This window comes from Koromonas soli (assembly GCF_059726265.1).
The window spans coordinates 3,979,356-4,094,698 of sequence record NZ_AP040872.1; the positions used below are offsets into that span (position 1 = coordinate 3,979,356).

General features: G+C 57.8%; 99 protein-coding genes and 2 riboswitches (2 of these 101 cut by a window edge). Of the genes, 35 read left to right on the plus strand and 64 right to left on the minus strand.

Features of this window, described 5'->3' with window-relative positions; translation table 11 throughout:
• The 6 genes from AC6IY8_RS17375 to AC6IY8_RS17400 all read right to left on the minus strand — a co-directional run.
• Positions 1 to 444, minus strand: partial view of a TetR/AcrR family transcriptional regulator gene (locus tag AC6IY8_RS17375; protein WP_497775944.1) — the 5' portion only. Its footprint begins 273 nt before the window's first position; only the first 444 of its 717 coding nucleotides appear in the window; its start codon is at positions 442 to 444; its stop codon lies off the left edge, out of view.
• A gap of 148 nt (positions 445 to 592) precedes the next feature.
• Positions 593 to 3,178, minus strand: a complete 2,586-nt coding sequence (locus AC6IY8_RS17380) for a PAS domain-containing hybrid sensor histidine kinase/response regulator (protein WP_497775945.1) — start codon at positions 3,176 to 3,178, stop codon at positions 593 to 595.
• A gap of 189 nt (positions 3,179 to 3,367) precedes the next feature.
• Complete coding sequence (locus AC6IY8_RS17385) at positions 3,368 to 4,246, minus strand: glycoside hydrolase family 16 protein (protein WP_497775947.1); 879 nt, start codon at positions 4,244 to 4,246, stop codon at positions 3,368 to 3,370.
• A gap of 119 nt (positions 4,247 to 4,365) precedes the next feature.
• Positions 4,366 to 5,115, minus strand: a complete 750-nt coding sequence (locus AC6IY8_RS17390; RefSeq protein WP_497775948.1) for an SgcJ/EcaC family oxidoreductase — start codon at positions 5,113 to 5,115, stop codon at positions 4,366 to 4,368.
• Positions 5,116 to 5,431: 316 nt separating this feature from the next.
• On the minus strand, positions 5,432 to 6,106 hold the full coding sequence (locus tag AC6IY8_RS17395) for a Dph6-related ATP pyrophosphatase (RefSeq protein ID WP_497775949.1): 675 nt from the start codon (positions 6,104 to 6,106) through the stop codon (positions 5,432 to 5,434).
• 45 nt (positions 6,107 to 6,151) lie between these two features.
• Positions 6,152 to 6,319, minus strand: coding sequence for a hypothetical protein (locus tag AC6IY8_RS17400; RefSeq protein ID WP_497775950.1), 168 nt, complete (start codon positions 6,317 to 6,319; stop codon positions 6,152 to 6,154).
• A 208-nt stretch (positions 6,320 to 6,527) separates the two neighbouring features.
• Between AC6IY8_RS17400 and AC6IY8_RS17405 the strand changes: the two genes are divergently transcribed.
• On the plus strand, positions 6,528 to 6,695 hold the full coding sequence (locus AC6IY8_RS17405; protein WP_497775951.1) for an FmdB family zinc ribbon protein: 168 nt from the start codon (positions 6,528 to 6,530) through the stop codon (positions 6,693 to 6,695).
• A 62-nt stretch (positions 6,696 to 6,757) separates the two neighbouring features.
• Here AC6IY8_RS17405 and AC6IY8_RS17410 read toward each other — a convergent pair whose 3' ends face one another.
• The 6 genes from AC6IY8_RS17410 to AC6IY8_RS17435 form a co-directional block, all read right to left on the minus strand.
• Positions 6,758 to 7,498 carry a 4'-phosphopantetheinyl transferase family protein gene (locus tag AC6IY8_RS17410; RefSeq protein WP_497775953.1) on the minus strand — a complete coding sequence of 247 codons (741 nt, stop codon included), beginning with the start codon at positions 7,496 to 7,498 and terminating at the stop codon, positions 6,758 to 6,760.
• 32 nt (positions 7,499 to 7,530) lie between these two features.
• Complete coding sequence (locus AC6IY8_RS17415) at positions 7,531 to 16,983, minus strand: SDR family NAD(P)-dependent oxidoreductase (protein WP_497775955.1); 9,453 nt, start codon at positions 16,981 to 16,983, stop codon at positions 7,531 to 7,533.
• A 101-nt stretch (positions 16,984 to 17,084) separates the two neighbouring features.
• Positions 17,085 to 18,755 carry an acyl-CoA dehydrogenase family protein gene (locus AC6IY8_RS17420; RefSeq protein ID WP_497775958.1) on the minus strand — a complete coding sequence of 557 codons (1,671 nt, stop codon included), beginning with the start codon at positions 18,753 to 18,755 and terminating at the stop codon, positions 17,085 to 17,087.
• A gap of 10 nt (positions 18,756 to 18,765) precedes the next feature.
• A complete protein-coding gene (locus AC6IY8_RS17425; protein ID WP_497775960.1) occupies positions 18,766 to 19,749 on the minus strand; it encodes an electron transfer flavoprotein subunit alpha/FixB family protein in 984 nt (327 codons plus the stop codon).
• On the minus strand, positions 19,749 to 20,528 hold the full coding sequence (locus AC6IY8_RS17430) for an electron transfer flavoprotein subunit beta/FixA family protein (protein ID WP_497775961.1): 780 nt from the start codon (positions 20,526 to 20,528) through the stop codon (positions 19,749 to 19,751). The genes AC6IY8_RS17425 and AC6IY8_RS17430 overlap by 1 nt, the downstream gene beginning before the upstream one ends.
• 174 nt (positions 20,529 to 20,702) lie before the next feature.
• Positions 20,703 to 22,805 carry a (Fe-S)-binding protein gene (locus AC6IY8_RS17435; RefSeq protein WP_497775962.1) on the minus strand — a complete coding sequence of 701 codons (2,103 nt, stop codon included), beginning with the start codon at positions 22,803 to 22,805 and terminating at the stop codon, positions 20,703 to 20,705.
• Positions 22,806 to 23,580: 775 nt separating this feature from the next.
• On the opposite strand from AC6IY8_RS17435, the gene AC6IY8_RS17440 reads away from it, so the two are divergent.
• Entirely contained in the window at positions 23,581 to 25,332 is a 1,752-nt protein-coding gene (locus tag AC6IY8_RS17440; protein WP_497775964.1) for a winged helix-turn-helix domain-containing tetratricopeptide repeat protein, read from the plus strand.
• Positions 25,333 to 25,708: 376 nt separating this feature from the next.
• On the opposite strand, the gene ribA is transcribed toward AC6IY8_RS17440, so the two are convergent.
• The 7 genes from ribA to AC6IY8_RS17475 form a co-directional block, all read right to left on the minus strand.
• On the minus strand, positions 25,709 to 26,329 hold the full coding sequence (ribA, locus tag AC6IY8_RS17445; RefSeq protein ID WP_497775965.1) for a GTP cyclohydrolase II: 621 nt from the start codon (positions 26,327 to 26,329) through the stop codon (positions 25,709 to 25,711).
• A 125-nt stretch (positions 26,330 to 26,454) separates the two neighbouring features.
• Positions 26,455 to 27,141 carry a 3,4-dihydroxy-2-butanone-4-phosphate synthase gene (ribB, locus tag AC6IY8_RS17450; RefSeq protein ID WP_497775966.1) on the minus strand — a complete coding sequence of 229 codons (687 nt, stop codon included), beginning with the start codon at positions 27,139 to 27,141 and terminating at the stop codon, positions 26,455 to 26,457.
• A gap of 106 nt (positions 27,142 to 27,247) precedes the next feature.
• A riboswitch (FMN riboswitch) is annotated at positions 27,248 to 27,376 on the minus strand.
• 189 nt (positions 27,377 to 27,565) lie between these two features.
• Positions 27,566 to 28,237, minus strand: a complete 672-nt coding sequence (locus AC6IY8_RS17455; protein WP_497775967.1) for a FadR/GntR family transcriptional regulator — start codon at positions 28,235 to 28,237, stop codon at positions 27,566 to 27,568.
• 315 nt (positions 28,238 to 28,552) lie between these two features.
• On the minus strand, positions 28,553 to 29,941 hold the full coding sequence (locus tag AC6IY8_RS17460; RefSeq protein ID WP_497775968.1) for an NAD(P)(+) transhydrogenase (Re/Si-specific) subunit beta: 1,389 nt from the start codon (positions 29,939 to 29,941) through the stop codon (positions 28,553 to 28,555).
• Positions 29,942 to 30,301 (minus strand): NAD(P) transhydrogenase subunit alpha part 2, encoded by a 360-nt coding sequence (locus AC6IY8_RS17465; protein ID WP_497775969.1) that lies wholly within the window; start codon positions 30,299 to 30,301, stop codon positions 29,942 to 29,944.
• Between the two features lie 8 nt (positions 30,302 to 30,309).
• Entirely contained in the window at positions 30,310 to 31,509 is a 1,200-nt protein-coding gene (locus AC6IY8_RS17470) for a Re/Si-specific NAD(P)(+) transhydrogenase subunit alpha (protein WP_497775971.1), read from the minus strand.
• A gap of 348 nt (positions 31,510 to 31,857) precedes the next feature.
• Positions 31,858 to 32,358 (minus strand): YkgJ family cysteine cluster protein, encoded by a 501-nt coding sequence (locus tag AC6IY8_RS17475; protein ID WP_497775973.1) that lies wholly within the window; start codon positions 32,356 to 32,358, stop codon positions 31,858 to 31,860.
• A 136-nt stretch (positions 32,359 to 32,494) separates the two neighbouring features.
• Between AC6IY8_RS17475 and AC6IY8_RS17480 the strand changes: the two genes are divergently transcribed.
• Positions 32,495 to 32,842 carry a hypothetical protein gene (locus tag AC6IY8_RS17480; protein WP_497775974.1) on the plus strand — a complete coding sequence of 116 codons (348 nt, stop codon included), beginning with the start codon at positions 32,495 to 32,497 and terminating at the stop codon, positions 32,840 to 32,842.
• A 260-nt stretch (positions 32,843 to 33,102) separates the two neighbouring features.
• Here AC6IY8_RS17480 and AC6IY8_RS17485 read toward each other — a convergent pair whose 3' ends face one another.
• Both AC6IY8_RS17485 and AC6IY8_RS17490 read right to left on the minus strand, forming a co-directional pair.
• Positions 33,103 to 33,738, minus strand: a complete 636-nt coding sequence (locus AC6IY8_RS17485) for a hypothetical protein (protein ID WP_497775976.1) — start codon at positions 33,736 to 33,738, stop codon at positions 33,103 to 33,105.
• 248 nt (positions 33,739 to 33,986) lie between these two features.
• The gene (locus AC6IY8_RS17490) at positions 33,987 to 34,430 is read right to left on the minus strand and encodes a bacteriohemerythrin (RefSeq protein WP_497775977.1); all 444 of its coding nucleotides are present in this window, start codon (positions 34,428 to 34,430) and stop codon (positions 33,987 to 33,989) included.
• A gap of 341 nt (positions 34,431 to 34,771) precedes the next feature.
• Between AC6IY8_RS17490 and AC6IY8_RS17495 the strand changes: the two genes are divergently transcribed.
• Positions 34,772 to 35,125 carry a helix-turn-helix domain-containing protein gene (locus AC6IY8_RS17495; protein ID WP_497775978.1) on the plus strand — a complete coding sequence of 118 codons (354 nt, stop codon included), beginning with the start codon at positions 34,772 to 34,774 and terminating at the stop codon, positions 35,123 to 35,125.
• Between the two features lie 50 nt (positions 35,126 to 35,175).
• On the opposite strand, the gene AC6IY8_RS17500 is transcribed toward AC6IY8_RS17495, so the two are convergent.
• A complete protein-coding gene (locus AC6IY8_RS17500) occupies positions 35,176 to 37,557 on the minus strand; it encodes a TonB family protein (protein ID WP_497775979.1) in 2,382 nt (793 codons plus the stop codon).
• Positions 37,558 to 37,791: 234 nt separating this feature from the next.
• On the opposite strand from AC6IY8_RS17500, the gene AC6IY8_RS17505 reads away from it, so the two are divergent.
• Positions 37,792 to 40,065, plus strand: coding sequence for a M48 family metalloprotease (locus AC6IY8_RS17505; RefSeq protein ID WP_497775980.1), 2,274 nt, complete (start codon positions 37,792 to 37,794; stop codon positions 40,063 to 40,065).
• Between the two features lie 37 nt (positions 40,066 to 40,102).
• On the plus strand, positions 40,103 to 40,615 hold the full coding sequence (locus tag AC6IY8_RS17510) for a hypothetical protein (RefSeq protein ID WP_497775981.1): 513 nt from the start codon (positions 40,103 to 40,105) through the stop codon (positions 40,613 to 40,615).
• A 64-nt stretch (positions 40,616 to 40,679) separates the two neighbouring features.
• Here the strand turns inward: AC6IY8_RS17510 and AC6IY8_RS17515 are convergent, their stop codons facing one another.
• A complete protein-coding gene (locus AC6IY8_RS17515) occupies positions 40,680 to 41,909 on the minus strand; it encodes an MBL fold metallo-hydrolase (protein WP_497775983.1) in 1,230 nt (409 codons plus the stop codon).
• A gap of 412 nt (positions 41,910 to 42,321) precedes the next feature.
• Here AC6IY8_RS17515 and AC6IY8_RS17520 point away from each other — a divergent pair, with 412 nt between their 5' ends.
• The gene (locus tag AC6IY8_RS17520; protein WP_497775984.1) at positions 42,322 to 42,909 is read left to right on the plus strand and encodes a class I SAM-dependent methyltransferase; all 588 of its coding nucleotides are present in this window, start codon (positions 42,322 to 42,324) and stop codon (positions 42,907 to 42,909) included.
• 136 nt (positions 42,910 to 43,045) lie between these two features.
• On the opposite strand, the gene AC6IY8_RS17525 is transcribed toward AC6IY8_RS17520, so the two are convergent.
• Positions 43,046 to 43,552: a hypothetical protein gene (locus AC6IY8_RS17525; protein WP_497775986.1), complete on the minus strand. Its 507-nt coding sequence runs from the start codon at positions 43,550 to 43,552 to the stop codon at positions 43,046 to 43,048.
• A gap of 25 nt (positions 43,553 to 43,577) precedes the next feature.
• Here AC6IY8_RS17525 and mltG point away from each other — a divergent pair, with 25 nt between their 5' ends.
• From mltG to AC6IY8_RS17540, 3 genes are all read left to right on the plus strand, one after another.
• Positions 43,578 to 44,555 (plus strand): endolytic transglycosylase MltG, encoded by a 978-nt coding sequence (gene mltG / locus AC6IY8_RS17530; RefSeq protein WP_497775988.1) that lies wholly within the window; start codon positions 43,578 to 43,580, stop codon positions 44,553 to 44,555.
• A 22-nt stretch (positions 44,556 to 44,577) separates the two neighbouring features.
• Complete coding sequence (locus AC6IY8_RS17535) at positions 44,578 to 45,552, plus strand: small ribosomal subunit Rsm22 family protein (protein WP_497775990.1); 975 nt, start codon at positions 44,578 to 44,580, stop codon at positions 45,550 to 45,552.
• Positions 45,553 to 45,657: 105 nt separating this feature from the next.
• Positions 45,658 to 46,041 (plus strand): hypothetical protein, encoded by a 384-nt coding sequence (locus tag AC6IY8_RS17540; protein ID WP_497775991.1) that lies wholly within the window; start codon positions 45,658 to 45,660, stop codon positions 46,039 to 46,041.
• 3 nt (positions 46,042 to 46,044) lie between these two features.
• Here AC6IY8_RS17540 and AC6IY8_RS17545 read toward each other — a convergent pair whose 3' ends face one another.
• The 6 genes from AC6IY8_RS17545 to AC6IY8_RS17570 all read right to left on the minus strand — a co-directional run bounded on the left by AC6IY8_RS17545 (position 46,045) and on the right by AC6IY8_RS17570 (position 52,836).
• Positions 46,045 to 46,821 carry a response regulator transcription factor gene (locus AC6IY8_RS17545; RefSeq protein ID WP_497775993.1) on the minus strand — a complete coding sequence of 259 codons (777 nt, stop codon included), beginning with the start codon at positions 46,819 to 46,821 and terminating at the stop codon, positions 46,045 to 46,047.
• 201 nt (positions 46,822 to 47,022) lie between these two features.
• Positions 47,023 to 48,447 carry a protoporphyrinogen oxidase gene (gene hemG / locus AC6IY8_RS17550; protein WP_497775994.1) on the minus strand — a complete coding sequence of 475 codons (1,425 nt, stop codon included), beginning with the start codon at positions 48,445 to 48,447 and terminating at the stop codon, positions 47,023 to 47,025.
• 63 nt (positions 48,448 to 48,510) lie between these two features.
• Positions 48,511 to 49,431, minus strand: a complete 921-nt coding sequence (gene hemH, locus AC6IY8_RS17555) for a ferrochelatase (protein WP_497775996.1) — start codon at positions 49,429 to 49,431, stop codon at positions 48,511 to 48,513.
• Between the two features lies 1 nt (position 49,432).
• The gene (gene hemE, locus AC6IY8_RS17560; RefSeq protein WP_497775997.1) at positions 49,433 to 50,494 is read right to left on the minus strand and encodes a uroporphyrinogen decarboxylase; all 1,062 of its coding nucleotides are present in this window, start codon (positions 50,492 to 50,494) and stop codon (positions 49,433 to 49,435) included.
• A gap of 128 nt (positions 50,495 to 50,622) precedes the next feature.
• A complete protein-coding gene (gene purH / locus AC6IY8_RS17565) occupies positions 50,623 to 52,194 on the minus strand; it encodes a bifunctional phosphoribosylaminoimidazolecarboxamide formyltransferase/IMP cyclohydrolase (protein WP_497775998.1) in 1,572 nt (523 codons plus the stop codon).
• A gap of 63 nt (positions 52,195 to 52,257) precedes the next feature.
• Positions 52,258 to 52,836: an MXAN_5187 C-terminal domain-containing protein gene (locus tag AC6IY8_RS17570; protein ID WP_497775999.1), complete on the minus strand. Its 579-nt coding sequence runs from the start codon at positions 52,834 to 52,836 to the stop codon at positions 52,258 to 52,260.
• A 200-nt stretch (positions 52,837 to 53,036) separates the two neighbouring features.
• Between AC6IY8_RS17570 and AC6IY8_RS17575 the strand changes: the two genes are divergently transcribed.
• From AC6IY8_RS17575 to AC6IY8_RS17585, 3 genes are all read left to right on the plus strand, one after another.
• A complete protein-coding gene (locus tag AC6IY8_RS17575; protein WP_497776000.1) occupies positions 53,037 to 53,699 on the plus strand; it encodes a response regulator in 663 nt (220 codons plus the stop codon).
• A gap of 141 nt (positions 53,700 to 53,840) precedes the next feature.
• Positions 53,841 to 54,039: riboswitch (cobalamin riboswitch) on the plus strand.
• A 102-nt stretch (positions 54,040 to 54,141) separates the two neighbouring features.
• Positions 54,142 to 56,256, plus strand: a complete 2,115-nt coding sequence (locus tag AC6IY8_RS17580; RefSeq protein WP_497776002.1) for a TonB-dependent receptor — start codon at positions 54,142 to 54,144, stop codon at positions 56,254 to 56,256.
• 138 nt (positions 56,257 to 56,394) lie between these two features.
• Complete coding sequence (locus tag AC6IY8_RS17585; protein ID WP_497776004.1) at positions 56,395 to 56,901, plus strand: nitroreductase family protein; 507 nt, start codon at positions 56,395 to 56,397, stop codon at positions 56,899 to 56,901.
• Positions 56,902 to 56,949: 48 nt separating this feature from the next.
• Here the strand turns inward: AC6IY8_RS17585 and AC6IY8_RS17590 are convergent, their stop codons facing one another.
• Positions 56,950 to 57,615 carry a class II aldolase/adducin family protein gene (locus tag AC6IY8_RS17590; protein ID WP_497776005.1) on the minus strand — a complete coding sequence of 222 codons (666 nt, stop codon included), beginning with the start codon at positions 57,613 to 57,615 and terminating at the stop codon, positions 56,950 to 56,952.
• Positions 57,616 to 57,733: 118 nt separating this feature from the next.
• Between AC6IY8_RS17590 and queA the strand changes: the two genes are divergently transcribed.
• A complete protein-coding gene (gene queA / locus AC6IY8_RS17595) occupies positions 57,734 to 58,873 on the plus strand; it encodes a tRNA preQ1(34) S-adenosylmethionine ribosyltransferase-isomerase QueA (protein ID WP_497776006.1) in 1,140 nt (379 codons plus the stop codon).
• A 55-nt stretch (positions 58,874 to 58,928) separates the two neighbouring features.
• On the plus strand, positions 58,929 to 61,736 hold the full coding sequence (gene polA, locus AC6IY8_RS17600; protein WP_497776008.1) for a DNA polymerase I: 2,808 nt from the start codon (positions 58,929 to 58,931) through the stop codon (positions 61,734 to 61,736).
• Positions 61,737 to 61,798: 62 nt separating this feature from the next.
• On the opposite strand, the gene glmM is transcribed toward polA, so the two are convergent.
• From glmM to AC6IY8_RS17625, 5 genes are all read right to left on the minus strand, one after another.
• Positions 61,799 to 63,181 carry a phosphoglucosamine mutase gene (gene glmM, locus AC6IY8_RS17605; protein ID WP_497776009.1) on the minus strand — a complete coding sequence of 461 codons (1,383 nt, stop codon included), beginning with the start codon at positions 63,179 to 63,181 and terminating at the stop codon, positions 61,799 to 61,801.
• A gap of 24 nt (positions 63,182 to 63,205) precedes the next feature.
• The gene (locus AC6IY8_RS17610; RefSeq protein WP_497776010.1) at positions 63,206 to 63,883 is read right to left on the minus strand and encodes a CdaR family protein; all 678 of its coding nucleotides are present in this window, start codon (positions 63,881 to 63,883) and stop codon (positions 63,206 to 63,208) included.
• On the minus strand, positions 63,880 to 64,782 hold the full coding sequence (gene cdaA / locus AC6IY8_RS17615; RefSeq protein ID WP_497776011.1) for a diadenylate cyclase CdaA: 903 nt from the start codon (positions 64,780 to 64,782) through the stop codon (positions 63,880 to 63,882). The genes AC6IY8_RS17610 and cdaA overlap by 4 nt, the downstream gene beginning before the upstream one ends.
• 125 nt (positions 64,783 to 64,907) lie before the next feature.
• The gene (xseA, locus tag AC6IY8_RS17620; RefSeq protein ID WP_497776012.1) at positions 64,908 to 66,323 is read right to left on the minus strand and encodes an exodeoxyribonuclease VII large subunit; all 1,416 of its coding nucleotides are present in this window, start codon (positions 66,321 to 66,323) and stop codon (positions 64,908 to 64,910) included.
• A 53-nt stretch (positions 66,324 to 66,376) separates the two neighbouring features.
• Positions 66,377 to 66,607: a DUF2905 domain-containing protein gene (locus AC6IY8_RS17625; RefSeq protein ID WP_497776013.1), complete on the minus strand. Its 231-nt coding sequence runs from the start codon at positions 66,605 to 66,607 to the stop codon at positions 66,377 to 66,379.
• 156 nt (positions 66,608 to 66,763) lie between these two features.
• Here AC6IY8_RS17625 and AC6IY8_RS17630 point away from each other — a divergent pair, with 156 nt between their 5' ends.
• Positions 66,764 to 67,498 carry a DUF5686 family protein gene (locus AC6IY8_RS17630; protein WP_497776014.1) on the plus strand — a complete coding sequence of 245 codons (735 nt, stop codon included), beginning with the start codon at positions 66,764 to 66,766 and terminating at the stop codon, positions 67,496 to 67,498.
• Positions 67,499 to 67,573: 75 nt separating this feature from the next.
• Here AC6IY8_RS17630 and AC6IY8_RS17635 read toward each other — a convergent pair whose 3' ends face one another.
• The 3 genes from AC6IY8_RS17635 to AC6IY8_RS17645 form a co-directional block, all read right to left on the minus strand.
• On the minus strand, positions 67,574 to 68,221 hold the full coding sequence (locus tag AC6IY8_RS17635) for an outer membrane beta-barrel protein (protein WP_497776015.1): 648 nt from the start codon (positions 68,219 to 68,221) through the stop codon (positions 67,574 to 67,576).
• 11 nt (positions 68,222 to 68,232) lie between these two features.
• Positions 68,233 to 70,512: a YncE family protein gene (locus tag AC6IY8_RS17640; RefSeq protein WP_497776017.1), complete on the minus strand. Its 2,280-nt coding sequence runs from the start codon at positions 70,510 to 70,512 to the stop codon at positions 68,233 to 68,235.
• A 77-nt stretch (positions 70,513 to 70,589) separates the two neighbouring features.
• Positions 70,590 to 71,804, minus strand: a complete 1,215-nt coding sequence (locus AC6IY8_RS17645) for a lactonase family protein (RefSeq protein WP_497776018.1) — start codon at positions 71,802 to 71,804, stop codon at positions 70,590 to 70,592.
• Between the two features lie 294 nt (positions 71,805 to 72,098).
• On the opposite strand from AC6IY8_RS17645, the gene AC6IY8_RS17650 reads away from it, so the two are divergent.
• The gene (locus AC6IY8_RS17650) at positions 72,099 to 72,749 is read left to right on the plus strand and encodes a YceH family protein (RefSeq protein WP_497776019.1); all 651 of its coding nucleotides are present in this window, start codon (positions 72,099 to 72,101) and stop codon (positions 72,747 to 72,749) included.
• 76 nt (positions 72,750 to 72,825) lie between these two features.
• On the plus strand, positions 72,826 to 73,971 hold the full coding sequence (locus AC6IY8_RS17655; RefSeq protein ID WP_497776020.1) for a pyridoxal-phosphate-dependent aminotransferase family protein: 1,146 nt from the start codon (positions 72,826 to 72,828) through the stop codon (positions 73,969 to 73,971).
• Positions 73,972 to 74,113: 142 nt separating this feature from the next.
• Here the strand turns inward: AC6IY8_RS17655 and AC6IY8_RS17660 are convergent, their stop codons facing one another.
• The 8 genes from AC6IY8_RS17660 to AC6IY8_RS17695 form a co-directional block, all read right to left on the minus strand.
• Entirely contained in the window at positions 74,114 to 74,530 is a 417-nt protein-coding gene (locus AC6IY8_RS17660; RefSeq protein WP_497776022.1) for a DUF2203 domain-containing protein, read from the minus strand.
• 126 nt (positions 74,531 to 74,656) lie between these two features.
• On the minus strand, positions 74,657 to 75,775 hold the full coding sequence (nadA, locus tag AC6IY8_RS17665; RefSeq protein WP_497776023.1) for a quinolinate synthase NadA: 1,119 nt from the start codon (positions 75,773 to 75,775) through the stop codon (positions 74,657 to 74,659).
• A 206-nt stretch (positions 75,776 to 75,981) separates the two neighbouring features.
• Complete coding sequence (gene moaA, locus AC6IY8_RS17670) at positions 75,982 to 76,971, minus strand: GTP 3',8-cyclase MoaA (RefSeq protein WP_497776025.1); 990 nt, start codon at positions 76,969 to 76,971, stop codon at positions 75,982 to 75,984.
• A 187-nt stretch (positions 76,972 to 77,158) separates the two neighbouring features.
• Complete coding sequence (locus AC6IY8_RS17675; protein WP_497776027.1) at positions 77,159 to 78,871, minus strand: electron transfer flavoprotein-ubiquinone oxidoreductase; 1,713 nt, start codon at positions 78,869 to 78,871, stop codon at positions 77,159 to 77,161.
• 14 nt (positions 78,872 to 78,885) lie between these two features.
• Positions 78,886 to 79,863: an electron transfer flavoprotein subunit alpha/FixB family protein gene (locus AC6IY8_RS17680; RefSeq protein WP_497776028.1), complete on the minus strand. Its 978-nt coding sequence runs from the start codon at positions 79,861 to 79,863 to the stop codon at positions 78,886 to 78,888.
• Between the two features lie 36 nt (positions 79,864 to 79,899).
• The gene (locus AC6IY8_RS17685; protein ID WP_497776031.1) at positions 79,900 to 80,130 is read right to left on the minus strand and encodes a hypothetical protein; all 231 of its coding nucleotides are present in this window, start codon (positions 80,128 to 80,130) and stop codon (positions 79,900 to 79,902) included.
• A 2-nt stretch (positions 80,131 to 80,132) separates the two neighbouring features.
• The gene (locus AC6IY8_RS17690) at positions 80,133 to 80,903 is read right to left on the minus strand and encodes an electron transfer flavoprotein subunit beta/FixA family protein (RefSeq protein WP_497776033.1); all 771 of its coding nucleotides are present in this window, start codon (positions 80,901 to 80,903) and stop codon (positions 80,133 to 80,135) included.
• A gap of 272 nt (positions 80,904 to 81,175) precedes the next feature.
• On the minus strand, positions 81,176 to 81,448 hold the full coding sequence (locus AC6IY8_RS17695; RefSeq protein ID WP_497776034.1) for a hypothetical protein: 273 nt from the start codon (positions 81,446 to 81,448) through the stop codon (positions 81,176 to 81,178).
• Between the two features lie 363 nt (positions 81,449 to 81,811).
• On the opposite strand from AC6IY8_RS17695, the gene AC6IY8_RS17700 reads away from it, so the two are divergent.
• The 10 genes from AC6IY8_RS17700 (at position 81,812) to AC6IY8_RS17745 (ending at position 94,007) form a co-directional block, all read left to right on the plus strand.
• Positions 81,812 to 85,045: a TonB-dependent receptor gene (locus AC6IY8_RS17700; RefSeq protein WP_497776036.1), complete on the plus strand. Its 3,234-nt coding sequence runs from the start codon at positions 81,812 to 81,814 to the stop codon at positions 85,043 to 85,045.
• A 262-nt stretch (positions 85,046 to 85,307) separates the two neighbouring features.
• Positions 85,308 to 85,616 (plus strand): RNA chaperone Hfq, encoded by a 309-nt coding sequence (hfq, locus tag AC6IY8_RS17705; protein WP_497776038.1) that lies wholly within the window; start codon positions 85,308 to 85,310, stop codon positions 85,614 to 85,616.
• An 18-nt stretch (positions 85,617 to 85,634) separates the two neighbouring features.
• Positions 85,635 to 87,119 (plus strand): GTPase HflX, encoded by a 1,485-nt coding sequence (gene hflX / locus AC6IY8_RS17710; protein WP_497776040.1) that lies wholly within the window; start codon positions 85,635 to 85,637, stop codon positions 87,117 to 87,119.
• A gap of 357 nt (positions 87,120 to 87,476) precedes the next feature.
• The gene (locus tag AC6IY8_RS17715; protein WP_497776041.1) at positions 87,477 to 87,950 is read left to right on the plus strand and encodes a F0F1 ATP synthase subunit B family protein; all 474 of its coding nucleotides are present in this window, start codon (positions 87,477 to 87,479) and stop codon (positions 87,948 to 87,950) included.
• Positions 87,950 to 88,690: a F0F1 ATP synthase subunit B gene (locus tag AC6IY8_RS17720; RefSeq protein ID WP_497776042.1), complete on the plus strand. Its 741-nt coding sequence runs from the start codon at positions 87,950 to 87,952 to the stop codon at positions 88,688 to 88,690. The genes AC6IY8_RS17715 and AC6IY8_RS17720 overlap by 1 nt, the downstream gene beginning before the upstream one ends.
• Positions 88,690 to 89,232 (plus strand): ATP synthase F1 subunit delta, encoded by a 543-nt coding sequence (gene atpH / locus AC6IY8_RS17725; protein WP_497776044.1) that lies wholly within the window; start codon positions 88,690 to 88,692, stop codon positions 89,230 to 89,232. Before AC6IY8_RS17720 ends, atpH begins: the two co-directional genes overlap by 1 nt.
• A 138-nt stretch (positions 89,233 to 89,370) precedes the next feature.
• Positions 89,371 to 90,927, plus strand: coding sequence for a F0F1 ATP synthase subunit alpha (gene atpA / locus AC6IY8_RS17730; protein WP_497776046.1), 1,557 nt, complete (start codon positions 89,371 to 89,373; stop codon positions 90,925 to 90,927).
• Positions 90,928 to 90,951: 24 nt separating this feature from the next.
• Positions 90,952 to 91,992, plus strand: coding sequence for an ATP synthase F1 subunit gamma (gene atpG / locus AC6IY8_RS17735; protein WP_497776047.1), 1,041 nt, complete (start codon positions 90,952 to 90,954; stop codon positions 91,990 to 91,992).
• 108 nt (positions 91,993 to 92,100) lie between these two features.
• Positions 92,101 to 93,543 carry a F0F1 ATP synthase subunit beta gene (atpD, locus tag AC6IY8_RS17740; protein WP_497776049.1) on the plus strand — a complete coding sequence of 481 codons (1,443 nt, stop codon included), beginning with the start codon at positions 92,101 to 92,103 and terminating at the stop codon, positions 93,541 to 93,543.
• 59 nt (positions 93,544 to 93,602) lie between these two features.
• Positions 93,603 to 94,007: a F0F1 ATP synthase subunit epsilon gene (locus AC6IY8_RS17745; RefSeq protein ID WP_497776051.1), complete on the plus strand. Its 405-nt coding sequence runs from the start codon at positions 93,603 to 93,605 to the stop codon at positions 94,005 to 94,007.
• Between the two features lie 54 nt (positions 94,008 to 94,061).
• Here the strand turns inward: AC6IY8_RS17745 and AC6IY8_RS17750 are convergent, their stop codons facing one another.
• The 4 genes from AC6IY8_RS17750 to AC6IY8_RS17765 all read right to left on the minus strand — a co-directional run bounded on the left by AC6IY8_RS17750 (position 94,062) and on the right by AC6IY8_RS17765 (position 97,876).
• Positions 94,062 to 94,304 (minus strand): DUF378 domain-containing protein, encoded by a 243-nt coding sequence (locus tag AC6IY8_RS17750; protein ID WP_497776053.1) that lies wholly within the window; start codon positions 94,302 to 94,304, stop codon positions 94,062 to 94,064.
• Between the two features lie 254 nt (positions 94,305 to 94,558).
• Positions 94,559 to 95,407: a PP2C family protein-serine/threonine phosphatase gene (locus AC6IY8_RS17755; RefSeq protein ID WP_497776055.1), complete on the minus strand. Its 849-nt coding sequence runs from the start codon at positions 95,405 to 95,407 to the stop codon at positions 94,559 to 94,561.
• A 23-nt stretch (positions 95,408 to 95,430) separates the two neighbouring features.
• Positions 95,431 to 96,186, minus strand: coding sequence for a response regulator transcription factor (locus AC6IY8_RS17760; RefSeq protein WP_497776056.1), 756 nt, complete (start codon positions 96,184 to 96,186; stop codon positions 95,431 to 95,433).
• Position 96,187: 1 nt separating this feature from the next.
• Positions 96,188 to 97,876, minus strand: a complete 1,689-nt coding sequence (locus AC6IY8_RS17765; protein ID WP_497776057.1) for a sensor histidine kinase — start codon at positions 97,874 to 97,876, stop codon at positions 96,188 to 96,190.
• Positions 97,877 to 98,080: 204 nt separating this feature from the next.
• Here AC6IY8_RS17765 and AC6IY8_RS17770 point away from each other — a divergent pair, with 204 nt between their 5' ends.
• Positions 98,081 to 98,932, plus strand: coding sequence for a 3-hydroxybutyryl-CoA dehydrogenase (locus tag AC6IY8_RS17770; protein WP_497776058.1), 852 nt, complete (start codon positions 98,081 to 98,083; stop codon positions 98,930 to 98,932).
• A gap of 69 nt (positions 98,933 to 99,001) precedes the next feature.
• Here AC6IY8_RS17770 and AC6IY8_RS17775 read toward each other — a convergent pair whose 3' ends face one another.
• Positions 99,002 to 99,487: a DinB family protein gene (locus tag AC6IY8_RS17775; RefSeq protein WP_497776059.1), complete on the minus strand. Its 486-nt coding sequence runs from the start codon at positions 99,485 to 99,487 to the stop codon at positions 99,002 to 99,004.
• A gap of 108 nt (positions 99,488 to 99,595) precedes the next feature.
• Between AC6IY8_RS17775 and AC6IY8_RS17780 the strand changes: the two genes are divergently transcribed.
• Positions 99,596 to 99,976, plus strand: a complete 381-nt coding sequence (locus tag AC6IY8_RS17780; RefSeq protein ID WP_497776060.1) for a hypothetical protein — start codon at positions 99,596 to 99,598, stop codon at positions 99,974 to 99,976.
• Positions 99,977 to 100,029: 53 nt separating this feature from the next.
• Here the strand turns inward: AC6IY8_RS17780 and AC6IY8_RS17785 are convergent, their stop codons facing one another.
• The 3 genes from AC6IY8_RS17785 to AC6IY8_RS17795 form a co-directional block, all read right to left on the minus strand.
• The gene (locus tag AC6IY8_RS17785) at positions 100,030 to 100,410 is read right to left on the minus strand and encodes a TraR/DksA family transcriptional regulator (protein WP_497776062.1); all 381 of its coding nucleotides are present in this window, start codon (positions 100,408 to 100,410) and stop codon (positions 100,030 to 100,032) included.
• Positions 100,411 to 100,899: 489 nt separating this feature from the next.
• Positions 100,900 to 102,348, minus strand: a complete 1,449-nt coding sequence (locus tag AC6IY8_RS17790) for a sigma-54-dependent transcriptional regulator (protein WP_497776064.1) — start codon at positions 102,346 to 102,348, stop codon at positions 100,900 to 100,902.
• Positions 102,349 to 102,676: 328 nt separating this feature from the next.
• Positions 102,677 to 103,414, minus strand: a complete 738-nt coding sequence (locus AC6IY8_RS17795) for a GvpL/GvpF family gas vesicle protein (RefSeq protein WP_497776066.1) — start codon at positions 103,412 to 103,414, stop codon at positions 102,677 to 102,679.
• Positions 103,415 to 103,804: 390 nt separating this feature from the next.
• Between AC6IY8_RS17795 and AC6IY8_RS17800 the strand changes: the two genes are divergently transcribed.
• Positions 103,805 to 104,938, plus strand: a complete 1,134-nt coding sequence (locus AC6IY8_RS17800; protein ID WP_497776068.1) for a GGDEF domain-containing protein — start codon at positions 103,805 to 103,807, stop codon at positions 104,936 to 104,938.
• Positions 104,939 to 105,022: 84 nt separating this feature from the next.
• Here the strand turns inward: AC6IY8_RS17800 and aroE are convergent, their stop codons facing one another.
• The gene (aroE, locus tag AC6IY8_RS17805) at positions 105,023 to 106,918 is read right to left on the minus strand and encodes a shikimate dehydrogenase (protein ID WP_497776070.1); all 1,896 of its coding nucleotides are present in this window, start codon (positions 106,916 to 106,918) and stop codon (positions 105,023 to 105,025) included.
• A gap of 217 nt (positions 106,919 to 107,135) precedes the next feature.
• Between aroE and AC6IY8_RS17810 the strand changes: the two genes are divergently transcribed.
• Positions 107,136 to 108,020: a hypothetical protein gene (locus AC6IY8_RS17810; protein WP_497776072.1), complete on the plus strand. Its 885-nt coding sequence runs from the start codon at positions 107,136 to 107,138 to the stop codon at positions 108,018 to 108,020.
• Positions 108,021 to 108,109: 89 nt separating this feature from the next.
• On the opposite strand, the gene amrA is transcribed toward AC6IY8_RS17810, so the two are convergent.
• The 5 genes from amrA to AC6IY8_RS17835 form a co-directional block, all read right to left on the minus strand.
• Positions 108,110 to 108,685 (minus strand): AmmeMemoRadiSam system protein A, encoded by a 576-nt coding sequence (gene amrA, locus AC6IY8_RS17815; protein WP_497776073.1) that lies wholly within the window; start codon positions 108,683 to 108,685, stop codon positions 108,110 to 108,112.
• A gap of 67 nt (positions 108,686 to 108,752) precedes the next feature.
• Positions 108,753 to 109,397, minus strand: a complete 645-nt coding sequence (gene pgsA, locus AC6IY8_RS17820; RefSeq protein WP_497776074.1) for a CDP-diacylglycerol--glycerol-3-phosphate 3-phosphatidyltransferase — start codon at positions 109,395 to 109,397, stop codon at positions 108,753 to 108,755.
• Between the two features lie 143 nt (positions 109,398 to 109,540).
• The gene (locus AC6IY8_RS17825; protein WP_497776075.1) at positions 109,541 to 109,888 is read right to left on the minus strand and encodes an HU family DNA-binding protein; all 348 of its coding nucleotides are present in this window, start codon (positions 109,886 to 109,888) and stop codon (positions 109,541 to 109,543) included.
• 152 nt (positions 109,889 to 110,040) lie between these two features.
• Positions 110,041 to 111,024, minus strand: coding sequence for a hypothetical protein (locus tag AC6IY8_RS17830; protein ID WP_497776077.1), 984 nt, complete (start codon positions 111,022 to 111,024; stop codon positions 110,041 to 110,043).
• 68 nt (positions 111,025 to 111,092) lie between these two features.
• The gene (locus tag AC6IY8_RS17835; RefSeq protein ID WP_497776078.1) at positions 111,093 to 111,479 is read right to left on the minus strand and encodes a PilZ domain-containing protein; all 387 of its coding nucleotides are present in this window, start codon (positions 111,477 to 111,479) and stop codon (positions 111,093 to 111,095) included.
• Between the two features lie 310 nt (positions 111,480 to 111,789).
• On the opposite strand from AC6IY8_RS17835, the gene AC6IY8_RS17840 reads away from it, so the two are divergent.
• The 3 genes from AC6IY8_RS17840 to AC6IY8_RS17850 all read left to right on the plus strand — a co-directional run bounded on the left by AC6IY8_RS17840 (position 111,790) and on the right by AC6IY8_RS17850 (position 114,064).
• Positions 111,790 to 112,608 (plus strand): MBL fold metallo-hydrolase, encoded by an 819-nt coding sequence (locus AC6IY8_RS17840; protein WP_497776079.1) that lies wholly within the window; start codon positions 111,790 to 111,792, stop codon positions 112,606 to 112,608.
• A 110-nt stretch (positions 112,609 to 112,718) separates the two neighbouring features.
• Complete coding sequence (gene rbfA, locus AC6IY8_RS17845) at positions 112,719 to 113,093, plus strand: 30S ribosome-binding factor RbfA (protein WP_497776081.1); 375 nt, start codon at positions 112,719 to 112,721, stop codon at positions 113,091 to 113,093.
• A complete protein-coding gene (locus tag AC6IY8_RS17850) occupies positions 113,090 to 114,064 on the plus strand; it encodes a DHH family phosphoesterase (protein WP_497776083.1) in 975 nt (324 codons plus the stop codon). The genes rbfA and AC6IY8_RS17850 overlap by 4 nt, the downstream gene beginning before the upstream one ends.
• Before the next feature lie 97 nt (positions 114,065 to 114,161).
• Here the strand turns inward: AC6IY8_RS17850 and AC6IY8_RS17855 are convergent, their stop codons facing one another.
• The 3 genes from AC6IY8_RS17855 to AC6IY8_RS17865 form a co-directional block, all read right to left on the minus strand.
• Positions 114,162 to 114,653: a VOC family protein gene (locus AC6IY8_RS17855; RefSeq protein ID WP_497776084.1), complete on the minus strand. Its 492-nt coding sequence runs from the start codon at positions 114,651 to 114,653 to the stop codon at positions 114,162 to 114,164.
• Positions 114,653 to 115,048 (minus strand): biotin/lipoyl-containing protein, encoded by a 396-nt coding sequence (locus tag AC6IY8_RS17860; RefSeq protein ID WP_497776086.1) that lies wholly within the window; start codon positions 115,046 to 115,048, stop codon positions 114,653 to 114,655. The genes AC6IY8_RS17855 and AC6IY8_RS17860 overlap by 1 nt, the downstream gene beginning before the upstream one ends.
• A 133-nt stretch (positions 115,049 to 115,181) precedes the next feature.
• Positions 115,182 to 115,343: the 3' portion of a hypothetical protein gene (locus tag AC6IY8_RS17865; protein WP_497776087.1), read on the minus strand. It continues 156 nt past the right edge of the window; the window shows 162 of its 318 coding nt (coding positions 157-318); its start codon lies off the right edge, out of view; it ends in the stop codon at positions 115,182 to 115,184.

A 115,343-nucleotide genomic window follows, 5' to 3' on the forward strand; every position in this document is an offset into this window, starting at 1 on the left:
CTCGTGCGCGATATATTCACGAATCTCAATGTTCCCGATTAACGCCAGCACAATGCTTCGTGCCATCTGCGGACTTTTCCCCGGCACGCGTATCAGGTCTCGCCCCAGTGACGTGAGCACTTCTTTTGTCCCCGTGCTGCCCTCGTGAGCCAATTGCAAATGGTGCTGCACCGTGCCCATCTGGCGGCTTACCAGATACCCGAGTACATGCTCTTTGCTGGGGAAGTAGTTGAAGAACGTTCCTTTCCCAACGTCGGCGCGTTGGGTGATGTCCTCTACCTTAGTTTGTGCAAACCCTTTGCTGGAGAACAACTCCATTGCCGCGACAAAGAGCTTTTCGCTCGTCTCTTGCCGCCTGCGCTCTCTACGCCCCGGCGACGAGTTTTCATCCGAAGCGGCGATGCGTCCCTTGCTGACCATGGGACGTATATGACCACCAGTCATATTTCGTGTCAAGCGAGATCGTGAGCAGGATCGAAATCTTCTTTCCGCCCGTCCGGCAATGGCCTGCGGTTTCGCTCACAAAAAAATACCCGCTACTCTGAAGTAGCAGGTATTTACGAACCCAAAACGTTGTAAAGGCTTTAAGGGATTAGCTCTTTGCCGAGTTGGCTTTCTCGTCCAGCGCTTGTCGAACCGTATTGAACAGCATCTCTGATGTATGTGGTTTTTCCAGAATGCGAATGCGTTCCGGCTTTTGCGTGCGTGCCAGCGCTTCTTCCGTGTAGCCGGAAACGAACACTACCGCGATCTCAGGGCGCATCTCCGCAATCCGTTCCGCCAGTTCCGTGCCGCGCATCTTTGGCATCACCACGTCGGTCAGCAACAGGCGAATTTCGGGATGCTGTTTGCAAATCTCAATCGCCTTCGCTCCGTCCTCGGCCTCCAGAACCGTGTATCCCTGCCGCGCCAGCAGTTCCCGTGTAAGCTCGCGCAGCGCCTTCGAATCTTCCACGACGAGAATCGTTTCATCCCCGGTCATCTTCTCCGGAGTCTGCGGCACAGCGATCGGATGGCTCACCGATTCAAAGCAGAACGGCAGGTACACCTTGAAGATCGATCCCAGGCCCGGTTCGCTGTACACCCAGATATCTCCTCCGTTCTGTTTTACGATTCCGTACACCGTGGCCAGTCCCAGCCCGGTACCCTTGCCCGTCGATTTCGTCGTAAAGAACGGTTCGAAGATGTGGGTAGCAAGTTCCGTATCCATACCGACGCCCGTATCGGTCACCGCGAGCAGCACATATCTGCCGGGCGAAATCAGTGCATGCTGTTTCACGTAAGCATCGTCGAGTTCGACTGGCCGCACCTCAACCGTCAGACTGCCTCCCTTCGGCATTGCGTCTCGTGCGTTTGTGGCCAGGTTCAGCAGTAGCTGTTGCAACTGCCCCTGGTCGGCCTTCACCGGACAAACGTCTTCCGAGGTGTGCACCGAGAGATCGATATCCTCTGGCAGCAAGCGTCGCAGCATCGGTTGCACGGCCAGCACCGAAGCTCTCATGTCCAGCACCTCGGGCATGATCGTCTGTTTGCGGCTGAATGCGAGTAGCTGTTTCGTCAGCGTCGCTCCCGTGTGCGCCGCGTGCTCTATCTGCTCAATGCGCGCTCGCGACGGATCGTCCGCCGACATCTCGGCCAGCGACAGTTCGGCAAATCCCAGGATGACCCCAAGAAGAGTGTTGAAATCGTGCGCAATGCCGCCCGACAGCCGGCCCACAGCTTCCATCTTCTGTGCTTGCAGCAGTTGGTCCTCGGCACGTTTGCGATCGGTCACGTTCTGGATGACCGTAATGCGATAGAGTGGCGTGCCATCATCGTCCTTCAGCGCGGAGGAGGTCACGTGCACCCAAATCGGCGAGCCGTCACGATGAATGTATCTTTTTTCCAGTGCATAAGAGCCCGTGGTGCCTCCCAGCATCTGGTTCAGCAGCACTTGTTCGCGCTCTCGGTCGTCGGGATGAGTGATGTCGCTGAAGGTGAGGTTCAGCAGCTCTTCGCGCGCATAGCCCAGCATGTTGCACAGAGCCGTATTCACCATCAACAGTCGGCCGTTCAGCCCCACCTGCTCGATCCCCACTGCGGCATGCTCAAACATGGAGCGGAATCGTGCCTCACTGCGTCGCAGTGCTTCTTCGGAGCGCTTGCGTTCCGTCACGTCTCGCATCAACACCGTGTAGAGCTTTTGCCCAGCCACTGTCACCTGTGAAATCGTGGCTTCAATCGGGAACTCTTCACCGTTCGCGCGTACTGCTGTCAGTACTCCCGGCGATCGCATCGACCGCGTCGTTGTGCCCGACTGTCCAAAGCGCTGGAGATCCTCTTTGTGCTTGTGCCGGAAACGCGCAGGTATAAATCGATCCAGCGATTCTCCGACCGCCTCCTGAGCGGAGCACAAAAACATCTTCTCGGCCGCGTGGTTGAACAGAACGATCTTTTGCTGTTCATCCACCGAGATGATTGCATCCATCGCCGAGCGGATGATTCCTTCCAGCTTCGCCTCGCCAATGCGCAGCGCGTGCGTGGCTTCCTGTTGCGCGCTGTATGCCGCTTCCAGTTGCTCCGAAGCGGCGCGCACAGTGGCCTCTGCGGCCTCAGCTTTCTCGCGGCTCGCCTGCTCTGAACGCAGCAGTTCGTTCATCAGTTCCAGTTCAGCATTGGCCTCCGTGAGTGTTTCGCCCGTGCGGCTCAGTTCCAGTTCCAACTGCTTCAGTTGAGCTGCCGCCATCTGTCCGCCCGGACGCTCCTCGCTCAAGCGAACAACATTCGTCAGGTCCTCCACGCGATGAATCAGGTATAGGACTTCGCCAGATTCATTCAGCACTGGAGTGTTCAGCGGGCTCCAGTAGCGAACCTCAAATCCTCCACCTTCTCCTTGCCGACGTCGAATGTCGTATTTCTGAATCGGCATCTGATCCGGCACGCGCAACTTCAGAGCCCGCTCCAGCGAACTGCGCAGGTTGTTCACTCCAGTTGCCGCGGCATCTTTCGGATTGTCCGGAAACACTTCGAACACGTGCTTGCCGACGATGTCCCGCCGTGTTGTTTTCGTTGCGTTCAGGTACAAATCGGAGACGGCGACGATCACCAGTTCCGGTGAAAGCACCAGTACAGCAGAAGGCGACGCCTCAAACAGCAGGCGAAAGTGATCCGGCGGTATTAGTGGGATCTCTAATGACATCGGCAAAAAATCAGTAACTCAAATCCAGCTCTGAATATTTTGATGCCCTAGTACTTTGGTGGGATATCCGCGAACCTGTCGCCGCAACGAATTTTTGTACGCAGCGAATCGGATTCCCGTCGCGAAACGCTATTGTACATTTGATATCACGTCAGAATGTGATACGCATCACAAAGTGTCCATGCGTAATTAATTTTTCGCAGGAGCGGTCGTAAGCGACGCCTTCATCGCCGGAGCCGCCTTCCGATACACGCGCACATAGTCCACCAGCATCGAGTTGGGGAACTGCGTAGTGGCATCCGGGCTCCCTGGCCATCTGCCCCCCACTGCCAGGTTCAGCAGCAGCAGATAGAACGGGTGGTCATACACCCAGCGTTTATGCGGAGGCAGGCTCGCCGTCGTCTGTGTCTCGTATAGCACGCCATCCGAGTAGAAGCGCACCACGCCGGGCTCCCACTCCACGGCAAACACATGGAAGGCGTCGGCGAAGTGTTTCTCTCCGCGCAGCTCATACGCTCCGGTCAGCGGATTTGCGCCGGAGTATTCCGGGCCGTGCATGCTGCCATGAATTTTCGCCGGGTCGTAACCCACGTTTTCCATGATGTCGATTTCGCCGCACTCTGGCCATCCCACCTGATCGACGTTGCCGCCCAGCATCCAGAAGGCTGGCCACATCCCTTGGCCGCCCGGAATTTTTATCCGCGCCTCAAATCGTCCATAGAGCTGCTGAAACTGTTTCTGCGTGTTCAGTCGTCCCGAGGTGTACTCGCGCGTCACTCCATCGGAGCCCGTGAAGTGCTCTTTGCGCGCGGTGATCACCAAGTTGCCTTTTTCGATATGGATGTTTTCCGGGCGTGCCGTGTAATACTCCAACTCGTCGTTGCCAAATCCGTCGCCGCCGACCACGTAATTCCATTTCGCCGGGTCGGGCTTGGACCCGTCGGGCCCATCGAACTCGTCACTCCACACCAGATGCCAGGCATCTGCAGTAGCGCTCGTCGGCACTTCCGAGCAAACCGCAGTTGCGCACAGCAGGAAAAGAACAACAGGAAAATAGCGCAGCTTCATAGCGGCTTCAGCATACCTCAGAGCACGTCGCAGCGCGAGCCGTCTACGCGCAGCATCAGCACGCCAACGCCCAAGCATGTCTTGGATTCCCATTTTCTTCTGATGCGGAGAGCATTGGATCAGTAGCGGAGTGGCTGTTTTATCGACTTCGCGGCCAGGGTCGGGAAGATGTACCCGCGCCACGTCCGGTCATAGCGAAACCCCATGCGAAACATTCGCCATCGTTGTTGTTTGTCCGGCACGTTGATTACCAGGTAGGGCGGCCACGCCAGTCCCACATTCGGACCATTCGATCTTCCAATCAACCAGAAATAGGGTTCACGCTCTGACCGCCACGAAAGCTTCTGCTGCAACCAGCAAACCACCGGAGCGAAGCCGCGGCTATCGAGACCTTGGTTTACGCAATGCTGTCGCCCGGAAAATTCCTCGTGCCGCATGCTGCTGATCAGCCAGTGCCCGTCCTGCTCCGTGACCCTCCAGTGCAGTACACCTCGCCGCAGTGGAATTTGCTTGCCGTCGCTGCCTGTTGCCCCGGTCATTTCCCACAGAACTCTCACATGTGCCGAGTCCGGAGCCGCGAAGTGTGCCCTCATCTCCGGCGCGCTCAGCTCGCTTTCCTTCAGAACAGTTTCAAACATCGGCTGTTGCATCTGCTCAATCTCGATGCGCCCCTTTGCGCTCTCGCCTCTTAAGCCCTTGAACTCTGCATTGTCGGTAAACAAACTCGCCACTGCCTGCGCGTCGTGCTTGTTCCAGGCGCTCACGAAACTTGTTACAAGTTGCTCGATTGGCTTCAAGTCCTGAGTTGCAGGTTCTTGTCCTAGCGCTCCGGTCACAAGCAGCAGCACCACAGCCAATGCCTTCATCATCCGTTGCCCTACCCGTGCGGACCGCCACCGCATCCGCACGTGATGCCTATGATGCTGCTTGTTGTACATAGGAATCCTCATCCTCCGCAGACATCGTGCGCCGCGGTCCAACACTCGCCTGTCAGCAGACACACCTCGGGCGGGGGATGATTTGGCAGGAATTTAAGGGAGGGGGAAAATCTCTAGGATGGCTTCTACCGCTCTGCGGGATAGCCCAACCAGCAGGCTATCGATAAGAGGAAATCGCCCGGTGTTACATCTGTTATGGGAGTAGATGCATGGAGGCTGGTGTCAGTTGCTTATTCTGAGCGCCAGTTCAATTTATGCTGTTGAAAACTTCGAAGTCGGCGAAGACAAATCCCTCGCGGCTCACCATCACGCCCGGCTGCAGCTTGATCGGTGTTTCGAACATCGGCCCAGCATATACGCACGTATGAAACTCCCCGTTCTCGCCGCACGGGTCGGCCGTCGCCGGAAGATCCCGCAGCAGGTCCTCGTCAAATTCCCGCCCGGCCAGCTCCTTCGGTAACTGTGCGGTGTCCACACAGGTCAACCTTGCACAAAGACCGCCAGCGATCATCTCTCGAGCCAGTTGCGCGGTCGGTTCTTCCCACAGCGGAAACAGCAGCTCCAGCCCAGTCGCCTTCAGCTGCGCCTCACGGTAGGCGCGTATGTCGGCCAGAAACAGATCGCCGAACGCGACCGCATCTACGCCTTCGCGCACCGCGCGCTCCCAAATGGCGCTCATTTCTTTTTCGTAGATTTCGTTGGAGCAGGGCCAGGGAAGGAGAACCGTCCACAGCGGCAGATTTGCCGCCTTTGCCTGTGCTTCTAAGATCGACTGCCGCGTGCCGTGCATTGCGACACGCTCAGCTTCGTTGTTCACCGACGTTACGAGCCCGACGATCTCCACATCGGGCTGCTGACGTAACCGATGAAGCATCCACGCGCTGTCCTTACCGCTGCTCCACGAAACCAGAACTTTTTTCATGTAGCTCATCGTACACGGCAGGCGCAGCCTGACGAAGCGTTCCCCTCAGCTTCCGTCGCGACGCCACAATCTGAACCAGGGATCGTCGGCATACCTTGCATCGTGCTTCTCGTTGGCCGCCTTCCAGTCCGCCATGCGGAGCGGTCGCTTGTCCGGCAGTTCGAGCAACTGCTCCAGACTTTCTATCTCGTGAATAGTCTTTTCAATGTCCATGGTGATTCCATATCTGATGCTTGCGCGTTGCGTTTTGGCGCACCGATCATCCTCAACATCGGCAAAGCCTTCAACTCGCAACGACCTCAGGGCTTGGCTTCCAATTAAGGGAATTCTACGCCAGACACCGCCCCTTTGCATTGAAGCAGCTTGCGATCACGCATAAGATTCTCATCGCGCATTTTGCGTTTTCCCTGGGAGGAGACCAATGCCCACTTACGAATATCTCTGTAAAGATTGCCACGCTACTTTCGACAAAATTCTCACCATGAGCGAACACGAAAAGGAGCACATCGCCTGTCCCAAGTGCGGCAGTAAAAACGTTGAGCAGGAACCCACGAAGTTTTTCTGTGTAACTTCAAAGAAGAGCGCCTGATCGCCGTCAAGCAGTTGTCGTCTGATTGCGCAAGCATCCTCACCCCGTGTTTGCGCTTTTGATTATTTCGAGATTTCCAAAGGAATCGGCTGAGAAGGCGCGGGCGTGGCAACCATCGTGCGAAGCACGTCGTCAGCATAATGCCACCATCCCTCAAACACCTGTTCTGTGCGCAGCCGCACACACAGTGGATACCACCGCCCCGCCGCATATGCTCTGGGCAGCAGCGTATCCGGGCTTTTTATTTCGGCGTAATTTGGCGCGCCCGGATCCACCGTGAGATCTCTCGTGTCCAGCCGCAGCCCTTCGCGCACCGCTTTCAGTGCACTCTCTTTTGCGCTCCACAGCAGCGCCAGGATCTTTGATCTCTCAGCCGCTCCCATGCTCGCCACGAGTTCCTGTTCTTCTTGGGTAAAGTAGTCGCTCAGAAATTCGTTGCTGCGTGGTTCAATCATTTCCAGATCGCATCCGAGCGCAACCGCCGTGTTGGCCGTCACCGCGCAGATCGCTTTCCCGCCGCGATGGCTCAACGAGATGGTTACATTCGCCTCCCGGTCAGCAATCAATACTTCAGGCGCGCCAGAGGGCTCCGGCCGAATCTCGATCTCGGCCAGAGCCTTGAAATGGGCGGGCAGCTTCAGGCAGGCGGCTATAGCGCGCTTTGCCGTCCACCTTCCCAAACGAAAATCGACTCGACGTTTTTCGAAGCGCATGTTTTTCAGCCGGGCCGTTTCTCCCGCGCTCAGCCAGTCATTTCCTTCTGGCACATCTGCTTCGTTCTGTTCCAGCCAATAGACGTTCATCCTGCCCGCCTCATTCCTTAACTCGCGCCCTCTTACGCGTGCGCATGCAGGGCTTTCACCAGATCGCTGCTCACCGAATCCGGTAAAGCAATCGTCTTGTAGCCCCGCATTGCGACGTGCACATTACCGTCCGCATCCACCACGTCCACCGCATAGGTGCCTTGCTCCGCATTAGGGGTCACCACGGCATATAGCGGACCCTTGCTCTCCGTGTTGCGCAGCACCCTCACCTGTTCCACGTGGTGTGGCAGACCCATCTCGCCGTTCACGCTGATCTCCCACAGTCCCGCCGTCTGGAAGCAGAACTCGATCAGCCTTGGCCCTATAGCCGGCGGACGCTCCGCAGGTTGATGATGTGTCGGCAGGTTTGCCGCCATCTCGCCCACCATGCGCTCTTTCTCCTCCCACGCCTTGGCCATCACCTGGTACGCCGGGCCGTGGAAGTAAATGCGATAGATATCAGCCTTCGCAATCGGGGAGCCGACGGTTGCCGCCTTCTGTCCCGCCGTCGCCGCCGGAGCCTGCTTCGTCAGCACCACCCGCCCCGTGAAGTGCGTTGTCACTTCCGGCTCAGGACTCTTCGGCAGCGTCCGCGATCCAATCAGCTTGCAGTCGGCCACCACCGCATCGCCCTTCTGCGAGATCACTGCTTCGAGTCGCAGTGTCCTCGGCTGGCTGCGATAGAACTTGAACGGAGTCAGGAAGCTCACATTCTCCACCGCCTCCACGTGCCATCCCGGAGCCATCACCAGCGCCGCCTCGGCAAAGGCCTCAATGCCCATCACCCCCGGCAACACCGGAGTGCCGCCGATCTGGTGATCATGCAGGAAAGCCTGCGTCGCCGGATCGAGCGTTGTTTCAATCACGAGCCCATTGTGAATGCCCATGCTCACGACCTTGCCGATCATCGGTCCATGCTTCGGCAGAGCCGTCTCAATCGCTTCCGCATCCACGCCGCCGGTCGCATCCCATTCATGCTGCAGGATGCCGAGCCGCTGCCCGATCAGCACTTCGCCCCTCGTGCCGCCATAGGTCAGTTCGCGCCGGATCAACGGCACTCCCGCCTCTGGTGGCAGCATGTCAATACCGGCCAGTTCCATCATCTTCGGAATCGAGCCACGCGTCGCCATGCCCATTCCGCCCCACGCCGTCCAGTCGATCACAATGCCGCGCGTCGCCGGTCTAGTCGTGCGGAAGCTTGAGGTGATCTTGCACAGCAGGTCATTCGCCGAACTGTAGTCTGCCTGGCCTCCATTGCCAAATCGTCCAGCAATCGAGCTGAAGCAAACCGTCGCGCCCAGCGGCATCGTGCCAAGGCCCTTCAGCAGGTTGAACCATCCATCGCACTTCACGTCGAAGATCAGGTCAAACTCACGCGGGTCCTTGTCCGGCAGGAAGTGACTCCGCTCCATGCCTGCCGCGTGCAGCAGCACATCCACTCTTCCGCTGCGCTGCCGTACCTGCTCCATGACTTTTGCAACGGCCTCTGCGTCCGTCAGGTTCACGCTGAAGTAGTGCGCCGTCCCGCCGCCATTGCGCACGGCGTTTATCGCGTTCAGAGCCGCCTGCGCCCGCTCCAGTCCGGCCAGTTCTTTCTCCACCATCACCGGAGTGGCTCTCACGCCGCTCGCCTGAATGCGTGCGAAGATCTGCCGCTTCAACGCATCCTTATCCGTCGAGAACAGCTTCAGCTCCGGATTATTCGGATCCGGTTCCGGCACCAGGTCAAGCAGGTAGAACACGCCACCCGAAGCCGCCGCCAGGTCGGCCGTAATCGCCGAAACGATTCCGCCCGCCGCGCCCGTAACTACAAAGACGGTGTTCGCATCCAGCGTCAGTCCCGACTGCCCATCCGCCGCAGGCTGTTCTTCCAGCCCCACGCTCCAGCGCTCGGATTCCTTGTAGCCAACTTCCACCGCGCCCGGATCGCGTAGCGTCTCATCCAGCAGCGTTTGCGCCACCTTTGCCGCATCCAGCCCCAGTTCGAAATCCACCGCCTTCACCAGCACGTTTTCGCGCTCGCGCTTATACGTCTTGGTCATGCCAACCACTGGACCGCCCAGCGGCGCAATCGCTCCGGCCTCGTCATAACCATGCTGCCCGCCCAGCAGCGTCGCCGAAACCAGGAACGTGCCCGGAGCCACGATCTGCTCATACAGCGTGCGCATCGTGTGATACAGCAGCTTTACTCGAATTCGCAGTGCTTCCTTCCACGCCGGAAGATCCAGCGTCCGCAGGCTCGGCTCCTCGTTCAGCGCCACCAGCCAGTACACGCCCTGAATCGGACCTGCCGCCGCCCACGCCTTCAGTTGCGCATTCAGCGTATCGGCATCCGGCGCGCCTTCAATGCGCAGCACCTCAACTCCAAGCTTTTTCAACTCCGCCGTCAGAGCATCGGCCACGCCGTTCTTGTCCGGCATCATCACTACGCGCGATCCCGCGCCCAGCTTCACCGCCGTCTGCTTGCACACCGCCAGCGGAGGCCGCAGTATCGGCACCGGCACCCTGCGCGGCACACTGTTTGCCGCATCCAGCGACGCCAGCGGAGGCCGTGGTTTCACCGGCTCCTTAACAGTCTCGGGTGCCCCACCCTTTGCCTCGGTCTTTTCGAGTTCAGGGTGGGGAAGTTTCTCGGCTGCCACTCCCGGCTGCCTGTCATACGCGAACTTGATCACATGATTCAGCGTCGGGAAATCATGCAGCTTAAGATCTTCGTCTCTCGGAATGCTGTACGCCCCACTAATTGCCGCCAGCATCTCCGCCTGCTTCACCGTATCCACACCGAGATCAGCTTCGAGATCGAGATCGAGGTCCAACATGTCCTTCGGATACCCCGTCTTCTCCGCCACAATCTCCAATACCTTCTCCTTGATCTCATCCATCGAGATCAGGGCCGCCGCTGTTTCGGCTGCTGCTGGAGCCGCGACAACCTCGGGTGTTCCACTCTTGGACTCAGCCATTTCAACTGCAGGTTGAGAAAGTTCCGCAGCCTTCGCCGCCATCCCCGGCTGCCTGTCATACGCAAACTTGATCACATGATTCAGTGTCGGGAAATCGTGCAGCTTGAGATTCTCATCCCTCGGAATGCTGTACGCCCCGCGAATCGCCGCCAGCATTTCCGCCTGTTTCACCGTATCGACGCCGAGATCGGCTTCCAGATCAAGATCGAGGTCCAACATGTCCTTCGGATACCCCGTCTTGTCCGCCACAATCTCCAGCACCTTCTCCTTGATCTCCTCCATTGAGATCATGGGCACCGGTGGTGTTACAGTCGCTGCTGCCACCGGAGCTGCGGCAACCTCGGGCGCCACACCCGTGGGTCCGGCTTTTTCGAGTTCGAGCTGGGGCAGTTTCTCGGACGCCATCCCCGGCTGCCTGTCATACGCGAACTTGATCACATGATTCAGCGTCGGGAAATCATGCAGCTTAAGATTTTCGTCGCGCGGAATGTTGTAAGCCCCGCGAATCGCCGCCAGCATCTCGGCCTGCTTCACCGTATCGACGCCGAGATCGGCTTCCAGATCGAGATCGAGGTCCAACATGTCCTTCGGATACCCGGTCTTCTCCGCCACAATCTCCAGCACCTTCTCCTTGATCTCATCCATCGAGATCAGGGCCGCTGCCGTTGTTTCCGCGACTGGCGCCACAGCTTCGATCTTAGGTGCAGCCACATCTGATGAAGGTTCGACGGGCGCAGCCTTCGCTGCCATCCCCGGCTGCCTGTCATACGCGAACTTGATCACATGATTCAGCGTCGGGAAATCATGCAGCTTGAGATTCTCATCGCGCGGAATGTTGTAAGCCCCGCGAATCGCCGCCAGCATCTCGGCCTGCTTCACCGTATCGACGCCGAGATCGGCTTCCAGATCAAGATCGAGGTCCAGCATGTCTTTGGGATACCCGGTCTTCTCCGCCACAATTTCCAGCACCTTCTCGCGAATCTCGTCCCTCGAAATCAACGCAACGTGAGCCACGGGTGAATCCTGTGCTACCGACGAAACTGTCTCGGTCGTCGCTATCGCAGTCCCCACCGCAACCGTCGTCGGAGCCACGCCCGCCGCTGCCGCCATTGCCATTGCCGGTTCCGCAGTGACCAGTTCAGGACGCTTCGACAGCACAAACGCAATCACCCTCGCCAGCGTCGGGTAGTCGCGCAGCTTCAGGTTCTCGTCTCTCGGGATATCGAATGTCGTGCGCACGGCCACAAACAGCTCTGCCTGTTTCACCGTGTCGATACCGAGATCGGCTTCCAGATCGAGATCCAAATCGAGCATCTCTTTCGGATACCCCGTCTTCTCGACCACCATGGCCAGGATTTGATCTTTGATCTTCTCTCTGGCCCCGTTCTCCACCGTCGTCTGATCGCTCATAATCGTCTCCGTTGTTTCTGGAGTTGGCGAGTGAGCGCCAAGCTCCGGGGACCGCTCTTCCACAATTTCCGCAGCCTTCTCTTCAGCCACCGCCGCAACTTCCGGCACGACGATAACCTCCACCTCCGGGTGCCCTGCGATTCCGGCATCGCTGACGGCTGGAGCTTTTCGCTCAGCTTCCTCGACAGCTTCCACCGCGGAGGCAGCCACTTCCGCCTGCTTCGCCGCCGCTGTTTCTTCCATGGCTGACACACGCGCATCCCTTACCCGCAGCGTGCGATGAACTACTTCCAGCTCTGTTGTCTTTCCATCCATGATCTTCGCCAGCCACGCGTTCCACGCCTCAGGATTGCTCACGCGATACGCATAGCCCAGTTCGTCCGGTTTCCTCCGAGCGCCGTTTGCGGTTTCGACCCAGCGCAGCAGCAGCATGCTGATCTGCGAACCGAAGCCCGCCGCCAGCCGCAGTGCATACTTCGCCGGATAAGTGCCACCCTTCGACAGGTTCAGCCCACCCAGTTCCGGATCGATTTCCTTGAAGTTCGCCACCGGAGGCACCAGTCCGGTTTCGAGCGATTTCACGGCCACCACATCTTCCACGCCCGCTCCCATCGCGTGTCCGGTGAAGCCCTTCGTGTTGGCGATCACAATGTCATCCGCGTGCTCGCCAAACACCTGCCGCAGCGCATGAATCTCCGCCGCCGCCGAGCCGCCACGCGCCGGGGTGTAGGTCTCGTGCGAGATGAAAACCATCTCAGGAGCCACCTTGCCGCGAGCAATGCCCTTGTGCGCTTCGGCCTTGGCCACCATGCTTTCCATCACCTGGCAGATGTGTTGCACATCCAGCCTCGTGCCATGGAAAGCGCTGTTTGCCGTCGCCGTGCCCAGAATCTCGCAGATTGGCTGCAACCCGCGTTCCGCTGCTGACTCAGGAGTTTCGATCACCAGCGCCGCCGCGCCCATTCCCACGACCATTCCGTGCCTCCGGCGATCAAAGGGAAGTGCGGCCATTGCGACATCTTCATCCGTTGCCGCCGCGCCGCTCGCCAGGAACCCCGTTCCCATCCACCCCAGCAGATGGTCTGAAGTGACGTCGTCAGCCGATACCACGATCACCCTGTGGCAGCGCTCCTGCTCAATCCAGTCCTGCGCCAGCGAGATTGCCTGTGTCGTGCTGGCACATGCCGCATTCACCTGCGTATTTGGTCCACGCGCGCCAATGAATTCCGCAAACTGCGAGTGGCCCATCGACAGCACCTTGAACAGGAAGCGTCGGTCAAAGGTGTAGCGGTTCTGTTCCAGCTCTGCCTTTGCTTCCTCCAGTTGCTGTCGTATTTCATCGCCCAGCGTTGAATGCCCATTGAGCCGCTCTGTTTTCGCCAGCAGCGCTTCAAGCATCTTTACTTTCTCGCGACGGGCGCAGTCCGCGTGATAGCGTGCAACTTCATCAGCAAAGTAGTTGCACCCCGGGAACGCCGATGCGAAGATCACGCCCGTGTCGTCGCGCAAGCTTTCCGGCAGCATCCAGCGGTCAAACAACTGCGTCCCTTTGCTTGTCGTCTTGTAGCGCATCACCAGCGGAATTCCCGCGTCGCGCAGTGCGTCTATGCCCGCTGCCATCGCCAACTTCGTCACGCGATCCAGTGCCGCCGCGCGTTCTGCGGACACTCCAAAGTCGGAGACCACGTCGAACTCGCCGCCGCGCCCTGCCAGCTTGATTACGTCCTCAATGTTGTCGATGGTTTCGAATGCGCCGCCGCCGTTCTCGCTCTTCACCAGCCGCGTCACATGCTTGTCGAGCATCGCCCGGCGCAACTCCATCGGAATCGGCTTGATGAACTGCTCGCCATTGAGAATCCGGCTCACGTTCGCGTCATCGAAGATGCGTTCCGTGCCCGGCAGTCCCAGCGCCGCACCCGTAATCACCACCGAGGACTTCGCACGTACCTCCGGCTCATCCTCTTTCTTTTCTTTCGGAGCGATCTCTTCCGGAGTGATGCTCCTCGCAGCAACGCTCTCGGTCTTCACCGAAGCCGCCACCAGCACCGGCTCTGTCTTATCCTCCTGCGCTACAGCTACAGGCTCCGGCTCTGACCGTACTTCCGGCGCAGATGCTTCACCATGCGAACTCTCCGCTGTCTCCGGGCCGCCGTCGCCTTCTGTCGCAGGTTCGTCTTCGACTGCTCCCAGTCCTGCTGCATACAGCCCGCACAGTGCCTGGTTGAAGGCCACCACGTCGCCCAGCTTCGGATGATTCGTAAACAGCGCCACCACATCGCCGCGATCGCCAAGCACGTCCTCGGCAAATCCCTGCAAAGCCTTCTTCGGCCCCGTCTCCACAAATACCCGAGCCCCAGCGTTGTAGAGCGTTTCCAGTCCCTTCACAAATTGCACTGGCGCGGCCACCTGCTTTGCCAGCACCTCCACCATGTGCTCCTTGCCATCTGCCTCCATCGAATAGAACTCGCCGCTCACATTCGACACCGTCGGCAGCTTCGGAGGAGTCAACCTCAGCCGTTGCAGCATCCTCTTCAGTGGCTCGCTTGCTGCCGCCACAATCGATGTATGGAACGCATGGCTCACCGGCAGCGGCACCGCGTTGAATCCCGCTGCCAGGAAGGCTTCAATCGCCGACTGCAAAGCCTTGGTCTCGCCGCCAATCACCGCCTGACTCTTGCTGTTGATGTTGGCGATCACAACGTACCCATCAATTGTCTTCAGGATGCGTTCGATATCCGCCAGCGGGGCAAACACTGCTGCCATCCCACCGTTGTCGCCCAGCGAAACCTTTGTCATCTCGCGACCCCGAGCGCTCACCGCCTCCATCGAGTCGTGGAAGGGAAGTCCGCCCGTTGCCACCAGCGCGCCGTACTCGCCCACGCTGTGTCCCATCGCCATGTCTGGCTTAATGCCATAAGCCTCCAGCAGCCGAGTCATAGCCACGTCGGTCGCAATCACCGCAGGCTGCGTAATCGCCGTCTGCTTCAGATCGTTCTCCGCCTGCTCCACTGCCTTTGGATCGTCGCCGTCAATGAAGATGAAATCGCTCAGCGGCTTGCCCAGCAGTGGCGTAAGAACCTCGTCGGCCTCCTTGAACGTGTCGGCCACAATCGGCTCCGCCGCTCGCAGTTCCTTGATCATGTTCACGTACTGCGAACCCTGCCCCGTGTACAGGAAAGCCACCTTTGCCGCCGGACCCTGCCCGCGGAAAATTCCCTGCGCGCGCAGCACCTTCCAGATTGCCGGATGGTTTGCTGCCAGCGCCTTCAGTGCCTTCCCCGCTCTGTCCGCCAGCTCCGCCGCATCGCCATAGTCAATCGCAATTCGCTCAGCGGCCTTCAAGTCCGCTACATCCGGTGCCGCCACCGCCGGAGCCTGCCCTGCCGCCGCGCTCTTCTGTACCGCCTGCAGCCGCTCTTCGAGCGTCGCCACTGACTCCGCGCCAATTACCAGCGCGCCTCTCAGCGGAGCCTTCCGCGCCTTCTTCGACTCAATCTTCGCCGTCGTCTCCTCCGCCGGGTGCCCCAGGTTCGCGCCCGCTTCTGGCGCCAACCTGGAATCCTCAACTCTTGCTTGCGCGATCGCACCGGCACTCGCCTGAGCCACACCTGCGCCTCCGGCGTTCGCCACCGGAGCGCTGCCCATGATCGCTGCCACATCTCCCACGGCCATCAAATGCTTGCCATTCAGCCGCCCTGGAATGTGTTCCTCGATCACCATGTGGAAGTTCGTTCCGCCAAATCCGAATGCGCTCAATCCAGCTCTGCGCACTCCATCCTTCGGAGCCTCCCACTGCCGCAGTTCCGTGTTCACAAACAGCGGAGAATGCGCAAAATCGATCCCTGGATTCGTTCGCGGACAATTCACGCTCGGCGGCAGCACCTTCTCATGCAGAGACAGCGTAGTTTTCAGCAATCCTGCCGCCGCCGCCGCACCTTTCAGGTGTCCGATATTCGATTTCACTGAGCCCAGCGCGACCGACGCCTTTGGCAGATTGAACTCTCCCAGCGACTTCATCACGCTTTCCACTTCCACCACATCGCCAACCTTGGTTGAGGTTCCATGTGCCTCGATCATCGTTGCCGTCGCCGGAGAAAGCCCTGCATTCTTCCATGCGCGATCAATGGCATACTCCTGCCCAATCGGGTTCGGAGCCGTGATGCCCTTACCCTTGCCGTCGCTCGATCCGCCAATGCCGCGAATCACTGCATAGATCTTGTCGCCGTCGCGCTCCGCATCCGCCAGTCGCTTCAACACGAATATTGCCGCGCCCTCGCCCATGACGAAACCATCTGCGCCTTCCGCAAAAGGCCTTGTTCCTGTCGCCGACAGTGCGCCAATCTTGCAGAACTTCACAAACGTTGGTGCGCCCATATTGCGATCGATTCCGCCTGCGATCACCGCATCGAAATCGTGCGCCGCCAGTCCGTTGATCGCCGCTGTCATCGCCGCCATCGTCGATGCGCATGCTGCGTCCGACGTAAAGTTCGGCCCATGGAAGTTGAAAACGTTTGCAATGCGTCCGGCCAGGCAATTGGCCAACTCGCCCGGCATGCTGTCTTCCGTAATGGTGGGGAAGTGCTGGCTGATTCGCTTGTGCAACTCACGCGTAATCTCGGCCTTCAGCGTCGCCGGCAGCGAAGCGAAACCATCAACGGACTTCAGCTCTTCTTCAAACTCGGGATAGTACACGCGCATTGCGGTGAGGTAGTGTTTCTCTCCCGCCATCGCATTACCCAGGATCACCGCCGTGCGGTTCAGATCCAGCGGACGGTTCGGATATCCGTAGTCCTCCAGCGCCTCGCGCGTACACGCCAATCCCCACTGCTGCGCCTGATCCATTGCCTTTGCAACCAGTGGCGGAATCGGCATCTTCCACTTCATCGGTTCCCAGTTAAACTCGCGCACCCATCCGCCGATCTTCGAGTAAGTTTTGTCCGGCGCGCTGCGATCTTCGTCGTAATAGTATTCAGGATTCCATCTTTCAGTCGGAACATCGGTGATGCAATAACGGCCGGTTTTTATGTTGTTCCAGAATGCCGCTACGTTCGGAGCTTCGGGTAGAACTGCTCCGGCTCCCACAATAGCGATGGCACGATGAGCTGTGTCTTCCATGATGACGCTCCTGATAATTGCGAATGCCTTATTTGCGAAAAATGTATCCGGCCCCGCGTAATTAGCGTGGGCCGGATAGCTCATATCACGTCCAATGAAAACTACACGGCCACGCGCTTCGTCACGCGGTTGTAAAGCACGTCGGCAACGTAATCCATATCCGCCAGCAGGCCTGCTTGCGCGCGCCGGATCGCCGCCACACCTATCAGCGTTTCGAAGCCCGGGATTTCCGCTTCTTCCAGGCCTCCTGCTCCACACAGCCAGCGCAGGCCGTCCTCAGCCACCTTCTGCGCTGCTTCGCGAGCGAACACGCGGCTGATTGCCGCCAGGCCCTTCGCATCGAAGCGGTCGTTTGTCTTTTCGTTGAGATTGCCTTCCGCCATCAACGCCGCGCGCCGCGCCAGGCTTCCTGCGCACTCGGCATAGGAGATCAACTCTCCCAGCCGTAGCAGAATGTGCTGATGCCGCGTCATCCGCGTCGTGCGCGCCTTCTCCAGCACTTCGGCCAGCGCGTGCATCGCCATCGCCGCAGTGCCCGCACCCACGTCCGGATGCTTCGCATGGATCTCTTCAAACTTCTTCGCCTGCTCGTGGTAGTACTGGCCGCGCGTCTTCAAGTGGAACTGCCAGCGATCGCGTGCAATCGTCATCTCCATGATTTCCGAAGTGCCTTCGTAAATCGTCGTGATGCGCACATCGCGCTTGATCTTCTCCACCATGTACTCGTGCGTGTAGCCATAGCCGCCCAGCGCCTGGATCGATGCCTCTGCCGCCGCGTTTCCAGCCTCGGTCGAGAAATACTTCGCCACCGCGCCTTCCGTGTTCAGGATGCCTTCGCCCGCGTCGATCCTCTCCGCTGTTTCCTCAATCGCTGCACGACCTGCTTCCAGCCTCGCCACGTGCGGAACGATCAACTTGTGCGTGTAGCCTTGCTTTTCCGATAGGGGCGCGCCTGCCTGAATGCGCTTTGCCGCATAGGGAATCGCGCGATCCAGTGCCGCCCATCCGCCGCCCAGTCCAAACGCAGCCACCATCAACCGCGTGTAGCCAAAGACAGCCTGCGCCTGCACCAGTCCCTGTCCTTCCACGCCACCAATCAACCGGTCGGCATCGACATAGACGTTGTCCAGCGCCAGCGCCGCCGTGTTGCTCAGGCGAATGCCGTGCTTGTTTTCCGGCTTGTCTTGTTTGAATCCCTGTGCGCCCTTCTCCACGATGAACCAGCTCGGTCCCGCCGGAGTCGCCGCCAGAATCGTGTACGCATCGGCGATGCCGCCATTGCTGATCCACTGCTTCAAAGCGTTGATCTTGTAGCCGACGATCTTGCCGTTTTCTTCCACGCGTTCTGCCGTGCTCTTCAGCGCTCCCAGATCGCTGCCCGCCTCCGGTTCCGTCGCGCCGTAAGCAAAGAGGATTCCCTCATCGGCAATCTTGCCCAGCCATTTCTTCTTCTGTTCCGGAGTCGCGCCCACGAAGATGGGATCGCTGCCAAGGAACGTCGCCAGCACTGCCGTTGCGACGCCCAGGTCGATGTGTGCCATCTCTTCGCACACGCAATACACATCAAACGCGCCGCCGCCAAATCCGCCATACTCTTCGGGAATAAACAGCAGTTGAATCCCAAGTCCAGTGGGATCGCACATGCTGCGGATGATCTCCAGCGGGCATTCGTCGCGCTCGTCCAGAGCAATCAATTCCTCATCGGGCAGGCGCTTCTTCGCAAAATCTTTCAGAGACTTCAAGCTAAGTTTCAGAGTCTTTTTCGTAATCATGGCTGGCCTCTTATTTCACCGTTGCGTGAATTTCACGAATCTTTGCTGTTAATTCGGGCAGGAACTCGAGCAGGTCATCGACCACGCCCACATCCGCCACCTGGAAGATCGGAGCCTTGGCATTCTTGTTGATGGCAATCAGCAGGGGATTGCCCTTGATACCGGCCAGGTGCTGGAACGAGCCGCTGATGCCGCACGCGATATACACCTTCGGCTTCACCGTCTGGCCCGACGATCCAACCTGCCGCGATTTCGGCAGCCACTTGGCGTCCACCACCGGACGCGAGCAGCACAGTGCCGCGCCCATGGTTTCCACCAGCTCCTGCACCATCGAAATGTTGTCCTGTTCCTGCACCCCGCGGCCGATCGAGACAAGGATTGCTTCCTTGCTGATGTCCACGTCTCCGGATTCCGCCACCACTGTTTCCAGATAGCGACGTCCTGAGGTCAGCGCGCCCACCGACGATGACTTGTCCACCACCGTGCCGTTTGCCGCAGCTGCCACCGCAGGTTTGAACGATCCCGGTCGCACCGTAATCACCGCGCCCGTCGAGATATCGGCCCGAACATGCGCGCTCACCTGTCCACCAAACTCCTGGCGAACCGCCTTCAGCATGCTGCCTTCTACGCCGTCGATTGCGACAACATCCATGACGCATGCTGTGTTCAACTTCACCGAGAGTCCCGGTCCCAGATCCACACCGAAATGTGAATGTGGCAGCAGCACGATGCTGCCTGCGGGAATGATCGCAATCAGGGCTTTGCGCACGAGTTCTGCGTTGGGATACGCCAGTGCGTCATTCGCAATCTTCCACACCTCCGCATAGCTGCTCTGGAGGGCCTTGCACACTGTTTCCAGTTCCGCGCCCGAGCCGGTGACAATGGCCGTCGGCATCGCCGACGCATCGATCGACTTTGCGGCCACCAGCAATTCAGCCGCTGTGTCGTCCACTACGCCGTCTTTATGTACGATGTATGCAAAAATGCGCGCCATTATTTCATCCCTCCTTTGGCCTTCACCAACTCGATCACCTGACCCACAATCTCTTCGCGGCTGCCCTTCAGAATCTCCGCACCCTTGCCTGCGGCTGGCACAAAGTAATCCGTGCGCACCACCTTCGGCGTGAACTTCGCGGCCACGCCCAACTCCGCCGCACCCAGCGTCGGAATCGGCACTGACGCCACCTGCCGTATGCCTCGCATTCCCACGTAACGCGGCTCGTTAATGCCCGTCTGGATCGAGAGCACGCAGGGAAGCTGCATCTCGTTCATCTCTTTGTTCCCGCCCTCGACCTCGCGGCTCACTTTCAGCTTGCCGCCGTCGATCACTTCAATCGCATTCACCAGCGAGGCAAACGGATAGTCCAGCATTGCTGCCAGCATTCCGCCCACCTGTGCCGCGCCATCCTCTGCCTGCGCACCGGTCAGAATCAGGTCAAACTTGTTTTTCTCAACGTAGGCTTTCAGCAGCGCAGCGATCCCGGCTCCGTCGAGGCCCTCGAACTTTTCGTCCGAGATCAGCACGGCATTCTTTGCGCCCATCGCCATCTCGCGGCGCAGAACCTCTTCGTCCTCTTCGCTACCCACCGTCACCACGGTCACATTTCCGCCGTGCTTTTCCACCATCTGGAGAGCTTCTTCAACCGCGTAGTTATCCCATTCGTTTACCGAGTAAACGAGGTCGTCGCGCTCGATGTCGTTTCCTTCACCGTTCAGTGCGATCTCGTTCTCGGAGGTGTCAGGCACTCGCTTCACGCAGACTAGAATTTCCACTTCATCCTCCCCGATAAAAATGCGATTGATTGCCGCCTTACCAAATCTTTAGTTGATTTTGTTTTTAAGGTGTCATCCTGAGCGCCGCGAAGGGATCCCAGCTCCGCTCAAATATCAACCACCGCCCAGAAGTCACCTCGGCCACCGTCCGAATCTGCCGTCCCACGCCTACCCTCAAGCCTTAACCATCTCCTTTTGATCCGTTGTTCTCACCATCTGCCTCTCCACCAGCTCCGCAATGTCGATGGCCGTCATCTTTCCTTCCAAGCCCGCGACCTTGATGGCGTCTTCCATGTTCACCATGCAGAATGGGCATGCCGTCACGATCACGTTTGCGCCTGCTTTCGCTGCCATCTGCACGCGCTTCACTCCCATGCGTTCTTCTTCCTTCGGCTCGTAGAACAGCATCAGTCCACCGCCGCCACAGCAGAACGACCGGTCGCGCGAGCGTTCCATCTCCACCCGCTTCAATCCCGGAATCGCATCCAGCACCGCGCGCGGCGCGTCATACACCTGGTTGTGCCGCCCCAGGTAGCACGGGTCGTGGTATGCATACACCGCTTCTTTGTCCTCGACAGGGTTGAACTCGATCTTCCCCGCTTCCACCTCGCGCGCTACAAACTCGCTGATATGTTCCACAGGAGGCAGTCCCTCGTAGTCTTTCTTCAGCGCGTTGTACGCGTGCGGGTCGGCGGTCACAATCCGCTTCACGCCTGCCGCCTTGATGGCCTCCGTGTTGTGCTCGCGCAGTTCGTTGAACAGCGTTTCTTCGCCAAAGCGCCTTACCTCATGTCCGCTGTCTTTTTCCGCTGCGCCCAGCACTCCAAAGCTCTCGCCCGCGTTGTTGAGAATCCTCGCCGTCGCCCGTCCAATCGACTGAATGCGGTCGTCATACGAAGTAATGCTGTCCACAAAGAAAAGCGTCTCGGTCGCAGCGTCCGTCTTCCCGTCGAGCACCTTCACTTCGCACTCCGTGCGGAAATCTTTCGCCAGCGCCCACTCTGCTCGCTTCTTCTCCATCTTTCCGTACGGATTCCCTCGACTCTCCAGCGCCTTCAGAGGCTTCTGCATCGACTGCGGAACCTTGCCTTCATCCACCATGCCGCGCCGCATGTCGACGATCTTGTCGATATACTCGATCATCAGTGGGCATTCTTCTTCGCACGCTCCGCACGTCGTGCACGACCACACTTCGTCTTCGGAATAGATCCCGCCAATCAGCGCCTGCCCATCCGTCTTTGCTGTTCCAAATACCGGATAGTGCTCAAACGCATAGTTCCTTGCCTTGATCGTCAGGAATCTTGGTGACAGCGGCCGTCCCACCGCGTTCGCCGGACAGTTATCCGAGCAGCGCCCGCAGTCTGCGCACGAGTAGAAGTCCAGCATGTGCTTCCACGTGAAATCCTCGAACCGCTTCACCCCGAACGATTTCACCTCGTCCAGGTTCGTCACTCCCCAGCGCACCGGCTTCACCTTGCCGCGCTCCAACTTTGCGAAGTACACGTTGAGTAGGGAAGTGACCACATGGAAGTGCTTCCCCATTGGCAGGAAGCAGAGGAAGGTAAAGAACGTAACTTCGTGTACAAGGAACGCCGCGCCACTCACACTCTTCAGCGCTGCACTCGATGAGCCGGCCAGCATCGCCTTGAATGCCCACGCCAGCGTCAGTGCAGGCAATGTTTCTGTTGCGCCCTGGTGCGGAGCCGGAATCGCTGCTGCTGCGGCTTCAAACAAGCTCTCTGAAACCATCAGCAATCCAATGAATCCCAAAACCAGCAATGCTTCAGCCGTATGATCCTTGCCATACTTCGCCGGAACCCTGTAGCGCTCAGGGGTGAAGATCCCTCTCCGGATTGCCGCTACAATCACGGCCAAGAAAACGATGGTGGATGCGTAGTCCTTAATAACGTTGTAAAAATGCCCGGCCTCCCCCGAGAAACCGGGCATAACAAAGCCATGGTCGAAACCGATCATGACCAATGACAACGAACGAACAGACAGAATCAGGAAGCCAGCAAAGATCGCCAGATGCAGCACGCCCGCGAACATGAAACGAGGCTGCTTCCACTGCACCAGCCAATATTTCAGCAGCACCCATAGCCGTGTCCCCGTCTGTTCAAAGCGGAGGTCACTCTCGCCTTTGAACAGCGGCACCATGCGCCGCCACACCATGAACAGGAAAGTTGCAACACCCAGCAGCGTGATCGTCGCGAACAGCGGACGTCCGAGTTCAAGTACCTGGGTAACTTCTATCGGCAGATTCACTGGGTTCAACATGGCGTTCACATCTCCCCAAGGGTCTATGTCTCTCACTGCCGGGTGCTTACCTATCCGGGCGCAACCGGAAGGGGCAAGCTTTGGCCCGCTCATTTCAAGGCGTAGAAATGCGCATGCCGCGTAGTGCGCGCTCTTTGGCCAAGTGTCGTTTGGCCCAGCCGAGCGCGTCAGGCGCAGCATCTCTCCGATGCGTATCGAGCGAGTGTGCCCGTGCTTCGAGATCGCCACGCATTGCGCGGCTTACCTCGCACGCACTGATTCACACCGCAGTTCTACAATCCGGTGCTTCGTCTTCTGAGGGGTACAGGAGGAGGGGGGCGCGAGATCACGCGCTAGGCCCAACATCTACTAACAGTAAACGGTACGAACTCTAATTCGCAGAAAGCAGTTCTTAAACTCTGGATCGTCGTTCGTAGCCAAATGCCTGACGTTTGTTGCAAAATGTAATTACTCTTTAAGCCGAACTAATAAGTATGGTCGATCTATTCTTAGTACTAGCCGCCAGGCTCTACTACTGATCTATAACTTCCTACCCGTGTCCTCTTACAAATGAAGCCCTCTTACATACCCGCCGCTAAGTAGTTCCGGCAGCGGAAAAAACGGCCATCAGTATGCGTCAAACGCAAATAATGTGGGGTGAATTTTGGATTACATCTGAATTACGCGCCAGTGTCCTTGACGATTGCAGCAAAAGGAGTAAATACTGCATGCGACAAAATAGCCATTGAACTGTATTTCCCAAACTGGAGCGGTTGCATAGAAACGGAGCTTGCCGATGAATACGTCAAAGTCACACCGCCTCCGCTTCTTCGACTACGTGGCCGACCTCGGCACGGGCGAACTTTATAAGGATGGCGCCAAAGTCCAGCTGCAGGAAAAACCCTCGCAGGTCCTCGCTCTTCTATTGCAGAAACCCAAAGAACTCGTCACTCGTCAGGAGATCATCAGCAAGGTCTGGGCAAAAACTTATGTCGAGGGCGACCTCTGTTTGAACGTCGCCATTCGCCGCCTTCGCTCCGCGCTCAACGACACCGCCACCCACTCGAGTTTCATCGAAACCGTCGGCAGTCACGGCTATCGTTTTGTTGCCGATGTTCATCGCGCCAACGGTTCCGGCTCGGTTACCGCCAGCCGCAAGCATCCTCGCGTCGCGGTCTTTCCCCTGCAGTCTGCGCCAGACTCCAACTGCAACTCTTTTGCCGGAGCCATGACCGAGCTCATCATCGTCGAGCTGCGCCGCATGCATCCTGGCATCTCCATCGTCACTCCCGAATTCACCACCGAGCGCCGTCGCAAAAGCAAGTCCAAGGTTGCCATCTGTCGCGAGGTCGGAGCCGACTACATGTTGGTGGGCGAGGTCTCTTCCGCCGAAGGCCAACTCCGCATCATCGCCCGCCTCCTCAAGTGCCGCACTCAGACCTGCATCTGGGCTGATAGCTACACTCGCAGCATGAGCGACCTCTTCGCCTGCCAGGTGGATATCTGCCGCAAGATCGCCTCATCGCTCGTGCAGTCTGTGCCTGCCTCCATGCACACCTCGCATCCGGACTCCGTTCCTCCCGCGGCTTACGAGACTTACTTGCGAGCCTGCTCTTTGCGTTCGCGACTGTCAGAGGATTCACTAAGCCAGTGTGTTCCACTCTTTGAGGAAGCGATCCGCGAGTGTCCGCAATTTGCTTTTGCCTGGACCGCTCTGGCCAACGCGCATTGCATGATGTCGCGCCTCGGCATGGTGCCTTCCAGCCAGGTCTTCCCGCAGGTTAAGAGCTGCGTCGACAAGGCGCTCTCCATCGAGGATCACGCCGAAGCCCGCACCGCTCTCGCCTACTATCAGTTTTTCTATGAGTACGATTGGGAGTCCGCCGAGGCCAGTCTGCTTCGCGCCCTCGCCCTCGATCCGCGTTACCCACTCGCCGTCGGAGGCTACGCCCAGCTCCTCGCCGCTCTCGGCCGCCACGAGGAAGCCGTCTTCCTCATGCGCCAGGCATGCGAGCTCGATCCTTACGCCAGCTACACGGCCATCATGTTTGGCTGGTCGCTCTACTACGCCGGACGCTATCAGGAATCTCTAGCTCAGCTTCAGAAGGCCGTCGAGATGGACCCATCTCAGTGGATAGGCCACACCAGCGCCGGAATGGTCCTTGAGCGCCTCGGCTTCATCGATGAAGCCATCGCCGAGTTCCGCCTTGCCATGGAGTATTCCGACAACAGCTCGCTCGCCCGCGCCCATCTCGCCTACGGACTAGCGCGCAAGGGAGACACCGCGGCCGCCACCGAAATCGTGAACGAGCTCATCGACCTTCGCGAAACCCAGTATTTCAGCCCTTATTGGATCGCCGTCATCTACGCTGGCCTCAACGACGCCACGCGTGCTCTCGAGTGGCTTGAGATCGCCTCTCGCGAGCGTTCCGGCTGGATCGTCTTTGCCCGCGAAGATCCCAAGTTAGACATCCTGCACTCTGACCCGCGCTTCCACCGCGCCTTGGCCGGCATCGCCCCCTCGCGCGAAACCGCCCTCCCCGCCTAGCCCAACCAAAGTTAGTGTTGCTTTAGTATTGGTGCCCCACCTCTGCCCTCTTTTGGCAGAGGTGGGTGTCTAGATTCCTCGACGATCACTTGAGGCGACTCAGCTCCCAACGAACGGCGGGTGGGGAATTACATCGCGGGTGGCCCTTTGGCGAATGTGGGATCGCCGAACATTCCCACCATTGCTTTTGCTGTTGTTCTTGCATTCGCCATCGGGTTCCTGAGACTTAAAACGAATAAAGACACGCAGAGTGCCGGATAACTTTCACAGGTGGGGATGTACCTCGAGTGTGCAAGTTACATCACGCGCGAAGTGCGCTCCCCAAAACAAAGCCGGCGCTCTCCAGCGCCGGCCGTTATTCTTTTATCGTCTGTCTCTACACCGCCGTCAGCACATGCCCCATCTTGAGCTTCTTCGTCTCCATGTAGAAGTGCGAACTCGGCGTCGGAGGCACCTCGCAGCTCACGCGCTCCACCACCAATCCTGCACGCGTAAGCGCCGCGATCTTCTGCGGATTATTCGTCATCAGCCGCACCCGCTTCAGCTTGAGCTCTTTCAGAATCTCCACCGGCAGCGCAAAATCGCGATAGTCCACCTTGAATCCCAGATGCTCATTTGCCTCGATCGTATCCAGTCCACGATCCTGTAGCGAATACGCCTGCAGCTTCGCCATTAGCCCAATGCCGCGTCCTTCCTGCTTCTCGTAGATCAGCACTCCCGCGCCTTCTTCCTTGATCGCGCGCATTGCCTGGTTCAGTTGCTCTCCGCAGTCGCAGCGCAATGATCCCAGCACATCGCTCGTGAGGCATTGCGAGTGAATTCTCACCAGCGGCACGCCTTCCGAGATATCGCCCATAATCAGCGCCACCGCCGTCTCCAGCTTGTCGCCCTTCGTGCGTTCAAAACCCAGCGCACGGAAATGTCCCCACTTCGTCGGCAGCTCCGTATCCGCCACCTGCCGCACCGTCGTGGTGCCTTCGCAATCGTTCGCAATCATTTTGTATCCTTCCCACGCAGCCCAATAAACCGGGTGCCCACATCCTTCAAGCGTCGCAAGAAAGAATGTGTCTGTACGGGTGCTCCATCCTTCCGGCATCGCCGGAGGGTGGAGAATTTCTTACCCTAGTTCGCAGATCTCTTCGTGTGCGCTTTTTCCGTACCCTGGCGATACTCCACCAGCTCGGCGATGCTCAGCACGACCATGTCATGCTCCAGCGCAAACTCATCGATATCGCTGCCCTTCGCCATCGTGCCGTCAGGATTGGTGATTTCGCACAACACCGCCGCTGGCTTCAGACCGGCGAGCACCGCGAGGTCCACCGAGCCTTCCGTATGCCCCGTGCGAGTCAACACTCCGCCCGGCGCCGCGCGTAGCGGAAACACATGTCCCGGACGCACCAGGTCTTCCGGCTTTGCGTCATCCCCAATGGCCGCACGGATCGTCGTCACCCGGTCCTGTGCTGAAACTCCAGTCGTCACGCCCTCACGCGCCTCGACCGTCACGGTGAATGCCGTCTGGAAGCGGCTTTCATTGTTCGTCACCATCATTGGCAGCTCGAGTTCCTTGATCTTTTGTTCCGGCAGACACAGACACACAATGCCGCTGCATTCGCGGATCAGCAGTGCCATCGTCTTGGGTGTGATCTTTTCCGCTGCGACAATCAGGTCGGCTTCATTCTCGCGATCAAAATCGTCCACGAGAATCACCGGATGTCCCTGACGCATATCTTCAAGGGCCCGCTGGAATCTTTCTTCGAAGGGAAGTGCCGCAGATTGGAGTGTTGCGGCTGCTACTGGCGAGATGGACATTTGAAACGCTCCTCGTTCATTCAGTCTGACGAAAAACGTTTCAGGGCTACGTTAATCCACACCCACGGCGGCGTAACTTGAGAGTTACGGGGCAGGTATGGGGATCGCGCATCTTCTTTCATCCGGACTTTAACCGTCGGCCCTGGAGTTTCACCAGATCTGCTGACCCTGCCATTGGCAGGCGCTCGCGGGCTATACCGCCGGTGGGGAATTGCACCCCGCCCTGAAGACGTACGCCTATTACTAGACACATGATAGCTCGATTTGCCGAAAAAGTAACGGTGCGCCGTCACAACAGAGTTCCGGTGGCCCAGATATGCCCTCCTCTGGCATATCTGGATGCTTGCATCTCCACCGAACCCCTATTCTCCCAATAGAAAAGGCCCACACACGAACGTATGTGGGCCTCCAGAATTCTCTTTTCCTATCCCTGTTGCGCACTCTCAAACAAAACTTGATATCCGCGCTGGAACGACTGCAAGTGCGTCCGCATCGCCTCTCGCGCTTTCATCGGATTCCGTTGCCGGAACGTTTCCAGGATTCGGCTGTGCTGCATCACTGCCTGCTCCATGCCTTCCTGCACCAGCAAGCTTTTGCCGATCAGGTCCATCATCTGCTCGCGTACGCCAGTCAGAATGTTGCTGAGCACGTGGTTATTGGCCGCCCGCCCCATCAGCAAATGAAACGAAAGATCCAGCTTGCAGAACTCATCGGCATTGTGCAGTGAATCCGCCATCTGCCGAATCAGCCGCTCCATCTCATCGGCCTGCGAAGACTGAATTCGCTCTGCGCACAGTCCTGCCAATTCCGATTCCAGAATCAGTCGAGCCTCGATGAACTCTCTTAGCGCCTTTGAATTGGTCAGCAGTCCGCTGTTCAGCCAAGGACTCGTGTAATACGCCGAAGGCTGCTCTGCCACATAGCTTCCGCCGCCCGCCCTCACTCGAATCAGCCCAATGAACGCCAGCGAAGTCAGCGCTTCTCTCAAGCTCGAGCGCCCTACATTGAATGCCTTGCACAGCGCGGCTTCCGAAGGCAGCTTCTCTCCCGGCTTCCAGTCCCCGGCCGTAATGCGTCCAGCAAGACGCTTAGCCACCTGTTCGCTCAAGGTGGACCGAGGCACCGGATCAAGACCGCTGAGAGGTTTAGCTACCATGTTCGTGAATACCCGTGACCGCTAGCATAGGCAAAAATTGTTGTATGTCAATCTTCTTTTCATCTTATCTGACAACTCAGGCCCTTACTCCCCACCCACGATATCTGATCGTTTGCTCTTAGCTCATTAAACCTGTCATCGTGAGCGGGGCTTTGCTCTTGCCTTTGTTTTCGAAGGGTGTCATCCTGAGCCGCAGGCGAAGGACCCCTACCATTCCCCTCACCACCACCGACCCAGGTCACCTGCCACTCACTCCTATACGTTCTTCACTTCCTGCGCCAACTGCGTCAGCGAAGCCTTCGCATCCCCATACAACATGCTCGTCACCGGCTTAAAGAACAGCGGATTTTCCAGCCCCGAGAACCCTCTTCCTTGCCCGCGCTTCAGTACTATCACCGATTTCGCCCTGTCGACCTCCAGAATCGGCATCCCCGCAATCGGACTATTCGTGTTATCCCTCGCATCCGGATTCACAACGTCATTCGCGCCCACCACCACCGCCACATCGGTTGACGGAAACTCCGGATTGATCTGTTCCATTTCATACAACTCGCCATAGGGCACATTCGCCTCTGCCAGCAACACGTTCATATGGCCCGGCATGCGCCCCGCCACCGGATGAATCCCATACTTCACCGTCACGCCGCGCTCTTCCAGTGCGCTGGCCAACTCGCGTACCGCGTGCTGCGCCTGTGCCGTTGCCAGCCCATATCCCGGGACGAAAACAACCTTGTTCGCATACGCCAGCCGCACCGCTGCGTCGTCCAGCGAAATCTCCCGCATCTCACCAGCTTCGCCTTCTGCGCTCGCATGGTGCACCGCGCCAAATCCGCCAAACAGCACATTGGTGATCGACCGATTCATCGCCTTGCACATCAGGATCGACAGGATTAAGCCCGAGAATCCGTCCAGCGTACCGGCAATGATTAGTACGTTGTTGCCCAGCACAAATCCTGTTGCCGCCGCCGCCAATCCCGCATAGCTGTTCAACAGTGACATCACAACCGGCATATCCGCCGAGCCAATCGGGATCACCAGCATGATTCCGAACACGAATCCCAGCACCACCATTGCGTAGAAAAACAGCGTTGCCTCCGGATTCACAATCGAATACACGAAGCACGCCACCATCCCGCCAAAGAGCAACAGGTTCACCACCTGCTGTCCCTTGAACTGCACCGGAGTTCCCCTCACCACGCCTTGCAGCTTGCCCGCCGCAATCAGCGATCCCGTCGTCGTCAGCGACCCCAGCATCACTTCAAATCCCAGAGCCCCGCGCGTAAATGTCGGCATCTCCACGCCGCCATGCAGCGTGTATTCGGCAATGCCCACCAATGCTGCGGCAAATGCGCCAAACGCGTGCGACAGCGCGGTTCGCTGTGGCATGGCCGTCATCGGCACCCAGATCGCCATCAGCGCGCCGATGATGGAGCCCACAATCAGCCCCGCAGCAATCCACTCGTAGGTGATGATCCTGTGATGGAACAGCGTTCCGATAATGGCCGCCGCCATTCCGGCCTCGGCCATGAACATGCCTCGCCGTGCTGACTCCGGATGACTCAGCCCCTTCAGGCCCAGGATGAAAAGAATCGATGCAATCAGGTAGGTGAATTCGAGGAAGTAATTAGCGCCGACTTGCTCCATTTACTTGCTTCCTCCCTTCGCCGTCTTCCGTGACTGGAACATCTTCAGCATGCGATCCGTAATGCCGAAACCGCCCACAACGTTGATCGTCGCCGTCGTCACCGCGATAAATCCCAACAGGGTAGCGATCGAAGGCTTCGCCGCATCGCCGCCATGCGCCAGCGCGTGGAAGTCCACCTTGTGCATACCGGCAATCACCAGTGAGCCAATCAGCGAGATGCCCGAGATCGCGTTCGTCGCCGACATCAGCGGCGTATGCAGCAGCGGAGGCACCCTCGAAATCACCTGATATCCCAGGAAAGCCGCCAGACAGAACACATACAACGCCGCAATCAATACCGCCGGATTCAATCCCTGCATAGCTTCTCCTACGCCTGTCGCGCACCGGCCGCAGCCGCCACGCGCTCATTCACAATCTCGCCGCCAAATGCGACGCACGCCCCCGCAATGATCTCGTCCTTGCGGTCGAGCACTAGCTCGCCATTCTTCAGAATCAATTGCAGAAAGTTGCTCAGGTTCCTCGAATACAGCATGCTTGCGTGCACTGGCATCTCCGCCGCCAGGTTCATCGGGCCAAAGATCGTGACGCCGTTATGCACCACCGTCTCGCCCGGCTTTGTCAGCTCGCAATTGCCACCCGCCGGAGCCGCCAGATCGAAAATGATCGCCCCCGGACGCATATCCTCCACCGCTGCCCGTGGAATCATCAGCGGAGCCCGCCGTCCCGGCACCTGCGCCGTCGTAATCACCACGTCTGAAACCTTCGCCGCCCGCGCAATCGCCTGCCGCCCCAGCTCCAGCGCCTCCGGACTCAGTTCCTTGGCATAGCCGCCCTTGTCTTCCGTCTGCAGCCCACCCAGATCGACCTCGATGAACTTCGCCCCGAGTGACTTCACCTGCTCGCCCGCTGCCGCGCGTACGTCATAGGCTTCCACCACCGCGCCCAGCCGCCTCGCTGTCGCAATCGCCTGCAGCCCCGCCACGCCCGCGCCCAGCACCAGCACCTTCGCCGGAGGCACCGTTCCTGCCGCCGTCATCAGCAGCGGAAACAGCTTCGGCAGGTGGTCGGCGGCCACAATCACTGCCTTGTATCCCGCCACCGTCGCCATCGAAGACAGCGCATCCATCGACTGCGCCCGCGTAATGCGTGGCACCAGCTCCATCGAGATCAGCGTCGCCCCGCGCCGCACCGCCGTCTCCAGCGCGGCCGGCTCATCCAGCGGACGCAAAAATCCAATCACCACGCAGCCGCTCTTCAACTGCGCCTGATCATCCTCCGCTGGCACATTCACCACCGGAAGCACATCCGCCTCAGCCAGCAGCTCCGCCCTGTCGCCGGAAACCCTCGCCCCCACCGCCTCATAATCCTGATCGCTTGCCCCCGACCGAACCCCCGCGCTCGACTCCACCGCCACGCTCACGCCCTTCGATGTGAGCGTCTTCACCCCATCCGGCGTCAGCGCCACTCGGGACTCATCCTGCCTGCTTTCCTTCAATATGGCGACAAGCACACTTTCCTCCGTAATCAGGAATGCGAATACCTCAACATCTACAAGATGCTGTGACAATCAGAGCTGATTCCCTGATATCGCACCTATTTTCAATTTCTTGTGATTTTGGAACCGCCCCACTGCGGTTGCTCTTGCCTTCGGTCTTGAATTCAAGGTGTCATCCTGAGCCGCAGGCGACCCCTACCCCCGCCACCCCAAGTCCACCCTGCTGGTGCCCCACCTCTGCCCGCTTTTGGCAGAGGTGGGTGTTTTGCCTTTGCTCTTGTTCTTGCCCCTGCCTTTGTCCTTGCTCTTGTATTTAAGGTGTCATCCTGAGCGCAGCGAAGGATCCCAGCAACTTCGCCTCGCGCCGCAACCGACCCAGGTCACCGACCTCCGCCCTCGTCCTCAGCGCACCGAAGCCCCCTACTCCTCATACAGCGGAGGAAACGCCTTCTCCATCTCCGCCGCCACCTCACGAGCGACTTCGATATTCACCAGCGGCCCCCGATTCATCCCCGGACAATACTCTGCCGCCTTCTTCCTCTCGCTAGCCTGCTCCAGCAGCTCCGGCCAGTACGGAAAAGACCGGCATTGCAGCGGCTTCACCGCATGCACCTCGCACCCATCTTTCTTCAGGAAAGGACATTGCTTATCTCTCGGCTTCCTCAACCGCAGCAGAGGCGCCTGCCCGCACACATACCTTCGCCTGAACTCCGCCCTGCTCATCTTCACAAATGCCGCAATCCGCGCAATATCCTCCGGGGTCACATACACAAACCCCTCCTGATCGCAGCACCGAATACACCCCTTTTGACACTCAAAACGCATCCGCCGAGTGTACCCGAAACCAAGACTCCCGTCGCCCCACTGCGCCCTTGGCTCTGCCTCGGCTCTAGCCATCGCCCTTTCGTTTCTAGGTGTCATCCTGAGCCGTAGGCGAAGGACCCCTACCCGCCACCTGGGGAGCACTCGCCCTGCATTTAAGTGCAATCGATTCCCCTCCGCCCGAATCTAACCAGAGTAGAATCCTCATCTGGCGGTTTCTTTGAAAGGGAAGTGCATGGCAAAAGTTCTCATCATGCTCGTACGTGTTCTGGCTTTGGTCTCCATCATCCTCGGCCTCCTGCTCTGGAGCGGCTCTGCCAGCCAGCTTGCGCCTCACATCGGCGTCGGATTCCTCATCTCCACCGTCGTCTTCATCCTAGCCATTCTCGGCATCCTCAAGAAGGCCGTCGTCCCGGGCATCATCGGAGTCATTCTCGCCGTCATTCTGCCTATCGTCGGCTTCAAACAACTTCCCCTCAACTTCCATACCTTCGGGGCCATCCAGCTCCTCCACGTCATCGTCGCCCTCGCCATCATCGGGGTCGCCGAAAGCCTCTACGCCTCCATCCGCCGCGCCCGCTAACCGCAACACCAGCGACCCCGTAACCGCACCGCGCTATAACGAAACAAACGGGTGCCCTATCCTTCCGGCGCAGCCGGAGGGTGGGGCTGTTGCTCTTCATCACATTCGGGAATTTCCGAGCCAGGACGGGACAGGTGCCCCACTCAACGTTCTTTTCGTTGAGTGGGGATTTTGATCCTCATTGGCAATTGGGGATAGCTGGATACAAGGCGATTATCCGTCCACAATGGCGATTTTGCACACTGCCCAACCTGAGCCAGCTAGACACCGTAGATTCGATTTTCTGCCTCCTCTGCAAGTCTTTTCGGAAGTTTTGGATCATCAGGAACATCGATGCCCAACACTTTGAGAGCTTTCAGGATCTTGTCAGCTTCACTGGGCTTTAGACCGGGGAGAACTCTCTGGTTCCTGCCCCCCGCGATAAAGCGGAGGCCGTAGATTGAAGTTCCTCTTAAGTTGGCAATCACCTGATACTTCATGTTTTCTATTTCCGCCAATGCGTAAGAGCAGGTATCCCAATGTGTGTTCTTGAAGTCGAGCCATCGCACTTTAGAAACGGTCAGCATTGATCTGTCACACTGGAACGTTTCGTCTGAGGGAAAGGCCGACACCACGTATCTCCATGAACCGAGCACCATAAAGAGAGTGAGGCTCAACAGCAGAGCAATTGCAAAGATGGAGCCACCTGAATCGACCGGATTGGACGACAGATCATGCCACATGCTCGGATTGCCGTGCTTGCCGGGTAGGAAAAGAAGTGCACACATTGCAAGCGTCCACAAGGCAATAAAAAAAATGAACCAGTAGAGCCGTCCGTGCGGGGAGTATTCCGAGATATTAAGTTGAACTCTCACCGATTGGTCGTCGATGTCGATTTGAAACTTCTGTTCAGCCATTGAGTGGCACCTTTATCCTCATTCCTGCGCGGGACTTGAGAGTAGCTAAACGCTTCCGATTGTTCAAGGTAAACATAGGGTAGGAGGATTGTTGAATACTACAGGGCTTCTCTCCAACTATCCCGTTCCGGAACCAGCCAACTTTCGGTTTATCTGGATTGATCTGACACTGAAATCTCAGTGCAAAGAGTGTTTCCGTGCTGTGTCGCGCACATACCCACTTCCGGAGATGCGCCTATCTCGCCCATCTACGACCCCAACAACTCCCGCTCCATCGCCGCGTCTTCAATTTCCAGATGCTGCGTCAGCCTTCCATCCACAAACTTCATCAGTTCCATCGCGCCGTTGATCCTGCGTTCCTCCAGGTCATAGGAAATCTCCTGCAATGCTTCCATCATGTCCCTGTGCGCTCTCTTGTGACCCTCAAAACGCGGACCGAACTCCAGCATTGCTTCTTCTTCTGACCTGAAATGCCTGAGCGTCACATCTATCAGGTCCTTCGAACGCGCGATGATCCCCGCCATTCCGATGCCGCCAAGAATTCCATCCCGCAGCGCCTGCTGTTTCTTTTTGATCTCTTCGTGTTCGCAATCAAAAATCTTTGCCTGAGGGTTTTCCGTCCGCCGCTGCATGAGTGAATTCGTTTTCCTGACGTTTACCTTCTGAGCATTCGCATTCGTCGTCTTCAGCATCGGTCGCGCGGAGTCCTTCGCATCTTGTTGTGGAGATCTCACCGATAAAACCCCGTTTTCTTCTCCCTCCGCAAGTTACTTCAATAACAACAAAGTTGTGCCAGCCGCGCCCGCTTCTCATGCGCATTTCGGCAATTCATTTGTACTCTGTATTTTGCAAAGATAGGTTCACTTCCCGTCAACATCCATGCAGCACATTTGCCTGTGCATTCATCACACTGCGTTGTGATGAGTTGTTCAATATGCAAGAATTCGCTTGCGCTCACGTTTGCACACTAATTACTATTTAGCTTCCCCTAGGAATGATTGCGCGATTTTCTTCGCGCCGGTGTACTCATACGATGAATATTGGTGAAACGATCCGCAATTTCCGCCTTCAGAAGGGTATGTCACAGGGCGACATCGAGAAGCGCACGGGCCTTCTGCGCTGCTATCTCTCTCGCGTCGAGAACGGCCACACCGTGCCCTCCTTGGACACTCTGGCAAAGATCGCCGACTCCCTTGAGATCCCTCTCGGGAATTTTTTTGCCGAGGCGCCTGCCGACAGCGCCAACGTAAAGGCTCTTCCGCAGCTCAGCGAAGAAGAGGTGCGTTTCCTTTCTCAGATCCGCCGCTACTCCAGCGGACTCAACGACAGTGACCGCAAGCTGGTGCTTGCCATGGTCAAAAAAATGGCGGCTTCCGCAGGCCGCTAGTCTCACCCATTGCTTACCGAGCCAGCGCGCCACCCGCGCGCTGCTCTGTCTTATTGCTTTTCCTCGAAGCTCACCACGACCTTTTCTTCGCCTGCCACCGGAACCCCGTTCTGCCGCGCTGGCGTGTAGCGCCACCTCTGCACAGCGTTCACCGCGGCCTTTGCCAGCAGCGGATTCCCACTCAGCACTCGTGTATGGTGCACCAATCCATCCGTGCCAATCGAAACCTGCAGCGTCACATTGCCATTCACATGTGACACCATCGCGTCCGCCGGATACACCGGCCTGACCATCTTCACCAGCATCGCGCGGCTGTCCTTGGATTTCGTCCCACGGGATCCATCCTGCGACGTGCTGTCCGCTTCTGCCGTGCTGCTCGCATCCACCACCGGCCTTGGCAGCGTCCGCACCGGAGTGCTGTTTGCGCGCTTCGCTCCGGTGAAGGGAAGCTTCAGCCAGCCATTCAGCATCAGCAGCAGCAACAGCGCCAGCACTGTGGCCGCCGCAGGAATCACCACCGCCGCGTGCAGATGCCGCATCCGCCGTTCGCCTTCGGCCTTTGCCGAGTCTTTCAACTTGACGACGGTTTTCAGAGCCTTTTCCGGCACGATCTTTACTGTCGGCGTAGGGACATCCAGCCGCTTGAAGTTAGCACGCAGCTCGTCGGCAGCACTCGTGTCTCCCTGCTCCCGATGCACGATCCGCGGCGCGAATATCTGCGCCACCCTCGGATCGGTGCGCACGTTGGCATCAGCGTTCACCTGCGGGTGCAGTGCCTCAGCCGCCGTGCCTTGCGTCCGCGCCGCCACCCTCGGTGTTCGCGGAGCAAATATCTGTGACACCCGCGGGTCTGCCGTAACCGGTCTCGCTGCCGGAGTCTGCGGCGCTGGTGTCGCTGCTGGTGGAACCAGTTTCGGCCGCGCTTCCTTTGCAGTTTCGCCCCGCGCATTTGCTGCTGCCGTAGTTGAGCCACCCGGCGCTTCCGCCTTCGGACCTGCCTTGGCAATCTGTTGAGACGCAGGTGTAGTCTTAGCTTTTCCGGCTTCCTTTGCCGCATCTGACAACTCACCGGACAGCTCAGGAACGGAATCCAGCTTCGACAGGAATGCCGCCAGGCTTGCATCCTCCAGCCCATTCCCGCCCGCCGCCTTCTTCTCTGGCACCACAGGCTCCGGCTCCGCACCTGCCGCTTTTTGCGAACTTTCATCTGCGTCGCGTCGTCGCGCTTCCGCCCCACGCGGCCCGGCTTCCGTCCGGCAGAAATCCATATCCGACAGCACCGAGTCGATCATCTGGTCCGCCAGACTCAAATCAATTGCCGGGTCCAGCTTCCATTCGTTCTCTGCCGTCGTTTCCTCGGACGTCGCGCTCGCCTGTCCCGCCGCCATGCCCGGCTCCGCATCGTCGAAATCCGGCAGCACGCTCCCCAGAACCTTGTCCGCAAGGCCCGCGTTTATATCGCCAGCCTCCGCCGCCCGCGGCTCAACCGCACCTCTTCCCGCTGCCGCCGATTCTGTCGCAATGTTTGTTTCTGCTACCGGATTGCTTTCCGAGGTCTCCGCGACTGTCGCCGAGGGCTCGACGCGGCCTGCCGCTTCCGTTCTATGCTCCGCCTTCTTCTCGGGAGCCATATCTGCCAGCACGGCCTCCACAATACCGCCTGCCAGTTCTCGCTGCTTCAGTGCAAATCCCAGCTTCAGCGCGTTTGCGCACAGCCGGTTGATCTCCCGCGGAACCCCCCGGCTCGTCCCGCTAATCCTGTTCATTGCCTCCGCCGTAAACAGAGGCTCGCCCGCATACCCCGCAACCCTCAGCCTGTATTCGATATATGCTTGCACTTGCGCCGCCGCGAGAGGCTCTATCCGCTGGATGGTCGTGATCCGTTGCAGCAGTTGCGCGTTGCTGGGCTCCCGCAGAGTGCTTTCTAGCGCCGGTTGTCCGGCCAGAATGATGTTCAGAAACTTGTGTTGCGCCGACTCCATGTTTGACAGCAGGCGCACCGTCTCCAGCGCCGAGCTGTCCAGGTTCTGCGCTTCGTCAATAATCAGCAGGACTGGCTTCTTGCGCCCCGAGGCTGCTACAAACCCACTCAGCAACTGGTGTAACCGCAGCGGATCGTGCTCGGTGGCCGCGCCTTTCAGATGCAGTTCCATGGCGATCAATCGCAGCAGCGCCTCGCCATTTGTCTGCGTATTGAACACGAAAGCGATGTCAGCCCGCTCGCGATACTGTTGGATCAGGTCGAGCAGAATCGTTGTTTTGCCGCTTCCTGCCTCGCCCACAATGACTTGTAGCCCGTCATCATCCTCGATCCCCATCGCCAGCCCATCCAAAGCCTCCCTGTGCTTCTCGCTGGTATAGAAGAAACGAGAGTTCGGCGACACCCCAAAGGGCTGTTCCCGCAGGCCGTAGAATTCCAGCAACAAAGACATGGTGCCCACTCGCGAAGCTCAATCCTGAGCTCCACCTCGTTACTTGTTCAGATGTCGTAATCCCGCGTGCCGTACTGTCCAAAGGCGCACAATCTTAGACCATGTCCTACTTCGGCTCAACCTGCAGCCTGCCTACTTACTCTCTGCTCGCGCCAACATTCGGGCATTTCCCCGGTTGATTTCAGTTCGGCTTACCGCAAAATTGAGCTACATTCTCCTGTTCTGGAAACTCTTATGAAACGTCCCTTTACCGTGTCCTGCCTGCTTTCGCTCCTTCTTGCGTCCACCCTCGCCATCGCCCAGCAGGATGCGCGTTGTCAGGCTCCGTCCTCTCAGAACTCAAGGAAGGTCAAAAGCCTTTTCACCGATGAGCAGGAGAACGAACTCGGAGACGTCGTTACTTATCAGTTCCAGCAATCCAACCTTGTTCTCGAGGATCCCGAACTCACTGCTTACCTTCAGAGGGTTGGAGACAAACTTGTCGCGGCTCTGCCGCCCACCGGCATTCGCTTTCAGTTCTATGTCATCGACGTCCACGAAACCAACGCCTTCAGCTTGCCCGGAGGTCGCATCTATCTCACGCGCAAGATGGTGGCCTTCATGCGCTCCGAAGATGAGCTAGCCGCCATTCTGGCTCACGAACTCGGCCACGTTGTCACTCATCAGAGCGCCTCTGAACTCTCCCAGGAAATGCGCCGCATCCTCAAGATCGATCACATCGAGAAAGGTGAAGTCTTCGATCGCTACAACGAGATGATCGAAAACTGGCGGCGCAACGAAAGCTACGCTCCGTCTCACGAAAACGCCCACCAGCTCGAAGCCGATCTTGTCGCCCTTTACGCCCTTGCTCGCGCCGGATATCCGCCGCAAGTACTGCCCGATATCTTCACCCGTCTGATTGGAGCGAAGAACAAAAACGGCTCATGGTTCTCCAATCTCTTTGGCGGCGTCGATACCGACGCGCACCGCCTTCGCGAAATGAACAAGGAAGCAGGTTCTGTCCCCGCCTCCTGTGTGCAACCCGTCGCCAGGTTTTCGCCCGACGACTTCAAGCAATGGCAATCTGCGGTGCTCGCCTACCGTGGCATCGGCCACCGCGAATCCCTCCGCGGCGTTGTGCTCCGCAAGAAACTATCGCCTACGTTTCGCGCCGATCTCGAGCAACTCATCATCAGCCACGATGGCCGTTACTTCCTCGCCCAGGATCAGGGCAGCATCGTCGTCTTTCGTCGCGACAGCATGACGCCCATTCTGCACATCCCTGCCGAGCGTGCTCATCCTGCCCAGTTCTCGCCCGACTCCCAACGCGTCGTCTTCTACGTCTCCGAGCTCGTATCCTCTCCGCGCGTCGAGGTCTGGGATATCGAAGATCAATCGCAGGAGGTGCACGAGGTTTTCGAGCGTGAAGGCTGCGAACAGACCGCGCTTTCCTCCGACGGCAACTACTTCGTTTGCGTCGCCGCCACCGGCGTGCAGTTCAGCGGCATCAGCTTCGACCTTCGCATTCACGATGTTGACAGCGGAGATCTCGTCTACCAGAAGAAGTCATTCTTCTCCGGGGAGATTTTCTCTACGGTTGCCAGCCTGATTTCTGCGAGCGAAACTGGTTCCACCAGTATGTCCATCGCGCAGCTGGTCTTCACCCCTGACAATCGCTACCTTTACATTGGCCGGGATAACATTGCCACCGCCATCGAACTCTCCACCGGCAAGCAACTCTCACTCGACCAGAACGTAAAGCGCATCATGCGTCTGCAGTTTGTTTTCCTCGACAACCAGCGCATGATTGGACTCGAATCCGACGGCAAGGCCGACCTCGTCAATCTTGCCGATGGCCGCATCCTCGCCGGACGTCTCGCAACCGGCTTCGCACGGTTTCAAACCGCTGCCACTCCCGACTACATCATCCTCCGCCCCATCAAGGATCACGCTGCCGGAGTCTTCGCTGTCAGTCAGAACAAGATCTTCATGGCCAGCAAAACCAAAGCGCTCGATCTTTACGGTGACGTCGTTCTACGTGAGCGCCTCGATGGCCGCATCGCCGTGCACAGCATCACCGATGGCAAGGAGCTCTCGCTTGCGCCCATGCTCGACACCACTCTTGGAGCGCTCCAGGCCACCGCGCTCTCTTCCGACATGAGCCTTTTCGCCCTCTCCGGCGGCAGCCGCGGAGCCATCTATAATCTCGCCGCCGACAAACGCATCGTGTACACCCGCAATTTCGAAGGTGCCTACTTCAACTCCAAAAATAACTTCTGTGCCATCTTCCCCAAGAAAGATGAAATTAAGCGCAGCGTCACCGTGCGCCGATTTCACCGCGCCCAGCTCCACCAAGCGCGACACCAGCGACGACGTAAAGAGCTTCCAGTTCGATCGCTACTTCATCCTCCAGCGCCCGGCCAAAAAGGGCGATTACCGCAAGAACGTCACTCTCGAAGTGCGCGACATCTGCACCGACGCCTTACTATGGACGCGCCAGTTCCGCGACGGAGTTCCATTCTCTTATAGCGCTCGCGATGCCCGTTCCCAGGTTTTCATCTGGCCCGTGAAGGACGAAGAAGCCAAATCGCAAATCCGCATCAACCCTCAGCTTCAGCAACGTCAGCAGGAGCTTCGCGACAAGCAGGGTGTCTTCTACTTCGAACTCATCGACCTCGACACCGGAAACATCCGCGCCCGCGCGCTCATCGACACCGGCAAGGGCTCCTTCCGCTTCACCGACGCATTCTTCACCGCCGATCGCCTCTTCATTCGCGATGACAACGAGCGCCTGCTCGCCTATACCTTCGACGGTCACCTTCAGGGACGCGTCTTCGGACGCGCTGCCACCGTCTCACCCGATGGCAAGCACCTGCTCGTGCACAACAATCGCGGACGCCTCACCATCTTCGACGCGCACACCCTCAAGCAGCGCGATCAGCTCGACTTCATCTCCCCGATTGCTTCGCTTACCTTCGGAGCCAACCCCGCGATGCTCACCCTTGTCACCGCCGACCAGACACTGTTTCGCATCGATCTGAATTCGCTATCCTCCTCCGCGCCTGCTTCCGGCCACTGACATTCGCGCAATGAAAAAGCCCCGCACTCCTTTTCCAGTGCGGGGCTTCGCTGTTAGATGCGCTCTACTGCTTGTCTTTTGGATCGAACACCAGCGGGCGCAGATAATCATTCGGGTCCACCAGCCACATCAACTGCGGTCTTTCCGCAGCTGGAATTCCCATTGCGTTCTGTTCCATCGTGTAGCCAACTTTCCATTCCAGCGAAGAGCTTTCCACTGCCACGGCCGTCACGTGGTTCGGGATGAACACCTTCGGCTTGAAGTGCGTGTTGTAGTCCACAATGTCGCGCTCGCCGTTGATGTTGTATCCCAGGCTCACTACCGATCCCAGTTCCACATCCACCGGCGCAAATGAGTCCATGACCTGCGCCAGCTTCTGTCCAACTGCTACGCCAAAACAGCCACTAGCATCCTGTCCAGGCTGGCTCGGCTGTGGAGGATTGGTTCCAGCAATATTGTTTGGCAGCGCGCATCCTTCACGCAGCGCGCCCGTCGTGTTGTGCCACACAAAAGTGAAATTCTTTCCGCCCCGCACCTTGAATACGAATGCGAGACTGATCGGTCCGCCCTGTCCCACGCGAGCCGTCGCAATATTCAGCACAGTCGAAAGGGGAGTGCCGGCCGGGAACATGCTTGCGTCGCGCGGGTCGGCAATATTACATGGCGTTGCGCAGGTTCCGCTCACCGGTGCATTGATCACCACCGGAGGGAAACTCGTGTCCTGTGGCGCCGTATTGGTCGAGTGCAAATGCTTAAATCCGACAATGGATGCTACCGGCTCCAGTGCGTCGATGGGAACCAGTTCACTACCCGGCAGTGAGCCGCGCGATGTTACTCCAACGCACTTCACCGTCGAACCCATGCCAAAGATTCTTGCCTCATCCAGTTGCATGTTGTCGCATGTCTCCGGCGTAGCATAGATCGTCGCTCCCGTGAGCTTTGCGATGTAGGCCGCGTTGTCTGCGTGGTCAAAGTGGCCATGCCCCAGGAAGATTGCTTCCGGCTTCAGGTCCACCAGATCTTGAATCACAATCGGCGTACGTCCAGGCGTTACTTCCAGGCGCGTCACAAAGGAGTCAAGCAACACCACTCTTCCCATCACCGACGCAGCAAACGTCGCATTGGTCAGCCAGGAAAAGATCACCTTGTTACTTGCGACCTGTCCTTTGACGTTTACATTCTCGGTTCCAAAAATTTTCTGGCGGGCTGCTGCTGTTGCGGAACTGTTTGCACTGTCGGCTACTGCTACGGCGGAAACGCTGCACAGGGCCAATACACACATCCATTTTCTCATCGAGAGTTCCCCTGTCCGTTGATCGTTGTGAAGTGGGTTCTTTGCGTCAAATCAAAGGACCTCGTGATCAACTCGCGCCTAGATGTCCGCTGCTCTTATCGGAGTTGGCCTTTCTCAACAGTTCTTTACATTTCTTATTAATGGTCGTGAATTAATCTCCGCTGCGTCTCGAAATTCATCCACTGACTGCATCTTGAACACCAATTTTTTCCACCGCTCCACTTCCGCGCACACATTCACTCGCGTATGAACCACGCACGCGGCGCAGCGAGAGCAACACCTCATTCCATATCAACTCTGCCCAGCGACGTACCTCCGCTGCGCACGCCGGAGTCCATTCAGTGCTGCTGTCCACCAGCAGTATCGCGAGCCACTGTGTGTGCATCCTACGAAGCGCACCGGAGAAAAAACCTTGTCCACAGCTCTCCCCAGCCGCTCACCTCGGGCGCTCGTCTTCGCACAGAACTTCCTCAAACATCCCAGGATGATTGGCTCCATCATTCCGAGCTCCCGCTTTCTCATCGGCCGACTCCTCCAGCAGGTGGACTGGAATCGCACCAGAGTTGTGGTCGAGTACGGTCCTGGCGTAGGCACCATCACGTCCGCCATCCTCGAGCGCCTTCCAGCAGATGCAGTGCTCATCGCTATCGAGATGAATGATGATTTCGTGAAACTGCTACGCGAACGGCACCGCGACTCGCGCCTCAAGATCGTGCATGGCTCCGCCGCCGACGTGCGTCGAGTCCTCAAGAGCTTCGGTCACCGCGGAGCCGACTACATCATCTCCGGCATCCCCTACACAACTCTTCCCGAAGACGTGCGCGTTCGCGTGCTGCGCGAATCCCGTGCCGCCCTAAATCCTGCCGGTGCTCTGCTCATTTACCAGTTCACTCGCGCCGTCCTCCCATACTTGCGCCGCGAGTTCGGCAACGTCCGCACCGACTTCGAACCCCTCAACGTCCTCCCCGCCCAACTCTTCACCTGCCAAAAGCGCCCCTGACCCGCTGCTCACCCTTGTCCGCACCTTTCAAGAAAAATGAAATGATGGTTATGAAGAAATCTTACTCATGAAGAAAGCGGTGCTCATAAAGAAGTTGTGCTGAAGTTGTGCTGAAGTGGTGCTGAAGAGATGGTGCTTATGACGAGATGGTGCTTATGAAGAAGTGGTGCCCCACCTCTGCCTTCTTCTGGCAGAGGTGGGTGTTTTGCAGTTGCTCTTGCTCCTGCAGTTGCTCTTGCCATTGCTCTTGCTCGTGCAGTTGCTCTTGCTGTTGCTGTTGCTCGTGCTGTTGCTGTTGCTCGTGCTGTTGCGACTGCTCTTGCTCTTGAGGTGTCATCCCGAGCGAAAGCGAGGGACCCCTACCCTCACACCGCTCTCCGGGTAGTTGCTCTTGTTTTTGCTTCTGGTCTTGCTGCTGTTCTTGCTTTTGCTCTTGCTGTTGTTTTCGTTTTTGAGGTGTCATCCTGAGCGAAGCGAAGGACCTCGGGGTTGCTCTTGCTCGGGGTTGCTCTTGCTTTGCTCTTGCTCTTGCTTTGCTCTTGCTCTTCCTCTTGCCCTTGCTCTTGCTCTTGTCCTTGCTCTCTCTCTTGACCCCCTTTCGGCCACCACCTTCCGAATGCCGCCTTTGCTTTTTCCCCACCATCCGCTTTCATCTACACTAGATCCATATGGTTCGCCTCATCTCCTTACTTCTTCTGGCCGCCATCCTGTGGTTTGCCTGGGCCTTGGCCATCCCAGTCACCCCTCCTGTCCCGCAAACCCTGCTTTTCCCTCCGGGCTCTTCCTCGCGCACTATCGCCGCCGAACTCGAGCGTGCCGGAGTCATCCGCAGCCCTCTTGCCTTCAAACTGCTTCACTACGCCATGCCCAAGAAGAAGCTCAAGGCCGGTGAATACCGCTTCACTCAGGCCTCCAACGGACTCGAAGTTTTCGACCGCATCGCTCGCGGAGACATACTCGTCCACACCGTTGTCGTCCCTGAAGGCTTCAATATGTTCGAGATCGCTTCCGCCGTCGAAGCCGCAGGATTGGGCAAAAAAGAGGACTTCCTCAAGGTTGCCACCCACGACACCGACCTCGTCCGCGCCCTCGATCCTCAGGCCCGCTCGCTTGAAGGCTACCTCTTTCCGGACACCTACAATTTCTCGCGCACCATGACCATGCGCGACATGGCCACCGCCATGGTTCACCGCTTCCAGCGTGAGGCGCAGACGCTCGGCCTCGCTCACGACACGCACCGCATCGTGACCCTCGCATCGATTGTTGAAAAGGAAACCGCCGCGCCCGACGAACGCCCCGAGGTCGCCAGCGTTTACACCAACCGCCTCGCTCGCAACATGGCGCTTGCCGCCGATCCCACCGTGGCCTACGCCGCCCAACTCAACGGAAACTACCGCGGCACCATTTACCAGAGCGACTTGCAATCCGACTCGCCTTACAACACCTACAAGTTCGCCGGACTCCCGCCCGGCCCCATCGCCAATCCCGGCGCTGCTTCGCTCAAGGCCGCCATGCAACCGGCCAGCACCGCCTACCTGTTCTTCGTCGCCGCGGGAGACGGCAGCGGACGGCACCATTTCTCCGCCAACTTCGAACAGCATGAGCGCAACGTCATCGCCTACCGCAAGGCCATGAAGGCCCGTTGATGCCCTCACGGAGAGCACGCTGATGCAGCTTCCCATCGAGTTGCGCCGCGCCATCGACGAGGAACTCGCGAACTGCAATCCCGCTCGCCTGCGTGCAGCCTCAAGTTCGCTGACGGCCGCCTACCGCCAGAGTGAAAACAGCAAGCCAGCATCCGGCCCCGCACTGTCCACGGACGACCACCGCGCTGCCTACCTCGCCGTACGTCTGCCTGCTACGTTTGCTGCTGCTGTAGCGGCTCTCAAGTGGACGCGCGAGACCACCAGCGTCGCGCCCCGTTCCGTGCTCGATCTCGGCAGCGGCCCCGGCACTGCTCTCTGGGCTGCCACTCACATATTTCCCAGCCTCGAATCCGCCACCTCCTTTGAGCGCGACCCCAGGCTCGTCGATACCGCTCGCCGCCTCGCCTCGCACTCTGAACACCCTGCGCTGTGCCAAGCCACCTGGCATCAGGGCGATCTCAATTCCGCTCTGCCCTCGGGCTCGTTCGACCTCGTTCTCTGCTGCTACGCTCTCAACGAGCTTTCCGAACCGCAACGCGCCGCACTCATCCGTCAGGCATGGGCTCGCACTTCGAAGCTGCTGGTCATCATCGAACCCGGCACCAAACCCGGCTACGCCAACATCCTCGCCGTCCGCTCGCTCCTGCTCTCGGCAGGTGCAACTCTCGCCGCGCCTTGTCCCAACGCTCTCCCTTGTCCCATGGCCGGAACCGCCGACTGGTGCCACTTCGCCGCCCGCGTCGAGCGCACTGCCGAGCATCGCCGCCTCAAGGAAGCCACTCTCGGCCACGAAGACGAGAAGTTCTCCTACGTCGCCTTCACCCGCGGCGAATCGCATCTTCCTGCCGCTCGCGTCGTGCGCCACCCCAAGGTTTTCAGCGGGTACACGCAGCTCTCCCTCTGCCGCCAAGGCGAAATCGCCAGCGTTACCGTAACCCGGTCTCAAAAAGAAGATTGGCGCCGCCTCAAGCGACTCAACTGGGGCGATCGCTGGTAAGCAGAAGGGCTCAGGCCAGCTCTGCCCGGTCCCACCTAGGCAACTCTGCCTCCGTCGCTCACCTCTGAATGAGGCAATATTGTAAGGAGTTGGGCGGGTCCCTTTATGCCTCAAGCCGCGAGAGTCACCAGTGAAGCCAACGTAGTCCCCCTACGTGGTGCGGTCCTCTGCATCAATTGCGAGTCGATTACCACGGCCTTGTCGGATGAGTGCCTGGTCTGCGGCAGCCATTCGCTTTTCAATCTCGAGCGAATGTTGAGCAGTTCGCAGCCCGCCAAGGCTCAACCCAAGAAAGCGGGCCACCATATGCGCTTTCGCGCCAACATATCAATCGATTTGCAGCAGATCAGCCCGCGCGAGTTCAGCGGACTTGTCGAGTACATTACGGAGACGCTTCGCTCGCGCCAACTTGCCGACGATGCGCGGTTCCATGTCAATGTCGAACCCGAGGCCTCAACTCCAGGCGCAAAGGGCCTCAAAGCCGCGTAGAACCTACTCTGGAAGGAAGCGGTATCCCACGCCGCGCACCGTGATCAGGTATTTCGGGTCTGCCGGGGAGTCTTCGATATACCGCCGCAGCCGCACGATGAAGTTGTCGATCGCCCTCGTGTCCGTGTCCTCGTGCAGTCCCCAGACCTCTTCCAGTATCTGCTTGCGGCTCACGTTCTGGTTACGGTGATCGATGAAGTATCGCAGCAGCGACGCTTCCATCAGCGTGAGCTGAATCTTCCCCTTCGGCGCCATCAACTCCAGCGTGCTGAAATCGAGTGCACGGCCGTCAAAGGCAAACACGTCACGTGACGCCGCCCGCTCCCCGTTCTGGTCTGCCGCTGCGACGGCCGTGCCGTCTTTCGACGCCGGAACCGTTGCCGCCTCGCGCGCTGAAACTTCGCGCTGCCACTGCGTTCTCCTCAGCAGCCCATTAATTCGCGCCAGCAGTATGCCTAAGTCGAACGGCTTCGGCAGATAGTCATCCGCCCCCGCCGCAAATCCTTTGAGCACATCCTCGGGACGCGACCGCGCCGTCAGCATCAGAATCGGAACGTAGTTCTTCGCCTCCCGCAGCTTCTCTGCCACCTCGAACCCATTCACGCCCGGCAGCATGATGTCGAGCACCACGGCATCGAAATGCTCACCGCGATTCAGCAGCCGCTCGAGCCCAGCCTCGCCTGTCTCCACCGCCGCGGCCTCATGCCCTTCAACCTCCAGGTTGAATAGCACGCCTTGCGCCAGGTGAACTTCATCTTCGACGATCAGAATTCGAGCCATCGCCTTCGATGGTACAGTACCGAACCGCGCCGAAGCGAGCCGTCGAACTCGGGCCCGAGGTCGAAGAAAGCGTCAAGATTGCCTTTGGAGTGAACTGCTGGAGTGAAGTGTTGATCCTTCTGCTAATGTTCAAACGGCGGAGCACCCCGTTTCAAAGGGAGTAACGCTCCGCCGCCAACCTGCTGATAAATTGCCTAATCGCTACGCTTTTACCGCCTGCCCCTGACGCGCCAGTGAAGCCATGTGTTGCGCCGCTTCCTTGCCCGTCCGAATGCAGTCCGGCACGCCGATTCCCTTGTAGAAGTTTCCGGCAATCGACAGATTCTGCATCTGCTTCAGCGTCGCGCCTATGCGTTCTATGCGCTCCAAATGCCCCGGCGTGTACTGCGCCATCGAGCGATCCCAGCGATAAACCTTCACAAACCAAGGCTCCGCCGCAAGTCCCGTGATCTGCTTCAGCTCTTTGCGCACTACCGCCGTGATCTCCTCGTCGCTCATCTTCAGCACGCTCTCATCATTCGCGCCGCCAAGGAAACAGCGCACCAGCGCCTTATTATCCGGCGCGCGGAACGGAAACTTCGTATGCACGAAGGTTGTCGCCAGCATGCGTGTTCCCTCGCTGCGCGGAATCAGGAACCCAAATCCCGGCGGGCACGATTTCAGCTGCTCGCGCTCATATCCCAGCGTCACCGTCACCGAAGAGCTGTACTCCACTTTCCCCAAATCTTCCGAAAGCTGGCAATCGATTTCAGCTAGCATTTTCGAGGCGATGCGCGCCGGTGTCGCGAAAATCACGGCATCAAATTGCTCTGCTCCGCGCGGCGTAATCAGCTCCCATCCACTTTCATTCTTCGTGAGCTGGCTCACTGCGGTTCCAGTGCGCAGGCTCTGCCGGTCGAGTCGTGAAACAATCGCATCGATCATCTGCTGCATGCCGCCTTTGAGCGAGCTGAACAGCGGCTTCGGCGTGTAGCCCTTTGCCTTCTGCATCGCCGCCATTTTCTTGCGGCCTGCAAGCATCGCTTTGCAAAGCGATCCGTAGTTCTCTTCCATCTCCACGAACTTCGGCAACACCGCGCGGACACTCAACGAAGACGCGTCGCCGCCATACACACCCGATAGCAGAGGATCAGCAAGACGATCGACAACCTCTGCTCCGAAGTGGCGCTCCACCATCTGCGCTACGGTTTCATCCTTGTGTACAGGGCGCGGCGGATGCATCAGCTCGCCGAGCATCTTGAACTTCGTCGCCCACGAAAACAGCGGTGTCAGCGCGGTTGGAATCAACTTCGTCGGCACCATAAACATCAGTCCATCGGGCATCGGAATCAGGCGGCCCTTGACTACGATGTAGGTCACGCGCTGAGAATCGTTCGAGCCAATCAGATCGTTTGCGATTCCGAGTTCAGCGCAGAGCTGATTTGCCCAAGGCTTTTCGGTAAGAAATGAATCCGGCCCGCCTTCGACAACGCAGTCGCCCACTTTGTCGCTAAACATCACGCCGCCGAGCCGCTCACTCGATTCGAAAAGAGAGTATTCCACCGGAGCGCCAGCCGCGCGCTCCTGCTCCAAGTAATAAGCGGCACTCAGTCCCGAGATGCCGCCACCGATAATTGCGATACGCATGTATGAGAACTCCCGCACTATAGACTACTCAGCCCGCCAATTATGTTGGGAAGCCGTATAAACCTAAGATCCGGATTGCGCCACCGCGGCTAGGCGCGTGCGCGCAAGTTGCGCGACAGCGCGCGCAAACAACACGGAGTCGTTCAGCGATTCCGCGCGTGAAAGCGTTACTCCCTTGTCGGCAGCGTAGGACTTGAATAGGATGTCGATGTCGTAGAGCACTTCCACGTGATCGCACACAAACCCAATCGGCTGCACAAACAAATGCTTGTGACCAGCGGCGGCCAATTCATCAATCACGCTTTCGACCGTTGGCCCCAGCCACTCTCCACCGCTCATGCCCTGGCTCTGAAACGCAAAATGCCAGTGTCCCTCAATTTCTGGAATCGTAGCGGCGATCAACTCAGCGGTTTCGCGTGTCTGGCGCTCGTAGTTGTCCCCGGCCTCAATGGTTCGTGTGGGAACGCTATGCGCCGTGAACAAAACTGGTACTGGAGCGTTCGCTTCACAGCATGCGCGCGACCAGCCATCGCGAAGCTTTTCGGCAAAAGCGCGAATGAGTAGGGGCTCCGAATGCCACTCGGGCACGAAGTCTACGGTGAACGGCGCTTGTCCTGTTTCGCCGATAACAGCGCGGCGATAAAGTCCGACGCTGGTACGCGAATTATGTGGCGCAAGACAGATGGCCACTGTGTGCGTGATGCCATCGGCAGCCATTTGCGCTACTGTGTCGCGAATGTATGGCTTCCAGTTGCGCATGCCGACGTAGACAGGCAATGCGAGTTCGGCGGAGATGCGCGCCGCCTGCTGCATGGTGATGTCCGTGAGCGGCGAGCTGCCTATCAATGAATATCGATGTTTGATTTCTTCTACAACGGCGGGCGGAAGCGGCCGTCCGCTGGTTACGTTGGCCAAGTAGGCCGGAATCTCGTCGATGGTGTCCGGAGTTCCGTGCGCAAGCAGCAGGACGGCAGGCTTTTGCATATTATCGAATCCCGGCAGCGGCGCCACGATGCTGCGCCGAATACTCCCGAACAAACTTCGCCAGGTCCTTCACATTGTCCACCGGAGTCTGCGGCAGAATTCCGTGGCCGAGGTTGAAGATGTGTCCCGGACGATTGCCCGCCAGATCCAGAATGTTCTTTGCGCGCTGCTTTAGTTCATCCCATTCCGCAAAGAGCAGAACCGGATCGAGATTGCCCTGAACCGCCGGACGGAAGTTCATCATCTTCCAGCCCTCGTCAAGCGGAACGCGCCAGTCGAGACCGATCACGTCGGCTTCGGTCTCATTCATCGAGGGAAGCAGCGTGGTGCTGTCTGTGCCGAAATAGATGATTGGCACGCCCGTCTTCTTCAGCGAAGAGATGAGTTCCTTGGTGCGCGGTAGAACGTACTTGCGATAGTCCTCCACGCTCAAGCAGCCCACCCAGCTATCGAACACCTGGATGACGTCGGCTCCAGCCTTAACCTGGTCGGCGATGTAGGCTGCGAGCACTACGTTGAGCTTGCGCAGCAACTCATCCCAAACCGCAGGCTGGCGATACATCAGTTTCTTCACTTCAATGTAGTTGCGCGATCCACCGCCCTCAACCATATAGCTGGCAAGGGTGAAAGGAGCTCCGCAGAAGCCGATCATCGGCAGCTTGTCGCCCCAGTGCTTAACGCACTCAGCAATGGCATCGGAAACATACATCAACTCGGGCGCGCCATCCGTGGTGAGAACCTTGATGTCCTCTTCCGTGCGTATCGGCTTCTCGATTACCGGGCCTTCGCCTGCAGAGAAGTGAAAGGGCAGACCCATGACTTCCAGCGGAAGGAGAAGGTCGGCAAAGATAATGGCGGCGTCAACCTGGAGAGCCTCGGCTGCGGTGATGGTCACTTCGGCGGCCAGCGCAGGCTTCTTGCAGATTTCGACGAGGGAGTGATGCTTGCGGACTTCGCGATACTCGGCCATGTAACGGCCAGCCTGGCGCATGAACCAGACTGGAGTCGAGTCAGTAGGAAGGCCTTTGCAGGCACGGACGAAAATTGAATTAGGAGCGGACATAGAAGACTAGAGTTTATCAGAGCGACGAAAATCCGGCTTGTGACACCAGTCACTCACCGGATTCGCCGGTTCAATCCGTACCCGCCAGCAATATTCAGTTGCCAGATCAGCCAATCCCGCGCTGCGCGTCAGTGCCGGAAATGCCGCACTCCGGTGAACACCATTGCGAGTCCCAGCCGGTCAGCAGCTTCGATCACTTCCGGGTCGCGCACCGAACCGCCGGGCTGGATGATGGCTGTCGCTCCGGCTTTTGCGATCACTTCGACTCCATCGGGGAAGGGGAAGAATGCGTCGCTCGCGGCGACCGTTCCAATTACGGGCAGCACGGCTTTCTCTGCGCCGATGCGCGCCGAATCCACACGGCTCATCTGTCCGGCGCCGACGCCGACGCTCTGCCCGTCACGGGCGTAGAGAATGGCGTTGGACTTAACGTGTTTGCAGACCTTCCAGGCGAAGAGCATGGCGCGCACCTCTTCGGCCGTGGGCTGCCGTTTGGTTACGATTTTCAGGTCGGCTTCGATGATGGGGTAAACATCGTTGTCCTGTACGAGTACGCCGCCGGAAACGTTTTTGAGCACCCACTTCTGCTGTAGGTCGGCGATTTCGACTAGGCGAAGGTTCTTCTTTTTGGCGAACGCCTCGCGAGCTTCGGGAGTAAAGCTGGGCGCGGCAATGGCTTCCACGAAAAGCTTCGCCATCTCCGCCGCTGCGTCGCCGTCCACCTCACGATTCACGCCGATGACGCCGCCGAAAGCCGATACCGGATCGCACTCAAGAGCGCGAACATAGGCTTCCTTCAGCGTGCTTCCCGTGGCGGTGCCGCAAGGATTTGTGTGCTTGATGATGGCGCAGACGGGTTCGGTGAACTCCTGTGCCAGGTCCCACGCTGCCTGCAGATCGACAATGTTGTTGTAGCTTAGCTCTTTTCCCTGTAACTGGTTGCTATTGGCAACGCCCTTGCCGCTGCCATCGGAGTAGAGCGCGGCCTTCTGGTGCGGGTTTTCGCCGTAACGAAGGTCAAAAGCTTTTTGAAATTGGAGCCGCAGTGTTTCGGGAAATGCGGCGCTTTTGCCCATCTGAGTGATGTCAAATTTCGAGCCATCATCGACTGTGATTTCCGCCAGAGCGTTGGCGATCGCGGTGTCGTATGCCGCGGTGGTAGCAAAAGCCTTCTGCGCCAAGCCCCACTTAGTTTTCAGCGACAACTCGGCCGCGTGCTGCTCCATCTCGGAGGCGATGGCGTCGTAGTCGGCGACTGAGGTCACAATCGCGACGTCCTGGAAGTTTTTGGCCGCCGAGCGAACCATCGATGGGCCACCAATGTCGATGTTCTCGATGATTTCCTCAAAGTGCACGCCCGGTTTACTGGCTGTCTTCTCGAAGGCGTAGAGATTCACCACGAGCATATCGATGGGCTCGATACCATGCTCCTGGACTGCGGCGACGTGGGAGGCGTTGGAGCGCACATGCAGTATGCCGCCGTGCACCTTAGGATGGAGCGTTTTCACACGCCCGTCGAGCATCTCGGGGAAGCCAGTGAGGTCGCTGATATCGCGCACTGTAAGTCCTGCGTCGCGCAGTGCGCGCGCGGTGCCGCCTGTCGAAATCAGTTCCACGCCGAGAGTGGCGAGGCGGCGGGCAAACTCCACCAGGCCGGTTTTGTCGGTGACACTCAGAATGGCACGTTTGATCTTCGCCATGACTTCCTCGCTGACAATGAGATTTCGGGGATGCCCCGGGAGGGGATGGTCTGCCGACGCTGGCTAAACGTCTTTGCGTGGGCGCGCCTTCAATCGAACCTGCCCATCCTTCACCATTACAGTGTACTCGACGGCTTGGCATTTGAATTGGTCGCGGATTTGTGAGGACTTTGACTGTACGAACTTGGCAAACGAATCGAAAGCTCCGAGCGGTTGTCCTGCGACTTCGCGCGCGCGCACCATCGCTTCATAGAGCGCGACAACTTCGATCACATCGTCGGTGAACAGCAAAAAGCTTTCCGGATCGACGTCCGCAGCAGCGTTGGTCGAGGCATTCAGGTGACCGAAGCCGCCGACTCCGAGCAGCACATCTTCAGGACGACGGTAGCCCTCTTCTTTGATTTTGGCCTTGCGGCGCCACAGATCGCTGAACACCGAATATTTCTGGGCTATGGAGTTCAGCCGGAATCGTTGCGAGAAGGTGAGACGGCCGTTCTCGATGTTGCGCCGGATGAGCGTCTGCACACGAGATTCCGTGTCCACAGGAGGCTTTTTCGAACCTCCGGCAAAGTAGATGTCGAATTCGATTTTCAGCCGCCGGAAAGAATCTTCTAGCAGCCCTAACTCTTCATCAATGGTCACGGACTTACAGGATAGCAGCGGCTCAGATTACAAAGCAGAGTACAAAAGGGTGCGCTATTGGTTTGGAATATAGCATATTGAGGGCAAAATCTGAGGTATCGAAGGAATTCCGAGCAGGTTCGGATGGGCGCCGTCCAGCAGAAAAATAAAATGTTTACAGTAGCTCTCCTCGCTGCACCTTAACTCGCATCTAAGCTCACATGTTTCGCGGTGAGAAAATCCGCGTGGGTGTGGCTGACGATCACGCGGTTCTGCGTGAGTCGCTGGGAGCACTGCTTTCGGCGCAACCCGACTTCGAAGTGGTGGGAACGGCGAGCAACGGAGTGGAAGCTCTGGAACTGATTCAGCGAGAGCATCCGGACGTGCTGGTTCTCGACCTTTTCATGCCCGCCATGGACGGCTTTGAGGTTCTTCGGCATCTCGACCGGGCTAACGAACGCGTCTCAAGCGTTGTTCTGACTGGCTCGGAAAGCCAGTCGGATTTCGTGCAGGTGGTCCGGTTGGGGGCACGTGGGCTGGTGCTCAAGGGTGATACGCCGGAGAAACTATTTGGCGCCATTCGTGCCGTAGCCGACGGTGAGTTGGCTTTCAGCGATGAGGTGGCCCAAGGCGTGTTGCTGGCCATGTCTGCCGATACGCAACAGGAACGAGCCACCAACTTGCAGCGGCTCAGCGAACGCGAAAAGCAGATCGCCTACCTCGTAGCGCGCGGGATGAAGAACAAGGATATCGCCGTTCAACTGACGATCAGCGAAAACACCGTGAAGCGGCATCTGCAGAGCATCTTTAGCAAGACGGGCGCGAAGGACCGCTTGGAACTGGCCGTCATTGCACTCACCGAGAGCTCCAGTAGCGCGGCGTAGATCACCGTCGAATACTCTTCGGGTAAACCTCGTTCAGCTTCGGTTGAAGGCGTTGCCTCGTCCTCCCACGTTTGACACTGGGTTACAAAGCTCCTAAAGTCAATGCATCGGCTTCAATCCTGAGGGTTGTAGTCGTGCTCTTTTCCAAGTCTGCGTTCGCGCGCCTGAGGCTCTCGCCTCATGGCATGGGAAGCGGGTGAGAATCCCGCGCTGCCGCGCAACTGTGAGTCGGAGACGCCCTTGTAGCCACTGTGCCTAGTGCATGGGAAGGCGTGAGGCAAAATGGGTCAACAAGACCACTCCGAACAGCCAGGAGACCGGCGCGAACACACCAACAACCCCTTTCGCGTGTGAGGGAGGAAGTATGCGAGTTTTCCGCCTCGTATTTTGCACTTTTCTACTACTTACAATTTCAACTTTCGCCTCTGCCTTGGATCTCCGTGTGCGTGTTGTCGATCCGTCGTCTTCCGTCGTGAACGGCGCTCGAGTGGCTGTTTACGCTGACGGCTCAACCGAGCCCCTTGCGCTTGCGAACAGCGATGCGCGTGGATTCGTAAGCTTTTCGAATCTTCAGGGTAACGCGCTTCGCGTCGATGTTCTTGCGCCTGGCTTTGCTTGCTGGAGCACGAATGTGAAGGAGTCTGGCGAGGTCACGGCGAAGCTGAAACTGACTTCGCAATCGGAAACCGTCGTTGTTTCCGCAGCGCCTTCGCCAGTGGAGGCCGGTCTTACGGGGTTGAGCGTATCCACGCTGGATTCGGCGACGTTGAATACACTGCAGCCTGTGTCGGCTTCGGACGCACTTCGATTTTTACCTGGCGTAATTCTCGCTGATGCGGGTAATCGCGGAGGGCAGACATCGCTCTTCGTGCGCGGCAGCGAGTCGCGTTACAACAAGGTTTTCATTGATGGCGTGCCGGTGAGCGATCCGGGAGGCTACTTCGATTTCGGTACAGTTTCCATGGCCGGATTGGATCGGCTCGAAATGCTGCGCGGTTCGGAGAGCGTGCTCTATGGCTCCGACGCGATGAGCAGCGTGGTGCAGATCACGTCGAGCGTCGGGCACACCAAAACTCCTGAGTTGCTCATCGCAGGCGATGGAGGCAACTTCCAGACCGGGCACGGATACGCGTCGTTTTCGGGGGCGCGCGGCCGTTTTGATTACAACGTGTTCGGCGATGAGTTTCACTCCGCCGGACAAGGCGCGAACGACGCCTACGATAACTCGACCGAAGGCGCAAATCTTGGATTGCAAATGGCCAAGAATGCATTTGCGCGGCTGCGCGTGAGGCATACCGATTCCTATGCCGGCGTGCCGGGTGAAACCACGTTCCTCGGACAGCAACTGCTGTTGCCAGACTCCGACGGCCGTGCTCATCAGAACAATCTTCTCGCGGCCCTGGAGTTCAATGTTTCGGCGCCTGAGAAGTGGCAGCATCTACTCACCATTTACAACTACAACCATCAGCGGCGCGATGTGGACAGTGTCACCGACCCATGGCGCACGACTCCCGCCTATGGTTTGATCGACTACCCCTACTCGGACCAGGCCAGCATCAATCGGTTTGGTGTTCGCTACAACGGCGAAGTCTGGGAATCGCGGCGCGCTCGGACGAGCTTCGGCTATGAGTTCGAAGACGAAAATGGCTTCGTAGGCGATAACCTTCTCCCACCGCTGAACCATGGTCTCCGCCGCAATCACGCCGTGTACGGGGAGCAGTTCGTTGAGGTAGGTCGCCTCTCGGCAATCGTGGGTGCGCGTTTCGTTCACAACGAGAGCTTTGGCGACCGTGCCGTTCCGCGTGCTTCACTCACCTATCTGCTGGCGCGAGGAAATGGTTTGTTGAACGGAACGCGCCTGAAGGGCAGTTACAGTGAGGGAATCAAGGAGCCGCGTTTCGAGGAATCATTCGGCATTGGCGGATACTTCATCATTAAGAATCCCAACCTGAAGGCCGAAGAGGCACGCAATCTCGAAGCGGGAATTGAGCAGCGGTTTGGTTCGAGGATCGCGGGCACGGCCACGTATTTCAATACGCTGTTCCGCAACCAGATTACGCTCTCGACGGACCCGGCGACCTTTGTCTCGCAGTACATAAACCTCAACAAGGCGCTGGCACATGGGGCGGAACTGGATCTGAGCGGCAGAATCAGCCAGGCCCTCCAGGTGCAAGGATCATACTTCTATACTTCTACGCAGATCCTTGCAGCGCCACTCAGCTTCGATCCGCTTACGGCGACCGGTGCGCCGCTCATTCGTCGCCCGAAGCATGCGGGAACGCTGCTGCTGTCCTACGCGCGTCCGCGCTATGGAGCAACGCTGGGCGGTTCTTTCATTGGACGCCGTCCCGACTCGGACTACTTCGGCTATGGCTACACGCACGCAGCCGGATATGCAAGGGTCGATCTCGGTGCGTGGTATCGTCTGAACCGTCACGCCACGCTCTATGCCAATGTAAACAATCTACTCAACAAGCATTACGAAGAGGTTTTGGGATACCCGGCGTTGACCGCGAACTTCCGCGCGGGTATGCGTTTCCGGATTGGCGGCGAGTAGTCCGCATATAGGACTTCTTCGCCAGGGAAGCCGGCGGTCCCCCACCGGCTTCCTATTTTTTTGCGGGTAAACTGGAATGAATTTGAGCAGTGATGTGGTCACGCTTATTTACGCGATTCATACTGGACGGAGAACCGGATGGAATACTTCGATTTAGTGCAGGCACGCCGCTCGGTGCGGCGCTATCGTCCCGATCCGGTGTCAAAAGAGCTCGTTTCTCGCATTTTGGAGGCGGTTCGCACGGCACCGACCGCAGGGAATTTTCAAGCGTACGAGATTTACGTCGTGAGTGGAGAGCAACGCATGAAAGCGCTCGCCGCAACGACGTTTAACCACGACTGGGTCGCGCAGGCACCAATGGCGCTGGTGATCTGCACCCATGCGGCGCGTTGCGAATACGACAACAAGGAGCACTGGGCACTGCAGGATGCGAGCATCGCCGCGACCATCGCGCACCTGGCCGCGGCTGATCTGGGACTGGCGAGCTGCTGGGTGGGAGCGTTCATCCCGGCAAAAGTGGCCGAGGTTTTTGAGATTTCTTCAGGACATGTGCCCATGGCGCTGCTGACAATTGGGTACGCGGATGAGACGCCAGCCGACAGTCCACGCCGTGCTATTTCAGAGTTCGTTCACGAGCGGAAATAACAAAAGCGCGGACGAAAATCCGCGCTTCCAACCCTTCCTGATCCTCTTTTACGCCCGAGTTCGCTGTTCGGATTTGTAGTGCTGCAGCCGTTGGCGAATTTCATGAAGTTTATTCACCTGTTCAGCTCCCAAGGGGCGTTCGCAGCCGAGTTGTTTCACGACGAGCGCGATCTTTGCGAAGTGCTCCACGGTTTCCATATTCATGTAGGCCTGCATCAAGTCGCCGCCATAGGTGACGACGCCATGGTTGGCCATCAGCACCGCATCATGATCGGGGATGAAAGGCTCGAGCGACTCCGACAGCTCGGAGGTGCCCGGAGTGGCATAGCTGGCCAGCGGCACGGAGCCGAGCGACAGCAGGACTTCGCTGATGAGCGCCTGATCGAGCGGCAGCCCGCAGGCGGCAAAGCCCGTTGCCGTGGGCGGATGGGCGTGCACGATGGCATTGACGTCCGGACGCATGCGGTAGATCGTCATGTGCATGCCGATCTCGCTGGTGACGTCGCGAAAACCCGAGAGCTTGCGTCCCTGCATGTCCACGACGAGGAGGTCTTCGGCGGACATCATGCCTTTGCAAATGCAGGTAGGGGTAATCAGGACCGAGACTTCGTTCAGGCGCACGGATATGTTGCCGTCAGTCGCGGCAATCAGGCCGCGCTCGTGCAACAGCTTGCCGAAGCGCAATATTGCTAGCCTGGACTCGTAGTCACTCATGCCCGGTTTCAATCCCGTCTGAAAATTCCCGCTCAACGCATAGTACCGTAGCCTCAAGCACTCCGCCACCATTTCTGTGATCAGCTCATCGACCAAGTTGACGCCATATAATTAATTTGTGCTCGTTTCCGAATTTGATTTTCCTTTGCCCCCGGAGCTGATTGCGCAGCATCCGCCCGCTGAACGCGCGGCCTCGCGCATGCTGCACCTTAAGCGTCAGTGCACGGAGAATCTGGCTTCAGGCGCCTGCCTGCGCGATACCGTTTTCACGGAATTTCCGTCTCTGCTGCGCCCCTCGGACCTGGTGGTATTCAACGATACGCGGGTGCTCCCGGCGCGGCTGTTTGGGCACCGCAGCGGGAATCGCGCACAACCCCTGAGCCCGGCGAATCCGGCTTCGCGTGATTTCCTCAAGGGTAGGGTCGAGGTGCTGCTGACGCGCCGCCTACCGGGAGAGGATCAGCTCTGGCAGGCGCTGGTGCGGCCTGGCAAGAAAATCATGCCCGGAGAGCGGCTGTACTTCCCGAACGCTGCGGGCGAGACGCAACTCGAGGCCGAGGTGCTGGAGCGCGGTGAGTTTGGCGAGCGCACGATCCGGTTCCTGCCAGTTCAGGATTTTCTAGCACGCCTCGAGGCGCTCGGGCACATTCCGCTTCCGCCCTACATTGACCGCGAGGATACAGCCGAGGATCGCACGCGCTACCAGACAGTGTTTGCCCGTGATCCCGGCTCGGTGGCCGCACCGACAGCAGGGTTGCACTTCACCGACGAGATTCTGGCAGAGATGCGTGCGAGAGGCGTGGAGACCGCGACTGTGACGCTGCACGTCGGACTTGGAACGTTCTCGCCCATTCGCACCGAGGTGGTTGAGGAGCACAAGATTCACACCGAGTGGTACCAGATTCCTCAGGAGACAGCCGAGCGCATCACGCGAGCCAAGCGTGAGGGGCGGCGCGTGGTGGCCATCGGGACAACTACAGTACGTACGCTGGAATATGCCGCTGGGCAGATTTCGCCCGACCCCGGCCAGACGCACGCGCTCGCGTCTCATAGCGGCGAGGCAAATATCTTTATCTATCCGGGATATCGTTTCCGAGTGGTCGATGCAATGCTGACGAATTTCCATTTGCCGAAGAGTACATTGCTCATGTTGGTATCGGCCTTTGCTGGGCGAGAGGCAATTCTGAAGGCCTATAATCATGCGGTCGCGGAGCGGTATCGCTTCTTCAGCTATGGGGATTGCATGTTTATTGAATAGGCGAGGTGGTGGCTCACTTCATGCTCTCCTGCCGCTAATTTGTTAGCATTTCATCGTGCCAGCTAAGAAGAAATCCGCTCCTACCGAAGCTCCTGTTGCTACTCACACGCCTGTTCTGCCGCCGGAAGGCAAGGGCCGCATCTTTTTGATTGATGCGTACTCATTTGTTTTTCGTGCCTATCACGCGATGGCACGGCAAAGGCCCATGTCCACGCGCTCGGGACTGCCCACGGCAGCTACATTCGTATTCGTCAATATGTTGAACAAGCTGCGGAAGGACTTCTCGCCGGAATACATTGCGGCGGTGTTCGATATGGGGCCGAGCTTCCGTGAGGCGCAGGGCGCAGCCATGCCTGCGATGAAAAAGCGCGACCGCGAGACAGGCGAAATCGTCGAAGTCGCCTATGCGGGTTACAAGGCGAACCGGGCGGAGATGCCCGAGGATTTGCGTCAGCAGATTCCGTATATTCATCGTGCGCTGGATGTGTATCGCATTCCGATCCTGGGCAAGGAAGGATTTGAGGCAGACGACGTAATCGGCACGCTGGCGCACAGGGCAGCAGAGGCAGGCTATTCCGTTTACGTTGTGAGCAGCGACAAGGACATGATGCAGTTGGTCAACGGCAATGTCTGCGTGCTCAATCCGCCGAAGGACAACCTGATCTGCGACCGCGAGAAGGTGAGGGAAATACTCGGAGTGATGCCCGAGCAGGTTGTGGACCTGATGGCCCTGCGGGGAGACTCAATCGACAACGTGCCTGGCGCGCCAGGTATTGGAGAAAAGGGATCGGTCGAGTTGATTCAGCAGTTCGGATCACTGGATGCGTTGCTGGAGCATGCGGCGGAGGTGCAGCGAAAGACCTATCGTGAATCGCTGCAGCAGAATCGCGAGATGATCTTGCTGAGCAAAGACCTTGTCACCATTGATTGCAATGTGCCGATTGAATTTGAGCCGGAGGCAATGCGTGCGAAGGATCCGGATGTGAATGCCGCGCGTGAGCTTTTCGGCGAACTTGAATTCTCGGGGCTGCAAAAGGAGTTTCTGGAAGAGGGCGAAGCCGTTGGCGAGACTAAATATGAAGAACTGACCACCGCGGCGCTGGATGAGATCGCAAATGCGAAGACAGTCGCCGTTGCCCTGAGTGCCGCGGCGCGGTTGACCGAAGTTGAAGCGAGCAAGGCCGCAGCGGAAAGCGAGGACACGACACAGGTCGCTGACGATGTTCCAGAGCAGGGCATGCTTGCGCTCGGCGAACCCATTGTTGTGGCTGCGGAGAAGCCGCAGGAGGGCCAGCCTGTTGCGTTCTCAATCGCCAAATCGGAAAGCTATACGTCGGACCTGAACAGCGAGCACAGAACACGTATCGCGGAACTGCTCGCCAATTCGAAGATTACCAAGGCAGTGCACGACGTGAAGTCCACTGTGCATGCGCTGAAGGACACGGGGCTGGAACTGGCCGCGGTCGAGCACGACACGATGCTCTACTCCTATCTGCTCGATCCGACATACAGTTCGCACACTCTGCCGGAGGTGGCACTGCGGCGACTAGGGCTGAAGCTTACTGGATCGCTGGCCGAAGCGGCGGATATGACGCTGCGTCTGGCCGAAAAATTGCGCGAGGAGATTGACGCGGAGCCGCAGTTTACGCAGCTCTATCGTGAGATCGATCTGCCGCTGGCGTTTGTGTTGCATGGCATGGAGCAGGCCGGCGTGCAACTTGATTGCGATGTGCTGGCCGAGATGTCGCAGAAGTTGCAGGGCGATATTCGCCGGCTCGAGCGGGACATCTACGGCATGGCGGGCGTGGAGTTCAATGTCAATTCGCCCAGGCAACTTGGCGATGTGTTGTTCAACCGCATGGGGTTGCCCAAGCCAGTGAAGTACGGCAAGGGGAAGACGATCTCGACGGCACAGGACGTGCTGGAAGGATTGGCCGCCGAGCACGATGTTGTGAAGCTGGTGCTCGAGTTCCGCCAGCTTACAAAGCTTAAATCGACATATATCGATGCGTTGCCGCAACTGTGCCGCAATGGACGCCTTCACACGAGTTTCAACCAGGCATCAACGGCGACGGGACGACTCAGTTCGACAAATCCGAATCTTCAGAACATTCCCATACGCACGGAATTGGGGCGTGAGATCCGCGCTGCTTTTGTGGCCGCGCCGGGCAAGATGTTGATCGCAGCCGACTACTCGCAGATCGAGTTGCGATTGTTGGCGCACTACTCGCAGGACAAGCTGCTGCTCGATGCGTATCGCACGGGTAAGGACATCCATACAATCACGGCGGCAGAGGTCTTCGGCATCCCGCCGATGTTGATCGATGCCGAGCATCGACGTCGAGCGAAAGCGGTGAATTTCGGAATCGTGTATGGTATCTCGCCGTTTGGACTGGCGGCGCAGTTGGGCATTGAGCAGAAGGAAGCCAAGCAGTTTATCGAGACATACTTTGAGCGCTATTCCAGTGTGCGCGGGTTCCGCGATTCAGTGCTGGAGCAGGCAAGGCGCGATGGATTCGTGCGCAATCTGTTTGGCCGCAAACGACCCATTCCTGATCTGCTGAGCAAGAATCCAAACCTGCGCGGATTTGCCGAACGCACGGCGGTGAACACTCCGCTGCAAGGCACAGCGGCGGACCTGCTGAAGGTTGCGATGATTCGGCTGGATCGCGAGATTCGCAAGCGCGGGTTGAAGGCGCAGATGCTCCTCCAGGTGCATGACGAATTGATGCTGGAAGCTCCTCAGGACGAGGTCGAAGAGGTGAAGGCACTGGTAAAGGAGTGTATGGAGGGCGCCCACGAACTGAGCGTTCCGCTGGAAGTCGAAGTGAGTGAGGGCACCAATTGGCGCGACATGGATTAAGAAAGCAAAGCCCGCCTCGGCGTGAGGCGGGCCTGGGTTCTTGCAACGCGTACTTACAAACGTTACGACACTTCCTGAACTCCGATAGCTTTTTCGAGTTCGGCTGCCACGGCGTCCACATGCTTGTGCATGAGCGCTTCGCTTTCGGCTTCCACCATTACGCGCGCTAGCTTCTCTGTGCCGGAGTAGCGGACTACGAGTCGGCCATTGCCATCGAGTTCCTGCTCGGCTGCTTGAATGGCTGCGGCGACCTCAGGAATGTCCTTCATCGGAACCTTCTCGCGGACGCGCACGTTGCGAATCTTCTGCGGGAACACTTTGAATTCTGACGTCAGCTCATGCAGCGTCTTGCCAGAGCGCGCCACGACATCGAGTACGCGCAACGCGGTTAGCAAGCCATCGCCAGTAGTGGATTCGCCGTCCATGAAAAGAATATGGCCGGACTGCTCGCCTCCGAGCACGGCATGAGATTTCAGCATCTCTTCGAGAACATACTTGTCGCCCACGTTGGCGCGCAGCATCTTAATGCCGTTTGAGCGCAGCGCCTTTTCCAGCCCGAGATTGCTCATGGTGGTGGCGACGACAGTGTCTTCCGCAAGAATGCCGCGGGCTTTCATATCGCGTGCCGCAACCAGCAGCACGGCATCACCGTTGACCACGTTGCCTTGGGCATCGCTGAACAGCGCGCGATCGGCATCGCCATCGAGCGTGATACCAAGGTCGAACTCGCCTGCACGACGCTTTAATTGCTGTGCGACGTGCTCGGGATGCAGCGCACCACAGCCGTCGTTGATGTTGCGTCCGGTGGGCGAGGTGTGGAGAGCTTCGACCTTGACGCCGACGCGATCGAGAAGCTCAGGGCCGACGACGCTTGCTGCGCCGTTCGCGCAATCGATCAGGACGCGCATTCCTGCCAGTCGCGTCGAGTCAACATTGGAAGCGAGCCAGCGCTCATAATCGGCGCGCAGTGCGGCGCGTCCGGGAATGATCTCGGCTGTCAGGTCAGTTTTGTCATGCTCATGCTCAAGCAACTGGTCGAGGTGCTCGAAAATTTCGGCTTCGATTTCGTGCTCAATCTCGTCGGCAAGTTTCATTCCGTTCTTGCCAAAGAGCTTGATGCCATTATCCTGCCAAGGATTGTGTGAGGCGGAGATGACAACACCCGCGGCGAATCCGTGGGTACGGGTGAGATAGGCGATGCCAGGAGTGGTGAGTACGCCCGCGCTGGCGAAACCGCATCCTGCGTCGACAAGGCCGCGTGCTATGGTCTCGGCGATCCATACACTCGATTCACGCGTGTCCAGTCCGATCACGACCTTGGAGTCGGCGGAGCGGCGCATAAGGCGGGTGCCAAGCGCGCGTCCAATGGCATAGACCGTGGTGCGGTCCAGTGGATATTCGCCCGCTACGGCGCGAATACCGTCAGTTCCAAATAACTGCCTCATAGTTTTCCGTACAGGAGCTGCCAACTAGGGGACTCCAGCTTTCGATGATGATTTTTGCGTTCTTACGATGACATGAATGGGCGCCGATCCGGAAATGTGCACCAGCGGATCGGGCACGAATGCCATAGTTTCAAAGCTTGCCTGCCCAGCAACTCCGGTTACGTCAACTGCGTCGGTTGCGGCGCTTTCCACGGCTTTCACGTGGCGTGCGGGACCGGTGACGGTGAGAACCGCCGGGTCGGCTGCAACAGACTCGATCCGATAGCCAGGTGGTAAGGTCCCAACCACGCGCGGACGAACCGGGATCTGCCGCGTGGCGCGGGTGTCGAAGGCCATGCGCAGGCGGCTCGGCGTTACCTGCATCACTTCCACGTCGTGCGGCACCTGGATGCGGTCAGGCGTGAGGTCATAGGTGTGCTCGCCCGGCGCCGCACCCTGCAGGTCGATGTTCGCGTGCACGCCCGATTGTGCGAGCTCTCGCAAGATGCGGGCTGGTCCACGCAACCGGATCTGCGCCTGGGGTATGACGTCGGAGGAGTAATCGAGATTCTTCGGGGGATGAGAAAACTCGACCGGGACAAGTAGAGAAACTTCGGAAACAGGATCGCGCGCAACTCCGTACCACATAAGCACGGCGATCAGTACCGAAGTGATTTTCAGCAGAAGGTTGTCGAAGAGAAGATGCCGGACGCGTGTGATCACAACGAGTCCTCCCGTTCGGCATCGCGTTGTTGCGAATGCAACGTGCGATCTTCACTGCGCGCGCGCAGAGTTTCGAGGGTGCTCGGGGTAAGATGTGCTCCCGGGGCAGGGATTTCCGGCTGTGGGACGTAGCGCATGAGCAGCTCGCCGAGACGCTGCCGCAGACGCTCGGGAGTGATTTCACGCTCAACTTGCCCACCCACGGCGATGCTGATGCCACCTGTTTCCTCGGAGACAATCACGGAAACTGCGTCAGTCTCTTCCGTAATGCCGATGCCTGCACGGTGTCGAGTGCCGAGCTGCGTGGAAAGCAGGGGATTCATCGACAGCGGCAGGAAGCAAGCCGCGGCCGCAATGCGATCTTTTTGCAGAATTACTGCGCCATCGTGCAGCGGTGCACTCGGGCGGAAGAGCGTGGCCAGCAGGTCGTAGGAAAGATGTGCATCGAGGGCGACTCCGCTCTCGATGTAGGTGCGAAGGCCGATTTCGCGTTCGATGACGATGAGCGCGCCAGTCTGATCTTGCGAGAACGTGCTCGCTGCCATCACGATGTCGTCGTAGGTGTCGCTTGCAGCGGCCTGTGAGCCGCGGGCCAATGTCAGGTTGCGACCAAGTCGTGCGAGTGCCTGTCGGATCTCCGTCTGGAAGATGACGATGAGAGCGAAGATGCTGTAGGGAAGTATGGTGCCGACCAGCCAGTCGAGCGTACGCAGGTTGCTGAGGTGCGCAATGTAGAAGGCAATCACCAGAGCGCCAACGCCCGTCAACATGGGGACGGCGCGAGTGCCTCGTACCAGTAGAAGAAACTGATAGATCAGGAAAGACACAAGCAGAATGTCCAGAATTGATCCGGTCGTCAATTGCGGCGAATATCCAGACAGATCCGGGAACTTCGGCATGGTCTCCTTTCGAGAACTCTGGGATGGAACGACACAAGCGCACTAATGTCGGAACATGCCATTGTAAAGCAGCCCACAACATAAAACAGCGTACAAGGCTGATTCTTGAGCTTTCGTAACATTCGCTATGACTGCTGTTGTGAGGTGTTTTCGGCCGCAACAGATTCGACTTTGGCCTGCACCTCGCCGTGAGCAAAGCGGGCGCGGATAGCGTCTCCTGAGGCAAGCTGGGCGGCGTCTTTCACCAGCGTCCCCTTGTTGTCGAATACAAGCGAATAGCCGCGCTCGAGGATGGCGACGGGTGAGAGGGCAGCCAGCTTGGCCGAGGCCTGTTCGAGGCGGGCGCGCCGGGCCATGAGGACATGGCGAGCGGCGGACGAGAGTCCTTGGGCGCGAGCGAGCAGCAAGCTCTGCCACGTTCGGAGCTGCTGGCGCATATCTCGCTGCTGCAGGCGAGAAGTCTCAATTTCGATACGGCGGCGGGCTTCGGAAAGGCGCGCAAGGACAAGGCTTTCCAGTCTGAACCCGAGGTCATCGACCCGCTGCTGGCGCCGGGCGAGCAGGTCTTCCATGCGGGCGAAGACGCGGTTCTTTTCGAGCGACGTCAGGCTTTGGCGGGCTCCGAGCACCTTGTACTGCATGGCGCGCCGTAGGCGTTCGCCCAGAGTGAACACCGCATCCTGCAGGTCGTGTTTGGAACGGATGACAATCTCGGCGGCAGCCGAAGGGGTTGGCGCGCGGAGGTCCGCAACGAAATCGCAGATGGTGAAGTCCGTCTCGTGACCTACGGCCGAGATTACCGGGATACGGCTGGCGGCAACTGCGCGCGCGAGCGCTTCCTGATTGAACGCGGCAAGATCTTCGGCGCTGCCTCCGCCACGGGCAACGATGATGACGTCGACGGCGGTCTCCGAGCCCGGTTCCTGTTTATTGAAGTAGCGAATGCCGGCGGAAACCTCGCTGACAGCGGCTTCGCCCTGCATCTGGGCGGGGAAGATCAGCACGCCGAGCGATTCATGGCGGCGGCGCAGCACATTGAGGATGTCGCGAATGACCGCGCCACGAGGGGAGGTGACTACGCCCACGCGACGGGGCAAAAGAGGCAGCCGCTTTTTGCGCTCCTGAGCGAAAAGCCCCTCGGCAGCAAGTTTTGCCTTGAGTTGCTCGAAGGCTACCTGCAAGGCCCCCGCGCCCATGGGTTCCATGTATTCGGTCAGTAGTTGCATCTCACCGCGGGCCTCGTACATGGTGATTCGGCCTCGGACGATTACCTGCATCCCATTCTGCGGACGGAAACGCAGCAGCCGTGCCTGTGTGCGAAACATGACGATGCGAAGCTGGGCGTCGCCATCTTTCAACGTGAGATAGATGTGACCGCTATCCGCAGGGCGATAGTTGGAGATTTCGCCTTCGACCCACACGTCTGGAAACCCCTTCTCCAGGTGATTGCGAACGGCGGTGACGAGGTCGCGGACGCCGTAAATTCGGCGCGAAGGGGGCTCGGCAATCGTGAAATCGAACGAAAATTGAGAATCGCCCACGCGGGCATTCTAGCAGGCGAGAAGAGGAGTGCAACCGGTGCTGGCAGGAGGGGCTATCGCCGGAAGTTGCGCAGGAACCACATGATGAGCGTAAGCAGGACGCTCAGAACGATAGACGTGCCGATGGGAAAGTACACCTGGGTGTTGCCGCTGCGGCTGCGCCACTGCAGGTCTCCGGGCATGCTCCCAAGAGGAATCCCCAGCCGCGAGCTGAGCACCATCGCGGCGCCCACTACAATAAGCACCAGGCCCACTCCCAGCAGAGTTTTCCCTATCTCAGCCATCGCGCCAGTTTAGCAAAATACGATCGCTGCTTCCGCACGAAGCTCCACGGCAGGTTGAAATAGTTGACTGGCCTACCGCGATCTTTCTGCATCCAACGCAATGACCGCCGGAGTAAGTTGACACGGTCTGAGGCGTTCACCTCGCCAGCGATAATTATGATTCGGAAGAGCAATTTCGGCCTCTATCTTTGTTTCACGGTGGCATTGCTATTGCCGCTCAGGGCCTTTGCTGCAGATCCAGTCCCGGTCTCGATCAACCGGCCAGGGTTGGTGGCGCTCACTGCTAACGAGATCGTTAATCGGCTTGAGGATGGAAACCAGCACCGAGCAGCCGCACTTCGAGCTTACGAAGGCAAGCGATACTACACGCTGACGTACCACGGATTTCTGTCGAATCGTCAGGCTGCACTCGAAGTGATTGCGAAATACCAGGCACCTGACAGCAAGAGCTTCGACATCGTTTCAGAAGATGGATCGAAGATGCTCCAGTCCAAAGTGTTTTCCAAGCTACTGGAAAGCGAGCAGGAAGCATCCCAGGTTGAAAACCAGCGCCAGGCCTCGCTTACTCGGGAGAATTACGAATTCACTCTGATCGGCGAAAGACCCAGTCCATACGGCGGCTGCTATCGGCTCAAGGTAGAGCCTCGGCGCGAAGATAAATTTCTCTATCGCGGCGAAATCTGCGTGAACTCGACGGACTTTGCTGTGGAGACAATCGATGCGGAGCCAGCGAAGAATCCTTCCTTCTGGATGAAGAAAACGCGCATCGAGCACCGCTATCAGAAGATCGGACAGTTCTGGCTACCAGCCTCTAACCAGACGGTCACAAGCATGCGCATGGGTGGTACGGCCGTTCTGAACATCGTGTATTCGCAGTACGAACTGCACTGAGATCCTTCGCCAAGTAGTTTCGCTCGCAATAAAAATGCCGGAGCCTTGGCTCCGGCATTTTTAATACCCACAGACTTAGAAGTGATACACGATCTGAATCGAGGGTTCGGGGACGTGCGTCTTCAGCTGCGTTCCGAACGGTTCGCCGCTCAGTTTGAAATCCGGCGAGGTCCGAAGCAGTCCGCGATACTGCAGGCGAAGGCCCCAGTGATCGGTAAACTTCAGGTCGGTTCCAAAGCCATACGCAAACGCTGGCTTGGTTTCTGTTTCCGGAGTGCCGCTCGTGGTGAAGCCGCCATCAACGGGTCCAAAGTGAACCATTCCGCCGCCGAACATCGCATAGGGCTTTACGCGGTCGTTGGAAGGCAGGCGGAAGATGTAGGTGCCGATCACTTCGACGTTATTCGAAAGCACGCGAGTGAAAGTGCCGCTTTGAAAGCCGCTGCCTTGGAAGAACAGTTCGGAGGCACGATTCACGGTCACGGCAACTCCGACTGCGCTGTGACGACCGAAGTCGTAGCGGGCATCGACCACTCCGCCGAGCGACTTGGTGCTTGTCTGCGTGTTGGCATTGCCGCCAGCTTCGAGAGTCTTAGTGGTGAATGTTGAGGCCGGGAAAACTCCCTGACCGCCTACGCCGATAGAAATATTGGAAACAATGCCCTGCGCGTGTGCCATGCTGCCAAACGCCAGTACGGTGATGAGAATCAGCTTGAGTTTCAAAACTCTCTCCTTTACTTGGGGACAACGGCTACGAGGCTGGGAACCAGTTCAACAGTGCTGGATAGGTCCTCGGTGCCAGTCTTAGTTCCGATGCCAGTGGTGCCATCAATTCCGATTGCAAAGCGATGCAACGTCGATGCTCCGGTGCTTGCGTCATGCGTTCCGACATAGAGATAACGTCCGTCCATCAGCACGCCACCGCTCAATGGAGTGATCGGGGCATTGTTCGCCGTGGTCAGCGTGAACGCTGTATTGCCGTTCACGTCGTAACCGTGAACGACCGGCTCTGCCGTAGCGCAGCTTGAAACACCGTTCGTGGACGGATACCCGGTCACGAACGCTTGCTGCAGTCGCGGCGAGAAGCTTACCTGGGGCGACGCACAGGACACTCCTGCTGCCGTCGAGACAGGCGTGCTAACCGATACCAACGACTTACAGACGTTGCCTATAAGCGGCGTGGACCCGATCTGCGAACTGCTGGTGATGGAGAAGTTCAGCCACTGATTGGAAGACGACAACCCAATCAGGTGAGGCACGCTATTGATGACCGTCGTGTCAAGCTCCTGGGGAGCGGGAGCGTTTACGGTTTGGCGTAACGCGTCGTTGCAAGTGGAGTAATCGACAACCTGGTCTCCGCTGGCAATGTACGACTGACCATCGGGGATCCAAGCTAGCGCCTTCACTCCCGTGCTGCTGTTGCTGGCGATCTTTACGAATGCATCAGCCTGGTACACATACACGCCTTGTGAACCGGCAATCCAGATGTTGGAGTTGTCAGGGGTGAACGCCACGGAGGTGATTCCGGGGATCGCGAAGCGAACAGCATTCTTCGCCCCGGCGGTGTCGATGAAGAACACCAGGCCGTTTGTCACATCCGATACCACGACGTAGCGGCTATCGGGCGAGACGCCCAACACCTTGCCGGTGACAAAGTCCGTATTTAATCCGCCCTCGATGGGGTAGGTGTTGATCGACGATTGATATGCGGCAAGGTCGACGATCACCAGTCCTGCATCGCTGCCGAGGTACGCCTTCTGCCCATTGGGAGAGACCACCAGCGAATTCGGGAGATTCGCCAGTTCCACTCGCTGGGTAACGGTCAGCGACTCGCTGTCATACACCAGCAACCGGTGCAAGGGGTTGGCCACGTCAGCGGAATTCGTGACCAGCACGAAGCTGGGCGAAGTTCCCTGGACGGTCACTCCAATCGGATTGCTGTAGATCGGATAGCCGAAGCCAACCTCGCTTCCTGTAACTGTCCTTTTACCCGACGTCCCCGCATCCGGCACGACGAAATTTTCTACCGCGTTGTTGCAGGTAGAGGGTTCGCACGACGCAGTGACACTGAAGTGACCCGAGGTATTGGCTCCGAGCTTTGCAGTGAGAGGAACGACGGTCGTGAAGGAGCCGGTGACCGGATTGGACGAGAGATAGTTGAGCGACAAGTTGGTCAGCGGATTTCCGTTGGTGTCGGTGACCGTTGCCGTCATGTATCTCTGATCGCCCTTATTTAAGAGCAGATCGGCGGTGTTGTACGGTGGCTTGGGAAGCACTCCACCAACGTACGGCGATGTTCCCACACTGATCGCGCTTGGCGGGCAGGTGGCAAACGACAGCGGTGCACTGAGGGTGCCATTCAGTTTCGCGTAGATATTGGCAACACCCGGAGCGCGAGCTGTGACAAACCCAAACGAGCTTACCTCCGCCACATTGGTATCTGAAGAAGTCCAGGTGTAGTCATTGGTGCGAACCGTACCGCCTGTCACACCGCCGAAATCAGGCGTTGCAACATACTGCACGTAGTTTCCCTGCGATACGCATCCGCTTCCGGGATACTGATGGTTCGCTGCGGCTACATTGACGTCAGATCCCACCGGGGCCGCCGCTGCGCTCAGCTGTATGCTGACCGCACGCGGATGAATGGTCACCAGGGTAGAGCCACTGACGCTATGACTGGCGTCGATGGCTGTAATAGTGACTTGTCCCGTCGGCAGATCCGGTTTTCCGGCATTTGCGGTGCCCTGCGGGAAAACGCTTGGCGTGCAGGTAAGATAGCGCGAATCCCACAGCCCGGCGCAGACCTCGCCCGAAGGGGAAACGGTAACCCGCGAATCGGATGAGTAGAACTTGATCGTCGGCTGCGGTGAGACAGCGCTCGGCGTGCTGTTCTGGTTGGACAGATCAACTGTTGCGCTGATCGAGGCCCAGTCTCCAGAATTCAGCGTGAATTGATCTGGCGTCACCACGACCGAGTACTCATCGTGGACTTCGGGTTGAGTGCTGCTCTTCACCGAGCTTCCGCAGCTCGCAAGAAGACCGGCAACTCCCCCCGCAATAATCAAAGTTAACAACCGATTCATGCACCCACCTATCGGATGGTGATCCAGGTCGGAGCGCCTTCGGCGCTTACCGATGCCGGGTTCTGCGCTCTGATTCTTCCGGTGTTCTGATCAAGCTTGAACTGGAAAACCTTGTTCGCAGCGGTGTCAAGCAGGAAGAAGGCGTTATTGGAGCTGGAAATGGTCAGGAAAGATGGCGTGGTACAACCGTTTCCGCAATCAAAGGGAGACGCATTCGAGGTAATGACACCACCCTGGACCACCTCATCGGAGCCGAGAACCTCGCTCAACTCGCCAGTGCTGGAAGTGATCTTGAAGGAAGAGATATTGTGTGAACCCTGGTTGGCGACCAGAAGATAGCGGTTGTCGCTCGTAATGGTGCCTGCAACAGGATTGGAAGGCGCAGTATAAATCTTTGCGCCGGTGGTCGGATCATTCGACGTGTGGGCGGGATTCTCGTTGAACGGGGAGCCGGCCATCGCCTGAAGAACGCCCGATCCCGAGGTGTTGTACCCGAAGATGCTGGGAGTGGCGACCTCGACGCCGAGTCCGTTGTTGGTACCGGTCGCCGTCTTGTCGAGGACATACAGGAAGCTTCCATTAGGCGACAGCACGAGATAGTCGGGGCTGTTGCCAACCGGGAGGGTCGATGCCAATGTCGCAACGCCCGAGGAGGTATTCAGCGTGAAGCTCAAAACCGCCTGCTGATCCGGTGCCAATGCGTATAGAACGCTTCCGCCGGAGGACATGATCAGCTGAGTGATTCCGTAGTTGATCAGGGCCGGGCTTCCGACTGTCGAGAGTTGGCCGGTAGAGGCGTCGATCGAGTAAACGGCCAGCCTCTTGGTGTCCTTCAGCGCTACATAAAGGAAATTATTGCTCGGAGAAATCACCAGTGCGCTGCCCTGGCCAGAGAGAGGATAGGGCTGCTTGGGGTCCACAGGCGTTTTCAACTGGCCATCGCCCGAGCGGGTATAACCGTAGAGGTTGGTGCCGCCCGCATCCAGGAAGTACGCCCATTTTCCGTTGGCGGAGAATTGCAGAACCTTGGGCGATGCCGGAGTATCCTGAGGCGAAATGCCGGATTTGGTTAAAGTGCCATCCGTGTTGATGTTGAACACGGTGAATCCAGTTCCAGTAGAATTGCTGATGTAGGCCAGCGTTCCGGTGCTTGTAACTCCACCACAGCCGACCGTGAATGCCAAAAGACAAAGTGCGGCTGTAAAGCCGATCAAGCGCTTCATGCAAGCTCCCAGGGCGAAGCGAGTGCCGCCCGCCCATCTTTAGTCGAAAATCGATCCTGCCTAATCATAATTCGGGCAGACCACAATTCACCCTCAAGTTAAGCAGCAATTTGGGTAAATTTTCCTATCTCGGATTGTGAGATTCTACTCTATTGGACTCAAATTGGCCGCTTAGTAATTTGCGTAGAGCGGTGAGGTGTGGTTACTTTGCCAACCTCACCCTCTTGGTTTCATGGCCTGCGCTTGCCTCTGGATCATCCGTCGCCGCAGAATATTTTCACGAAAGGGAACGGCTTGGAACTCAACCTGAACGCGGTAGAGAAGCGAGTTTTGGGCTCGCTGCTGGAAAAAGATATCACCACGCCGGAGTATTACCCGCTCACGCTCAACGCACTGCAGGCGGCGTGCAACCAGAAGTCAAACCGAGACCCGGTGATGGACCTGAATGAGTCCGACCTGCGCGAGGCCTTGCATTCATTGGAACAAAAAGGCTTCGCGGGTGTGGCGAGGGCTGAAGGAAGAGTGGCGCGTTTCGAACATCGAATGGGCGAGGCGCTAAACCTTGGCCGACGCGAAAGCGCTTTGCTCTGCACCCTGCTGCTGCGCGGGGCACAGACTCCGGGCGAGCTGCGCAGCCGCAGCGAACGCATGCATCGCCTCGAAGATCTCGACGAGGTGCAGCTTGTGCTCCAAAAGCTGATGGAGCACGAGCCGCCGTTGGTGAAACTACTGCCGCGACAGCCGGGCACCAAAGAAGCCCGGTATGTGGATCTATTCGGCGACGCACCGACGATACCAGCCGAGGCGAATGATAATTCCGATATGGCAGAGTCAGGCGACGAACATCGGGTCGCGGCGCTGGAGGCAGAGATAGCACGGCTTCGCGCGGAGTTCGACGAGCTGCGTCAGCAGTTTGCGGATTTCCGGCGGCAGTTCGAGTCGTGAGACTTTAGGCTTTGAAACCCAAGCACGGCAGCGTAGCATTCAAGTAGTTCCGGACATTTTTAGATGTGGGGGCAAGATGACCGCCATTACCGAAACGCTTCATAGCGAAACGAAAACATCGATTCACCCTCCGAAACGGCTTCTCTATGGACCCGGCCCGAGCCAGGTCTATCCGCGCATTTATCAGGCGATGGCGCAGCCTATTGTCGGCCATCTGGACCCGTATTTCTTCGAGGTTGATGAAGCGCTGCGCAAGGGACTCCGCGCTGTCTTCGGAACCAGCAACGAGCTGACGATTCCGGTCTCCGCCACGGGGTCGGGCGGTATGGAGACGGTGGTCTCCAACTTTGTCGAGCCGGGGACGAAGATTGCAATCCTGGTGAATGGATTTTTCGGTGAGCGCATCACTGAGATGGCGAAGCGTCACGGTGGAAACATCGTGCGCCTGGAAAAGCCATGGGGAGAGGTATTCGGCGACGAGGAAGCCGCTGAGTTCATCCGGCGCGAGCGTCCGCAGGTTGTGGCATTCGTGCAGGCCGAGACCTCGACCGGCGTGTATCAGCAGAGCAAAGCGATTTGCGATGCGGCACATGAGGTGGATGCCATCGTAATCGCCGACTGCGTCACCTCCCTCGGCGCTATGCCGGTAGATATCGACGCGAATGGAATTGACGTGGCTTATAGCTGCTCCCAGAAGGGGCTGAGCGCGCCTCCGGGATTGAGTCCGGTGACGATTTCACCGCGAGCCCATGAGCGCCTGCGCCAGCGCAAGCAGCCAAACCGCAGTTGGTATTTCGACCTGGCGCTCATCCAGGAATACCTCGACGGACGGCGTTATCACCACACGGCTTCGGCAACGCTGTTCTACGCGATGCGAGAGGCGCTGGCGATCATCGAGGAAGAAGGGCTCACGACACGGCAGCAGCGGCATAAGCGCGCGCACGAGCGTTTTGTCGAGGGATTGGAAGGCATGGGAATCATGATGCACGTCGCCCCAGGCCATCGTATCTGGAACCTGAATACACCGCGAGTCCCTGATGGAGTCAACGAAGCTCGCGTTCGCGGCTACCTGCTCGAAAAGCACGGAATCGAAATCGCCGGAGGTTTTGGACCTTTAGCAGGGAAGATCTTCCGCATCGGCTTGATGGGCCCGCTGGCTACGGATGAGGGCGTGGACCGCATTCTTGCCAAACTGGACGAGGCGATCAAAGAGACTGCGTAGGGCAAGGTTTCAAAATCTCGCAGGTTTTAAAGGTTGAAAAACGTTAAAGGGTGCCTGAAAGGGCACCCTTTGTTGTTTGCAGCTCTTTGTAGTTGATCGGCGAAACCTTGAAACTTGCGAAACCCTTGAAACCTGCTTCGGCCTACTCCTCACGCATACGGCCGTCGATGGGTCTTCGACCGGAGTAGCCTTCTTCGGTTCCGTGCCAGTGTGTGATAGTGGGTTCGCCCATTCTCCAACACAGCAGGACGATTTCTCCGTCGACGCGGCATGGGAAATCCAGCAACCCGATTTCGAGATCCTTCACCTGCACGCCGATCGCGTTAATTTCCGACAACGTGTCTTTTGCGGTCTGGATGGCTTTCTCGCGCTGTGCCTTTCGGGCGGTGCAGGCGCGCACATCAACGAGAGTTCCGCCATTGAGGAAGATGCGTTCACTCAGTTCGCTGAACTCCTGGTCGATCTCCTCAATCAGGGACTTGGCATCGATCGATTTGCGCAGCAGGCTCTCTAAGACCGGGAGCATGGACTGTGCTTCACTTAGCGTAAAAGTTCGCATATCTGGGTTCCGCGCACCTGCGATTTTATCGCGATTGTCAACCTGCTCGGGGCGACACGGCCGCGCTCACGGGCGCGGCCAGTGCACTCAGATCTCCTTCAGCGCCATTTCCGACGCCCACTCTACTCAGCCCTTGATCTGCAACATGCGATCCAGGGCTACCTTGGCCCAATGCTTGGTCGAGGGACGAACCTTGATCTGGTTCACTACGTTGCCCTCAACAAGGTTTTCCAGCGCCCACGCCAGATGTTGTGGTGAGATGCGATACATGGTCGTGCAAAGGCATCCCGAGTCGTTCAAGGTCAAAATCATCTTGTCCGGATGCTGTTGCGCCAAACGGTTCACGAGGTGGATCTCGGTTCCGATGGCAAATTTCGAGCCTGCCGGAGCCTCAGCTACAAGGCGGCGCAATTTGTCGGTAGAACCAGTGTCATCGGCCTTCTGGCATACTTCCCAGCGGCACTCCGGATGGACGATCACGCGAATGTCAGGGTAGGTTGCGCGCATGCGGTCCACGTGCTCTGGCAAAAAGCGCTGATGGACAGAACAGTGGCCCTTCCACAGTATGACTCGCGCCTTTTGCAACTGGTCCGCCGTCAGGCCGCCTTGCAACTGATACGGATCCCACACGACCATCTCGTTCAGCGGGATACCCATGGCGTAGGCGGTGTTCCGTCCCAGATGCTGGTCGGGCAGGAAGAACAATTTTTGGTTGCGCTTGAAGCCCCACTTCATGGCTGCCGAAGCGTTGCTGCTGGTGCACACCGTTCCGCCGCGCTCGCCGACAAATGCCTTGATGGCCGCAGCCGAGTTCATATAGGTCAGCGGAGTGATGCCTTCGCCTGCGTCTGTGGTTAGGCTGAGGCGCACGAACTGTTCCCATGCGTCTTCTACCTGTGAAATTTCGGCCATGTCGGCCATAGAGCAGCCGGCGTTGAGATCGGGCAAGACCACTTGTTGGTCGGGGCGCGCCAGGACATCCGCAGATTCGGCCATGAAGTGCACGCCGCAAAACACAATGTAGCGGCCCTTGGCCTGCGACGCCAATTCGGACAAGCGCCAACTGTCTCCCTGAAAATCGGAGAACGCGATCACTTCGTCGCGCTGGTAGTGATGACCCAGAACGACACATTGCTCGCCGAGAATCTCGCGGGCAGCTTGAATGCGGGCGTCACACGAGCGGTCGGGCAGGACGAGGTAGTTGTCCAGAGAGCACGTGGAATTCGTTGTAACTGCAGTAGCCAATTTTTTCTGCCTTCAGTTTTCGCCGCCACAATTGCATGACGCAAAAACGGGGATGTTGAAAGCGCTATCTCCGGCTCCAGCGGATGCACATACCAGAAGGTCCCACCCGCGGGGATGTTGAAGCCGTAGCCTTACTAGGTGTTAATGATGCCTTAAATGGGAGAAACGAATCAACTAATTTGGAGTACAGAAGAAAAAGCTGCGCCTCAACCTCCGATGTGCACCATTGTCCTGCCCGGCTGCACAAAGCCCGGCTCGCCTATATGGTGCCTCTCTTCTTTATGAGACACAGCGTATTCAATTACTTCCGCAAGTTCGCGGTCGCTCCCGCCGCGTCGGATGGTGGCATGCAGGTCGTGTTCGCGCAGAGAGAAGAGGCAAGTGCGTATCTTTCCATCGCTCGTCAGCCGGATGCGTGAACATGCACCACAGAAGGGAAGCGTCACTGGGGCGATCACACCAAATTCGCCGAGGCCATCATCGAACCGATATCGCCGCGAGGTCGAGCTAGGCTCATGCTCGATCTCATGAAACGACGCGACGCGTGTCATGTGTTCCAGTATCTCGTTGAGTGAGATGACAACGTCTGGCCGCCACAGGCGCCCTTCCTCCAGCGGCATGAACTCGATAAACCGAACGATGACGTGCTCTTCGCGGGCAAAGTGGCCAAAGGCTTCGATCTCCGTGTCATTGAATCCGCGAAGCAATACGCAGTTGATCTTCACGGGGCCAAGTCCGGCGTCGCGTGCGGCGCGCATCCCCTTCAGCACGGCGTCATAGCCGCGAGGTACACGGGTAATGTTTGCGAAGCGTTCAGGGTCGACTGCGTCCATGCTGACTGTGACGCGGTTGAGGCCTGCCTCTCTAAGCGCTCCGGCCATCGGCGCCAGTAGATGGCCGTTGGTGGTGATGGCTAACTCGGGAGGTGCGCCGGCTTCGGTTCGCAGCCCTGAAAGCTCTCGCACTAGTTGGACGATGTCGCGTCGCAGGAGTGGCTCGCCTCCGGTCAGGCGAATCTTGGTGATCCCCAGCGAGACAAAGACCTGCGACATCCGGAGATAATCTTCGAGCTTCAATTCGGCGTACTGCGCCCCTTCGTTGCCGGTCCGGCAATAGACACAACGGTAGTTACACCGGTCGGTGATCGAGAGGCGAAGATCCTGAATTGTGCGGCCGAATTTATCCTGTAAGGGCATCCGAGACTCCGGCAAGCAAACGCCGGGACCCTTTCTTAGATGCGCGATGAGTTTCGACGGCTCTTTCAGTTCAGTGCGAGGAAAATGTGGAGCAAGAAGAAAGGCCCGGAAGCCGGGCCTGAGGAACACTCACCTGGAGGAAGACATGACAACAACTAAGATGCTGCTGCCTCCCGAGCTCGTTGCCTTACATTCCGTCATAGTTTGGCCCGCCGCCACCCTCGGGCGGTACCCAGGTGATGATCTGGTACGGGTCCATAATGTCGCACGTCTTGCAATGTACGCAGTTTGAAGGATTCAGGTGAATCCGCTTCTTCTGCGGATCGGTCGGGCACTCCTCCATCTCGTACACATTAGCGGGGCAGAAGAACTGGCACGGGTTGCCGTACTCCTTCGTACAGCGGTTTGTGCAGATGTCGGTATCGTGGATGATCAGGTGCGCGGGCTGATCCTCTTCGTGCCGCGTGCCAGAGTGATACAGGTCCGTCAGCTTGTCGAAGGTGAGCTTGCCATCGCCTTTGGCCCATCCTGTGAGTTGCTGGCGCTCGGCGGCATGGCCCATTACGTCCCAGAGCGGAAGCATGCGCTCGTGCCCGGCGTGTGCAGGGTAGCGGTCGCGAATGCCAAAGCCCCCGGTGGCCAAGAGCAATCCGGTGTTCAGCATTCCGGTGAGGAAGCCATGCTCGAATCCCTGGTGGAAGTTGCGAACGGGGTAGAGCTCCTTCTGGATCCAGCTCGCGTCCACCTTCTGCTTGTAGCGGCTGAGCTGCTTTGCGCTATTGTCGCCCGCAAGCCAGGCCTCGAACGCGGTTTCCGCAGCAAGCATTCCGCTCTTGATCGCCAGGTGAATGCCCTTGAGTCGCTGCGAATTCAGGAAGCCAGCAGAGTCGCCTACAATCATCCATCCATTGCCGCCCAGCGGAGGCATCGACCACCATCCGCCATAAGGCATGGTCTTAGCCCCGTAGCGCACGAGTTTTCCCCCCTCGAGCAGCTTGGCAACGAACGGATGCTGCTTGAAGGACTGCAACACGTGCTGCGGATCGGTGTGAGGGTCGGGGTAGTCAAGTCCGGTGACGAACCCCATCGAGACTGTGTTGTCCTTGCCTCCGTAGATCCACGCTCCGCCGTATTCCTTTGTGGTCAGCGGGTAGCCCATGGTGTAAATCACTTCGCCTGGCTTGACGCGGCCCTCGGGCAGTTCCCAAAGCTCCTTGACACCCACGCCGTAGGTCATGGGATTGCGATCGGCGCAGAGATCAAGTTTTTGTGTGAGCTGCTTTGTGAGCGAGCCTCGGGTGCCCTCGGCAAGGATTGTGATTTTTGCTTTCAGGTCATAGCCGGGCTCGAAGTTCGCCTTGGGCTGGTTCATCTTGTCCACGCCTTTGTCATCGGTGCGGACACCCAGAACCTGATCGCCTTCAAGCAGCAACTCGCTTCCTGCAAAGCCTGTGAACACAGTGATGCCGGTCTCTTCCACCTTGGACCCGAGCCACTTGGCGAAGCGATTGAGGCTTATGACGTAATTGCCGTGATCCTGCATCGGCGGAGGCGTGATTGGCGCCTTGAAGGCCGACTTGCGGGTCAGGTAATAAACGCTGTCACTCGTGACTTCAGCCTCGATCGGAGCTTCCTGGCGCCATTCGGGAAGCAATTCGTCCATCGACTTGGGATCGAGCAGCGCACCTGAAAGACAGTGCTGCCCGATCTCGCGCCCCTTCTCGAGGACATAGATGTTTTCCTTCGAGAGCTGCGCGTCTGGATGTTTGGCGTTGTGCTCGTCAATCAACTGCGATAAGCGCAGCGCGCACGCCATTCCCGCCGGCCCGCCGCCGACAATAACAACGTCGGCTTCCATCTCCGGATGGTCGATGCCTTCTATGGGTGTTCGGAAGATCATGGAACCCTTTCGAACTAAACTTTTATCTTCTTCACTTCTTCCGTCAGTGCCGGAACGATTTCGAACAGATTGCCCACGACGGCCACGTCTGCAATTTCAAAGATGGGTGCTTCGGCGTCTTTGTTGATGGCGATGATGTTGCGGGAGCCCTTCATGCCCACGATGTGCTGGATGGCACCGCTGATTCCGAGCGCGAGGTAAAGCTTCGGGCTTACGGTTTGTCCGCTGGAGCCGACCTGCCGCTCCATTGGCAGCCATCCGGCGTCGCAGATCGGTCGTGATGCGGCGATCTCGCCGCCAAGCGCGTCGGCCAAAGCTTTGGCAATTTCGATGTTCTTCTGCTCTTTTATTCCGCGCCCAACCGAAACTATGATTTCGGCCTGCGACAAATCGACTGCCTGCTTGGCTTCCTGGAACGGAGCTTCGGGCTTGGTGCGAATCTCGCCCGTGGTGGCGTTGACGGTTTCAACCGGAGATGTGCCGGTCTCGACCTGGTCTCCACGGAAGGCTCCAGCCTGAAAGCTCACGAACCAAGGTCCTTCGCCCGCGAGCGATACGTCAGCCGCAAACTTTCCTTGGAACATCTGCCGTGTGACGATCAGCTTGCCGCCTTCAAACTTGCAAGCCACCGCATCGCTCACCAGCACGCTGCCGAGCGTGGCTGCGAGCTTCGGAGCAAAGTCGCGCACCTGGTACGTGTGTGGCAGCAGAACAAGCTTCGGCTGCTTTGTTTCGATGAACTTCTTAAGCGCCGTCACAAAGCCATCGGGCGTATAGCGCTCCAATGATGCGTCTTCGATGGCATACACCTTTGCCACCGCAGCCCTCGCCACTTCGTCGGCTGCCGATGTGATGTTGCTGCCTACGACGGCAGCTTCCAGCGACCATCCGGTCTGCTTGGCCAGCGCCTGTGCGCCCGTGAGTGTCTCAAAGGAGACGCGGTTCAGCTTTCCTTCACGCTGTTCCGCAACTACCAAAATCGTATCCGCCATCTCTCGTATCCTCGATCGACCTGTAATCGTTCGTCGCTAGCGCAGTGTGCGAATCTTGCGCTGTCCCACCCAGAGCATCGCCGCGCCTATTACTGCAAACACAGCGGCACCGGCCCCAATGACGTATCCGCCTCGTGGCACTTCCGCCAGGTGGAAGAAATAGAGCAGCAGCGCAACCATCAGCAGCAGGCCTCCGAGGAAGCGCAGTGTATTTACGGCCTCCCGCACCTGCTCCAGATCACGCTCCTTTGCGATTCGTGCAGTCATCACTAGAGCACCCGCACTTCGTCGCGCAGCTTGGCTGCCAGTTTCTTAGCCACTTCCTGCGCCGAGCCTTGGATGACCTCGGTCTGTTTCGTTTTCTTTGGAATATAGAGCCGCTCGATCGTCAGTTGATTCGGCTTCAGCGCTGCGGAAACCTCGTCATACGTCACTTTGCGCAGAGGCTTGTTCTTCGCCTGCTTGATACCGATCAGCGTGGCGTAGCGAAGCTTGTTTATACCGGATTGGATCGTCAACACGGCAGGCAACGGCATGTCCACATATTGGAAGTATCCGTTCTCCAACTCGCGCTTTACCCGAATGCCGCCGTCCTTGGCCTCAATCTGCATGATGATCGTTGCGTGAGGCCAGCCGAGCAACTCGGCCAGCAGCACGCCAGTTTGCGCGTAGCCGTAGTCATCCGATTGCAGGCCGGTGAAAACCATGTCGAACTGCTCGCCCTTGATCGCCTCAGCAAATGCGCGGGCGACGTTGAAGGCATCAAGCGTGACAAATCGATCATCTTCGAGATGAATCGCGCGGTCGGCTCCCTTGGCGAGCGCTTCGCGCAATACTTGCTGTGCGCGTGCGGGACCGGCCGTGATCACGACGACCTCGCCGCCGTTCTTCTCCTTCTGCCGCAGTGCTTCTTCCAGCGCGTAGGCATCGGGCTCGTTCACCTCATAGCCCACGTCTTCGCGGATCCATGTGGCGCTCTCATTCAGTTTGAGAGGCGCGTCCTTTTGCGGAACCTGCTTCATGCAAACCAGGATTTTCACCTGCACCTCGATAAATTCATGGATTCAACAGAGGACACCTGTGTGTCCGGAATACTCGGATAAGTCCCCGTGTGAGATGAGGCACCCCTGCTTCATCTCTGTTGCAGCCAGCAACTAGGATGCGGCTGCGGGACCGAAGAGTATATCTCCAACGGCATAAAAATGAATACCCATTCACTTTTCGCGAGTTCCGGAATGAATGGTTGCTTGAGGAGGTGCTGGAAAGTGGAAAAGGACACCGATCGGTGTCCTTTTCGTCGAAAACTCAAAACTTACAGGAACGCGACAGTTTGTATTCCTGCAATCTCGAACCGTTTGCGGCAGCGCACATTCTTGCAAGCAAGAAGATCGTCTCTCCGCACCATGTAGCTTTGTGCCTTGGCGTATTTCGCACGGTCCCGCTCGTCGGCGCGTGGCGGCAGCGACTTCTTTTTGGTGCGCACAATCCAGCCCACCTCGTATTCCATCTCTTGTCGGCAATGCGGACAGGTGAGTAGATGTTTCTTCGTTTCCTGCCTCTCGTCGTAAAACTCCCGTTCGTCCATGGCGATTATTATAGGGCGACTGCACTTCCGCAGCGGCTATGTCGCCAAATTTTGGCGATGCCCATTCTGGTACTCTCCGCACGTATTTGAATAGGCTTTTCTCGCCGAACTCTTCCAAATTCAGCATCTCTCAAACCGGAATCTACAATAATTCATATATCTTCCCGATCGCATAGCAATCTTGCCCTCCTATGTGACTGAAAAGCAAAACCTCCCCGAAAGTGCCACTCTGGAACCCAAGTTGCAAGTACTAAGTAACTTAGTTCGATTTGTTTCACCTTTTCCAAACTCTTGTCTGCTCGGTTTATGGAGTAGGCGTTGCTGTGCTGTTGCATTCACGTCACCTACGGAGACTTATAAACAGTGACAAACAACAAGTTTTTCAAATTCCTTATCGCCAGCGGGCTGATTCTGGTGTTGTTCGCCAGCTTCGGCTTCGCCCAGACGTCCAAGGGCTCGATCGGCGGAACTGTTACCGACAGTTCGGATGCCGTAATTTCTGGTGCGACTGTGACCGCCAAGAACCTCGACACCGGCGATGTTCGCACAGCCATCACGGGCTCTAACGGCCAGTACCGCATTGATGCGGTCGAACTTGGCACCTACTCTATCGTGGTTTCGCAAAAAGGCTTCGCGAACCTTAGCGTCGACAAAGTGACGGTCGCAGGTTCAGTCACCACGAGCGTTAACGCACAGCTCAAGATCGGCACAAGCAAAGACACGATTGTGGTCGAAGCAACGGGTGCCGCTGTGCAGACCGAAAACGGCGAAATCTCGCACACTGTGGACGAGAAGGAAATTGACTCCCTCTCGATCGCAAATTTGAATCCGTACTCTTTAGCAACCACGCTGCCCGGTGTCACGGTTGTCACCAGCCGCGCATTCACCAATGGCACGTCCTACTCTGTCGATGGATCGCGTCCTCGTGACAACAACTTCCTGGTTGAAGGTCAGGACAACAATGACGCCGGTCTGCATGGCCAGGGTATTCAACCTGGCAACCTCGACGCAGTGAAAGAAGTTTCGGTTCAGACCAACTCCTTCTCTGCTGAGTTCGGCCACGGCGCCTCCGTCGCGAATGTGATCTTCAAGTCCGGCACGAATCAGTTCCATGGCGCAGTTTGGGACCGTCTGTTGAATTCCTCTCTCGATGCCACCGACCACTACGATGTGGCGTACGGAAATGAGAAGAGCAAGTATCGTGAAAACCTCTACGGCTTCGACGTGGGTGGTCCGATCGTAAAAGACAAGCTGTTCTTCTTTACGTCCTATCAGTGGGATAAATACCGCTCCTCAACCACGGGCGGTCAGTTGCTTCTTCCGACCGAGGCTGGTCACGCGGTGTTGGCCAACTATGCCTCAAATCCTCGCATTAAGACGATGCTCGATGTGTATGGTGCACTACGCGGCGATCCGTCGCTGCCGGGCACGCAGAGCTACGACCTAGGTTCGGGACGCGGCTTGGTAGAGGTTGCCCCCTACTATCGCACCGGAATTCCGAACAAGTACGACTCGCCGGAATTCGACGCAAAGGGTGACTGGTCCGTCACGAAGAATGACACCATCAACCTGCGCTTTGTCCGTACGTACTACATCACTCCTTTCGACTTCGGCAACAACGGCTCGCAACTGCCCGGTTTCGACACCCAGCAGAGCGGACCGGCTTACAACGGCGGTATCACCTGGACTCGCATTTTCAGCCCCAGACTCATCAACGAAGCTCGCGTGTCCTACGGCCGCATCGGTTTCTTCTTTGAGAACCGTCCGGACGACAATCCGCTTATCAACACGCCCGCAATTGGAATCACCGGTTTGACTGGCTGGGGATCGAACGCCTCATTCCCGCAGAGCCGTTTCCACAACACGTATCAGTTCCAAGATACGGTCAGTTGGACCAAGGGCAATCACTTCTTCAAGTTTGGCGTGGACTATGCCGACATTCGAGTTGTGGACCAGGTTCCTTACAACACCTACGGCTCCATCGGATACGCGGCTGCTTCGGGCGTTGCCTCTGCTCTCGCCAATTACATGGACGACTTCGGCGGAAAAAGCACGACTGTTGCCAAGACGTTCGGAAGCCCAAAGATTCACGCCAGCATGCCTTCGCAGAACTACTTTGCCGAGGATACCTGGAAGGTACTGCCCAACTTCACTCTGACCTATGGCGTCCGCTATGAGTACAATGGAACGCCCGCAAACAATCTCGACTTCCCTGCAATCGATCCGAAGGACTTCTCTGCCGCAAACTACAAGAATGTTGTGAAGCAGCAGGGAGACACCAGCAACATCGGTCCTCGCGTGAGCTTTGCTTACACGCCGCGCTTCATGAAGGGCCTGTTCGGCGATGGCAAAACGGCTTTCCGTGGCGGATTCGGCGTGTTCTACGGTGGCCTGTTCACGAACATTCTCGACAACTCGCAGTCCGGCGCACCCAACTCGGCCGCTGGCTCGATTACGAGTGCCGTCAACACGACCAACCCCCGTGGGACCGGGAACTGGTCCTCGCAGATCAGCACGTTGACTCCTGTGCTTACGCCGCTTACTTCGGTTACCTCGCAGGTTCCGCACCTGCTCAGCCCGGAAACTCTGCAGTGGAACTTCAACGTCGAGCGTGAACTGCCCAGCAGCTTCATTCTCGCCCTGGGTTACACCGGCAGCCGTGGTGAGCACCTCTACGGACAGAACCAGTACAACCCCATCACTGCGAGTGGAAGCCGTCTTCTGAGCACTCGTGGTCCCATCCTCCTTCGCGACAACAGCGGAGACTCGAACTACCACGCCTTCACAGCCAAGCTGGACCGCAAGTACAAGAACGGCATGCAGGTCCGCTTTGCGTACACGTTCTCGAAGATGATCGACGACGTTTCCGAAGTGTTCACTTATGGAAACTGGTCTGCGTACCCTGTTCTGCAGTACCCGACCCCGCGCGGCGAGCTTGACCGCAGCGTGTCGATGTTTGACCACAAGCACCGTTTCGTAATGTCGTACACCTACGACATTCCGAAGCTGCCTGCTATCGACACTTTCACGAAGGTTGCGGGATTCGCAGTGAATGGCTGGCGAGTTTCGGGCACCACTTCCGTTCAGTCGGGAACGCCGTATAACGTCGAAACCGGCTATGACACCAATGGAGACGGCATCAGCAATGATCGTCCTGACCTTGGAAACCCGAGCGCGCCACTGAATACCTACGCATGGACGGGCGACTGGTTCGGCACTTCGGCGAGCACTCTTTGCGCTGGTCCGCAGGCCTGGTCCAAGAACACTTGCAATCCGGTGAGCGCCAGCTCGGTTCACTGGATCGTTCCGAGCAGTGGTGTGGGCAACTTTGGACGCAACGGTCTCTACGGTCCGAAGAGCGTGAACTTTGATATGGCGCTGAATCGCACCATCAAGCTCCATGAAAGCCATGCAATCGACTTCCGCGCCGAGTTCGTGAACCTGTTCAATCACGCACGTCCGGATGGCGACTACTACTTCCCGAGCTTCACACTGACGACCGGCATTCCGTACAACTCGACGCCGACGTTTGCTGATTTCACCACTTCGCAGCATGGATCCCGTTCGATCCACTTCCTGCTGAAGTACAGCTTCTAAACTGTTGTAATTTGCACGATTTAAGGGAGCCTCTCGAGGCTCCCTTCTTTTTGTGTGCCCAAAACGGTCCAACCGAGAAGCGGCCGCGGTACTCTTCCTACACTAAAGTCGTATCCAAGTTGAAATTGCGCCTCAGAGGCCGTATCGTATTGGCTTGTCCGGGAGACGCGACTTTCCCCCAACCGGACAGGGTTAACCCGCCAAGGCTGGCGTGGCGGCGTTTCTGGTTTTCTGGCTGTTCTACTTGAAGGAGAAGTGACCGATGGAAAGCAAACCGGCACAGAACATACAAGACTCGTTCCTCAACACTGCAAGAAAAGACAAGTCCGTCATCACGATTTATCTTCTCAGTGGCGTCAAGCTTTCCGGACGCATTCGCTCGTTCGATAAGTATTCGGTCGTGCTGGAAACTAACAACCAGGAGCAGCTCATCTTCAAACACGCCATTTCCACGGTGGTCATGGCGCGCGCAGCGCATGTAGAGCGCTCATCTCCTGCACATCCGCCGCAATCGGTCGCGGCCTCTCCTGCTGCACCTGCTGCGCCTATTTCGTCCACGTCTCAGGGGTGAGCCATCACTGAGCGTCGCTTGCCCGATTCTCTGGAGGCCGCAGCGGCTTCAGGTACGCGCCCCCGTGTTCCCGGAGAACCTGAACGTGCATTTCTAGTCGGAGTCGATTTCCGAAGCCATCCGAGCCCGCGCCCTCACGGCGAAGATGAGCCTGGGGAGGAGTCTGCGCGCCGCACTGCGCGCATCCCGCCGCAGGCTTTGCAGGCCAGGTCCGCCTCGAGGACTTCGCTTCGCCTGGAAGCCTCCGAGCACGCGGTAGCCTTCAATGCTTTCGAGTCGCTGGCCGAGCTTCGCGAACTTTCAGAGAGCGCCGGAGCCGTTGTTGTCGGCGAGATTTTGCAGCGCCGCGACCGTCCTGACGCGGCGACACTCATTGGTCGCGGAAAAGTCGAGGAAGTCGCGGCTGCCGCCAAGATGTCCGATGCCGGCGTGCTCATCTTTGATCACGAGCTATCGGCTTCGCAGTTGCGCAATCTCGAGCGCGAGTTCCCTTGCCGTGTGGTCGATCGCACGCAGCTTATTCTCGACATCTTTGCCCGACACGCCCGAACTCGCGAAGGCCAGTTGCAGGTCGAGCTTGCGCAGCTGGAGTACATGCTGCCGCGCCTCACTGGACGCGGCGCGGAAATGTCTCAACTCGGAGGCGGCATCGGCACACGCGGCCCCGGTGAAACTCAGCTGGAGACCGATCGCCGTAAGATTCACCGGCGCATACGGCACGTCAAAGAGCAGATCGAGGAAGTGCGCCGCATTCGATCGCAGCAGCGGCAACGTCGTGAAAGCGTTCCGGTGCCTGTCGTTGCATTGGTCGGCTATACCAATGCGGGCAAGTCCACTCTGTTCAACGCGCTCACCCGCGCGGGAGTGCTGGAAAGCTCGCGAATGTTCGCCACGCTCGATCCCACTTTGCGGACGGTCACTCTGCCTTCGAAGCGAGATGTGCTGCTCTCAGACACCGTTGGATTCATTCGCAACCTGCCCACCACGCTTGTATCGGCATTCCGCGCCACGCTGGAAGAGGTGCAGCGCGCCGCCCTTCTGCTTCAGGTGACCGATGCTACGAGTCCCACGGCAGCCGAGCAGATGGCGCAGGTCGAGACGGTCCTCCGCGAACTGGATGCCTTCGATAAGCCGCAGATACATGTGCTGAATAAGATCGATCTCTTTGGCGAGGAGACGCGTCTCAAGCTCCGCGACACGGACACCGAGATCCACATCTCGGCATCCCGTGGACTCTATCTGGACCGGCTTCTTGCTGCGATCGATGTGCTTCTCGACCTCGACCCCGTCGAGCGTGCGTATCTGCGCGTGCCGCAGGCGGAAGGGAAGGTCTTGGCTCAGCTCGAGGCCCGATCGATCATCCACTCCCGGCGTTATACCGAGAACGACGCGGTTGAGTTCGAGGTCGATGCTCCGCGTTCGCTGCTACGAAAATTAGAGCGATTTCTGGTGGTGGAGGGCTTCGCTCCGTCTGAGCCTTCCGGTCCAGAAGGACAGGAATAACCAGAGGGAGCAATCGGGAAAAGGTCTCAGAAACGATTGTTGCTGGATGTGGGACGATTTTCCTTGCATTTACGCTCATAAGAAAATTAAATGAGCCTATGGGTGAGGAGCGGGATCATCATTTCCTCATCCATAGGCTCATTCGATCCTGGAGTGGATCGAGGCGATGAGGGTATGGTAGCGCCGTCGCGTCTGGAGTCAAGTAAGATCGAGAGCCTCTCCTGCATTCGTTTGCCGAAGTGGGCTAACTAGGTAGAATTCAAGGGCAAAGATTGACAGTACCACTTAGGGAATGGTAGTTTCTGATGTTCCCTGTGGTTCCCTATACTTCTCGGCTGTCGCACTCACGATATTGAAATGGAACAAACCCTTAATCAATTAGGTCATTTACTGCTCGGCGCCATTCCCACCGTGGTGCTTCTTCTGGCTCTCTACGGGCTATACCACGTGCTGGTGCATAAGCCGCTGGAGACTGTATTGGCCGAGCGACGCAAGCGCACTCAGGGCGCTGTTGAGCAGGCGCGCGCAGACATTGTCGCCGCTGCCGCTCGCGCTACGGAGTACGAGAATCGTCTGCGCGAAGCGCGTCTCGCTATCTTCAAGTCTCTTGATGCTCGTCGCAAGCAGGCGCTTGATGCACGTACCGCAGCCGTAAACCAGGCTCGCGAGCGAGCTCAGCAGCAGATTGCCCAGGCTAAGGCCCAGATGGAGCAGGAAACCGCAGCCGCCCGCGCCACGCTCCCCGTTGAGAGCGAACGGCTTGCCAGCCAGATCATTCAGACGATTCTTCAGACAGCCGGGACCAGTCCGGCGTCGGTGGGCGGAAGATAATGTCTAAGCGAATTCACGTTTATATTCTCGCCCTCGGAATAGTGCTTGGTACTGGTGCCCTTGTTGCCCAGTCCGCCTCGCCTTCGCAGCCCCCTGCAGCTGCCACGGAGCAATCCTCTGAAGCTCAGAAGCAGTATGCCGAAGGCAAAGTTACTGCCGAGCCTCAGGATAACCGCGCTCCCCACGAAGAAGAGGAAGAAAACATTCAGTTCAAGTACTCCTCTGTCGTACGTGGAGTTGCTGCGAAGACTGGCCTTTCGAAAGAGGCTGTGTACTGGATTTTCCTCATCATCAACTTCCTGATTCTTGCTGGCGCTCTTGTCTGGATTATTCGCAAGGCGTTGCCGAACGGTTTTGCCCCGCGCAATGCCGAGATTCAGAAGGGAATTGAAGAGGCTCGCAAAGCCAGCGTCGGTGCCAGCGCGCGACTTGCCGAAATCGAAAGCCGCCTGGCGAAGCTGGATAGTGAGATCGCGAGCGTTCGCACTGCGGCCGAAGCTGATTTCAGCGTCGAGGAGCAGCGCATCAAGGCCGCTGCCGAGCAGGATGCCAAGAACGTTATTGCCGCGGCTGAGCAGGAGATCGCAGCAGCGGCGCGCAGCGCGCAGCGCGAGCTAAAGGCCTTTGTGGCTGACCTGGCAGTCGATCTTGCTGAAAAGAAGATCAAGGTTGATGAAGCCACCGATCGCGCCTTGGTGCGTGAGTTTGCGTCACAGCTCGGAAAGGATGGAAGAGAATAATGGCAGCCGTTTCCGGCCGTTACGCCCGCGCCTTTGCCGATGTTGTTACCGGTTCGAAGCTGGACACAGTGAAAGCTGTCGAGCAACTGCACGCGCTCGCCGCTGCTTTCCAGGAAAGCAAGGATTTGCGCGAAGTCTGGGAGTCACCCGCAATTCCGGTGGAGCAAAAGCGCCAGGTGCTTGATGCCATCGCTGCAAGGCTGGGTATCACTGAGCGCTCGCTGCGTAATTTCATTGCGGTGCTTATTGATCAGGACCGCATTGCGCTGCTGCCCGAGATAGCGACGCTGGTGGACACCGAACTGAACAATCGTATCGGACGCGTCGAGGCAGAGATTGTCAGCGCGCGTGAACTTGGCCCCGAGCAGCGTTCCACGCTGGTGGCCGAGATTGCGCGTCTGACTGGCAAGACGGTTCAGGCGCGATATGTCACCGATGAGGCATTGATTGGTGGCGTAAAGGTTCGCGTGGGTAGCACAATTTACGACGGTTCCGTGCGCGGACAGTTGCAGCGCCTCCGCCAGCAGTTAATCGAACAATAAGGTTTCGCATGGGCCGTGTAACGGCGCCATGGACAGAAAGCTTTGGAAGGCCGATGGCTGGCGTTCCGACATTTTGAGTTTTGATCATCCAAGTGCACCATCGGCGAAACAGCCGGTGCATGGTAGCTGAGAGCTAAAATGGCCCAGATTAAAGCAGACGAGATTACACAGCTCATTCGTGAGCAAATTGAAAACTACGAAAACAAGATCACCGTCGATGAAGTCGGCACCGTGATCTCCGTTGGTGACGGCATCGCCCGTATCCATGGCCTTGACAAGGTCATGGCCGGCGAGCTGCTTTCTTTCCCGCACGGCATTGCAGGTCTGGCCATGAACCTCGAAGAGGATCAGGTCGGTTCCGTGCTTCTCGGTGAAGCCACCGAAATTCGCGAAGGCGATCAGGTGAAGCGTACTGGCAAGATCATGAGCGTGCCCGTGGGCGATGCTCTGATCGGCCGCGTGGTCAACGCTCTCGGTCAGCCAATTGACGACAAGGGTCCCATCGTCACCGACCAGTACAACCCGGTCGAGCGACTGGCTCCGGGCGTCATTGATCGTCAGCCTGTGCGCGAGCCGATGGCTACCGGTATCAAGGCCATCGACGCGATGATTCCGATTGGCCGCGGACAGCGCGAGTTGATCATCGGCGACCGCCAAACCGGCAAGACTGCGATCGTTCTCGACACCATTATCAATAACAAGGGCGGCGACCTCATCTGCGTGTACGTTGCCATCGGCCAGAAGCGTTCGACCGTGGCCCAGGTTGTGAAGACCCTTGAAGAAGCCGGCGCCATGGCCTACTCGGTCGTGGTTGTCGCTTCGGCATCCGATCCGGCCCCGATGCAGTACATCGCGCCGTACTCCGGCACGGCCATTGCGGAATACTTCCGCGACACCAAGCGCCACGCGCTGGTGATCTATGACGATCTTTCAAAGCACGCCGCGGCCTACCGCGAAATTTCGCTGCTGCTCCGTCGTCCACCGGGGCGCGAAGCGTATCCGGGCGACGTGTTTTATCTCCACTCTCGCCTGTTGGAGCGCTCGAGCAAACTGAACGACAAGCTGGGTGGTGGATCGATCACTTCACTGCCGATCATTGAGACGCAAGCAGGTGACGTTTCGGCCTACATCCCGACGAACGTCATCTCGATCACCGACGGACAGATTTTCCTTGAAGCTGATCTGTTCAACTCCGGCGTACGTCCGGCTGTGAACGTCGGCATCTCGGTCTCCCGCGTAGGATTCTCGGCGGCCATCAAGGCGATGAAGCAGGTTGGTTCCAGCTTGAAGTTGGAACTCGCGCAGTATCGCGAACTCGCAGCATTTGCCCAGTTCGGTTCCGACCTCGACAAGGCGACCCAAGCGCAGCTAAATCGCGGCGCTCGTCTAGTCGAGTTGCTCAAGCAGGGACAGTTCGAGCCGCTGCCGTTCACGCACCAGGTTCTCTCGATCTATGCCGGCACCAACGGCTACCTTGATGATATTGCTGTTGAGGACGTGCGTCCGTTCGAAAAGGCGCTCTACACCTACGTCGAGACTGCCAATCCCGCTCTGTTCAAGAATCTTGCGGAGAAAAAGGCGCTCAACGACGAGATCAAGAGCGACATGAACAAGACCATCAAGGAAGCAAAGGAACGCTTCCTTGCCGAGCGTGAGTCGCAGCGCAAGCCAGCCGTAGCTACGGCTGCTCAGTAGGGGCAACTGCCAGAGTGAACGAATATGCCTAACGTTCTGGACATCCGGCGCCGTATCCGCAGTGTGAAGAGCACGCGGCAGATTACCAAGGCCATGAAGATGGTCTCTGCCGCCAAGCTTCGCCGTGCGCAGGACCGCGCCCTGGCCGCCCGCCCTTATGCGCAGATGCTGACCAACGTGCTCAAGTCTCTGACTGAGCGCGCCGATGTCATCGATCCTGATACCGGTAAGGCGAAGCATCCGCTGCTTGAGACTCGCCCGGAGCGCAACATCGTGCTTGTGGTGGTCACGGGCGACCGCGGGCTCGCTGGAGGCTTCAACTCCAACCTGCTCAAGGCTGCTCAGCGCTTTGTCGATTCGAAGATCGCAAGCGAAGTCAACATCGACATCGAGTGCGTCGGACGCAAGGGGCGCGATTACTTCCGCCGCCGTTATCCCGCGCAGGGTGCAGGTGAGGACCGCGCGGCGCAGGTGCGAGTCACCGGCGAGCATATTGGCATCCTCAAGGTGCCCCAGTTCGCGCAAGTGTCGCCCATTGCCGAAGACATCATCGAGCGCTACACCAACGGCGAGGTCGATGCCGTTTACGTTCTGTTCAACGAGTTCAAGTCGGTCATCGCGCAGCGCCTCGTGGTAGAGCAGGTTCTGCCCGTCAGCTCACTTGGCGAGCGCGATATCGAGCAGGCAGTCGAACTCACGGCCGAGCAGCGCGAGCGCACCGCGGAAGCTGCCACTTCAGCTGGCATAAGTCTTGAGGCGGAGGATACTTCGGAAGTCGATCGCCGCGCGGCTGGATTTGCTACTGCGCAGGTTGACTATATCTACGAGCAGCCCGCCGCTATATTGTTCCGCTCGCTGTTGCCCAAGTACATTGTCGTGCAGATTTATCGCGCCATGCTTGAGTCGGTTGCCGCCGAGCACGCGGCCCGTATGACTGCAATGGATTCTGCCACAAACAATGCAGGTGAACTGATCGACTCGCTTACGCTCACGATGAACCGCGCCCGTCAGGCCGCGATTACGAAGGAAATCATCGAGATCGTCAGCGGTGCCGCAGCGCTGTAATTCGGCTTTCGCGCAAGCGAAGGCATAACGATATTGGCTCCATCGGTTTCAGCTTCGAGGGAAACCTCGAAACATTGAAATCTTGAAACTTTGAAACAAGGTTCCTATATGCCTGAAAACATCGGACACGTTATTCAGATCGCTGGCCCTGCCGTTGACGTGCAGTTTGCCGAGTCGGCCATTCCGTCGATCTACACCGCCCTTCGCGTCGTCAGCGATGGGTTCAACACACCGCAGCCGGTGAACGTCATTCTTGAGGTGCAGCAGCACCTTGGTGAAGGCCGCGTTCGCTGCGTTGCCATGGAGCCCACTGAAGGCATGGTTCGCGGCATGAAGGCCATCGACCTCGGCGGTCCCATCAGCGTTCCCGTGGGCCGTCAGACGCTGGGCCGCGTGATGAACGTGATCGGCGAGCCCGTCGATAATCTCGGACCCATCGGCTCCGAAACGCGCATGCCAATTCACCGCCAGGCACCGGCTTTCGATGAACAATCTACTCGCGCCGAAATGTTCGAGACCGGCATCAAGGTCATCGATCTCATCCAGCCCTTCTTGAAGGGCGGCAAGATCGGTCTGTTCGGCGGCGCTGGTGTGGGCAAGACGGTCGTCATTCAGGAACTCATCAATAACGTCGCCAAGCAGCACGGCGGCTTCTCGGTGTTCGCCGGAGTTGGCGAGCGCACCCGCGAAGGAAACGACCTCTGGCTCGAGTTCCAGGAGTCCGGAGTTATCGTTGCCGGTGACCCGTCGAAGTCCAAGGCCGCGTTAATTTACGGCCAGATGACCGAGCCTCCAGGGGCGCGTCTGCGCGTGGCCCTTACCGGCCTCACCGTGGCGGAAAACTTCCGCGACGCAGAAGGTGCCGACACGCTGCTCTTCATCGACAACATTTTCCGCTTTACCCAAGCGGGTTCCGAGGTTTCCACGTTGCTGGGCCGTATGCCTTCGGCCGTGGGATACCAGCCGAACCTCGCAACAGAAATGGGCGAATTGCAGGAACGCATCACCTCGACCAAGAAGGGCTCGGTCACGTCGGTGCAGGCCATTTACGTGCCCGCCGATGACTTGACCGATCCGGCTCCGGCCACCACGTTTGCTCACCTCGATGCAACGACGGTGCTCAACCGCGCGCTGACCGAAATCGGCATCTACCCGGCGGTCGATCCTCTTGCCTCCACCTCGCGCATTCTTGACCCGCGTATTGTTGGCCAGGAACACTATGACGTTGCGCAGTCCGTTAAGCAGACCCTCCAGACCTACAAGGATCTGCAGGACATTATCGCCATCCTTGGCATCGATGAACTCTCGGAAGAGCAGAAGCTGACCGTATCGCGCGCCCGCAAGGTTCAGCGCTTCCTGTCGCAGCCCTTCCACGTTGCGGAGCAGTTCACCGGCTTCCCCGGCAAGTACGTCAAGGTCGAGGACACGGTACGCAGCTTCAAGGAGATTATTGAGGGCAAGCACGACGCGATTCCTGAGCAGGCCTTCTACATGAAGGGCTCTATCGAGGAAGTGCTCGAAGCTGCTGAACAGATGAAGGCGAAGGCCTAAAACGCCGTGGAACCGAGCGCGGGTCGCGATCAGGCCCGCGCCAAGTTCAGGACAATGTTATGGCAGAAACTCTCGAACTCGAAATTGTCACGCCGGAGCGCCAGGTCGTAAAGGACCGCGCCGAGCAGATCCAGATACCGGGTCGCAACGGGTATCTCGGAATTCTTCCCGGCCACGCACCGCTCATCACGGAACTTGCCGTGGGCGAGATCACCTACACGCACGTTGGTAGCACCATGCGACTGGCCGTGGCTTGGGGATTCGCCGAAGTCCTTCCGGACAAGGTCACCATTTTGGCTGAAACCGCCGAGCGAGCAGAAGACATCGACGTAGCTCGTGCCGAGGCGGCCCGCACCCGTGCGCAGGAGCACCTCAAGAAGGCCGAAGATGCTGCCGCATTTGAGGAAGCTTCACTCGCCCTTGCTCGCGCTGAAGCCCGCTTGCAGGTAGCAAACAACAAATAGTCGAACACATGAAGAAAGCCCCGGTGACCGGGGCTTTTTGTTTTGCTGCAAAGCTTATCGCGCGCGGTTTACGCTTAGCTCGTGGTTCCAGCGCCTCTGCATCGATTTCCAGGACACCGCCTCATAGATACCTGCGAGCCCCACTAATGCGTAAACAATCGAGGTGAGAGCGGAAGTCTCGCCAAACCGCATACCGAAGATTGTTGCGACCAGATCAAACCGTGCCAGACCGACCAAACCCCAATTCAACGCTCCTACCACCACAAGCGCCGTTGCCACTATATCGACCACTTTCATACTGTGTACCCCACATCTAAGAAGCGCCTCATTGAGTGCGCCGGATTGACCAACACTTAAATAGATGTGAACGGCGATTAATAGTACGCGTGTCTCTCAAATGGATTTGACTGACTGGCAATTAGAAGCCGCTGTTTTGCCCCATTGTCAACTGAACAAGTATGCCTCCTTTGCTCAGGAACTCAGATTCGTGACGGCAGGGCCAACGTTTGTTGTTCGAGCTTATGTCAGAATTCGTGACAGACTTCGATTTTCTAACATCTCAGCACCATCATCGTGCAGTCGTCCTCTCGCGTGCGGGATCCGGCGAAATCCTGCGCCGCACCGACTACGGAGAACAACATCTCTGAAGTTGAAAGCGACGCCGCTCTCTTTGCTTCGCTGATGACCCTGCTGGTGTCGAACTCTTGGTCATCATCGTTCCTGCACTCGACGAGCCCGTCTGAAAAAGCCAGCAAAGTATCTCCCGTATTCAGCGCGAGACGAACACTCTCAAACTCAGCGTTGGGCAGTACACCCAGGAGTGGACCACCGGCGTTCAGCATCTCCGGAGAGCCATCCGCCCTCAGAAGAATCTGCGCGGGATGTCCGGCGTTGCTGTACACCAACTCGCGCCGATCGCAATCTACATAGGCCAGAAACATGCTAGTGAACGGAGGCGCCGGGCGCGTCGAACAAATCGTCTGGTTCAGCCCACGCAAAACCTGCGCCGGATCCGTGGCGCTTGCGCCAAACATTCGTGACAGTTGCAGCAGGTGCACCGACCACATTCCGGCCAGCAGCCCCTTGCCGCATATATCTCCAACAGCGAGCATCGTGATTGCGCCGAAGTCGGCCACGCAATAGAAGTCGCCCGAGAGGTGGCGCACCGGGAACAGTTCGGCGGCGATCTCGACCGGACCTCGTCGCGTCAGTCGCGGCCCACAGAGGTAGCGCTGCATCTGCGCTGCCTCGAATATATCTCTGCGCAATTCCGTAGTCTGCGCATTGGCTTCGGAGAGTTTCGTCTCCAGTGTTGAGATCGCGCTCTGCGCTTCGGCAGCCAGGTAAGCAATTCCGGGCAAACTCATATCGGAGCGAGTGGCTCGTTTTCGATTTGCCATGACTCTAGTCCTGTGCATTCTCACTAGCCCACAAACCTGTACCCAATTCCGTGAACCGTCAGCAGGAATTGCGGTTGTTCGGGAGTAGGTTCAATCTTCTGTCGCAAACGCACGATGTGCGCGTCCACAGTTCGCGTGGTCGGATAGTGTTCGTAACCCCAGACCTCATCGAGAAGCCTGTCGCGGCTGATCGTTTCGCCCGGATGGCACACGAAGTACTTCAGCAGGTCAAACTCTTTGCCGGAGAACTCAAGGCGCTTGCCGTCTTTCATCACCTGGCATGCCTTCAGATCGACTTCCACGTTGCTGAAGGCATAGCGCTCGAGACTTTTCGGAAGCACGTGTGCCCTGCGCAGCACGGCTTTCACTCGCGCCAGCAACTCGCGAATCGAAAACGGTTTCGTCACGTAGTCATCGGCTCCCAACTCCAGTCCCACGACCTTGTCGATTTCCTGACCGCGCGCCGTCAGCATGATGATGGGCAGCGACGGGCGCTTCGCCTTCAACTGCTTGCAGACGTCCAGTCCACTCATCCGAGGCATCATCACGTCGAGGATCACCAGGTCGGGCGAGCCGGAGAGTGCCTGTTCCAGGCCCTCCACTCCGTCCCGTGCGGCGGCCACCTCGTAACCTTCGAATTCGAAGTTGTCGCGCAGCCCCGCAACCATATTGGGCTCGTCTTCCACCACGAGAATGCGCGCTTTTGCCGCGCTTACATTCAGGTTTACGGCCTGCTGAGTTACGGTAGCTGTCGCTCTGCGATTCTGATTTGCATTCATATCATCCTGCCTTGGCTGACTTTGCTTCCGTCGCGGTGTTGGTAGTGATTGGCAATTCGATGCTGAATTTGCTGCCCTGGCCCGGAGCGCTCTCCACCCAGATCTTTCCGCCGTGCGCATCCACTACATGGCGCACGAGCGACAGCCCCAGCCCGCTCCCTTTTGTGTTGTGGACCAGCGGATCGCTCACCCTGTAGAACTTCTCGAAAATCTTGCTCTGCTCGGCGCGTGGAATGCCGATCCCGTGATCGATCACTTCCATGTTGAGCGCGTCTTCGCGCCGCGAAAGCCTTACCGCCAGGCTCTTCTCGTCGGAGGAATACTTCACTGCATTGTTCACCAGGTTCAGCAGCGAACGCGCAATCGCCTCTCGATCTGCCTTGATTCTCGGCAGGTTGTCCTCGATCTCTTCGCGCAGCGAGAAGCCGTTTTGCTCGATCTGATAGCGATACGAATCGAGAGTAGTCCGCACCAGTTCCGCCATGTCGGTCTCGCGAAAGTCGTAGGCCTTTTTGCCTGCCTCGATCTTTGAGAAGTCGAGAATGTTGTTGATGAGCGTCGTCAGCCGCTCGCTCTCCTTGCGAATGATGCGGTAGTACTCTTGTCGCTTCTCAGGATTGGGCAGCCGCCCCAACTCCAGTGTTTCCGCATACAGCCGAATCAATGACAGCGGAGTGCGCAATTCGTGCGATACGTTGGAGACGAAGTCGGATTTGATTTTGGCGAGCGCCACTTCCTTGCTCACGCTGCGATAGCTGAGCACGATGCCGCCAATCATGAACACCGACAAGCCAGCGAGGATCAGGTAGCTGGTCTTCAGGAAATGGCTGCTCAGAGCCTGCACGCTGGTGCCGTGATACTTCGTTGCCAGCACCAGACCCGGAAAGCCTGCTTCCATTGGGTGTTCCACCTCGGGCTTTCCCCCATCCCAGTTTCCGGACGCCGCCAGCGACTCTGATTCATGTCTTGCATGCAGCATCAGCGCGGGTTTGTTGCGCTCGTTGCTGTCAGCCGAATGATTACTGGGGCAATCGGCCATCACGTTCAAAACATTTGGAAAGAACTCGTTCTGCAAGTAATCGGCGTCAAATGCGACCCCGCCGATGGCGACACGATCCGCGGGCGCGTTCTTGATGGGAAATAGCAACGTTGCCTGATAGAGCTTACGGCCTCCGCGCGGAGCCCAAGAGTAGTCGAACATGAACGGGCGTCCGTCCTGCCTGTCCATCTTCCAGAGCTTCTCCACCAGCTCCTTGCCTTCCATAGGCAGCCATGTAGAGATGCTGTTTGCCAGCTTCTCTCGCTCTTTCTGGAAATCGGGTTCCCTCATCCTCTCTGCTCGCGAGACGAAGACCGTGCCAGTTTCCTTGTCAAACAGGAAGACATGAGCCGCATATGGATAGCGGTCCAGAATTCGTTGCAATGTCTGCTGAACATGCTCGCTGCCGGGCTGCGGGAAATCGTCGCGAATTTGTGCGCCGCTCTCGTACGCTTTCAGAGCCATCTGCTTGTCCGTCAGAAGCAGCATGTTTTGCAGATCGCGCTCAATTGCCGCGTTGACTGTCTTGTCGTGCGCGAGCGATTTCAGGTGCAGAATGCTCAGTGTCACCAGCGCCAGCGCGGGCAGGATCACCGCGAACTCCAAAGCCAGCAATCGGGCACGTTGATTCCATTCGCGAGTAGGCTTCATAGTGTCTCCCGCCCCGTACTGGAGTGGTTCGATTCAGACCATATCGCGAAGGTCACCTGCGCTCTGCCAAAGCGCTGTAAAAAGACGTAAAAAATTGTTGGAACCGACCTACCTCGGTCTAGCCGTCCGCAACCGGTATTCCTCTGGTACACTCATCCGTTGCCTTCGCCCGTCCTGCGGCGGAATCGGCACAAGGAGCACTCCATGACCATACAAACCATCGGCATCGTCGGCGCTGGAACCATGGGCAATGGCATTGCGCACGTGTGCGCCAAATCGGGCTATAACGTAATACTCGTCGAAATCGAACAGAGGTTCCTCGATCGCGGCCTTGCCTCCATCCAGAAGAACCTTGCACGCGAGGTGGAGAAGTCCAAGCTTTCCGCCGCCGACCGTGATGCGGCGCTCGCTCGTATCAAGCCCACGCTATTGCGCGACGATCTCGCCGCAGCGCAACTCGTGATTGAGGCCGCCAGCGAGCGTTTCGAAATCAAGCAGCAACTATTCCAGCAACTCGATCAGCTCTGTCCCGCGGAAACGATTCTCGCCTCCAACACTTCATCCATTTCGATTACCAAACTTGCCGGACAGACCAAGCGCCCCGACCGAGTCATCGGTATGCACTTCTTTAATCCTGTTCCTGTCATGAAGTTGGTCGAAGTGATTCGCGGCATCGCCACGAGCAATGAAACCTACGCCACCGTGAAGGAATGCGCTGAGAAACTGGGTAAGACGCCGGTCGAAGTAAACGATGCTCCTGGCTTCGTAAGCAATCGCGTGCTGTTGCCCATGATCAACGAGGCAATCTACACCGTGATGGAAGGAATCGCCACACCCGAGGCCGTGGACGAGGTCTTCAAACTCGGCATGGCACACCCGATGGGACCGCTCACTCTCGCCGACTTCATTGGACTCGATGTCTGCCTCGACATCCTGCGCGTCTTGCACACTGGTCTCGGCGATCCGAAATATCGCCCATGTCCGCTGCTGATCAAGATGGTCGATGCCGGCTGGCTTGGCCGCAAATCTGGGCGCGGCTTTTATAAGTACGAGTAGGATTCTAGAGCGAGTAATTCAAATATCCCCACACCTGTCGCAGCGCAGAGGTGGGGAATTTGGTTTGCTTTACTTCTGTCCCGCCATTGCCGCCTTGTCGTCTTCGGAAGGCCCGTAGACGCCCGGAACCTTCAGACCCGCTTGCTTCATAAGCACGGTCATTTGCGCGCGATGATGTCCCTGGTGCGCGATCACAATGTTCAGCACAGCGCCCCGGCGGAAGTTGCGACCGAACATTGCGATCTCTTCGCCCAACTGCGCATCGGTCCAGTTCGAACCGACCGCATCGGTCAGCTTCTTTACATTGTCCTCGTAGGTCCTGATGATGGCATCTACTGTGGTCGTTTCAGCTTTTTCCGGCATGGGCAGTAGCCCTGCGTGCGCGGGAATGGCCACAATGCTCCCGGCGATATGCGATGCCAGCGAACCCAGCGTGTATCCACCCGGCACTACGGCTTGCGCGAGTGAACGATCATCCAGTGCGCGAAAAACGCGCAGCGTTGAACTGCTCTCAGCTTTCCACGTTTCGAGAAAATCCTGTACGGTTCTGAACATGCTTAAACAATAACCCTCAGCCAACGCTTCATCAATGTTGTCAGCAGCTCCGGTTGCCGCGCGCCGTCTTTGAAATTACAATCGCTCCCGCAAGGATTTGTGCTCGTCATGACCACCTCCACGCCGGAACGTTACCCTCTCCTCTTCGGACTATTCGCCCTGCTACTTGGCATCGGTTGCGGCATCCTGCATGTTGCGGTCGAGTCCATGGAAGAGCCTGACGCGCTGCTCTCAGCGCTGGCCGTTACGGTTTGCACTATGTTGCTGGGAGTTCTTCGTCCGGCGCGCCCATGGCGCTGGGTTCTGCTCGTCGGAGCACCCGTGCCTCTCGCCATCGCGGTCGCCATGTACGTGCATCCTTCCGCTCATTTCACTCGCGCCAGCGTCGCCGGATCGTTTCTCGTTGCGCTGCCCGGTTGCGCTGGAGCCTTCGGCGGATCGGTGATGCGCCACAAGCTTTCCGATCTCTTCTCCGACAAGGCTTCATGACCCAATAGAATGGCCGCCCAGATAGGCGGCCTGTGTCATCGAATAGAGTGCGCCTAGCTCTCCTGCGTTTGCTCCTCCTGCAGTTCTCCACGTTCCAGCTTTTCCTGGCAAGCGATGCAGTGCCGTGCCCAGGGAAGCGCCTCCAACCGCCGTTCATTGATCTCCTCGCCGCATGATTCGCATTCCCCGTACACGCCTTCGGAGATCCGCGCCAGAGCGTGATCGACCATCGCCAGAAAACGGCGATCGTTGCTGCTTTGCGCGAAAAGAAATTCCTTCGCATAGGAACTCGACGCGCGATCGACCACGTCCTGCGCAGAGTCTGTCGCATGCGCACTGCGGCCCTCTTCTTCCGTTCGGGCAACGCTCTCGCGCAAATCTCTCCGCCGGGCCTCTAAAAGTGCCTTGAAATGTTCGATTCGTTCTCTATCCATAGCCGTTAACTCTTCCACAGCATTCAGTCACAAAGCGCAAATCTTACTGTCAGGCAATCCCGTGGTCAATTCGTTTCAATGGCATCGGAGCACCTGCGCTGTCTAGGATGCCTCGATGCAAACATAGGATCTGCGGTTCTACCTCATTTGACAGCATCGAAAAAGCGACCCGTACAGGGTCGCTTCTTGAAAGAGGCAAGGGAGGGTGGGAATTTTAGGCAGGAAAATTAAGGTGCCGCTCCATCGTTTCCGGAGCTGCGTCGAGAAGTTTGTACTTCTTGAGAGGAGTATTCATTGGAATTTCGGCCTCTTTGTTGTCTATGTTGTTGCACGTTCCGGGCCAGTGAAGCCGAAAGCTTGGTGCCAGGAGTTAGAAAATTGTAAGTTATTCATTTCATTGCAACACATTTATTGAGAAATTGCTCGACTGAGCGCAGACGGAGTGAAGTTAGGAAAAAGTTACAGTACTCATGTGGTAGTCGGATACCACTACTTAGAAGAGAAGTTCTTGTTATTGAGTTGATCCTGTTCTTCCATCGCCTTCAGCTTATTCAGCAAAGCCTTGTAGCTGACCTTCAGGATCTTCGCCGCCTGACGACGATTCCAGCGCGTTTGGTTCAAGACCCGCTCAATCGCCTCGCGCTCGGCTTTCATCGCCGCGCGACGGCCTATTTCGAGCAGCGACAGCGAATCTTCCCCTTTACCATTGTCGGGAGCAAGTTCCACCTCTGCCGGAGGACGCGCAACGACCGGTGTCGAGGGCTTCGGCTCCCAGGTTGAGGTGCTGGTGATCATGGGCTTGTGGGTAGAGAGCTCGCGGATGATCTGAGACTCATTGCCCACGATCACATAGCGCTTTACCAAGTTTTCGAGTTCGCGAATATTGCCCGGCCAACTGTATTCAATCATGCGGCTCACGGCGTAGTCGCTGAATGGCGGCGGTTGCTTGCCATAATATTCGCTGTACTTGCGGAGAAAGAAATCGAGGAACACCGGAATCTCTTCCTGGCGCTCGCGCAATGGCGGAATGTGTATGGTGACAACGTTGAGGCGGTAGAAGAGGTCTTCGCGGAACATGCCTTCTTCAACTGCGCGCTCCAGCTGCTTGTTCGTGGCCGCCAGCACTCGGACGTCCACCGCGATGTCGCGCTTGCCTCCAAGGCGCGAGAATTCTCCATCCTGCAGCACGTGCAGTAGTTTTGCCTGCAGCGCCGGATGCATCTCGCTGATTTCGTCGAGGAAGATAGTTCCCCCGTGTGCCAAGTCAAACTTTCCAAGCTTCTGGCGGTTGGCTCCCGTGAAGGCTCCGGGCTCATAGCCAAAGAGTTCGCTTTCGAGCAGTTCGTGGGGAATCGCCGCGCAGTTCACTTTTACGAACGGTTTGTCGTGCCGCAGTGAGTGGGAAAATACCATGCGTGCTACGACTTCCTTGCCGGTGCCGCTCTCGCCGCGGATCAGCACGGTGGCATTGGTATCGGCCACCTGCTCGATTGTGTTTTTTACGTCCTCCATCTTCGGGCTGGTGCCGAAGAGCATGCTGAAATCGCTCTGGCGCCGTACCTGGTCGCGCAGTTGCGTGACCTCGTTCGTCAGCCGCTGCCCATCAAGCAGCCGCGTCATGCGCTGGTCGAGCGCCGGTAGATCCATTGGCTTGGATAGGAAGTCGTCTGCACCGAGCTTTGAGGCTCTGAAAATCAGCTCAGGAGAGCTGTTGCTCGAGGTCATGATTACGGAGACGTCGGACTTGATCTGCTTAAGCCGCTCCAGGGTCTCCATGCGTTCCATTCCGCGAATATCCGTATCCAGCAGTACCAGGGCGGGGTCAAAGACGCGGAACATGCGGATTGCCTCATCACCGCTGGCCGCGGCACTCACGTCGTAGCCTCGCCGGGTCAGGTGCGCGCTCAAGAAGTGCGACTGAGCGCGATCTCCGTCCACGATCAAGATCCTGGTTCTGCTGCTAACGTGCATGCTGCAAATGCCCTTCTGTGAATGGTCAGCCTAAGCTGCTTTATGTCAGCCAGCCAGAACTCAGTTGGTTCTTCCGTCAGAGCTCAATCCAAGAGCTTTAAACCAGTGTGATGCTTTTCTTTGGTCGCAAGCGTCTTGAAAGTGGCCAATGAGTACAGATGATTTGAACCTGCATTCTACTGCACATTCCTATGGTTGGCACGTAGATAACAATTGCGGGTAATTTCGCCACCGCCCACGCTTGAAGCAAAAAAGGCCGGCTCGCGGCCGGCCCTCTCAAACTTATCGATGCGCCTCAGTTGTTGACTACCGTTCGCACTTTCCCCGGGTCGGGCATGAAGTGGTAAGGCGGCCATGGGCCAGAGAGCGTAATTTCCACGTCTTTGAACTGCCGCAGCGCGCTCGAATAGCGGTTCTGGTACTTCTGCACCATGTCCGAATTAATCAGGTGGGCGATATCGAGAACAATCCCGGACTCCACCTTCTTGCAGGTAATTTCTTCCTGCAGCGGGCTGAGCAGTTTGCTGACCTGAACCGAAAGTGCACGGGCGCGCGACTGGCGTTCACGGTCACGGCTGGCTTGCTCTTTCAGTCTGGACAGGTACTCTCCTCCGGCCTTGAGGGGTGCTTCCTTCCACATCTCGGTAAAGGCGGTGCCTTCCCGCACTGTCACCCTGATGTGCATTTCGCTTTTGCCGCGGAGCTTAGCGATCGATTCCGCAAACGTTCGTTTATTGTTACGGATTGCCTGGCGCAGGGCTTCATCAGATTCGAATACGGTGCCGAATTTGAATGGCAGCAGGGTAGCGATTTTGAAGCATTCGCTCACAATGCGGGCGTGCTCCATCGCGAATTGCTGGTTCATGGCCTGTCCGTGTTCGATTTCACTGACGATCACGACAAACTCGCCGCAGGGAAAACCACGTACCGGACTTGCGTTTATGCCTTTGAGAGATTCAATAGGAAACGGACGACGAACACGTCCTTGCTGGAAGTTCGCTTGCTCGCTGATGCAGTATGCGTACCACGCCATCTTCGCTCTCCAAAGACTCCCGGCCGCTCACACCGGGAAATCGGAACAGCTATCAACACTCAATTGGAACTGCAGAAAAATGCTTTGGGGGAGGCGTTTCGTAACATCCTGTCTTTATTCTGGGCTTGTCAGCCTTTCGGGTGAGCCAGCGGCTCCTATCGCATCCGGAGCGGTTCCTTTTTTGTTTTTCTGGGCCCAAGGAATCTTCTTTCTGGCAGCCACGAGTGCCATCGCAAACGGCACTTAGGTGGTTCTCACCATCACAATCATAGAGCGAAACGCTTAATTTCGCAACCGAACGCGCAGAACCGGCATTGAGCGGGTGGCGGGGCGGCACGAGCTTCGCAGAATGCATCTTAGACACTCAAGCCGCGCCCTGATTCGTCTTGTATGGCACAACCTTCGCGTTCTTCTCCCCAACCCGACCTGCTCGAGCGATATGCCGTCGAGGTTTTTTCCGAGCTTCAGGAAGAGACCATCGCCCGTCGCGCTCGCGAGGTCAATGTGCTGCTGCGCATGAGCATGCTTGCCGGGTTGGAGATGGAACTTCCCTCCACGCTGAATCTCATCTGCGATCTTGCTGCCGAGATCGTCAGCTTTGTGCGCGGTGCGGTTTATTTCTGGGAAGAAGATGGCGAAGTCATGCACGTCCGCGTCACGCGCAATATGCCTGATCCAGATGAGGACAGCTACACGCGTGCGAATGTGCTCAACTACTGGTCGGCGAAGCTTGCGCGTCCATTATTGCTCACGCGAAATTCCCAACACGAAGCAGACGCATTGCTTCGAGCGATGGATGCGTCGAGTGTGCTCGTCGTGCCTTTGTTTGTGCGCAATCGAGTGATGGGCTCGCTGCAGTTGTTTGGCGACCGCACCGACAGCTTCACTCACGAAGATGCGCAGTTGTTATGGATACTCTCGCTGATCGCCGAGAGCATGCTGGCGCGCGACTACTCCAACGAGACGCTGCTGCGTTTTGCGTTCACGGATTTTCTTACCGGCCTCAAGACCCGCGGCTTTTTCGAGCAGCAACTCGATCTGGAACTCGCGCGCGCCGAGCGCCGCGGAACTCCTCTGTCGATCCTGATGATCGACATCGACCACTTCAAGCGTCTCAACGACACGCACGGACATCACGCCGGAGACATTGTTCTTCGCGATGTAGCTGCCATCCTCGCGCGCGACCTGCGCGAGATTGATACAGCCGCCCGCTATGGAGGGGAAGAGTTCATCCTGCTGCTCCCCGAGACCGATCTCACCGGCGCAACGCTGGTTGCACAACGCGTTCGCTACTCTGTCGAGCAGGCCAATTTCTTCACTGGAGTTCGTACCGAGGCAGGGCAGGAATCCGAGCACGTCACCATCAGCGTGGGAGTTTCCGTATTTCCATCTGAGGCACACTTCAAACGCGATCTGCTTGAGGCCGCCGATGCCGCTCTTTACGAAGCAAAAGCCCGCGGTCGCAATCGCGTTGTGCTCTACGCCGACCTCAAGCGCAATAAGGAAAAGTCCGAAGCATCGTAATTAACAAATGAATGCAAACGTGTGCCCCACTCTTTACGCCAAACTTTTCGGCGGTAAGGGTGGGGCACTCAAACTTTTCCGGTACTAACGTCCCTTGGCGATCACCTTCGATTTCTTTGCTGCTTTAGAGGCCACCGGCTTTGCTACCGCTTTGCTTGCTTTCACCGCGACCTTCACTGGAACCTTCGACGCTTTCGCGGGAGCCGCCGCTGCTTTTGCAGCTTTTGCATGCGTGGCCTTCACCGGGGCAGCTTTTGAAACCACTACCTTGGCCTTGGCTGAAACTGTCTTGTGTTTCGCTTCAGACTTCGGTTCCGGTTTCGCTTGTTCTACCGGTTCGGCAACCTTGGTCACGGGTTCAGCGGGCTCGGTGGCCGCAGCATTGGCTGCAATTGCTCGTGCCTTCGGCTGCACTACGGTTGGAGTCGGAGTCTGGTTCTCGCCTCCAACGGCCCCCAACTGACGCAGAAGCACCTGCCGGATGCTGTCGATCGGTGCAGGCTTTCCGGTCCAAATTTCAAACTGCCGCGCCGCCTGGTGTACAAACATTTCTGCGCCGCTGATCGTGCCGCAGCCCTTCGATTGCGCCAGCTTCAGCAGCCCTGTCTGAATCGGGTTGTACACCGAATCAAACACCCACACGGCGTTCAGTTCGTTCTCTTCCAAAGGCGTGTGCTTGTCGCCACCCATGCCCACCGGCGTACCGTTGAAGATTACGTCAAACGACATCTTGGCAACATCGCTGCGCTTCAACAGCTTCGCCCCTGCCTGCTTGGCCAGAGCCTGAGCCTTTGCAGGTGTGCGGTTCAGAATCGAAACCTCGGCACCCTTCGCCTGCAATCCAAATACAGCCGCCCGCGCGGCGCCTCCCGCGCCCAGTACCAACACGCGAGCGCCTTGCAGGTTCACGCGCGACTCAACAGCCGCGACGATGCCATATACATCCGTGTTGAATCCGAACAGAGCGCCGTCCTTGCCGCGCACCACGGTGTTGCATGCTCCGGTACGCTGCGTCAGCACGTCGCTGTTTTCCAGATGCTCGACCATGGCCTGCTTATACGGCATAGTCACGCTCATGCCATTCACAGGAAGGTCAGTGGCGGTCGAAAGCAGATCATCCAGGGTCTTGGCATGCAGGGGCAGGTACACGGCATTCACGTTCTCGCGCCGGAACGCCGCGTTCATCACCCACGGCGACATTGAGTGCGAAACCGGATCTCCTGCAATGCCATAAACCTTCGTGACCGACTCCATCTGCTCCACGCGATAGAAGTCGCGCAGCTCGCGGAAGGTCGGTTGTCCTGGCGCTGTTTCCTTGCCATGCTCGGCTGAGCCGAAGGTGAAGGCGCCACCGGCGCGTATGCTCAGAATGCGGCTCAGCACTCCTTGCTCGCCCATGCACATGCCTACCATGGCGTATTCCGATCCGTGCTCCTCGAGGAAGCGGATCATCTTCACGTTGTCATGCAGGGAGGTGGCGGTTCCTACGACCTTGTAGAAATCGGCGTTGAAGGCGCGCATGCGCCCGAAAGTCTCTTCGAGCTTTGTCGTGGCTTTGAAATCGTGGTAGGAGAGGACGATAGCCGCTCGCGACCGGAGATCTTCCCAGTCCGCGCTAGCCATGGCCTCTACGCTCTCAATCTCGAGGTCCACCGCCGGGCAGCCCGCGTCAGCCGCTTTGCGCATGATGTCGAGCTGCGCCTCCAGTGAACCGTGGAACCCGCCGCCAGCCACGCTCCTGCGGCAGGTGGCGATCACCACCGCGTCAGGACGCACCTCCATCAGTCTTTTCAGCCGTGGCACGGCAGAGAGGGGTGCCTTCAGATGGTCGAGCCGGAGCTCAACCAGGGGATTTTCGCGCAGAACGGTTTCCGCTCTTTCCAGCAACTCAGCCGGATCCGTACTTGTAATCGCAACGCATATCCGCGGCATACGAAAGCGCAGGGAGCGTGCAGCGTAATTGATCGGTGGAACAGTCATTTGTGCGCACATAGTAATTAGCCAGTCGACTGGTTGCAATGCCTCTAATGACTTTTTTGTCTACTATTTTGCACAAACAGTGTAATGTGCCAGATCAGTCAACCGCTTCCCGCCTGTCTTGCCCCATCGTCACTTGACCCTTGCACCTGCCTTTGTTAGCTTCCACCTAGCATCGCGAAAACCCCTATTTTGCAAGCGGTTGAAACGGGAGCGTGGAATGAAACACCTGATCATTGCGTTCACCCTGTTCTCAGGAACTCTTTTGGCACAAGCCGGCCCCGCGCCCGAAACTCATGCTGCCGCGACGAAAAGTCCTAGCTACAGCCAAATGTATTGTGCCGGCTTCCTGACCAGGGACTCCATTCCCCGCGTAAACCATCTGCTCGGTTCCAAGGAGAGCCCTCACGAAGACCATTTCCCCGCGAAGGCGCAGCTCTTCATCGGCGGCCCCGCTCTTGTCGAGGGACAGCGGTACAGCATCCTGCGCCATGTCTCCGACCCTAATCGCGAAGACTCCTCCCCCGATCTGCGCAAGAGGTTAGGCAAAACAGGCGCTCTCTATCAGGAAATCGGCTGGGTGACGGTGCGTTCCATCCAGAAGAGCGTCTCTATCGCGACCTTCGACTTCGCATGCGACTCGGCGGTTCCGGGAGACATCGTGGTTCCTTTTCAGGAAAAGCCTTCCCTGTCTTTCCGTGCTACTCAACCTGCCATTAAGGAATTTCAGGATAGGTCCAGCGCTCCCAAAGGCCACTTGCTCGGAGCGAAAGACTTCACCGGGGTGCTCGGCGACGGCAGTGTGATCTACACCGATTTCGGTACCGAAAAGGGCGCAAAACCCGGAGATTACCTGCAATTGCTTCGCGGCTATGCACCGGACGACCTGAACCGCATGGATCGCGCCTCTGAGCGCCTGCCACGAGGCGAAGATACCGTGGTTGACGCGCCCAAGATGAAACCCAGCGATAATGCGCGTCTCCCGCAGCATGTGGTTGGCGAAGTTTTTGTGCTGAGCGCCACAGCGCACTCGTCCACTGTGATTGTCACCCGCTCGTTTGCAGATATTGCACTGGGCGATGTTGTGCAGCAGGAACAGAACTAAAGAGCGATGAGCCACTGATCAGAACAGAAGAGCGCCCCAGGCAGAGATCTTGGGGCGCTTTTAACTTGCATAAACGAGCACACGCAGCTCTATTCCTTCAAGCTCTCTCCCGGCTCTCTCTCCCCGAAAACCTCTGCGGTGAAAGCTTGCAGAGTTGCGCCTCTTTGCCACATGTCTGCGGGGAGACCTGCTTTTCGACAAGTCTGCCCGAGGAAGGTTTCGCGGTCCCACCCATACTCTCCTGGCACCTGAGGTAATAACAGTCCGCGTCGGCCACCATAGCTCACCATCAGTCCATGGCGGCCTACCACGACATCCTCCGGGGCGATGCCAAACATTGGTGACAGAACGCTGATTTCTACCAGTAAGTCGTCCAACTCACTCTCGCTCACGGGCGAGAATCTTGGGTCTTCCAGTGCTGCCCCGCGTGCCGTTCTGCGTACCGTTTCATCCAGGGGATCGGTCGCGAGCACATATCCAATACAGCCGCGCAGCTTGCCACCTTGATGTAGCGTCGTAAATGCCCCACGAGGCTCGCGCAGGTGCGCGCTTGCAGACTCAGCCCTCGTATTGCTGCCGGTGACCGCTTGCCGAATACTTCGGTGTGCAAGCCGTAGTAGCCAACGCCGTTCGTCTTCAGAGTATTCGTTGGGGAAGGAGTTCATGAGAAGCAATCGCCATGCAGGATCAGAGATGCACCGCAAAATAGCGTTGGGAACGCTGGATGGGCGCTCAGGCTCGCGTCTTATCGCCGCCGCGATTCACCACGAATGGTAGTGGCGTTTGCCGCTTTTTGCTCTGGGCCAGCGCCTCTGTCCAGAACGCGCGGAAGTAGGCGAAAGCCGACAGCAACGATACGCTCAGCATCATCCAGATTGCGCCTACAGCAAGATCGGATCCAGGCAGCGTAGTCCCGCCAACGTTCCACACTGGCCATGCATGCGCCATCAGCACGGAAACCACGGAGATGATCTGCACGACGGTCTTGAACTTCCCAATATCGCGTACGCGCAGCGTCATGCCTTCCTGTACCGCCACCGAACTCAGTCCAGTAACGAGGAATTCGCGGCCAACGATTAATACGGCGATCCATGCGGAGACCAGCGACGGTGCAAACTGTACGAGAGTGATGTAGGCGGTAGCGACCAGCAGCTTGTCAGCCAGAGGAGAAAGCAGCATTCCCAGCGTTGTGACCTGGTGATTACGGCGCGCGAGATATCCATCAACACCATCGGTGAGCGAAGCAAGCAGAAAAACTGCCGCTGCCAGCAACTCCTGCCGGCCATGCACGCCCTGAAAGCGCGCACTCCCCAGCACCCACAAGAACAGTGGGACGCAGCAGATCCGTCCGAGCGTAATGGAATTAGGCAGATTCACGAGAGCAAAAACACCCGCCGCCGCTTCTAATTTCGAATGCTCCGGATCACATCGCATCTGCGGTGACCCGAAAGCGATTTCATACAGCCGCGAGTCTCAAAGCGTGTAGTTGGCCCGCGCTGTGCCTGAGTTTAGCTTTATGATCAGCTCTCTGGTTTTGCCGCGTCTGCAGAGCCTGCTTCGGCAGCGGCAGCCTGCGGTTTCGCAGCGGCTGCAGCCTCATTCACCATGTCCTTCAACTCTTTGCTGGGTTTGAAGAAGGGAATCTTCTTGGGAGGCACTTCCACGCGGTCGCCGGTCTTCGGATTGCGTCCCACTCGCGGTTTGCGCTGCCGTGTGCGGAAGCTGCCAAAACCACGAATCTCGATCTTGTCTCCGCTGCGGAGAGCTCTCACTACGCTGTCGAAGATTGTCTCCACAATGACTTCGCTGTCCTTGCGGGTCAGTTCGGCCAGTCGTGAAACTTCTTCGATGAGATCGGCTTTCGTCATGTTCTTGTATCTCCGTGTAGCGGATTTCAAAATACCGCGCGTCAGAAACCAAAGGCTAAAACGTTGGCAACTCGGAGTTTACCACGCCTGCTGCCGATAGCAGTAGGGGGCAATTCAAAGGAATTCGCGAGCTACATCGGTTTTCGCAAGTTTCATTTCCAGAACATCCGCCCCAGCATTCGGCCAAAACGGCGCAGCACGCTTGGCTTCTTCTCGGCTGCCTCAGTTCTGGCCACCGAAGGTGGATTTACCTTGGGCAGAAGGCCTAAGGCGAGCCGTGAGTTGTCGGTCGAGACCGAAAGCCGCGCCACCGTCGCATAATAATCCTCACCCATCTCTCCGCCACGATAAGCGAACTGACTTTCCACTTCCAAATGCGGCTCTGCAGGATCGGTTCGCGATTCGCGTTCCGGCACTTCGGCAGTGCTGTTCAGCACGATTTCGGGCAAAACCGGTGGTGTATTCAGCTTTGGCGCTTCCATCGCAGCCGGAGGCTGAGGCGCTTTGGGGATGACGGGGTTCTCGCTCGGAGTGATTGCCTTCAATACCTCCGGTTGCGGCTTTGTGGCCTTGCATCCACACGAGGGCGGAGCCTCAGTGGCTCCTGAAATCCTGCCGCCCCGAAACAGAACGCTTTTCCCCGGCACAAGCTGGTAGGAATCGCCGCCCATCATTTCCGCCACGAAAAGGGAGGCATCGTTGCCCGGCAGCGATCGCACGCAGGTATCTCCCGAGGGCGCAACGGTGATCGCCAAGTGGAATGTCCCGGGGCTGATCAGTTGAAACCGGAAATCCGGGGTGAGTAGGGAATCCTGTGCCGTGTGCAGTGTGTAGTTCAGCTCCATGGCTCCGGTGTTCATGCCCAGTACCAGCGAGCGTCCTGCCGCATCGCTGGAAAGCGAGAGGTTTGTCTTTGGGCAAATGCGGAGTTCGCCACCGCGCTCCAGGCGCAGCAAGGCCACTCCGTCGCCGGCCGAAACCTGCGAGTTACTCAGTACTCGCGCACCATTGCCTGAGAGAATGACCGCGCCGCGCACGCTCGCGTCTCCCGAATACACCTCGCCAATCGCATTCTGTGCATGGAGTGCCGTCGGCACGGCCATCGCACAGCCCAGCAGCAGCACACGCTTGTTCACAATTTCCCTATTGAATCACACGGATAGGCGAGTGGCGGCGATTACCCCCCGCTCCCGCTCGTGTTTTGTTATTGAATCACACAGCCCACTCGGTCAGACGAGCTCACGGTTACCAGACCGTCGTCGCTTACAAATTCATAGCTGTCAATAGCGGCGGCAATCTTGTAAGTGCTGCCCTCCTGCCCGCACGTCTCCACTCGAACCACAGTTCCGTGGCAGTGGACATTCAGTGGATCGGCCATGGTGATTTCGGCCGGCAAAGTCAGCAGGAACTCGATCGTTGAGTTCTTGCTGATCTCCGCATCGCAATAGAAGCAGATGCCTTGCGAGCTGACGTCCCGTGTTTTCGCCGATACGGTTTTGACCTGGTCGCCGCCATTCGACATCACTTGCACTGGCAGTTCGACCGCAAAACGCCTAACCATCCGCTTGTCTTCTACGGAGCTCTGTTTCATTGCTGCTCCCTTTCGCCACTCCAGCTTACGTTTGCCTCTGGAAGAGTCAAGCTGAAGGATAGGGGAGATACCGAACTAGTAATCGTCTTTCCGCCCGTGAATATGTGTGTCAGAATGGGATTTCCTTCGACAGCACTGAATTTAGCTCGCCAGTCGCGTGGTTCGCCATGCTCGCGAAGGCCTGACTTCTGCCGAACGTGAGACAAAGAGGGTATTCACGTTTATACTTTGCTATCTCTTAACACCGTACCTACAGTGTTGGGAGCCAGCGCAGCACGATTTGCCGGTTCTGCTCTCAAGCAGGAGAAGCATGGAGATTAAGTTCTGGGGCGTTCGCGGCTCGACACCCACACCGCAAATGGAAAACATGCGGTATGGCGGGAACACGCCCTGCGTTGAGGTGCGCATCAACGGCCATCTCTACATTTTCGATTGCGGTACCGGCTTCCGCAATCTCGGCAAGAGCCTCAGCGTCGAGCAGGGTTCTGTTCCGATCAAGGCTCATATTTTTCTCTCTCATTTTCATTGGGACCACATCCAGGGCATTCCGTTTTTCGTGCCCCTCTATAACAATCCCGACAACTACTTCTACTTCCATTCCTCGAGCCGCACTCGCGGCCTGCAACGTGTTATCGAGGAGCAGATGGTCGATCCCTATTTCCCCGTCGATATGACGGAAATGGCTGCCCACTGCAATTTCTACGATATTGAGGAGGAGCGGGTAGAGTTTGACGACTGTATCGTGCAATCGATGTGGCTCAATCATCCCCAAGGTTGCTTAGGTTTTCGCATGGAAACCAGTAGCGGTGTTCTTGTCTATGCCACGGACAACGAACCCGGACACCCGGTCTTCGACCGCAATCTACGCCGCCTTGCCGAAGGGGCAGACGTTCTCATCTACGACGCACAATACCTTCCTGACGAGTACCGCGCCCGCCGCCGCGGCTGGGGACACAGCCACTGGCGCGAGGCCGTCGATGTCGTCATGGAAAGCGGCGCAAAAGAACTGGTCCTCTATCATCACGATCCCGACCATGATGACCAGTGCATCGACGCCATCCAGAAATCCGCCTCGGAGTACTACCACAAGGTTCGTGCCGCCCGCGAAGGCGACGTGATAAATCTGTAGCGTTATCCTTCTCGTTTTCTCGCGACCCTCTCCCTCACTATGATAAATTTAGGGGTTTCCCCGGTCACAAATCGGAAACCGCCTCCACAACGGCGCAGGAGTATTGCTTCTTGGAAAACCGCAGTGCGCAACACCACAAAGATCGGCTCATCGAAGCGATCAAGGAAGAAATCGTAACCATCGTCACCGGTGAACTCTCCGACCCTCGCATCGGTCTTGTTTCGGTCAATGATGTGATCGTTGCGCCGGGAGGCAAAGCCGTGCGCATCTATGTAGCGGTGGAAGGAGATGAGCGCGAGCAGAAGGAATGCGTCTCGGCTCTCAACGACGCTGTCGGATTCATCCGGCATGAACTGGCCGAAAACCTGAGCTTGCGTGTCGCTCCCGATCTCCACTTCGTGCTCGATAGCTCTGTCACCTATGGAGCGAGAATTGACGAGTTATTGGAGCGGATCGATAAGCGGGGCAAAAAGAAGAATCAATGAATACGTTCGACGAAGTTGTGAACGCAGTGCAATCGCGCCAGCGCTGGGCTGTGACCTCTCACGCCCGGCCTGATGGCGATGCCGTAGGCTCGGTCCTCGGCTGCGTTCTCATACTTCGTGCCATGGGCAAGCATGCCCATGGCTATCTTGCGGACGGAGTGCCGTTCATCTACCGCGGTCTTCCCGGCGCCGCAGAAGTTCGCACCGGGCCGGTTGTTGCTGATCGATACGACGGAGTTTTGATCCTGGAGTGCGATAGCGTTCGCCGCACCGGACTCGAAGGCATCGACGGCCTGTTCTCGGTCAACATCGATCATCACAACACCTATGGCGAATACGCCGACATCAACTACGTTTTGTCCACGGCAGCGGCTGCGTCGGAGATTGTGTACCGCCTCGCCAGACACGCCGATGTTGCGATCACTCGCGACATCGCAACCTGCCTCTACACGGCGGTGCTCACCGATACAGGATCGTTCTGCTATTCCGGCACAAACGCACAGACTTTTGCATTCGCGCGCGAGATGGTTCTTGCCGGAGCCGAACCAGCTACGATAGCGCAGCAGGTGTACTTCTCGAATACCGCGTCAAAGATGAGGCTTCTCGGTCGCGCGCTCTCCACTCTCGAGTGCGAGGACGGCATCTCCTGGATGCATGTCTCCGAGGCCGACATGCTCTCCACCGGCGCCACCGAGCAGGACTGTGAAGGACTTGTGAACTGGGCATTGGGCATCGATGGCATCGAAGCCACGGTGTTCTTCCGCGAAACCTCGGACTCACGATATCGTGTGAGTCTTCGCAGCAAGGGACGCATCGATGTTGCGCGCATCGCTGAGATGTTTGGTGGTGGAGGCCATTTCTGCGCCAGTGGTCATGCCATTCCTGGCCCGTTCGAATCGGCTCGCACGCGTGTACTCTCCGCGCTGCGCTCCGCTCTCGCTAAACCGCAAACACGCAGAATTCCTAGTTGAGATCAACTACTGCACGAGAGTCTTTCAGCGTCTCCGCCGCAAAACACAGAAAGAGCGCGGATGATCTCCGCGCCCTTCTCACCAAAAGAAAAATAGCTTAGTTATTCGGGTCTTCTACTACTTCAATCAGGAAACCAAAGGCGTTTTCCGCCCGCGATTTCGGATGCACGAAGAACACGGTTGTTCCGCGTGATCCCGGACGCGGGGCCGCATCGATGATGGTGAATCCATTTGCCTTCATGTAGTCGAACGCCTTCTGGGCACTTTTCACCCGGAATGCAACGTGGGCGAAGCCGCCGCGTCCACCGTTCTTTTCGATCAGCTTCTGCACCGGGCTTTCGGGCGATAGCGGTTCAAGCAACTGGATCAGGTTCGGACCTTCGCCAATCTGAAGCAGTGCTTCGCGGACCATGTCCTTGCCGTGCACTTCCTCGCGATGAATCTCCTGGAATCCCAGCAGTTCATAGGCGGACACCATTCCGTCCAGATGTCCCTGTGGTACGGAGATCGCGAAGTGATCGATGAACTGGAATCCCGGTACCTGCTTCAACTCTTCTGCAATTGCCTTGTGATTCGTAGCTGTGCTCATTATTCAAACTCCACCAGAACTTGATTCAACTGCACGCCATCGCTTTGCGCTACGTTCACGCTCTTCACCTTGCCCGCGATAGGCGATACGACGTTGGTTTCCATTTTCATTGCTTCCAGCACGAGTAGCAGATCGTTAGCCTGAATCTGCTGGCCGGCCTGCACGTTGACTCGCGTTACCATACCCGCGATTGGCGAACGGCAGACCTTCTTCTCGTCCACAGGTCCTTCCGGCGCCTTGGCCTTCGGAGCACCCGCAACCGGCGCGGCCGGAGCTGCGGTAATCGTGGTAGCTGCCGGTTGTGCCGGAATGTAATGCGGCTTTGGTGTATCTTCCTCGGTAATCTCTACTTCGACTTCGTAGGACTTTCCGTCGATTCCGATCTGTAGCTTCAAGGTCGTTCTCCTGGTGCCGCGTTCGGCACCCTGGGCGCGCAATTGCGCCTCGTCCTAAGCGGAGCGCCGCAATCATCATCTGCGGTCCAAGGCCCCGGGAGTTCATCCCGGGGCGCCCCGGAGTCTTACAGCTTTAGCGCTTCAGGTTGTGCGAGGCCTGGATCGTTGCGCGTCCGGCCTGCGCCCATTGATTCACCGTCGGGATGAGTCGTGCCGAGCGGATCTTCACCTTCTTGCCAAGGTATGCTGTGACGGCCACCGCGATGATTGCCAGAGTTTCCGGCGAAACCGGTTG

Bases quoted from the DNA above. Each gene is read 5' to 3' on its own strand.
- hemE (WP_497775997.1), bottom strand. From the start codon at position 50,494: ATGTCCGCTCCTAATTCAATTTTCGTCCGTGCCTGCAAAGGCCTTCCT.
- AC6IY8_RS17515 (WP_497775983.1), bottom strand. From the start codon at position 41,909: ATGAGAAAATGGATGTGTGTATTGGCCCTGTGCAGCGTTTCCGCCGTA.
- AC6IY8_RS17770 (WP_497776058.1), top strand. From the start codon at position 98,081: ATGACCATACAAACCATCGGCATCGTCGGCGCTGGAACCATGGGCAAT.
- AC6IY8_RS17745 (WP_497776051.1), top strand. From the start codon at position 93,603: ATGGCAGAAACTCTCGAACTCGAAATTGTCACGCCGGAGCGCCAGGTC.
- amrA (WP_497776073.1), bottom strand. From the start codon at position 108,685: ATGAACTCCTTCCCCAACGAATACTCTGAAGACGAACGGCGTTGGCTA.
- AC6IY8_RS17480 (WP_497775974.1), top strand. From the start codon at position 32,495: ATGGCAAAAGTTCTCATCATGCTCGTACGTGTTCTGGCTTTGGTCTCC.
- AC6IY8_RS17400 (WP_497775950.1), bottom strand. From the start codon at position 6,319: ATGGACATTGAAAAGACTATTCACGAGATAGAAAGTCTGGAGCAGTTG.
- cdaA (WP_497776011.1), bottom strand. From the start codon at position 64,782: ATGCCGAAGTTCCCGGATCTGTCTGGATATTCGCCGCAATTGACGACC.
- AC6IY8_RS17630 (WP_497776014.1), top strand. From the start codon at position 66,764: ATGATTCGGAAGAGCAATTTCGGCCTCTATCTTTGTTTCACGGTGGCA.
- AC6IY8_RS17460 (WP_497775968.1), bottom strand. From the start codon at position 29,941: ATGGAGCAAGTCGGCGCTAATTACTTCCTCGAATTCACCTACCTGATT.
- atpG (WP_497776047.1), top strand. From the start codon at position 90,952: ATGCCTAACGTTCTGGACATCCGGCGCCGTATCCGCAGTGTGAAGAGC.
- AC6IY8_RS17405 (WP_497775951.1), top strand. From the start codon at position 6,528: ATGCCCACTTACGAATATCTCTGTAAAGATTGCCACGCTACTTTCGAC.
- AC6IY8_RS17590 (WP_497776005.1), bottom strand. From the start codon at position 57,615: ATGAGTGACTACGAGTCCAGGCTAGCAATATTGCGCTTCGGCAAGCTG.
- hfq (WP_497776038.1), top strand. From the start codon at position 85,308: ATGGAAAGCAAACCGGCACAGAACATACAAGACTCGTTCCTCAACACT.
- AC6IY8_RS17420 (WP_497775958.1), bottom strand. From the start codon at position 18,755: ATGATTACGAAAAAGACTCTGAAACTTAGCTTGAAGTCTCTGAAAGAT.
- AC6IY8_RS17685 (WP_497776031.1), bottom strand. From the start codon at position 80,130: ATGACTGCACGAATCGCAAAGGAGCGTGATCTGGAGCAGGTGCGGGAG.
- AC6IY8_RS17850 (WP_497776083.1), top strand. From the start codon at position 113,090: ATGAATACGTTCGACGAAGTTGTGAACGCAGTGCAATCGCGCCAGCGC.
- atpD (WP_497776049.1), top strand. From the start codon at position 92,101: ATGCCTGAAAACATCGGACACGTTATTCAGATCGCTGGCCCTGCCGTT.
- AC6IY8_RS17540 (WP_497775991.1), top strand. From the start codon at position 45,658: ATGCCTCAAGCCGCGAGAGTCACCAGTGAAGCCAACGTAGTCCCCCTA.
- AC6IY8_RS17825 (WP_497776075.1), bottom strand. From the start codon at position 109,888: ATGACGAAAGCCGATCTCATCGAAGAAGTTTCACGACTGGCCGAACTG.
- AC6IY8_RS17465 (WP_497775969.1), bottom strand. From the start codon at position 30,301: ATGCAGGGATTGAATCCGGCGGTATTGATTGCGGCGTTGTATGTGTTC.
- aroE (WP_497776070.1), bottom strand. From the start codon at position 106,918: ATGACTGTTCCACCGATCAATTACGCTGCACGCTCCCTGCGCTTTCGT.
- AC6IY8_RS17795 (WP_497776066.1), bottom strand. From the start codon at position 103,414: ATGGCGTGGTACGCATACTGCATCAGCGAGCAAGCGAACTTCCAGCAA.
- atpA (WP_497776046.1), top strand. From the start codon at position 89,371: ATGGCCCAGATTAAAGCAGACGAGATTACACAGCTCATTCGTGAGCAA.
- AC6IY8_RS17410 (WP_497775953.1), bottom strand. From the start codon at position 7,498: ATGAACGTCTATTGGCTGGAACAGAACGAAGCAGATGTGCCAGAAGGA.
- AC6IY8_RS17500 (WP_497775979.1), bottom strand. From the start codon at position 37,557: ATGTCTTTGTTGCTGGAATTCTACGGCCTGCGGGAACAGCCCTTTGGG.
- AC6IY8_RS17720 (WP_497776042.1), top strand. From the start codon at position 87,950: ATGTCTAAGCGAATTCACGTTTATATTCTCGCCCTCGGAATAGTGCTT.
- AC6IY8_RS17755 (WP_497776055.1), bottom strand. From the start codon at position 95,407: ATGGCAAATCGAAAACGAGCCACTCGCTCCGATATGAGTTTGCCCGGA.
- purH (WP_497775998.1), bottom strand. From the start codon at position 52,194: ATGGCGAAGATCAAACGTGCCATTCTGAGTGTCACCGACAAAACCGGC.
- AC6IY8_RS17810 (WP_497776072.1), top strand. From the start codon at position 107,136: ATGAAACACCTGATCATTGCGTTCACCCTGTTCTCAGGAACTCTTTTG.
- AC6IY8_RS17440 (WP_497775964.1), top strand. From the start codon at position 23,581: ATGAATACGTCAAAGTCACACCGCCTCCGCTTCTTCGACTACGTGGCC.
- AC6IY8_RS17625 (WP_497776013.1), bottom strand. From the start codon at position 66,607: ATGGCTGAGATAGGGAAAACTCTGCTGGGAGTGGGCCTGGTGCTTATT.
- AC6IY8_RS17765 (WP_497776057.1), bottom strand. From the start codon at position 97,876: ATGAAGCCTACTCGCGAATGGAATCAACGTGCCCGATTGCTGGCTTTG.
- AC6IY8_RS17715 (WP_497776041.1), top strand. From the start codon at position 87,477: ATGGAACAAACCCTTAATCAATTAGGTCATTTACTGCTCGGCGCCATT.
- AC6IY8_RS17585 (WP_497776004.1), top strand. From the start codon at position 56,395: ATGGAATACTTCGATTTAGTGCAGGCACGCCGCTCGGTGCGGCGCTAT.
- AC6IY8_RS17835 (WP_497776078.1), bottom strand. From the start codon at position 111,479: ATGAAACAGAGCTCCGTAGAAGACAAGCGGATGGTTAGGCGTTTTGCG.
- AC6IY8_RS17750 (WP_497776053.1), bottom strand. From the start codon at position 94,304: ATGAAAGTGGTCGATATAGTGGCAACGGCGCTTGTGGTGGTAGGAGCG.
- AC6IY8_RS17525 (WP_497775986.1), bottom strand. From the start codon at position 43,552: ATGGTGGGGAAAAAGCAAAGGCGGCATTCGGAAGGTGGTGGCCGAAAG.
- AC6IY8_RS17785 (WP_497776062.1), bottom strand. From the start codon at position 100,410: ATGGATAGAGAACGAATCGAACATTTCAAGGCACTTTTAGAGGCCCGG.
- AC6IY8_RS17385 (WP_497775947.1), bottom strand. From the start codon at position 4,246: ATGAAGCTGCGCTATTTTCCTGTTGTTCTTTTCCTGCTGTGCGCAACT.
- AC6IY8_RS17855 (WP_497776084.1), bottom strand. From the start codon at position 114,653: ATGAGCACAGCTACGAATCACAAGGCAATTGCAGAAGAGTTGAAGCAG.
- AC6IY8_RS17680 (WP_497776028.1), bottom strand. From the start codon at position 79,863: ATGGCGGATACGATTTTGGTAGTTGCGGAACAGCGTGAAGGAAAGCTG.
- AC6IY8_RS17660 (WP_497776022.1), bottom strand. From the start codon at position 74,530: ATGCGAACTTTTACGCTAAGTGAAGCACAGTCCATGCTCCCGGTCTTA.
- mltG (WP_497775988.1), top strand. From the start codon at position 43,578: ATGGTTCGCCTCATCTCCTTACTTCTTCTGGCCGCCATCCTGTGGTTT.
- AC6IY8_RS17575 (WP_497776000.1), top strand. From the start codon at position 53,037: ATGTTTCGCGGTGAGAAAATCCGCGTGGGTGTGGCTGACGATCACGCG.
- AC6IY8_RS17395 (WP_497775949.1), bottom strand. From the start codon at position 6,106: ATGAAAAAAGTTCTGGTTTCGTGGAGCAGCGGTAAGGACAGCGCGTGG.
- AC6IY8_RS17775 (WP_497776059.1), bottom strand. From the start codon at position 99,487: ATGTTCAGAACCGTACAGGATTTTCTCGAAACGTGGAAAGCTGAGAGC.
- AC6IY8_RS17655 (WP_497776020.1), top strand. From the start codon at position 72,826: ATGACCGCCATTACCGAAACGCTTCATAGCGAAACGAAAACATCGATT.
- AC6IY8_RS17380 (WP_497775945.1), bottom strand. From the start codon at position 3,178: ATGTCATTAGAGATCCCACTAATACCGCCGGATCACTTTCGCCTGCTG.
- AC6IY8_RS17505 (WP_497775980.1), top strand. From the start codon at position 37,792: ATGAAACGTCCCTTTACCGTGTCCTGCCTGCTTTCGCTCCTTCTTGCG.
- AC6IY8_RS17435 (WP_497775962.1), bottom strand. From the start codon at position 22,805: ATGTTGAACCCAGTGAATCTGCCGATAGAAGTTACCCAGGTACTTGAA.
- AC6IY8_RS17780 (WP_497776060.1), top strand. From the start codon at position 99,596: ATGACCACCTCCACGCCGGAACGTTACCCTCTCCTCTTCGGACTATTC.
- glmM (WP_497776009.1), bottom strand. From the start codon at position 63,181: ATGAGGCAGTTATTTGGAACTGACGGTATTCGCGCCGTAGCGGGCGAA.
- ribA (WP_497775965.1), bottom strand. From the start codon at position 26,329: ATGATTGCGAACGATTGCGAAGGCACCACGACGGTGCGGCAGGTGGCG.
- AC6IY8_RS17675 (WP_497776027.1), bottom strand. From the start codon at position 78,871: ATGATCTTCCGAACACCCATAGAAGGCATCGACCATCCGGAGATGGAA.
- atpH (WP_497776044.1), top strand. From the start codon at position 88,690: ATGGCAGCCGTTTCCGGCCGTTACGCCCGCGCCTTTGCCGATGTTGTT.
- AC6IY8_RS17415 (WP_497775955.1), bottom strand. From the start codon at position 16,983: ATGGAAGACACAGCTCATCGTGCCATCGCTATTGTGGGAGCCGGAGCA.
- AC6IY8_RS17545 (WP_497775993.1), bottom strand. From the start codon at position 46,821: ATGGCTCGAATTCTGATCGTCGAAGATGAAGTTCACCTGGCGCAAGGC.
- AC6IY8_RS17390 (WP_497775948.1), bottom strand. From the start codon at position 5,115: ATGATGAAGGCATTGGCTGTGGTGCTGCTGCTTGTGACCGGAGCGCTA.
- AC6IY8_RS17495 (WP_497775978.1), top strand. From the start codon at position 34,772: ATGAATATTGGTGAAACGATCCGCAATTTCCGCCTTCAGAAGGGTATG.
- AC6IY8_RS17425 (WP_497775960.1), bottom strand. From the start codon at position 19,749: ATGGCGCGCATTTTTGCATACATCGTACATAAAGACGGCGTAGTGGAC.
- AC6IY8_RS17535 (WP_497775990.1), top strand. From the start codon at position 44,578: ATGCAGCTTCCCATCGAGTTGCGCCGCGCCATCGACGAGGAACTCGCG.
- AC6IY8_RS17800 (WP_497776068.1), top strand. From the start codon at position 103,805: ATGGCACAACCTTCGCGTTCTTCTCCCCAACCCGACCTGCTCGAGCGA.
- AC6IY8_RS17475 (WP_497775973.1), bottom strand. From the start codon at position 32,358: ATGACACCTAGAAACGAAAGGGCGATGGCTAGAGCCGAGGCAGAGCCA.
- moaA (WP_497776025.1), bottom strand. From the start codon at position 76,971: ATGCCCTTACAGGATAAATTCGGCCGCACAATTCAGGATCTTCGCCTC.
- AC6IY8_RS17645 (WP_497776018.1), bottom strand. From the start codon at position 71,804: ATGAAGCGCTTGATCGGCTTTACAGCCGCACTTTGTCTTTTGGCATTC.
- AC6IY8_RS17840 (WP_497776079.1), top strand. From the start codon at position 111,790: ATGGAGATTAAGTTCTGGGGCGTTCGCGGCTCGACACCCACACCGCAA.
- hemG (WP_497775994.1), bottom strand. From the start codon at position 48,447: ATGCGTATCGCAATTATCGGTGGCGGCATCTCGGGACTGAGTGCCGCT.
- ribB (WP_497775966.1), bottom strand. From the start codon at position 27,141: ATGTCCATCTCGCCAGTAGCAGCCGCAACACTCCAATCTGCGGCACTT.
- AC6IY8_RS17760 (WP_497776056.1), bottom strand. From the start codon at position 96,186: ATGAATGCAAATCAGAATCGCAGAGCGACAGCTACCGTAACTCAGCAG.
- AC6IY8_RS17485 (WP_497775976.1), bottom strand. From the start codon at position 33,738: ATGGCTGAACAGAAGTTTCAAATCGACATCGACGACCAATCGGTGAGA.
- AC6IY8_RS17695 (WP_497776034.1), bottom strand. From the start codon at position 81,448: ATGGACGAACGGGAGTTTTACGACGAGAGGCAGGAAACGAAGAAACAT.
- hemH (WP_497775996.1), bottom strand. From the start codon at position 49,431: ATGCAAAAGCCTGCCGTCCTGCTGCTTGCGCACGGAACTCCGGACACC.
- AC6IY8_RS17490 (WP_497775977.1), bottom strand. From the start codon at position 34,430: ATGCTGAAGACGACGAATGCGAATGCTCAGAAGGTAAACGTCAGGAAA.